We start from the raw sequence: 115,343 nt of genomic DNA, 5'->3' as shown, positions 1-115,343 counted from the left end.
CAATATCAGCCATTGCCATCCCAATTTCAGATCTTATTAGCAGCAATGCCGCCGCCGCTACAACAGTCTCTCCAGCGTTACAACACCGAGATCTACAAAGAAATTCAACTCTTGGAGGCCGATTTAATGCGCTGGCAAATCGCCAAACAGGCAGCAACCCAGCAGGCCCGCTCGCAACAGATTCAGCAACGATGCGATCGCATCGCCAGTTACATCCGCGCCATTCTCGAGAGCTAGAGAGTTCGACCCATTGAAGGCCGTGCTGGCTTCGCTGGCCACAGCGATCCCTCACAACCCCAAAATCAGCTTGCCGATCAGGATTGCGCCCCCTACTAATATGCCCACCAGTCGGCGATTTCGCAGGAGCAGGCTCATCAAGCCCCCTAACTTTGATGGCTGGGAAGCAGAGGAAGTTGTCTGAGTATAGGAAGCGCTGGATGCTGCAGCCGGAACGCTTGCTCCTGCTAAGCTGTCGGGGGAATGATTGCGATTGGCAGAGCCTTCCCATAGAGTGCGGCGATTGCCCTTTGCCCCTGCCGTATATGCCATGACTGTGGGATCTTGGCGAGAGTCGGACCTACCCCTTGCTGCTAGAACTGAGACTTCGAACAGGGGAATCACGCTCTCGGGCCGATTGCAATACCGACTGAACCAAATGGCCGCCGAACGCAGTTTTTGCTCCTTGAGGGAGGCGAGTGACTGCAACCATTGTTGCTGCTCGAAAGGGAGGTCGTGCTTGGGAGTTTGGCTGGGGCTGCTGAAAAAAGCTTCTAAGACTGGCAACACAGTCCATTTAATCGGTTCGGGCCAATTGTGGAATGTTTGCAAGGATCGGATAATCTCTTCTGTCGGAGCGGGTAAATCGGCATTGAGCAGGCGACGATTGCCCACGAAGCAATAATTGGCCAGCCCGGTTTGGCTGTCGTCGTCAATGGGGGCGGAAGCTTGGGCTCGGGGAGGAGGGCTGGCGCTGCTGGAGGAAGCTCGGGGGGGAGGGCTGGCGGGGCTGTCACCACTTCCCCCCAGTGTTTCAATCGTGGCGTCAGGATGTTGGCAGTAGCGGGTGAACCAAATGGCGGCTGTGCGTTGTTTCTGCTCGTTTAATTGCTGCAACTCGCCAATCCAGTTTTGCAGGCCGGTGGCGAGGTCATGGGTATCGAGACGAGCGGGAGCGCGGAAAAAGCGTTCGAGCAGCTTGAGGGCTTCTTGCTTGCGCAGGCTGGGCCAGTTGTGAAACTGTACTACGGCACTGGCGATCGCCTCGGGAGGGGCCGGCAGATCCGCAGTCAACATTCTTTGACTGCGCACAAAACTGTATTGGGAGAGGTCTAGGTCGTCCTCGGCCAATAGGGTGGTAGAAGAAGATGCCATTGGGCTGGCTGCCGATAGGCGAGCGTTGCGACTGGGAGGCGAGACAACTTGAGTAGGGGCCGACGAGCGAGCAATGCGGGTGGGAGAGTAGCTAGAGGGGCTTGCGGAGAGGATAAGATGTTCGGACCAATCGGGCCGTTTTTGACCGGGGGCACGGCTGTACAAACTCAGGGTCTCGAGTTTGGGGGAGAGGACGGGAGCGATCGCCGATTGGATGGCTGGGGTCAGGGTCGAGTAATCGAGGGGCTCGCTAGAGGGGCGTGTTATTAGAATGTGGAGAGTGTTGGACTTCTGCCTAATTTTGAAACTTTCAATCGGCAAGCCTGTGGCCCGTTGAATCGCCGCAGCAATATCTCGTGCTTCGTTCAACTGCGTTCCGTCCATAGTCCCTCTCACTCCAGTCACTGCGCCAGACATCGTTCAGTATTCCCACTCAGCCCGATGGAGTTGGCGAAAGCGGTCAATAAAGCCGAGCTTGCATGACTGAGAAGCTGTTGAAACAGGAGTGAGTGGGAAGGGAAAACATCGAGCAAATGGACGAGCAAAGCTTCGCGGCTTGCATTAGGCTCTTAACAGAGTTGATGGAAACCGCTGCATGCGTCCTCCCTTTTCGCCCGGAAAAAATTTACCAACCCCACAGTTCAATCTGCTGCCTTGGCTGCTGGTGCTGCTAGCCGCGTTGGTGGTCATCCCCCGCTGCCTCCTGATCGTGCAACCCGGTTATGAAGCAGTGGTGTTCAATCGCTTGGTGGGCACCGAGATGGCCCCCCGCAGAGAAGGCATCCACATCCTGATTCCGGTGCTGCAATTTCCGGTACTCTACGACGTGCGCACCCAAACTTACAACATGACCTCCCAAAGTGAGGAGCGCAGCATGCGGGTAGCCGATTCCCTTGCGGCTCTGACTGCTGACGGGCAGCGGGTGGATCTGGATATATCGGTGCGCTACCGCATTAATCCCGAACGCGTCGCCGTGCTGCATCAAGCCGTCGGTCCCGACTATTTGAATAAAATCATCCGCCCAGCCTCGCAGGCAGTGGTGCGTAACGTGATTGCGCGCTTTTCGGCCATTGGGGTGTATTCCGGGCAGCGGGCCGAGATTCAAGACCAAATCCAGGCGGAGTTAGCAGGGTTGATGGCGGATGAGGGCCTGTTACTGCAGAGTTTGCTGTTGCGCAATGTAGAATTCTCCCGCGAGTTTCAATCGGCGATCGAGGCGAAGCAGATTGCGGAACAGGAGAAACAGCGAGAGGTCTATCGAGTGGAGCAGGCCAAGCTGATTGCCCAGCGGGTCATCGTCAAGGCGGAAGGGGAAGCCCAATCGATTCGGCTTAAGGGAGAGGCGCTCCAGAAAAACCCCGACGTAATTCAGTTGGAGTACGTGCGCAATCTGCCGGATGGTGTCAAGACGGTGGTAAGCGACCAAAATACCATTCTGAATTTTGGCGATTTCCTACAAGATTCAACTCGCTAGAGGGGCGATCGCCTCAGCCACGCCACTGACACTTTTAGGGACAGGATTGGGGAGAACGCTTGACGTTGGGACAGCCGCTGTTTCGGGTGACTCGTAGTTTAGACGAGACGATCGCTGTTTTGGCAGTGAGGGCGATCGTGTTTATCGAGGAGCAAAACTGCCCCTATGAGATTGAAGTGGACGGTCGAGATTGGTCGTCCACTCATATCTTGGGGGAAATCGATGCAGAGCCGTTTGCGGCAGGACGGATTCGGTTTTTCAGCCATTACGCCAAGTTAGAGCGCTTGGCGATTCGCAAAGCGTATCGCGGGCGAGGATATGGCTCTCAACTCTTGGAGTTTATGATGTCAGTAGCTCGCGATCGCAGTTTTCCCAGCCTAAAACTGCACGCACAGGTGCAGACAACAGAGTTTTATCGCAAGCACGGTTTTGTGGCACGAGGGGAAGTCTTTCGAGAAGCCAATATCGACCACCTGTTGATGGTCTGCGGCCAGTTGGCGGACGATGGGGAGTAGGCGGGCGATCGAATGCGAGAAAAAACATGGTATTGGAACTGCCGACTGTGACCGTAGACGACTACCACCGCAGGATTGATGCGGGAGCTTTTGTCGATCGCCGGGTCGAATTACTGCAGGGCCAGATCGTAGACATGCCTCCCGAAAGACCGATTCATGCATCTACATATCGAAAAGCCTTGAGGTATTTGCAGCAATTGCTAGGAGAGCGCGCTGAAGTCTTACCTGCAACCCCGATCGACCTGAGCGAAACAGATTCAGAGCCAGAGCCCGACTTGACAATTGCGCAGTCCCCTTTGGAACGCTACGACGATCGCCATCCAACCCCTGCGGACATCTATTGGGTGGTGGAGATTTCTAATACAACGCTCGAATACGATCTGGAGCAGAAGGCACGAACGTATGCCCGGGCTCAGTTGAGAGAATACTGGGTGGCTGACGTGCAGGCCAAAGTATTGTGGGTTCACCGCCAACCTTCAGCAGGTCGATACCGCAGTAAAACGTCCTTACAAGCAGGGATCGTTGTACCCCTGGCTTTTCCAGATCTCGAAGTTTCAGTGAAGCAGTTGCTAAGCTGACTTGTGGCAGTGCGGCGTTATTGTGAGTTTGTCGAGCAAGCTGGAGGGTAGAAACCCCTTCGATTCGAAGACATGCGAATTCTGCTGGTGGATGACGAAGTGGAATTAACCGACTCGCTGGCACAGTTATTTGCCCGCGAAGGGTATGAAGTGGATGTGGCCTACGACGGTCGAGGGGCTCTGGCATTGCTCGAAACCCATTCCTCCGTCACCGATTCGCCCTACGACCTGATTGTGCTCGATTGGATGTTGCCCCATCACTCGGGCTTGGAGTTGTGTCAGCGCGTGCGGACGGCGTGCGGAGCGACTCCCGTGCTGTTTCTGACCGCAAAGGATACCCTCGACGATCGCGTCGAAGGGCTGGATGCCGGAGCGGATGACTATTTAGTCAAGCCCTTCGAATTGCGGGAGTTGATGGCGCGGGTGAGGGCACAACTGCGGCGATCGCAGTCCTCTCCAACTACAGTTCCAACCCCGCAGCGATTGCAGGTGGAGGATCTGGAGCTCGATCGCGACAATCGCATGGCGTACCGACAAGGCAAAGCGATCGCCCTGTCTGAAAAGGAATTTCAACTGCTGGACTATTTCATGACTCATCCCGGTCAACTGCTCGGTCGCGAGCAGATCTATCGGCATTTATGGCCGGATGAGGAGAAACCGAGTAGTAATGTGTTGGCTGCTCAAGTGAAGTTATTGCGGCGCAAGCTTGAAGGGCAGAAAAAGCGATCGCGCCCTCTAATCCAGTCGGTGTATGGCAAAGGCTATCGGTTTGGCTCTCAACCTGCCGCGTCTGAATAAACCGCCACCGACAGCCGGATTTCACTAGATGTAGACCGGGCATCCAGGGTCAGGGCAACCCTTCAACTTGGCGAAGCAATAGCCAGCACCGAGTCACGAGGTTTCAGTCTTCCCTTGACGTTGCTCGGAAGCTTGGAACAATGGCCTTAGCGCGCAACTGCAGATAATGCGGATCGTCCGTAAAACCAAACCCGGTCAGCCTCTTCTCCCCGCAGGGGAGTCTGTCGCAGGCGACGAAGCTCTCTTCAATCAGTGGTATGATTCTCAGCTTCGAGGCGAGCGCACGTTCCGATTGGATGCCCAGATTGCCGAAGTTCTCAAGCGGCTGCGCGATCGCCATTTGTGGATCGCCTGCGACTGCCAGGGGGAAGCCGATCGCCAACCGCTGCTCTGCCCCATTCAGCTAGACAGTTGGGGAAGCCGTTATTCCTTTCGACGCATTCGATCGCAATTTCCCCACCATCCCACCTGCATTTTTCATATTCCCGACCGACTGGAAGATCGGTTTGCCTTCGATCGCACTAGGCCAGAATCCTCTCTCCCAAACTCTCGCTCAGCCTCGCAAGTGGGCCATGCCCTCAGACCTTTAGCTTCAAGCACCAGCTTTGTGCTCGATCTGACCGATCGAGCGCCCGAGGCTCGCCCGGTCAGCCAACAGCCCACCCAACTGGCCATCCAAACGGATCGCCGTCGTTCCCATCGCTGGCCCAAGCTGGCCCGCATGCTGTTTACGCTCTTAGAAGAAGCTCAGCTCAATGTCATTCGTCCCGGCTGGTGGCGGCGATCGAATTATCCCCAGCAGCAGTACCGCCGCCTGCAGCGCACCAAACGCCACATCATCAATCGCATTCCCCTGCGACACTATTTGACAACGGAGCCCGAGGCGATCGCGGCAGGATGCCAGCGATTGGAAGCACTTCTGTCTCGGGGCGGGGGCGACTGGCCGCCGCACGTCAAACCCCAAGCTTGGTTTGTGGGCCTTGCCAGTCAAGTGGATATCGAGCGTCGCCAGCTCTATTTTGTGGGGAAACCCGACTCGATCGCGATTGAAGAGCCCCCCATTTGCTTTGCTCCCCCTCATTCCCACCGCTCGGCCCCCTACTGGGCGATCGCCCAGCTTGGCGAAAGCAAACTCGCACCGGGACAGTATGTCTTGCGGCAGGCGTATACCCATCCCGTTTACAGCACTTCCCTGCTGGTGCCGGTGGATAGCGATGCCGAGCGGCAAACCCTGGCGCTGTTACTGGAGTTGCAGAGATTGGTTTGTCGGCAGGGTATCCCTCTGACCGTTACCAAACCCTTGCACGATTTTGCGTCGAGTGAGGGGGAGCCTTACCGACCGGATTTTGTCCTCTATCGCGATCGCCTCGACCGCAAAGGACAGCACAACATTGTGGTGGAAACGATGGGATTTGACAACTCGGCGTATCTAGCACGCAAAGATAGAACTCACCCTCGCATGGCGGAATTGGGCGAAGTGATTCCCTTGGATTGGAGCCAGCCTCTCACCCCCAGACGGAAACGCGCGTTTCAACAGGCCCTGACCCAGGCGATCGAGCGAATATTTCAGTAATCTCGCATCCTCGCCAAACTATAGTTATGCGCTACAATAAGCGACACACCGTGAAGCATCCAAGGGCATCGACCGTGAGCAAGACTGGAAGACACGTAGTTCCTAGCCTGAAGGGCGGTTGGGCCGTACGGAAATCGGGTGCTGAGCGGGCCACACGCGTCTTCGACACCCAGAAGGCCGCGGAAAAATTCGCGCGAGACCTTGCTAAGAAGGAACACGCAGAGCTGTACATCCACCGTAAGGATGGAACTATCCGCCAAAGAGATAGCTACGGCCAGGATCCCCATCCGCCGCGGGGCTAAGGGCGCTGGAGTGAATGACATTTGAACGTAACGTATTCGTCAATTGTCCATTCGACGATAAATTTCGGCCACTCCTTCGCCCACTACTATTCACAATCTATTATCTTGGCTTCACGCCGCGAATTGCGCTGGAGCGCCTAAATTCTGCTGAAGTTCGTATTGAGAAAATCATCGGACTCATTGAAGAATCGAAGTATTCAATTCACGACCTGTCCAGGTTAAAAGCTGAAACAGCGGGAGAGTTCTACCGGCTCAACATGCCGTTTGAACTTGGCATAGATTTCGGGTGCCGACGCTTCAAGGGTGGGGAATCGTCGGAAAAGAAATGTCTGATACTTGAGGCGGAGCGCCACCGCTACCAGGCCGCACTTTCTGACGTTTCTGGTTCAGACATCGAAGTCCATGAAAATGAGCCAGAAGAAATTGTCGCTGTAGTCCGAAACTGGCTGAATCACGAAGCCAATTTGGCAGCCGATGGCCCCGCGGCAATATGGGGCGCGTTTACCGACTTCATGGCTGACAACTATGATGAGCTGACGGCCCGAGGGTTCTCTCCACGGAATATCGAGCGGCTATCGATCGCTGAATTGATGCGCTTCATGGAGCAGTGGGTTGAGGCACGCGCATAACAAACGCTGCTGAGCTCAGGTGATAGCTTGTTTCGATAATATTCGCGTCAGGAATCCCCTAATGGGCTGATGGGCCGTGCGTCGGAGTCCTCCTATTCCTCGTGGATAGGCTCGCAGGCTAACAGGATTGCGACCTTCTCCTCAAGTTCTGCCCGATCGATCGCGCCCGACTCCAACGCTAACTTCTCTAGGACCGCATACCAGCGTTGGTAGTAATCCCAAGTTGGATCGTCCAAGTCATGGTCTGACTCCCACTCGCGAATCGTGTCGATCAGATTCTGACGAAACTCTTCCCATTCGTAATAGCCCTTTTTAGAGAGGGCGATCGCCAGGGCAAATGCAACTTGTTCCCAACTGCGATTAAAGGCAAGCTGGCCATTCTCGCGGGGTAGAGCTTCCTCAGAACCCATCAGGCTAGAAGCCGCAAAGTGTTCGAATTGAGTAAACATAATGCAACCAACACAATCACTAGGGAGCCTTTACCTTCGCCACACCCATCATGGACTCCGGCGTTACCAGAGCAGCCAGTTCCTCTTCCCTCATATGCTCTGTGCCCGCAGGTCGTTCGGGCAAGACCCACCAGCGGATTTGTCCGCTGCTATCCCACACTCGAATCTGCACTGAGTCATCCAAATCGAGGCCAAACTCTTTGAGCACGGCTCTGGGTTCGCGGGCCGCTCTCGCTCGAAAGGTTGGGTCTTTATACCAGTATGGAGGGAGCCCTAGGGTGGGCCAAGGGTAGCAAGAACATAGCGTACAGTTAATTAAGTTATGCACCGAAGGGGTATTCTCAGCCACCCGCATGTGTTCGCCTTCTGCTCCAGACATACCGGTTGGAAGGTCGAGCTCTGCACAAACAGCATTGCAATCTTCAATTAAGCGCTGCTTAAACTCTGGATCGACCCAGGCTCGGGCAACCAGTTTTGCTCCATTGAACGGCCCCATCTGGGAATCGAAGTATTGCAAAACTTTATTGACCGTTTCGCCGCCGATGATACCTTTCTCAATCAAAAGAGCTTCCAATGCTCTAACTTTTGCAGCACTTTTAAGCTCGCGATTAGTATCGTAGCTAAAACGCTCATCTCCTGGAATAGACATTGGCAAGCTTCCCTCTCTCAATAATGGTTGCACGTAAAGCTATGCGGCAGCAAGATACAGCTCAAATAGATCGGCGTAAAATACCGAGCCGGGCTCAGCCAAATCGTCACCCCAGATATCTTTCACGTCAAAGCGAATGCTATAGCTCGGTTGGGCAGGTCCCAAGCCATCGGCGGGGCCGGGGAAATAGGCATAACAGCCATCATAGACTAAGTCGACAACTCCAGATTTACCCCGCAGGTGGCCGGGTAGACGGGTATGTTCGGCCACCGGCATATCCTTAACGATAATGGCATCGCCAACCGCAAACTTGGGTTGAATATCGGCCGTACGTTTGGGAGAATCGCCCAACTGCAGATACTTAATCACTTGCTCGTCAATAGCAGGGACATCCTTTTGAGGTAAAGGCGTCGGATCGACATTTCCCTCCTTCAGATAAAAGCTCATTTTGTCATCCAGCTCTGCTTGAGAAATGTAGCCTTTCTCGACAAAGAAACTAGCGATACCTCCTAGCCATTTTTCGTAATATCGCAGCCTGAAGTAGTCGAAGGGATTCATGGCTTCTGCTCCTCGGCGCAGATCGGCCCAGGTCCAAATATCTTGAAACCGGGTAGGCACCTGTTCGATCGGATAGTCAGGCAAAGACTCACTGAGGTGTTTACTCAGCCCCATCATGGCAGCGTGAATGCCAAAGATACGCTTTTCCCATGCTTCAACAAATACTTTTTTTTGAAAGTCAACCGAACCTAATCCTTCTAAGCCTCCCAGATTGTGTTGTAATTTCATGGTTCTCTCATCCCCTTTTTTAGCAGTACCATTAATCAAATCGAGATCTATTTTTTCCAAAGCACATAACTAGAGGTCATTACCACCGCCAGCCGTTTTTAACGAAGTGGTCATGGCTTTCCCCCCAACTTCTGAGAGGTAACCAAAGATGGCACCTAAAATCATCGCTGAGATCGCAATCAAGACAGGATTGTTGGGTGGCATAGCTGTAACGGGTAAGCCAGTGACGGCTACCGTACCGACGGCTTGTGAAAAGCCCCAGACAATGGCAGGTGTAATACCGTAGGTAAATGGCAGCTTCGACGCCTGCACCATTGCTGCACTGCCAATGCCAACACAAATTGCAGCGACTAAAGGATGATTCCCTATTAAATCAATTGCTAATAGAGACAGAGCTGCAATAATAATGCCGGTAATGTTGCACGAAACCGATTTAACAAACCCCTGAATCCCCCCTCCCACAACAAAAAAAGATGCCCAAGCAGTAAATGTAACCCAAACAGGTAATGGAATTACAGTTGCTGTGAGAAAAACATCGACCCCTCCGAGCACGCCAATGCTAATCGTTAATGCTTCAGATTGTTTCATGGCATATTGCTTCTCTATGGATGGCCCTGAAACTACATTAAGCACGCATTGAAGCCGCTTCGCAATTCAGATTCATCTAAATTGCGGCCAATAAAGACGAGCTCGTTACGACGGGGTTCGCTCACTTTCCACGGACGACCCGGACGACCATCCAGCGTCATATGAACGCCTTGAAATACAAAGCGCCGATCCTCATCATCCATATCCAGGATGCCTTTCATGCGAAAGATATCGGGGCCGCGTTTTTGTACGAGTTGGTAGAGCCAGCGATTGAGCCGATCGCTATCGACTACCCCAGACTCGCGGATAGCAATGGATGACACCGACCGATCGTGCTCGTGGGCATCTTCATCGAGAAACTCGGGATCGATACTCAACGCAGTTTTGAGGTCGAAGGCACCGATACCCAGCACTGCGTCCAGCGGCAGTTGGCAATGCTGAGTCCGATGGATCTTAGCGAGGGCATTCATACCGCGAATCCGCTGTTCGAGTTTATCCACCAGCGCAGGCGAGACTAGATCGACTTTGTTCAGCACAATGACGTCGGCAAAGGCGATTTGCTCCTGGGCTTCACTGCTGCTGTCCCAGTGCTCTCCAATGTGCTTGGCGTCAACCACGGTCACGATCGCATCCAGTTGCAATAGCGATCGCATCACCTCGTCAACGAAAAACGATTGAATCACTGGCGCGGGATCGGCTAAGCCTGTCGTTTCAATCATCAAATAGTCAAAAGCATCGGAGCGCTGCACGAGATCGCTGACAATACGAATTAAATCGCCTCTGACAGTACAGCAAATGCAGCCATTATTCATTTCGAAAATTTCTTCATCAGCATCAATAATAAGCTGGTTGTCAATACCAATTTCACCAAACTCATTCACAATAACCGCAATTCGTTTGCCGTGCTGAGTCGTAAGAATTCGATTCAAAAGTGTTGTTTTGCCCGCACCTAAATAGCCGGTTAATACCGTAGCGGGAATCAGGTTTTGCATGGCTTAACCTCTGCCGTATCAACTCTCGCCAAAGCATTGTGGGTGGCGTATCATCAAACAAATCTCTCGCCCAAGGAACAACTCGGGAGAAATTGAAGCTGGATGCTTAAGAAGCCTAAAGGCTCCGATCGATACTTGTTGTAGTCAAAGGCACAATAACGCCAAGCGGAGGATCTAGGAGTGCAGCAGCAAGGGATTTCCAACACTCAGACGGGATTAATGCACTCCGGCACGTCATTGCGGGGATTGTTCGCAAGTGGACTGACTTCATTGAGCAGCAAGGGCCCAGCATCAGCTTGAAGGAGTTGGAGAGGCTTGGCTGTTTCCTGAATTTGGGGATCGAGCCAGTCTGTGTAGTTGCCTGGGGACAAGATCGCAGGCATGCGACTGTGGATTTGCTGCATGGTTGCGTTGGCAGCAGTTGTAATAATCGTGCAGGACTCTAGCTCCTCTCCGTTGGGACCATTCCACAATTCCCACAAGCCGGCGAAGGCAAAGGGTCGATGATTTTCGAGATGGATGTGATAGGGGCGCTTGCGGTTTCCTTCTTTTTTCCATTCGTAGAAACCATCAGCTACGATCGCGCAACGCCGATATCTCAACAGGCCCTTAAACATGGGCTTTTCTGCAATTGTTTCGGCTCTGGCATTAATCGGTCGCGGGCCTTTGTTGGGATCTTTCGACCAGCGGGGGATCAGTCCCCAGAGCAGCAACGCAAACTCTGGCTCGCCCTTTGCATTGGCTCTAATGGCGGCCACGGGTTGCGAGGGGGCGATGTTGTAGCGGGGCTGGATAGGAGGGGTCGCATCCAGGTTGAATCGTTCGGCGATCGCTTCGGCAGGGGTGGCGAGGGAAAAGCGGCCACACATTTCGATTCTCTAACTCCCTTGGGATGAGAGGCCGATGGTGAGGGCAATGCAGAGCCATTGAACTCGGGTTGACTAGATTCAAGCAAAGGGGTCTAATGTCAACCTATACCTGATTAAAAACCGCTTTTTTCACAGGGTAAAATCTTGTGAAAAAAGCGGTTGCGACCCATTGACTAAGAGCTATAGACTATCTCGTACGAGGCTTTGCCTTGTTGACTTTGAGATCTCGCCCCATCCATTCGGAGCCATCTAGCGCTTCAATCGCTGCGGTTTCTTCGTCCTCTGTTCCCATCTCGACAAAAGCAAAGCCACGCACGCGACCCGTTTCGCGATCGGTAGGGAGCTGAACTCGCTTTACTGACCCGTACTCTGTAAACACAGTAGTCAGATCGGTGTCTGTAACCTCATAAGACAGGTTACCTACATAAATTGACATAGATCGTTTCCGTAATCTGAAGGAATGTAGAGAGTGAAATTTCAGAGAGAAATCTGTCAATTGAAAAACGCGAAAATCTCGTTAATACTAGAAACAAATGCCGCAGCCGATTTTTAATTCTCTGCCGTCAGTGTAGCATTGAAATTATTGAAATTGCTGAAAGATTATTTTGGGCTCGTGGCCCTGTTCGCTTGAATTGCTGCCAATCACCCGTCTTGAGGTTGCGGCCTTCACGAGCAGAACGCTGGCGGGACTCCAGGACTCCAAAGCCAACGCTCAGCGGAACTTTTCAGTGGAACTCGAGCGAGCGAGGGGTATGGCTAACTGCAGGTCACTCGGACGGGCAGCAGTTTCCGGCAGAGACAGCGGTTCATCTCGCACAGCAGCGCAGTATTTGGCAAACCCACAGCGATCGCATTGCTCGCCAGGGGTGGCGGGCCAATGGCTATCCTGCACGAGCCGATCGGCCAAATCGCTGACAGCCTCCTCCAAACGTTGTTCGTGCGCGGGAGTGACTTCGTATGAATCTGCCTCCCTATCGCGCAGAAAAATCAAGGTGAGACGTTTGAGGCTCTGGCCGTAGGTTTGACGCAAAGCCAGATAGTAAAGCCCCAACTGCAACTCCAAGGCTTCGGCATCTAAGGCGATCGCGGGACGCGACAGTTTGTAATCCACCAGATGCAAGCCGTCAGGGTGAAGGAAATCGAGCCGGTCGTACCGTCCTGTCAACTTAAATTGCAGGCAGCCCACCTGCAACTCCCCCTTAAACCGCCCTTCAATTCCGAGCGGACGGTGCAGGGTGACTGAGGTTGCGATGTGTTGTCGATAGTAAGCCAGTAATAGTTTGTGCCCCTCCTCCACTTGCGTGGGCGAGAGCTCGGACGAGTATTGTTCCCAGCACTGCTCGATCCAGCTACTGTCGGGTATGGAGAAGCCATAATCCCAATCGCCATAAATCGCGGCCAAGGCCCGATGGAGCGCGAGACCGAGTTGCGGGGAACCAAAGAAGCTGGGAGCCGCAACCTTGCGTTCGTATTTGAAGTAGTAGGACTGCGGGCAGCGTTGATAGGTTTGCAGTTTGGTCGCAGATAGCAGGTAAGCCATGAGGGGATTGCCCAGCGCTCGATCGCCATTCTCTACTATCTACACGAGATTGGCTCGGCCTTTGCTCGATCTCGCTCGCTCGAGGCCATCCAAATGAGCTGTGCTTGCAGACATGCTCATAGAGGAGTCAAAACCTGGAGAAGGTCAATCGTCTGGTAATCCTTGGCATTATTAGTGACTAGCGGCAAGGAATATCGCAGAGCCATAGCTGCGTTCCAGGCATCTTGGGGTGAAATGGGTCTGCCTTTGTCCTTGGCCCGAGCGCGAACCTGAGCCCAGATACGGCAAGCCTCGATATCTGGGGGAAGGACCAGATAGTTTTGCATTTCTGTTTCCAGCGTAGCTATGCGCCTGCTACCCCAGTTACGCATGTAACCCCATTGGAACAATTCGGCAACGGTCATGAAAGACAGAGCCATGCGCTTTCCTGCAATGATGTACTGGTAATCCCGAGCCTGACTTGCCCCCTTGAGGATAATAGAAAAGACATCAGTGTCGAGCAGAACAACATCCACCCTTATTGCTCCAGGAGTGTTGTTGTTCGCTGGTCCTGTAGGAAGTTCAGGAACTCATCGAGGCGATCGGTCTGTGGCCATGCTTTGGAGCGAAGCTCATCCACATTGACGACGGGGGTGACAGGATGGGCTTGCGAATGCTCTTGAATTGTTCGGGGCTCCCAAAAGCTTTGAGAAGCCTCTTGTAGCTGAGCATCATTGGCGATGTTGTTCGAGAGGATCGCAATCAACTCCAGCTTCTGGGTTAACGGGAGCTGTTGGGCTTGCTCGGTGAGTTCTCTAAGGTCTATAGCCATGCTTCTGTTATAAACAACTTTTGAGGGCGAGACTCTCGATAGCAAGACAGTTACCGAACGACTCAGCTCGGCAGTCTAAAAATATCGACAGTCTAAAAATATTTTATAACGATGCTAAGCGCTGACACATTCACATTCGCTGGAAGGCCAGTTCGCGATCGCTCGGGATTAGCCGATGCCTGTGGAATCAGGGTGAGCTGAAAGGGTCGAAAAAGGGGGCGATCGCTGACCGGGGTTGCTAGCAGATGAATCTCTGCAGGCCCCGAGCCCGAGAGTGCAAGCTCGAATTGATAGATGACTGAAATCTAATGCCAAGCTGAAGAGAGAAGCGTTGACCTTTATGCCATGAAACTTTGTTCGATCGAAACAACACCCAGTCCCCACTGCATGAAGCTCAATCTCGACAGCTCAATTAGCCTGACGCCCCTCACCCTCGAGACAGATGCGGCCCCATCAGATGTACCTGAAATTGCTCGCCAGCTCGTGGCGATGGAGTCCGTCAAGTCGGTTTTTTTGATGAATGACTTCATCACCCTCACACGCAAGCCCAGTGCCGACTGGCAGCCAATCTTGGCAGCAGCAGCTCAGTTAATTGGGCTTTCTCAGCAAGCCGATGCCAACTTAGCCGCTCGGGTGACCCCGATCAAGCACTTGGATGAGACCGGCCCGCGCGGGCCAAACCTGGGACAAGTTGATGTGGCCGTTCAGGCGTGGCGAGGGATCCCAGTACAAGTCAGAGCGACCGCTGCAGATGGACAGCAAGCGCGAGTCGGGTTGCCAGAGCAATTCGGGCAGGTCCTGCAGAGGGCGATCGGTGCGACTCAGGCCGATTACGTACAAGAGCGTCGCTGGGAGGCTTATCCTCCTCAATTTGGTCCGCCGCAGGAAGTGGCCCAAAGGGTTGCCGAAGAAATCGTCAGCCTGATGGATGCCGAAGAACTGATGCGCTTAGAACGAGAGGCGATCGCCGATGTGGAATCAGCCGGTTCCCAACACTCGCAGGCGGCTCTACTGAAAGCTCTGAAAAGCACGGATTGGAAGCAGCGACTGAAAGCCCTCCAGCGGATTGATGTCAATTCAGCAACCTTCCCCGCTGTGGCAGCAGCTTTGAGGGATGAAAACAACGCGATCCGGCGATGGGCTGCGGCGATTTTGGGAGCCAGCGAAATGGCTGAGGCGGCGGAGCCACTATGCGATGTCGTGCTCGGCGATCGCTCGGCAATCGTGCGACGAATTGCTGGCGATGCTCTGAGCGATTTGGGCGATCCAAAAGCTATTCCTACCTTCTGTCAGGCTCTGAGTGATTCATCTCCCTTGGTCCGCTGGCGGGCAGCTCGGTTTCTGACCGAGAGAGGTGACCCAACGGCTGTGGAGTCATTGCAACAAGCGATCGATTGCGAGACAGAATTTGATGTGCGACTGGAGATGGAGGCGGCACTAGAACGCATTGAAACGGGTGGAGCGGCGCAGCTACCGATGTGGATGCGGATCTCCCAGGGGGCAAAGTAAAAATTATGAAGCGCTAAAATTTCTATCCCCGCCGCAAGCGGACGGGGCATTACGGAATTTTTCCTTCGGAACGCACTTTCGCTCCGGTGAATCGTCGCAAGCGCCGGGGAATCTGACCCAAAGAGATTGAAGGGTTCCCTTTTCCTCCTTCAAGACGAGCGATGACAGATTGAGTGGTTTGCATCCGTCTTGCGACTTCTGCTTGGGTGAGATCCGCGCTCACACGGGCCTGAATCAAGGCTTTAGCGATTTCAAACTCTTCATTGAGTTTGTCGTATTCAGCCTGATAATCTGAATCTACCGACCACTTCTGGTGTAATTCTTGAATCCCAGTCATTCCGAGATCTCCTTGACTCTTTTTAGGGCAAGCCCTATCTCTCGACGAGGGGTTTTTTGAGTTTTTTTGACAAACGCGCGAACAATTACAACCCGTTCGTTTCTAGCTGTCACATACAGGGCGCGCGCTATCCCATCTCTTCCCTGTTGCCAATAGGCACCGTCACGTTAAAGGGTCAGTCCCCCTGGACGTTGGGTGTCACTCTTTCCCGATCGGAAAAGGGAGGTAAGTTCTCCAACCGCTGGCCTAACCTCATTCGCTCGAACTGCCAAGCATGTAAAGACTGACGGAAGCGGCGATCGCTATAGCGAGGCATCCCTTTCAACATCGCCCCAAAATAACCCGCCACAATCGTCAAACCACCCACCACAGAGGGTTTTTCCCAGAGACGATAGAGGCCGATTGCAAAGATATACAGCGGATGAGTCCCCATAAAGTACTGCCCCCGCCCCCAGCGCAATCGACCCACCAAAACATGTTTGTGGGAAGAGCCCATGACTCGCTTGTGGATGAAGTTGAGTTCGGGGTGGCGGAGACTGCAGGTGCGCCAGCCTGCCATGCGAGCCCGATGAAAGGCAATTCCATCCCAATGGACTTCTCTGACAAACCCGCCGATCGCCTCAAAACAGTCGCGCCGATAGAAATTAATCATCCCCGCCACCATTTCGTCACTGCTGCGTTCTTCCACCAGGCGATCGCCCGCTTGCTGAAACGGCTTGCCACTGGCAGCTCCGAGATAGCGATCGGCAGCAAATAACTCCAGTAAAGTGGCAAAATAATGCGGCCCAAATTCGACATCTCCGTCCAGTTTGCAGATGAAATCGTAATCTTTGGATTGCAGGTGCTCGTAGCCAAAATAAAACGTCTCGACAACGCCGGGACCGACCGATCGCCCGCCGCGATCGGGCTTAGAAACGAGCCGAATCCAATCGTGCTCGTCCGCAAATGCCCGCACGATTTCTGCAGTGGCATCCGTCGAGCCGTCGTCTACAATTAGCCACTCCATCGGACGGACGGTCTGATTGACGACTGACTGCAATGTGCCGGCAATAAACTCAGCCTCGTTGCGAACGGGGGAGATAATCGCAATTTTGGCGATATGCGGGGTGACTTGGGTGAGTTCGCCAGTATCGACGCCAGCACTTATCACGATCGAAATGCCTCTACAGTCTCAAAAGCTGAATTTACCCGCTCCAAGGGGTGCGATCGTCATCTCCGAAGTGTTTCTCGACTGGCGATCGTACAAAATGTCTAGATCGATCCCGGGCCGATCGTTACAGGGAATACAGACAAGTTAGGGCGATCGCCGCTAGGCGCTCCCCAAAAGTTGGATTAGAGTGAATGAGTAAGAAAACTTAACGATTGGGTGGATTGACTATGGTCACTACCGTCGCGCCGACCAAACGCCTTACCGTTCAGACCGAAGCGATCGCCGCCGACACGACCGCCATCCGCAGCCTGGATTGGGATCGCGATCGCTTTGACATCGAATTCGGCCTGCAAAACGGCACCACTTACAACTCTTTCATTATTCGCGGCGAGAAAGTTGCCCTCGTAGACACCTCCCACGCCAAATTCCGCCAGCTCTATCTGGAGTTGCTGAAAGGCGAAATCGATCCCGCCACGATTGACTACCTCGTTATCAGCCACACCGAACCGGATCACAGCGGTCTAGTGGGGGACATTCTCGACCTCAATCCCGACATTACAGTGGTGGGCTCCAAAGTCGCCATGACGTTTCTGGAAAACCAGGTGCATCGGGAGTTTCAACGGCGAACCGTCAAGAGCGGCGACAGCCTAGATTTGGGCAACGGCCACGAACTCCAATTTCTGCTGGCCCCCAACCTGCACTGGCCCGACACCATCTTCAGCTTCGATACCGCTACGGGGGTGCTCTACACCTGCGATGCCTTTGGCCTGCACTACTGCAGTGACTTGATTTACGACGAAAATCTCGCGGCGATCGAAAAGGACTTTCAGTTCTACTACGAATGCCTCATGGCTCCGAATGCGCGATCGGTGACCAAAGCGCTGAAGGGTTTGGACAAGCTGCAGCAAGACTATGACATCAAGCTGGTGGCCACCGGGCACGGTCCGCTGCTGCGCTTTCACTTGCAGGAGTTGTTAGGTCGCTATCGCACTTGGAGCGCCAACCAAACCCAGGCCAGCACGGCTGTAGCTGTGTTCTATATTTCCGATTACGGCTATAGCGATCGCCTCACCCAAGCGATCGCCCGAGGCATCACCAAAACCGGCGTCGCGGTGGAAATGATGGATCTGAAAGGGGCCGATCCCCAAGAGGCTTACGAACTCGTAGGGGACGTGGCGGGATTGGTCATCTCGATGCCCCCGGCTAGCGGTGCCATGACCGAACAGATTCAGGCCGCATTCGGCACCATTGTGGCTGCCGCCAATCACAAGCAACTGTTGGGCTTAGTGGAGTCTTATGGCGGTGACGACGAACCCATCGACCCGATTCTGACCCAGTTCCGCGAGGCGGGCCTAGATCTGGGCTTCGAGCCCATTCGAGTGAAGGAAGAGCCCAGCGAGAATACCTACCAACTGTGCGAAGAATCTGGCACTGACTTGGGTCAAAAGCTGAGCCAGAAAAAGACGAACCGGAAGAAACAATCCCTCGACAGTAGCCTAATTCAGGCATTGGGTCGCATCAGCAGCGGCTTGTATATCATCACTGCTCAAAAGGGGGAGTTACGCAGTGCCATGCTGGCCTCTTGGGTCTCCCAAGCTAGCTTCGAACCCCTCGGATTCACCATTGCCGTGGCCAAAGACCGTGCGATTGAATCCCTCATGCAGGTGGGCGATACCTTTGTCCTCAATGTCTTGGAGGAGGGCAATCACCTCAAGCTGATGAAGCACTTCCTCAAGCGCTTCGCCCCGGGGGCCGATCGCTTTGCCGAGGTCAACACCCAACCCGCCAAAAACGGCTCCCCCATTCTGACGGATGCGTTGACCTATCTCGAATGCACCGTCAGCCGCCGCATGGAGACGAGCGATCATTGGATTGTCTACTCCACTGTGCAGGAGGGTCGAGTCTCAAACCAAGAGGCTCGCACCGCCTCCCATCGTCGCAAAGTGGGCAACTACTACTAAGCCGGCATTTAGCCAGCTCCAGTCGGCCTAGATCGCTGATTTTACCGTTGTCCTTTGCAGCTCGGTTCGCCGCTCCCCGAACCTCCATTCGTCCTTACCTCAGGAGATTGTCGTCGTGATTGCTTCTCTGCCCAAACAGCAGCGTGACGTTCAAAAGCTGTTTCTGCTCAAAAATACCTTTGCGTTGCGATCGCGAACTTGGGAGCGGCTCAAATTCGAGATCGAATATGCGCTGCAAAAGGGGACGACAGCGAATTCCTTTTTGATTCAAGCCGATCGTACTGCCCTAATCGATCCTCCTGGCGAGTCTTTCAGCGAGATTTTTTTAGAGACCCTAGAGCAATTGGTGGAGCTGAAGGCGATCGATCTGGTTGTCTTGGGCCACATCAACCCCAACCGTGTCAAAACCCTGATTCAATTGCTCGAACGCGCTCCTCAAATCGAGGTGCTGTGCTCCACACCTGCCGCCAAGCAACTGCCACAACTATTTGAGAAAGAAGAATTCACGGCAGAGGTCAACATCCGCGCCGTCAAACGGGGCGACATCCTCGACTTGGGTCAAGGCCACCGGCTTGAGTTTTGCCCGATCCCCACCCCCAAATGGCCAGATGGCATGGCCACCTACGACCCAGCCACGCAGATCCTCTTCACCGATAAATTGTTTGGCGCGCACGTCTGCGGCGACCAAGTGTGGGATGAAGGCTGGAAGGTGTACGAGAGCGATCGCCGCTATTACTACGACAGTCTCATGGCCACCCAAGCCCGCCAGGTGGATGCGGCACTCGATCGCTTCGAGTCGTTCGAGATTAAAGGCTATGCCCCCGGTCACGGCCCGTTAGTACGCTACGGTTTGACTCCCCTCACCCAAAGCTATCGCGAGTGGAATCGGGTTCAATCGACGCAAATGCTGTCGGCGGCGGTGATTTATGCCTCGGCTTATGGCAATACGGCCACAATGGCCCAGGCGATCGGGCGGGGCATTGCCAAAGCTGGCGTGACGGTGGAATCGATCAACTGCGAATTTGCCTCCACTGAGGAGATTAAGTCAGTGCTGGAGAAAACCTCCGGTTTCATTTTCGGTTCTCCCACCTTGGGCGGACACGCGCCGACGCCGGTTCAAACGGCTTTGGGCACGGCGCTGTCTATAGCGAGTAAAGAACAGCTCGTGGGGGTATTTGGCTCCTACGGTTGGAGTGGCGAAGCGGTGGACATTATTGCGAACAAGTTACGGGATGCTGGCTATCTGTTTGGGTTCGAGCCGCTGTCGGTGAAGTTTACGCCGGATGCGGCGATGTTGCAGAAGTGCGAGGAATTGGGCACTGATTTCGGGCAGGCGCTGAAGAAGGGGCTGAAGCAGAAGACCAAGGCGGCTCGTCAACCGGCGACGAATGTGGAGCAGGCGGTGGGTCGCATTATTGGCAGTTTGTGCGTGGTGACGGCCAAACGGGAGAGCGCTTCGAGTGCAATGTTGGCCTCTTGGGTGTCGCAGGCGACGTTCGATCCGCCGGGGTTGACGGTGGCGGTGGCGAAGGATCGGGCGATCGAGTCGCTGCTGTTTCCGGGCGATACGTTTGTGCTCAATATTTTGGCCGAGGGCAAGTACATTCCACTGATGAAGCATTTTCTCAAACCCTTTGGTCCGGGGGAGGACCGGTTTGAGGGGGTGGAGTCTGCCGAGGCTGAGGATGGCACGCCAATTTTGTCGGATGGTTTGGCCTACTTGGAGTGTCGGGTCGAGCAGCGGATGGAATGTGGCGACCATTGGGTTGTTTACAGTGTTGTTGAGGCAGGAGATTTGTTAGATGCCGATGGCAAGGCAGCACTGCACTACCGTCAAACTGGCACTCACTATTAACCGAGTCCGACTTTGTCTATAACTAACTTTGTCTATAACTAAAAGCCAGAATGCTTTTAAAGCTAGACACCGGTTAGGTGGGAATTTTTCCTCTACGTGAGTTAGGCTGCACGAGCTGCAAAGGGATGAGATGTGAAGATGGACACTTCTAGATGCCTCGTCTTGATACCTTACGGGCGTTCTCAGGATCGCATCAGGAGTCTAATCGTTGAGGTTCTCGAACGTATGGCTGTGGTGGCTGTTTTACCCCAAGAGTTTGTCGCTGGCGCTCGAGGTTCTGACGAGAGGTTGGAATCTCTGCGTAGGAGCGATTTCATCATCGCTGACTTGTCAGAAGCAAACCCTAATGTTTTCTTCGAACTGGGGGTAGCACATAGTCTGCGCAAACCGATCGTTATCCTCGTCAGCACGGAAGGTAACGGAAGTTTTCCCAGCGATCTACTGGGCTATCAGTACATCACATACAATCCCCAAAACCTCTTAGAACTAGAGATGCGACTCGAAAAGCTCGTGCGCGCGATGCAGAGTCGTCTCGAAACGACCCGATGAGTACGCGGATCTGCTTTGTCATCATGCCCTTCCGTCCGGAGCTGAACTTCTTTTTCCTTTACCTTCAGCTCTACTTGGAGGATCGGCACGGACTGCAGGTTCGCCGTGGGGACACAAGCGTTCTTACAAAGGCACTCATGGATAAGATCGAATCAGAAATCCAGGAAGCCGATCTCATTATTGGGGATATTTCATATCCCAATCCCAACGTTTTTTATGAGTTGGGTATCGTGCGGGCAAACCGGAAGCCTATCATTTTCTTGACTCAGGACGAGCCGGAAAAGGCACCCGTTGACGTTCGCCAGTTTGAATACATCCAATACGACCTGGCTAGACACCAGGAGCTGCTGGCGAGACTGGACAATGCCGTGAAGCATGTCTTTGGTTCTGGATACCGAGATCTGTACGATCGCGCGCTCTCGATCCTCCAAGAATTCAATGGTACAGCCGACTCAAACTACACTGCGGCGTCCCTTGAGGAGTTTCAGACTCGGGCAATCCGCGGAGAGCGCTTCGAAGGTCTTCCCGACTGAGCAGATGAAGCGTCTCTGCGTGAATTCCTGCTTCCAAAAATCATCTCTGAAGCCACCGAAATCGTCGCGATGAGGAGGATAGACGTTTGGCTTTCGTCCCAGAGCGGTAAGCTTCAAAAGGATTCGCCCTAAAAACAATAGCAGTAGGCTAGACGGTGCAACAGTCTCGGACAATATTAAGCGCAAGTTTAGATAGGAATGATGTGAATTGAAATCTATACGAGCAAAGCAAGAGGCAGAATTGTCTGAAAGGAAAGACGCAATCGTATGACTGGTGGCTACGACACTGACTTCAATTGCTGGGCTCGAGAAACTGCTCGACTCCTGCGAGAAAAACGATGGCACGAGCTTGACTTAGAGCATCTCATTGAAGAGGTGGAAGACTTGGGTAAGAGCGAACGTAGAGCTCTTAGCAGTCAGTTAGAGCGAATTCTGATTCATCTCTTGAAATGGCAATACCAGCCACAGCGACGAACAGATAGTTGGCTGGATTTTAGCAACGACGGACGGGTCCAGATTTATAAAATCTTGAAAGACAGCCCTAGTTTAAAAACGTTTCCAGCCATACGACTTGCTGAGGATTATGAAGATGCTCGCCGCTATGCAGCAAAGCAAACTGGACTCAGTATCGAAAAATTCCCTCTAGACTGTCCTTACTCAGTGGAACAAATACTGGACGATAACTGGCTGCCAGAGGCGTAGTTTATCAGCAAGTGCAAGAGGCGAACCTGCCGCAGGCTCGGGCTAAACCTCATCTATATTGAAACCTGGAGTTTTCAGACATTGCACTCAGTCCCCTAAATCCCCCACTCAATTTAAATGCAACTTTCAAGATTCTGTGAAACCATCCCAATCACGCTCTAACAGCATGACCGGTAGGCGTTGAATCGCCCGTTCGAACGCAGTCATATCCCCCATCACCCGCGCCACCACCAACGCCCCTTGAATCTGCATCACCGATCCTTCTGCCCGCTGTCGAGCCAGCTCGGGAGACAATCCTGCCTCCTGCAATACTTTAGCGATCGCCCCCATCCACGCCGCCATTGCCTCTTGCAGTTGAGCGTGAAACAAATCGTCCGCCTCTCCCAACGACATCGCCGACAGCAAACAAGTCTCCTCGCCATGGCGATAAAACTCCGCCAAACCCTCGCTCATCGCCCGCAGGCGATCGCCCGGTTCTCCGTCCCCCTTTAACGGAGCCAACACCGTCTCGGCAAACCAGCGGTTGACATACTGCAACACCGCCGCCGCCATCTCCTCTTTGCCCTCTGGAAAGTAATGGTAAAGACTCGCTCGACCCAGACCCGACGCCTGCGAGAGTCGCGACAGCGTGGCCCCCTCGTAGCCATAGCGACGAAAGACGGGTACTAATTGAGCGATCGCCTGCTGCTTCGACATTGCTAACGAATTCAAGAGCATCTATTGACAGTATACTGAACGTTCGGTATTTTTAAATTGGACTGAACGTTCGGTACAAGCCTGACAAGGAAATCTAAATTTGGCCAGCAGATGACCCTCAATTGCCATTTTCCAGGCCCGAGCTGCCCCAAACTGTATTGGTCCGAACAACTTGCGATCGTTTCAAAAGAGGTCATTGATGGAAGGAAAACCCCCTTATCCGCCGTTCACCCTGGAAAGTGCGAAGGCCAAAGTCCAGGCAGCAGAAGATGCCTGGAATACCCGCGACCCCGAACGAGTCTGTTTGGCCTATACCGAAGACTCTGTATGGAGAAATCGAGCGGAATTCTTTCGCGGACGCGAAAAAATCAAAGAATTCCTGCAGCGAAAGTGGACTAAAGAACTCGATTATCGACTCAAAAAAGAGTTGTGGAGTTTTACCGACAACCGCATTTCGGTGCGTTTTGAGTACGAATGGCACGACGATGGCGACTTCTGGTATCGCGCCTACGGCAACGAGCAATGGGAATTTGCCCCCAATGGCTTGATGCAACGGCGAGAAGCCAGCATCAATGACGTTCCCATCTCAGAATCCGAGCGCAAATTTCGTTGGGAGCGCAAAGCCTAGGCCGGCCCGTCGCTTCACCCTCACCCATCCCTTAGGAGAAACTCCATGATTGTTCTATACAGCCACCCCCTTTCTGGCAACAGCTATAAAGCCCGTCTATTCCTGTCGCTGCTCGGCCTCGATCGCGAAGTCAAAACCGTAGATCTGATGAAAGGAGAGCACAAATCCCCCGAGTATCTCGCCATCAATCCCTTCGGCCAAGTACCCGCTCTGGTCGACGGAGAAGAAGTCATCCTAGATGCTCAAGCCATTTTGGTCTATCTAGCCCGCAAATACGGTAATGAGTCTTGGTTGCCCCTCGATGCCTTTTCTCTCAGTGCAGTCACCCGCTGGCTCTCCACCACCAGTGGCGAAATTCGCCAAGGCCCGGAATTCGCCCGACTCTTCCACCTGTTCGGAGTCAAAACCATCGATATTGAGATGGCAGCTCAAAAATCAGCCTTTATTTTGGAGGCGATCGAACAGCATTTAAGCGATCGCGACTGGCTCGCCACCGACACCCCCACCATCGCCGACATCGCTGCGTTCCCCTACATTGCCCTCGCCCCAGACGGTCATATTTCTCTAGATGACTACCCTAACATCCGCGCCTGGATCGATCGCATTCGCCATCTCCCAGGCTTTGTCGGTATGAGAAGCATCCCCGCACCCGACACTGTTGGAGTGTAATTGGCACAGGGGTCCTCTGACCCCTCCTAATTCTTTTTGCTTTTATTCCTCACCCTCACTGCATCGGGAGGTGTCCCATGCCTCGAAAATTCGCCGATATCGCCTTCACACCCGCCGTCAAAGCCACCCAAACCCGCCTCGGCTCGCGGGAAACCTACGAGCGGTTTGTGGCGAACGGTCCCGCCAACGACGACATCAATGAAAAAGCTTCTCAGTTTATCGTCGAGCGGGATAGTTTTTACTTGAGTACCGTGGGGGAAGATGGCTGGCCCTACATTCAATTTCGCGGCGGTCCCGTTGGCTTTCTCAAAATTCTGGACGAGAAAACCCTCGGATTTGCCGACTTTCAGGGCAACTTGCAATACATCACAGTTGGCAATCTCTCCCGCAACGATCGCGTCTTTTTATTTCTGATGGACTACGCCCATCGCCGTCGCCTCAAACTGTGGGGTCGAGCCGAGGTGGTGGAAGACAATCCCGAACTGCTGGCTCGTCTGGCCGATCCCGATTATCCTGCTGAGGTAGCACGAGCCATCCTCATACATGTGGAAGCGCTGGATTGGAACTGTCCGCAGCACATTCCCCTCAAATATTCGGAGCGAGATGTGGCTTGCAAGCTAGCTCCTTTGCAACAGCGGATTGCCGAACTGGAGGCACAACTCGAACAGTCGTGAAGGCGATCGACCGCATTGCGCAGGCTTCTATCGGCATCGTGGGGATAATTTGTTTGGGGCTCTTCAGGCTGAGATTCTCTCATATCAAGCCTTGGAGCCTTTTTCTATGCCCTTATTTCAGTACCGTTCATTGCTGGACTCCTCTATCAACTGGCGTCTGTACCGACTGTCGTATACTGTGTGGGGGCTTGTCTGACGCGGGCCTGCGATCGCCTTGACTGTTCGGGCAAACCTCATAACAGCGTTCTTTACTCCCAGCCGTTTCATGAAAGCCGTTCTCACTCTGTGCTTTGCCCTCTGCTCGGCCGCGTTTGTCTGGCTAGCTCCCTACCCTGTATTGGCCCAAGGTAATGCCGCAGATCTTCTACCGGTATCGGCCAGTGCCCCCGAGAACTCCACCTCAGGCGAATTAATGACCACCACCACCGAATCTGGCCTGCAATATGTCGATTTAGTTGAAGGGGATGGCCCCAGCCCCGAACCCGGTCAAGCCGTTACCGTCCATTACACTGGCACGCTGGACGATGGCACCATCTTCGATAGCTCCGTCCGGCGCAACCGTCCCTTTGAGTTCACCATTGGTATCGGTCAAGTCATTAAGGGCTGGGACGAAGGCGTCTCCAGCATGAAGGTGGGCGGCAAGCGCAAGTTGACGATCCCCCCCGATTTAGCCTACGGCAGTCGCGGAGCCGGTGGTGTCATTCCCCCGAATGCCACGCTGACGTTTGAGGTGGAATTGTTGGGAGTGAAATAGGCCCGACACATTCGTTCACACTCGTTTGACACCTCTTTTTAGACGCTGTTAGGATTTGCACTTGCGCCTTAAGAAGCCCTCGCAAGATGGCATGCGCGGCTGACGCTGTATGGTTTGACTGGAGAAACGTAACCTTTGGCCAATGTAGTTGTGATCGGCGCTCAGTGGGGCGACGAAGGGAAAGGCAAGATCACCGATCTGCTGAGCGAAAACGCCGATGTCGTGGTGCGCTATCAGGGGGGAGTGAATGCAGGCCATACAGTGGTGGTCGACGATCGCACTTTTAAGCTGCACCTCATCCCCTCAGGCATTTTGTACCCCGACAAGCAGTGCGCGATCGCCAGCGGCACCGTCATCGATCCCAGCATCCTGTTGGGGGAAATCGACCAGCTCCACAGTCTGGGGGTTTCCACCGACAATCTGTTTATTGCTGAAACCGCCCACGTCACCTTGCCCTACCACCGCTCGATCGATCTGGCCTCGGAAGAATGCAAGGGCGATCGTAAAATTGGCACCACCGGGCGCGGTATTGGTCCCACCTATGCGGATAAAGCCGATCGCACCGGCATTCGCATGCTCGATTTGATGGACCCCGATCTCCTGCGCGATCGGCTCAATTGGGCCATTCCCAACAAAAACTTATTGCTCGAAAAGCTCTACGGTCTATCGCCCCTCGATCCCGACAGTGTGATTGAGGAGTATTTGGGTTATGCCGAGCGGCTGCGTCCCTACGTGACCGATGTGGGGCTGAAACTGAGCGAGGCGATCGGCGAGCGCAAGAACGTTCTGTTCGAGGGGGCGCAGGGAACCCTCCTCGACCTCGATTACGGCACCTATCCCTACGTCACCTCTTCCCATCCCATTGCCGGTGGTGCTTGTATTGGTGCGGGCGTCGGTCCCACCACGATCGATCGCGTCATTGGCGTGGCCAAAGCCTATACCACCCGCGTGGGCGAAGGCCCTTTCCCCACCGAACTGTTGGACGAGCGGGGCAATTACCTCTGTCATATGGGGGCAGAGTTTGGCACCACCACCGGACGCCAGCGCCGCTGCGGTTGGTTCGATGCCATCATCGGTCGCTATGCGGTGCGCGTTAACGGACTCGATTGTTTGGCCATTACCAAACTGGATGTGCTCGACCAACTGGACGAAATTAAGGTCTGCGTTGCCTACGAGCGGGACGGCCAGCGCATCGACCACTTCCCCAGCAATGCCCGCATTTTTGCCGAGTGCAAGCCCATTTACGAAACCTTGCCCGGTTGGCGCACTTCTACCAGTCACTGTCGCTCCACCGAGGATTTGCCCCCTGCGGCCTACAACTACCTGAAGTTTTTAGCCCATCTAATGGATGTGCCGATCGCGATCGTCTCCCTCGGTGCAAGCCGCGAGCAAACCATCATTGTGGAAGACCCCATCCATGGCCCCAAACGCGCTCTGCGCTACGAAAACGGCCACCGCAGCAGCCACGAACTCAGTCCAGAGGCTCCAGCCAAGACTGTACGCCAATCGAGAAGATAGAAGAAATCCCCCGAGTCACTCTGTGTCAGAGGAACTCAGGGGAATTGAAAACCATCGGACAGCCTAGTCCAAGACTTCCAAATAGTCGCGAATGCGGTTGCGGCGTTTGGGCTGACGTAGCTTTTGCAGTGCTTTGGATTCAATTTGGCGAACCCGCTCGCGGGAGAGGTCGAGGGTACGGCCAATTTCGGCTAGGGAGTAGGTGCGGCCATCTTCTAAGCCGAAACGCATCCGCAAGACATCCCGTTCGCGGCTGCTCAGTTCCGCCAGTAGCGTGCTCAGATCGCGGCTGAGGGATTCCCGCGTCACCAACTCTTCGGGGGACATGTCTTCGGCTTCGAGCAAGTCTCCCAACTCGGTATCTTTGTCTTTACCGACTTTGGTTTCCAGCGAAACGGAACGAGGTACCCGCACCAACAGATCGCGCACTTGGACTTTACTCAGGTCGAGCTCCTTGGCAATGTCCTCAATCGTGGCCGTACGACCTTTCTCTTGAGAAATCTTGCGCTGAGCTTTTTTGATCTTGTTGAGCTTTTCCGTGATGTGGACGGGCAAGCGGATGGTCCGACTTTGGGTGGCGATCGCCCGCGTAATGCCCTGACGAATCCACCAATAGGCATAGGTGCTAAATCGATAGCCTTTGGTGGGGTCAAATTTCTCGACGGCACGTTCCAAGCCCAAGGTGCCTTCCTGAATCAAGTCCAGTAGTTCCAGGCCGCGATTTTGGTACTTTTTGGCTACGGATACCACCAGACGCAGGTTGGCCTTGATCATGTGATCTTTAGCCCGACTGCCCGTGCGTTGAAACTGGCGCAGTTCGGAAACGGAGAGGCTGACGCGCTCGGCCCAGGCTTCTAGGCTGGGCTGGCTATCTAATTCGGATGCCAACTGCTCTCGCTGCTCGACCAACTCCATGTAGCGCTGAACTTTCTGGGCTAAAGCAACCTCTTCATCGCGCCCCAGTAAGGGAACGCGACCAATTTCTTGCAGGTAAAGACGAACCAAATCGGTCGAACGACGACTGCTAGATCGACTTGGGGTAGATCGCTCGCCATATTCGACTTCCACAGCTTGAGGCAACTCGGTTGCTAGTGAGGAGTCATCGCGATCGGATTCGTAATCGGTGTTGTAAGGTGTTACTGGCATAGGTGTTGATTTACCTGCCCTTGCGGTAATGCTCTCGGCAGCTCGTACTGAGGGAGCGTTAAAACAATAAAGTTCCCAATTGCAGGTTTTTTGAGTCAGATAACTGCATGGGCTACTTTGCGACCCAGACGCTCAATCGAATGAAGAGCGCCCTCGGGCCTCGATTTGACCTGAGTCGACTTCTCAGGGATGCTATCTGTACTCATTCTAAACCGAGTACCGGGACCCGAGTTGGGTAACATCCGTACCGAAACCGGTCTTTCCAACCCCTCAAGACTGCTAGAAACGGCAGTCTTTTAAGAACGGTTTCTGCATCTTGCCCGAGGGGCAGAGTTTAGGATTGGTGTTGGGGCGAGACATACTGGAGCAGAGGCGGAGATTGCGATCGAATTGCAGGGATTGGGACTCATGATGGCGAGTTTGTTGGCAGAGGCGATCGCGGTTGAGAGCGGCGATCGCATAACGATTGTATCTACATTTATCATGACGGTTCTGCTGTCGATTGGCTTGTTCTTTTTTATTCGCGCTTCTGGTAAGGATCGGATTGAAATTCGCCGATATCGCAGCGAATTATCGGTGCAGGATTTGGGATCGCAGTTGCAAGCTTATCTGAAGGGGCGATCGTATCGGTTGCTGGAGACAGATGAGACGGGGCTGGCCACATTTGTGGGACAGGCTCAGCCGAGCGGATTTTTGACGGGATTGCTGACGGCGCTGGCCGCCGTTGGCTTGTTATGTCTGGTTTTAGTCTGGCAAATGGTGCAGCCGCAATTGCAAGGGTTTACCTTCCTATTGCTGGCGTTATCTCCGCTGGCGGGATGGTATTACCGCAAGACAGCCAGCCGGGAAGAAACGCTGCGGGTGCGAGTGCGACAAGGGGATAGCCCGGAGCTGACCGGGGTGGATATTGCGGCCCATCGGGACGAGCTAAACGAGTTGCAGCAACAGTTGCCGCTAGAAGAGCTGTAGCAATCCTCGAAGCCTGAGTTCGATGACTCTGCATTGCCCTCACCCCCGGCCCCTCTCCCAAATTTGATACTGCTGGCCAATTTAACATTTAGAAATATTGGCATGGTGCAAGTCCTCTGCATGGCCCTCACCCCCGGTCCCTCTCCCAAACTTGGGAGAGGGGAGAAACAGCCGAAAATCCTTACAGGGCCTTGTTCCCCTGCCCCAAAAGTTAGGGGAAGGGGGCCACAGGCATCTAGACAAATGGCCAATGTTTCGGAATATGAATTTCGCCAGCAGCATCAAAATTGGGGGAAGGGGTTAGGGGATGGGGGCCAGTCCCTTGTCGAACTCACGTCTCGAAGTTACGACATCCAGAGCAAGGCTCGGTTACTAGCCGCTGCAATAGACTGAGGGTATGAGTGCAACCTTTACGATCGCGCTACCCCTTCCCCATGCCGCCACAGCTCTGCAAGGGCGTCTTACTGTAGCGGAGAGAGAACCACAGGGACCATCAGTCTTCATCTTGCCGGGAAGCGGATTGAGCGATGGCGACGGCAACGACAGCGATATTGGCTTTGCTCCCCTGGCTCAAATCGCGATCGCCCTCGGCAACGCCGGATTTAACTCCCTCCGTTTCGATCGCCGAGGCACGGGCGCAACCGGGGGAGACATTGCCAGCCCCGCCGAAGAATTACAAGATTTTCTGGCTGTACTCGATGCTGCTGAAACCCTTCCCGAACTGCCGCGCCCTTGGGTCGTGCTGGGGTTGGGGGAAGCCGCAGCTTGGGCGGGGTTATTGGCTACTCGTCGAGCAGAAAAGGTGGATGGGTTAATTCTGGTATCTCCCCCCACCGGAGCTGTGGGGGACATGTTTCGCTATCGCCAAGATGCAGAAGATGCGCTGGCAACTGCCCCTGTCGAAAAACATCGGGCGATCGTGCAGGAACTCACAGACAACTACGCTGCCAGCTCTCCTCTATTTATGTTTAAGCCTATCTTCGAGATCGCCTGCCCCACCCTCGCCATTCACGGTGACATGGATTGGATCTGCCCGGTGCATTGTTCCCGGCAACTGTCCGCAGAACTAGAGAGACGGGGCAGCGGTCCGCAGGATTGGACCTACTGCGAGCTGACAGGGGTCGATCGCTGGCTGATCGCCACGCAGCAATGGCGATCGCTAGCCGAACAACTACAGCCCCATTGGAGAATTGACCCAGCGGCGGTGGATATCCTGGTAGACTGGTTATCACGAAAATTTCGAACTGAGTAGTTGCAGCTCGCTCCTTCAGCGAGTTTTGTTGTTTGGGTTGGGAGATCGGAAACTTGCGCCAGATTGTGCTTGCCGGAAATTGGAAAATGCACAAAACTCAAGCCGAAACGCGAGAGTTTTTTGCCGGATTTTTGCCTCAACTGGCGAGTCTAGACCCAGCTAGACAGGTGATTTTGTGCGTCCCCTTCACCGATCTGGCGGCGGCCCTCGAGGCCACCGCCAATACAGCCGCAGTCAGCATCGGGGCTCAGAATGTCCACTGGGAGGAGCAAGGGGCATTTACTGGCGAAATCTCGGCGGCGATGTTGAAAGAGTTGGGCATTGCCTACGCGATCGTCGGCCACAGCGAGCGCCGCGAGTATTTCGGCGACACCGACCAAACTGTCAATCAGCGATTGCGGGCCGCACAAAGCAGCGGTCTCACCCCTATCCTATGTGTGGGTGAAAGCAAAGCGACCCGCGATGCAGGCGAAACCGAAGCCTGGATTTTCCGCCAACTCCAGCAAGACTTAGTAGGTGTAGACCAATCCAACCTGATCGTTGCCTACGAACCCATCTGGGCGATCGGCACTGGAGCAACCTGCGAGGCTGCCGAAGCCAACCGCATCATCGGTCTGATTCGGGGCAAGTTGAACCATCCCGACGTGCCTATCCAATATGGCGGTTCGGTTAAACCCGGCAATATTGATGAAATTATGGCTCAACCGGAAATTGATGGTGTTTTAGTGGGGGGAGCGAGCCTGACGCCAGACGGGTTTGCCCGCATCGTTAACTATCAAATTCCCGTTGAGGCTTGAGCGAGAGTCCGAGCCGCAGCCCTGAGAAACTGAGAGTCGATCGGATTGCAGTGAATGCTATAGTAGCAAGGCGGCTCCGGGGCGTAGCGCAGCTTGGTAGCGCACCACTTTGGGGTAGTGGGGGTCGTGGGTTCAAATCCCGCCGCTCCGATTCGCATAAACCCCCACCCTTGAAAGGCTCTAGCTCGCGCTAGAGCTTTTTTGCTCGCGGCACTGGAAACCCTAATCGTCCCCTTCGTCCACCCCCGGCAACGCCGCCACCAACGCCTCTAACACCCGACTCACCTGCGTCACTCGCAAACCGTGGGTTTGCAACACCTGACCCTTCGGAATAATAGCGTGCCGAAATCCCAACTTCGAGGCTTCCTTCAACCGCTGTTCCAATTGCGAGATCGGGCGCACCTGTCCTCCCAACCCCACTTCGCCCATCAAGACTGTATAGGGATCGACAATGCGATCGCGGAAGCTAGCGGCGATCGCCACCGCCACTCCCAAATCCGCTGCGGGCTCCGCCACATTTATCCCCCCCGCCGATGCGATATAGGCATCTAACTTCGAGAGGGGGATCCCCACCCGCTTTTCCAAAACCGCCAAGATCTGCAGAAATCGACTGGTTTCAATCCCCGTAGTGGTGCGTCGCGGCGAGCTGTAGCTGGTCGGACTCACCAAGGCTTGCACTTCCACCACCAAGGGTCGGGTGCCTTCGCAGGCCACGATGGTGGCGGTGCCGGGGGCGATTTCATCTCGCCCCGAAATAAACAGCTCGGAGGGATTGGTGACCTCTTGCAGTCCGCCACTGGCCATATCGAAAACCCCCACCTCTTGGGTGGCTCCGAAGCGGTTTTTGACGGAGCGCAAGAGGCGATGGGTCTGGAAGCGATCGCCCTCGAAGTACAGCACCGTATCCACCAAGTGCTCCAGCACTTTGGGGCCGGCGATCGCCCCATCTTTGGTGACGTGGCCCACGATTGCGAGAGCAATATTCCGCTGTTTGGCAATCCGCATCAGAGCGCTGGTACACTCGCGCACCTGCGACACCGATCCTGGAGCCGAGCTCAATTCCGCCCAGAAAATAGCCTGAATGCTGTCAACGATCGCCACTTGGGGCTGTAGGGTTTCTAGCTCTAGCAGAATGGCGTCTAAATCTGTTTCTGGCAGAATATAGAGTTTGCTGCCGTCAATATTTAAGCGACTGGCCCGCAGTTTAATCTGCTGGCCCGATTCTTCAGCGCACACATAGAGGACTCGACCGTTTTGCGATAAGTAGCTGGCGGATTGCAGGAGTAAGGTGGATTTGCCCACGCCGGGGTCGCCGCCGATCAGCACTAACGAGCCGGGAACAATGCCGCCCCCCAAGACGCGATCGAATTCGCCATAACCGGAGGGAATGCGGGCGAGCTGGCTCTGCTCGATTTGGGGCAGGGTGATGGCCGCTAGAGGCTGCCCCGTGGCCTGCAGGCGCTTTTTTCGGGTTCTAGAACTCAGTTGAGCTTGGGGAGATTTTGCGGCTGGGGAGGCGAGCACTTGCTCGACTAGACTGCCCCAAGTGCCGCAGCTGGTGCAGCGCCCCAGCGATCGCGGAAACCGATCGCCACACTCACTGCAGATCCATTCTGTTTTCGTTTTAGCCATCCTGAGATTTACTGGGAGAAGTGAGTGCCGAGCAAATATGTCACCTGTTGCGATTGAATCCCACCAACCTGGCGATCGCCTACCGAACCTGGAGCGGCTCTTCCAGCAGATGAACTCCCACTACTTTAACGACGAGATTCCGTCGATACCGGTGGTGTGGTCGAAGCGGATGACGCGATCGGCAGGGATTTTCTGGTGGCGGCAGCGGGGACTGGAGTTCGAGAGCGGTATTCGGCTGTCGCTGCCCCTGTTGGGCGATCGCCCTCTAAGGGATCTGGAAGCTACTTTAGCCCACGAAATGATTCATGCTTGGGTGGGTCTACACCTGCAGGAGTTGCGGCACGGCCATGGAGTTTTGTTTTGCAACAAGATGGCGGAGATTAATCGGGCTACCGATCGATTTCGCGTAACCCAGCATCACAGCTTCATGGCGGAGGTCCAGAAGTATGCCAAGTGCCGCTGGGATTGCATAGAGTGCGGCAAAGTCTATCGCCGGCAGCGCAACACCATCGATCTGAAACGACACCGTTGCGGGAAGTGCCGAGGGCAATTGAAACGAGCTGCATTGGTGTAACGAGCGCTCGTGCGATTTTGCCTCGAAACTTTGTGCGAGCGGCAGGAGATGCCGACACGTTCCTGTCACTCGCTCGCTAGCGCAAGTACAAACGCAGGGTCGCTTGGCGAGAGGTGGGGTGATTCGATCGCTCGGTTTGCGCGAGGTCGATCGTTAGCCCCAGGCTCTCGGTGAGGGAAGTCGAAACCCTCAGGCCCATGCGAAATGACTCGGGGATTTGACCGTCCCGCAAGCGGTAGGTGCCGAAAAGATTGGTCTCGAACCCGTTAAACCACTGCTGGTCGTAGGTGGCCGAAAGCGTCCAGCGGGGATCGTCGAGGGGCGTGTTCTCACCCAAAGTCAAGAATCTGGCATCCCGGTAGGCCGCACTCAGTTGTAAAGAACTCTCGGAAATGGGCAGGCTCGGACGGTACTGCAGTTCGGCAGCTACCCCTGGGTCCGCTACTGCTGCTTGACTCGCGGCTATATCCCAGTCTAGCTCGCCTGCGGGGGTGGCCCAACTGGCCCCCGTCCCGATAACCTGTTGCAGCGTTGTGGCTTGAACGTATGCCTCTGCCGCCAGAGTATCGCTGGCATTCCAGCGATTTGAGAGGGAGAGAACCAGCCGATCTTCAACCTTGGCAGGCTTTTCCCGGGCTGGAATGGGCCACAATACTCCGATCGCGTAGGCATACTCGCCGATGGGGGCAGTTGACTCGCTCAATGGGTCCGACGAGTCTGCCAAATTTGACGGGACTGCTAAATCCGAGCGATCGGGCGAATCGGCAGAAGAGGCGATCGCATCTGGAATTTTCAGAGTTTGTAGTGGCTTGCCGTCTGCTGCAATTTCGAGTTGGGAGGTTGACGGGTGGTTGGAAGTACCAGAGGTAGCCCGCAAGCCCAGCAGTGCAAGTCGACTTTGATAGCCAGTGTCGGATACGGAAAATTCGCCGACCGTATAAGTGACCGATCGCTCGACATCAGTGCGGACGAGCTGCAAACTATTGCGCTGCCAGGGGGATTTGTTCCCTGCCTGTAGCGATCCGCCCGCTACCAGGTGCCACCCTGTCGCCAAACGAAGATTACCGGTCAGAGACAGCCCATTGGGCAAGCGATCGAGTCTCGCGCCTCGATCGCTTGCCGAGACCCGCAGCGGACTAGAGCTCTCCAGGCGGGCGGCAATCGAACCATCGGCGATCGCAATCGACGACTCTGCAGGCGGTCGATCTTCCGCCTGAATGTGGAGTTCTAAAAATTCCTGACTGAAGGCAACCTCCATTCCCTGTTGTTGCAGATCGCTCGGGGTCAAAATGCCGTCGCGCGCCTGCGCTGCTTGCGAGAGGCGGACTGAGACACCCGATGGCAAGTCACTGTCCAGCAGGGCCAGCAACGGCGCGACAGGAAACTTCACCTGCGGCGGCGAGCCTGCCTGCAGCACAATGGGGAGCGTTTCCTGCTGAACTCCATTGACAAAAACCCGGACAGTTGTCGAGGATAGCGGCGCTGCCAACTCGAGAGGCAGGGGTCGGGCCTGCGCAATCGCGGCTAGCTCTCCGAGCCCTACGCTGCAGGCGATCGCCCCCAGACTCGACCCTATCAATCTCTGTATTGTTTTTTGTTGCTGCTGTCGAGAGAACGCAACCACAACCTTGCTCCGAGATTCCATTCGCAACACACCCGCTGGCGATCGCGTCTCTACATGCCAGGATATCCGGCTTCGCAATTAGCGACGAGAGGGCACTCTTTGGGGCCCTGTCTTACCGTCTTCTCATAACCTTACCCGTATCCTCGCGATCCAGTGCTAAGGGAACGGGCAAAGGTTCGCACTCGCACCACTATATGGGCGATCGTAAGGGGCAAATACCGGCAACTGAATTGTCCTGAGAATTGGGAATTAACGATTTTAAAAACATAGATTGTAGGACCACCCGCGAACGGGTCGCGATCGTGGCTGATTGCCTACAAGGGCTACTGCGTCAAGCCACGACAGCAATTATTTCCGAGGGGCCAAAATCATAATCATGTTGCGGCCTTCTTTTTTCGGCCGCTGCTGCACTTCGCCCAGCTCTTCGAGATCGTCAGCCAACCGCCTTAATAATTGATGGGCCAAATCGGTGTGTTGAATCTCGCGACCTTTGAAAATCACTGTTGCCTTGACTTTATCGCCATGCTTGAGAAACTTCTGAGCATTGCGCAGGCGAACATTGTAATCGTGCTCTTCAATCTTGTATCGCATCTTCACCTCTTTAACATCCGAGGTGTGTTGCTTCTTCTTCGCTTCGCGGGCCTTCTTTTCCTGCTCGAACTTGAACTTGCCATAGTCCATAATCCTGCAGACGGGCGGATCGGCTTTGTCGCTGACCAGCACCAGATCGAATTCCTTATCCTGCGCAATTTGCAGAGCCTCATCGGGGCTCATGATACCTAGCTGGGTACCGTCACCGTCAATGACTCGAATTTTTGGAAAGCGGATGCGCTCGTTAATATTGGGAAGGTCTCGTCTGGGACGACGGGGGCTCGGATGTCTGGCCAAGTGCGTTAGCAATCCTTTACGCGACAATAACTCTAAGATCGAGCTGCTAACCCCGATGGGATACGGCGCTAACCCAGAGTAGATCGATAGCTTAACCTAATGGCGAAACATCGATCGAAAAATTTGCTCGATCTTAGCAAAAACCACTAATTGTAGTCGATAGTGTACCCATATCTACCAAACGGCCAGCACAGCTAGCACAGTACTCAGTGTAGGCTAGCTTCAGAGGGGCGAGCCCGCATCGGTCGAGTCCTGCCATCGCTGCTGTAAAATCTGTTCTGCGATCGCCAAATCCCAGGGGGTGGTCAGCTTGAGGTTAGTCTCTTCCCCCATCACTAACTGGACCGCAAGACCCACTTTTTCAAACAAAGAGGCATCGTCCGTGACGGCCCATCCCAGAGCGCGGGCCTGCGCGTGCGCTTTTGCCAGCGGTGCTAGAGCAAATGCCTGTGGCGTCTGGGCCGCCCACAGTTGACTGCGATCGGGCGTAGAGGCGATCGTATATCCCGCCAGCAATTGGGAGGATGTCTGGGACGGCACCACTTGTTTGATGGTGTCTTTGACGGGAGTAGCGGCGATCGCCCCTGCGGCCACCTCTAACGCAGCCGAACAGCGATCGAACAGCCCGGGTGTGGCCAGACAGCGCGCCCCATCGTGAATGGAGACGCGATCGACCCCCCCTAATTCCAGCAATCGTTCCAAGCCGCGAAACACAGATTCTTGGCGAGTTTTACCCCCCTCAATCAACTCGACTGGAGTGTCTAGCTGCTCCGATTGGCAGATCTGTTCGAATTGGGCAAAGTCTTTGGGCTGGCCCAAAACACCGATCCATTCGATCGTTTTGGCCGCGTTTGCGGCTCTTAAGGTCCAAGCCAGAATGGCGCGATCGAACAGGGGAAGGAGCAGTTTATTACAGTCTGCTCCCATGCGGCGACCGCTACCGGCGGCAGGGATGAGCAAGTGCATGGGCAGGCAATATCTAGTGAAGGGATGGAGCCATCTCGGCGACAGGTGCCATCACTGAGATATCCTACGCGATCGCGGCATGCGGACGAAATGGGGCGATCGCCTCGCCCTAGCGATTGCCAGATGCCATCGCGATCGCCTCGGGCAACTGCCGCAGCCGCCACATGTTCCAAATCCCAAATACCGGCCCGAGTGCCAAGATCCAAAACGCCCATTCCCAACCCCAAGCCTCCACCAACGGCGGAATCATCCGAATCGTAAACAGAGTCAGCAGAAACCCCAAACTGGTTTGCACGGTCAGTGCCGTCCCCACATAACGAGGATCGCCGAGTTCCGTAATGGCCGTACTGAACTGGGCGCTATCTGCCACCACGGCAAATCCCCACAAGAGGCACACCAGTGTCAGCAGTAAGGGTGCATGAAAGCAAAACCCCACCAATAGCGCACAACTGCCAGAGGCTGCCAAACTCGCTAAAGTTACGCTGGTGCGTCCCCAGCGATCGGCCAAAACCCCGGCAACGACACTGCCGACCCCACCGATCGCCACAATCCCAAACCCAGCTAAACGCGCTCCAGCTTCGCTCCAGCCCGCCTGTTGATAGCTGGTCAGTAACAACAGCGGCGTCCAAGCCCACATGGCATACAGCTCCCACATATGGCCCAAATAGCCGAAATTAGCTAGCCGGGTGCCTCGCTCGGCAAACACAGCTCCCGCATATCGCCAGTTGAGTTTGGGTGCTGCGGTCAGAAAGGGGCCGGTTTTAACCCCGATTGCGGCGATCGCTGCAGCGATCGTGGCGGCACCGGAAGCCGCCAGCAGCACCGGTCGCCAGGGAGGGATACTTCCCGCAGCAAATAGAGAGGGAATCGCATTGAGTAAATGGGGTAATGCCGAACCGACTGTGATAGCACCCACCAATAACCCCACCCCCAAGCCTCGGTCGGCTTTGCACCAAGTGGCAACCAGTTTCATGCCGGGGGGATAGATACCTGCCAAGGTGACTCCGGTGCAGAAGCGCATGAGGAGGGCAGGCTCGGGATGGTAGACAAACAGTGCAATGCAGGCGTTGAATGCGGCTCCGGCAAGGGCGTTGAGTGCGAAGAAGTAGGGAATGGGAAAGCGATCGGCCAGGTTGAAAACGGCACTAATCAGTGCCCCAATCACAAATCCAATTTGGACGCTCATGGTCATCCACGACTGCTGACCGCCAGACAACTGCCATGCTTGGGTGAGTTGCGGCACAACGGCCGAAGCGGAAAACCACAAGGCCATCGCCAGCAATTCTGCGACAGACAAGAGCAACAGGTTCCGCCACTTCTGATAGTTTATGCGCGTCACGGGCGGAGACAGAGATGGATCCTGCCGGTATTGAAAGCAATAGAACGAAGCCAAAAAGCTCTCACAAGTCCCCCACTGGTGGGGGATTTAGAGGGCCGAGGGCAAGATATAACGGTCAATTCAGCCATTGCACCCCTATCGTCTAGGTCTCGCGCAAAGTAGTCCGTCGAACAACCTGCAGGTACTTAAGCATACAAGGCCGACCCGTGATGTTTAATATGATCTTCGATGAAGCTGGCAATGAAATAATATCCGTGCTCGTAGCCCTGACGATAGCGAAGCTCTAGAGGAACGTTGGCTGTTTTGCAGGCCCGCTCGAACACATCCGGCAGTAGCTGATTTTGCTCTAGGAAGGGATCTGCGCTGCCCTGGTCGATGAGAATGGATTGACTCCAATTCGAGGTTTTGACCAATTCACTGGCATCGTAGGCCAGCCACCGCTCGCGATCGCCTCCCAAATAAGCGGAAAACGCCTTCTGTCCCCAAGGACACTGCATCGGAGCTGCGATCGGAGCCAACGCCGAGATAGAACGATAGCGATCGGGGTTTTTCAGGGCACAAATCAGCGCACCGTGTCCCCCCATCGAATGGCCAAAAATACTTTGGCGCTCGGGTTGGATGGGAAAGTGTTCGGCAATCAACTGGGGTAGCTCTTCAGTCACATAGCTATACATGCGGTAGTGATTGCACCAAGGCTCTTCGGTGGCATCCAGATAAAATCCTGCCCCGCTACCTAAATCCCAGTCATCGTCCTCGCCGGCAATGCCTGTATCGCGAGGGCTGGTATCGGGCACCACGATCGCGATCCTCAACTCTGCCGCATACCGCTGTGCCCCTGCCTTCACCATAAAGTTCTCTTCCGTACAAGTCAGGCCGGATAGAAAGTACAAGACAGGCACGCGATCGCCTTCCACCTGCGGCGGCAGATAGACCGAAAACTGCATCGGACTGCTACAGGCGATTGAATGGTGGCGATAGAAGGCTACTGTGCCGCCGAAGCAGCGGCTGCTACTGAGTCTCTCGGGAACTGCAAGCATGGCAATACGGCATGGAAACGGCCCGATTGCTAGAATACAGAGCTGTGTTGCGCCAGCTATAAATATTTATGGATTGCAATAATTGGCTGCTCGAGCGGGTTATCGCCAGTGACCAGTCCCGCTCGATCGCTGGCAGTCGGGAGAGGCGATCGTTTAGTTGACCGTCAGGCCCCTCGAACGATCTGGCCCAAGCGTTTGAGGTGTCCCTCGCTCCGCTTGCGAAGCGTTTCCGGTGGATTTTCCGCGACTAGATCTCCCGCCAACTTTGGCCAAATGGCAGCAATGCTAGGGGGACCATCTTGAGATGTTGTAGGGCGAAAGGAATGCCGATGATGGTGACAGCAGTGGCGATCGCCGCCGTCAGGTGGGTGATGGCAAGGGACAGGCCAAAGGTGAGCAGCCAAATGACATTGAGGACGAGCCGCAGACACCCTCCCAGCCCCTCGGTGGGTTCCTCCACCAGCTCTTTGCCAAAGGGCAGCAGAGCAAACGAGCCCAGTTTGATAATCTGCAAGCCAAATGGAATGCCAATAATCGTCAAGCACAGTAGCAATCCTCCCAGCCAGTACTGCAGCGCCAACAGCAGGCCCCCAAAGACAATCCACAAGATGTTTAAGATTAAGCGCAGCACATTGTCCTCCAGCGGTGGCGATCGGCCCCAATAACCTCTCAAAGCTACCCTCAGGCAATAGAGAACGCCGCCCATCCCGATACTGCAACCCTACCTGCGCCAGTTCAACCTCGAGCATTGCTCTAGCCGATACCCCCTCACTGTTGGAGGCAATGGGGCTGTTGGCGTGAGCTTGAGGGAAATGGGAGAGTGGCGATCGCAATCATCGCTCCTCGCGGTGCTCCTCTCAAGCCGATGCTATGGTTTTATCATCACCCTCAATGTTGCGCTGGACAGGCTGGACCGATGGAATCGCTGACAGTTCGGGAAGCTGGAGATAACTTGTCTCGATTGGTCGATCTCGTGGCCGAGCAGCACAAACCGATCGCAATCTTGGGGCAACAGCACGAGGCAATTTTGATTGCGAAGCAAGACTGGGATGCAATTCAGGAGACGCTTTATTTGAGTAGCATTCCTGGCATGATTGAATCGATTAAAAAAGCAGCTGCGGAGCCGGTTGAGGAATGCGTCCCATTGGACGATCTCGATTGGTGATGTGGGAGGTCGTGCTCTCCAAGCAGGCTGCGAAGGATGCGAAGAAGATTGCGGCGGCTAGTCTCAAGCATAAGGTTTTGAAATTGCTAGAGGCTTTGCAAGAGAATCCCTACAGCCCCCCTTACGAGAAGTTAGCTGGCGATTTGAGGGGATATTATTCGCGCAGAATCAATCGCCAGCATCGGCTGGTGTACGAGGTCTCGGACGAGCAAAAAGTGGTTAAAGTCTTGCGGATGTGGAGCCACTACGAGTGAAGGTGAGGCGATCGAGGCTGTTACTCCCCGCGCCCGGGATTGGGAGAGAGGTCGGAGGTGAGGGCCGTCGCTGAGACACAATAAACCGCGTCTAGCGTCAAAACCGTCGCTTCGAAGGGATGTCTAAAAAGCTTGCAGGCCAAGGTCTATAAACTTTCCAGGTTCTCCCCCGAAAAACTTTCGGTCTCAATGCAGACGCGGTTAGGTGTCTAGCCTAAAAAAGCGGCGAAATCATCTCGCATCAGACAATGACATTGGCTGAGGAGAGCTCCAATACCGAGACATCTGCCAAAAAGGCCACCGTTCTAAACACATCTCGATCGCCAATATCCCCCCGGCGATCGATCTGCACTGCAGTGCCGGTACCCCGCTGAACCAGCCGGACGTAGTCTTCGAAAGGATTCGAGCTATCGCCATAGGGTTCTGACGCGAAGATCTGACTGAAGTCGATCGCATCCTGAGTTACTTCGAAGTCAGTAATGCGATCGCGCCGAGCCGAGAATGCCTCGTAAACAAATACGTCACTGCCAGCACCACCGCTGAGGAGATCGCGTCCGCGACCGCCAACAATGATGTCATCGCCAGCACCGCCGACAATCGTATCCCGGCCTCCCAGACCGGAAATGAGATCGTTCTCGGCAGTCCCCTCCAGCACATCGTGGCTATTGATACCCACTAGCTCGTTGACGTGATTGGCAAAGCTAAACTGAGCCACAATCGGATCGTGATCGCTCGGTTGCGTGTTGGGGAATTCAGCATTGACGTGAACGATGTCCACCTCGGCGATCGCCGACAAGCCACCCGTGGCGAGGATGTTATCCAGGGCTTGAGAATTCCCCTCAAACACAAACGTGTACTGCTCCTCCGCCGGCAATGTGGAGAGGAGGCTATCGAGTACGCCACCCGAGAGAGTACTGGTCTGAAAGCTCTCGAAGGGGAAGCCATTGAAATCCCCCAATACCGCCACATTGGCATTGGGATCTGCCGCCAAAATCCCGTCGACAAAATCATTCAACGCCTGAGCCTGAGCTTCCCGCCGCGCTTCGCCGCCGATGCTGGGGGGCTGCACCTGACCGAATAGCGGATCGCTGCCGCCGCGAGAGGTGAAGTGGTTGGAGACCAGCGTGACATCGTTGCCATTGAAGCTAAAGGTGGCCGCCAGCGGTAAGCGGCTGCCGAAAAAGGGATTGTCGGGATTGGTTTGCTGGTCGAGCGGATCGACGGCAGTTTGGACAGACCCCGGCACCAGGCTGACTCGATTGGGGTTGTACAAAAAGGCGGTGCGGATGTTGCCGCCGGGTTCGCCGCCGTTGGTGTCGTCGCCAATGAAGGGATTGTCGATGAATTCGTAGGTGACGCCGCTGATGCGGGCGATCGCATCCACCAACTCCTGCAGGGTTTGGTCGGCAGAGGTGACTGAACTGCCACTGGCGTTGCCCGGACCGTCGTTATCCTGAACCTCCTGCAGACCGATAATATCGGGGGAGTTGAGATTGTTGACAATCTGAGCGGCGATCGCGTCGAAGCGAGTGCCGTCGCCGGGATCGAGGTTTTCGACGTTGTAGCTGGCGATGGTGAGTTGGTCCGCGCCGCCCACCAGAGTCGTGGTTTCCGGAGTCAGCGTCACCGGAGTCGCCGTGGGGGTTTCGGTCGCCAGCAACTCGAAACTGCCGAAGCTGTAGCTGAGAATGCCCTCCACCGGACCGAGTAAGTCACCGGGGTCCACCAGCGGCGAGGAGCCTGCCAGCAATGAATCGTCAATCTGGAGACGCTCGGGATTGAAGTCGCCTGCAGAAATGGTCAGGCCGCCGCGAGAGTTAATGCCGGTGGCTCCGACATTGTCGGGCAGCAGGATAATTTCGCCGAAGACATTGGTGGCCGTCAGCGCCGTCCCCCCCTGAATGGCAACGCGCACCCCCTCCAAGCTTTCGTAGAAGTCGATGCCATCTTCGAGGGGATCGAAGCTGGTGAGACCGTCGTTATCGATAATCTCGGTTGGGGCTGTGCGATCGACCCCCAGCACCACCGCATCGGGCAACAAATTCCCCGACGACAGCACCGTCAAAGTCGGGCTGACCAACTGGGTCACACTCAAATCGCTGCCGGAACCGCTGAACTCGGTCACGATCGCTTCCACTTCCACTTCATCCCCCACAGCCACCGTCGGCGTGGTGCCCCCAGTGAAGACAAAAATGCCGTCGGCGGTAGCGATGTTGCCGTCCCCCAAAGCATCCTGCAAATAAAAGCCCCGCACCGAGCCGGAACTGTCAATCCCCGTCACAATGCCGCTGGTGAGAACCGACTGGCTGACAAAGGGGGAAATGTGGTCCGCCCCCTGAATGTCGAAGATCCCGAGTTCGGCCGACGGTGGCGGTTCCGCAAAGGTCTGGCCCTCATTGATGCTGCCAAAGCTATCGGCGCTGGGGGGCGAAAATAAGAAGTCATCGGCACTCAAGCCAATGCCGGTCAGTTGCACCGAGAAGCCAGCTGGGGTGGTGCCCGATTCGGCGACGCCGATATCGGTGCTGGCGAGGCCGTCGGCGGGACCGCCCACGGCAGTGAAACTGCCTTCGTAGCTGAGAAACTGCAGCACGTTATTGTTGTTGTCCACCAGTGCAATGCCGTCGGGCGAGCCATTCTGAATGCCGCTATTGCTAAACGCGAGGGTGCCGAAGCCGCCTTGCTGGTCTGGGATGACGCCGCTGAGGGCAATAGTGTCGTAGGGAGCGCCGTCATTGCCGTTGTAGAGCACGAGGCTGAAACCGGAGAGGTCGGTCCCGGCAGTGCCTGCCACTTCAATCGCTTCGCCGACATCAGCCCCAGTGTTGTCGTAGTGAATTTCGTTAATAAACACATTGGCGATCGCCGTGCTGCCAAAGGATTGGCCGCTGTTGACAGTGCCGAAGTTATCGTCTGCAGGAGCCACAAAGACAAAATCAGCAGCAGCAGTGCCCGTACCGGTGCGCTGGACTGAGAAGCCTACTGGCGTACTGCTCGTTTCGGCCACGCCAATATCGGTGCTAGTCAAGCCATCGGCAGGACCGCCCACAGCGGTGAAGCTCCCTTCGTAGCTGAGAAACTCTACGACAGTGCCACTGTTATCCACCAGTGCAATGCCGTCGGGCGAGCCATTCTGAATGCCACTATTGCTAAATGCGAGGGTGCCAAACCCGCTGTCTTGGTCTGGGATGATGCCGCCGAGGGCGATGGTGTCGTAGGGAGCACCCCCATTGCCGTTGTAGAGCACGAGGCTCCAACCGGCGAGATCGATTCCGGCTAAGCCGGCGATCTCGATCGCCTCTCCCACATCAGCGCCGCTATTGTCGTAATGAATTTCGTTGATAAAAACAGTTGACATATGTTTTCACACATATTGAGGGCAGTGGCCCGTAAGGATTCAGAGCAACTACGCAGTATTGATTGCAACTGGCTTGCACCCGTTGTCCCGCTTGACCGCAGCAACCATATAGCGGGCGGCTTATCCACAACAAGTGCCAGGAATACATTGGTTCCGTAATAATGGCAGGCGATCGTCAGTCTCAAGCGATGTCCATTGATTGAGAGATCCCGCACCAGCTCGCGGACCTACGTGCGGCGCTGTCAGCTTGACGAGAGAATGAGGAACTCGCCCAGAACCGTTAGTTGGCTGGCCAGAGGGCGGCAAGAGCAGGAGTGAGGGGAGTGAGGGTGGTGCCGGGATAGTAGAAGGCCAGAATGTCAGTGGCGCGGTATCCCTGGCGGGCTAAGTGGTACGAGCCGTACTGGCTCATCCCTACCCCGTGACCGAGGCCGCCACCGCTGAAGTTATATCCGCGCAAAACCCCACCTGAAGCGATCGGGTCAACCGTAAACAGCAAGCTATAGGTCGCTCGCAAACCCAGTAAAATCGCATCTTTTCGGAGTGTGACGGGAATGATGTTGCTGTCCGCTTGGCGCAGATTCACCTTTAATGCCTGCACGCGACCGCTCGGCGATCGCTCCAAAATTTCGAGGCTGGCAATGGATTGGTAGGGGGGAAAGGGCAGACTGAGATATTTTTGATTTTCCTGCAAATTGTGGGTCAGTTTGGGCAGGGGTTGCGGAATTTCCCAGCGGAAGTAATTGGAGATACCTGTTTCGTTAAAGCCCGAGCGCAGGCTGAGAAATCGGCGGAAATGATCGTCGCGGGTGAGGTCGAGATCGACCACCTGTTGTCCGAGTAATAAGGTATCGGGGATTGGTTGCAGGTAGGGGCGGGGGTCGCCATCCCAAATGTGGTTGAAAGCAGCCGTGATGCCTCCCGTTGTAGAGGAGTAGACTGCATCTGCCAATTGCCCGTCGAAGGTGAGCACTAATCCTGCAGTTGAGGCGATCGCCCGATCGGCACTAGGAATTGTACCGCTCAGCCCTCGATAGACCTGGCATTGAGTGTCAGCACACAACTCGTAGTTGTCGGGGGTGAAACGGTGTCGATTTTGGAGGGCGTAGGTACGGGCCAAAATGGCTTGAGCTTTGATGGCTTCGAATGGCGCACCGGGGCCGATCTCGTGGGGAACGACGCCGCGCAGGTAAGTTTCGAGCGGGACGGTGTTGACTAGGGTGTAGGTGTCGAAAGTGTTGGGCTGGAGGGTGAGGGTGCCGGCGTAGGTTTTGCCGTTGACGGTGAGGGGAGAGCCATTGCTGGAGCGGATCTGCAGTTCGCGATCGGTAAAGGTTTCTCCCAGAATGGTCCAACTGAGCTCGGGGTTGGTGGAGATGAGTTGCCGTTCGAGGCGAACGCCAGGGCGGTTCTGCGCTCGAGCTCGCTCCAAAATTTCTAAGCGTGCGGTAAGCGTGTATTCCTCTGGATGCGCCCACACCTGCCATTCATCCGGTTGGACCACGAGCGTGCGCACACCTCTGGCCTCCCATTCCTCGGCACTGGCCGCAGCACTTTCGAAACTGCGGTGGCTACTGAGGATGAGTCGACTGTCCTCAAACGGGCGATCGAGCAAGCGGTTGTGGATGCCAATGGCGATCGCTGGGACGTTCCGCACGATCTCTTCACCGCTGGCATCGTCGTATTCCATCACCAAGTGTGCGCCGCCGCTAGTGGAGATGTTGAGGCGATCGGTCGAACTTTCCCCAAATCGCTGCACGATGCCGATTTCTAAGTCTGGGTTGGCAGGAGCTGCACCAGTGCTACCGCCCCAAATTGCTGTACCGACAAACCCCATTCCGACGCCTGCGGCTACCAGCCAGCCGCGAGTTTTCATCGCCATGTTTTCACCCAAAGCTCATGCTCTCCATCATGCCAAGTTTTTCGGGGGCGGAACAGACCTCGATGTCTGAAGTGATGAGATGTTGAGATGAGCAAGGGTTTCTTTGCTTCGATCCATATGCCCCAGCCACATGACGGTCTACAGAATTTTGCAGGCTTAGATTGTGTGGGCAAGAATATTTCAACCCAGCACCTTCAAAAATAGTGCCTTCTATCGTTTCATTGCGGTGGAATATTCGCTTCGTGCAGGATGCCGTCTGTCCCCCTCTCGCATCCACTCAAAAGCAACTTTATTTAATAGCAAACCAATGACAAACAAAAATACCATCAATAGAATTTGATACCACTCAATTGGGCGAACCTGCAAATCGGCAATGACATGTAAAAAGTTCATGACCGAATAGGCAACAGTTACGGTGAAATGGGCTCTGCGGTATTGAATAGAGCCCCAAAAGACAGTTCCTATAATTGCAATTAAGGGAAGTAGAAAGAACCCCAGCATCAGCCACAAAATGAGCGACATCTTTACCGAGCCCGTATCGTGCAGGTGTGCGTGGGCGACATCGATACCGTGAAACAGCGGCATTAAGCCCAGTTGGGTATGAAACAAGAGTCCGAGTAAGAAGGCTGTCCACAGGGCAGTAATTTGCTGGCGGCGATCGACGGGTGCTGCTGACTCTAGCACGATCGTAATCTCCCTTACAGTTATATTATTTAGTCGACAAAAACCTCATTGCCAATCTGGTGATTGTTCTATTTAGATTCTGAAAGATCGATGCTGAGAATTCCAGCAACATTACCGTACCGAAACAATCCGAGATACTTCGCAGGCGAACTCGAATGACAGTCGCCTTTCAGTCTCAGCATCACTGAAAGTTAAATCTCAATAATTCTTAATCTGGCTGTAGATCCCATTTCAAACTCACTACTGTGCGACCATCCGCTAAATGCTGGCGCTCCCACTGACCATTCGGTAATTGCTCGGCAATAGTGTTCATCGCCTTGGTACCGTAACCCCCTTTTTTGGCTGGCACCAGCTCGACGCCATCGTTCGTCACCTGTAGCAAACAACGATTGCCCTCCCGAACCAACTCGATGTGCATGTAAGTCGCCGATCCTCTAGGGGGATGAACGTGGTGCATGACATTGGCGATCGCCTCTCGGGCAAACCGAAAGATGTCTTCGCGGGCGTCGAACCAATCGCTGGTGTGGGGCTCTTGCAGGGGAGGCAAGTTTTGCTTCACTTCAATCGTGAGGCAGCCTTCATCCATCAGCTCGCCAATGTGATCGGCAATGCCGCGATGCAGTCCCTCTTTGAGATTGGCAGAAATTCCTACTTTGCTGGCCAGCATGCGAGCATCGTTGAGTTGGCTGCGAATGCCTGCCCCGATGTGCTCTAGTTGGTCGAGCAAGCCATCCACTTTGAGGTTGGGGTCCTGCCACTGCAAGAGTTCCAACTCGTCCATGGCCAGCTTGAGTTCTTGCAACTCGCGATCGTGAATGTCGGTGGCTACCCGATACAGCAACTTGCGGGCTTGGTGGATGGCGGCTTCTTGTTCTGCCTGTCGCAGAATCTCCAACTCCCGCTGCTGAGCCTGCAGGCGATCGCGATTGTGCAACAACACCACCGTCAAAATTGTGCAAATGGCAGTGGCTGTGCCGACCAAAACCGGCAGCGCCAGCGGCCACAGCCACTGACCCCACCAGAGAGCCGCAATGCCAGCGCTGGAATAGCCCGCGATCGCAGTGGTCACAACGGCTATTCGCAAAACCAGCGATCGCCTTCTAAGCTGCTGACCCAAGCTGGTGGATTTCAGGTTGATGCCCGCCGTCAGCAGCAGCCCCGTCCCCACTCCGGCGATCGCCACCACCCCCATCGCCACGGCAGAGTCCACTTCCCGATAGACCTGTTGTTGCAGCAAGCTGGAGAGCACCTGGGCCTGCAACTCCACCGCCGCCAGTTGGCTGCCATCCGCCGCCCGCACCGATGCCACTTCTGGACTCCCCCCCACAAACCCTACCAACACAATCTTGTCCCGCAGCGAGGCGATCGCCCCCGACTCGGGGGGAGCTAGGCAAGAGTCAATCGGTTGGGGCGGGCAGATCGCCTCAATTGGCACAATTGGAATCTGTCCTGACGGTCCCCACGGTTTATAAAACAGTTGGGTGTTGGAGTCGGGAATGAGGCTGCGGCGATGGGGAAAGGCTTTGGCGATCGCCAGAGCTTCCACCGCCCAAAAGGGCTGAAGCCGCTGGCTGTCTCGCCGCACCATTTCCTCTCGGACCTGAATTTGGCGCACAATCCCCAGACTGTCGCTGCGAAACTGCATGAACCCCTGCATCCATTCGGGGGGGACGATGTACTGCAGATCGCGAAAGGAAAAGGGCATAAAGTGGTTGAAAATCGGAATTTCAATCTGGCTAAAACTTTCACTCGTCCGGGTGGCTAGCAGGAGGCGATCGGGATGTTGTTCGACCACTCGACGCAGCGGCGCATCGAGATCGGCATCGCCTAGGGTTTGGGGCACCACAAAGCTTCCCGGCAAGTTGAGCACCACCGTCCGCGCTCCCCCCTCCTTCAGCAAGCGCACCGTCAGGGCCGCATAATTCGATCGCTCTAACGAAAAATCTGGGGCATTTCCTGCCTCGCGACCCTCAATCCGCCCGTCAATCCCCACTATTGCCACAGTTTCGGGAGGGGCTTGGGGGCCGCGCCAGCGCCATACCTGACGCTGTAGGGCTCGCTCCGCTTGCAAGACAATTGGGGTATTGGCCAGTAGGTTGAGGGCGATCGTCCAGCCCAACCCCCAAGCTAGCCCCCACATCCACTGGCGGGAACTGCGCGAAGTGCTTGGGGACGTTGAAGCGTTTGGCGACAATTGCGGCATCGTCCGATGAGAGAGTTTCTAGTCTAAGCGATCGCCATTCTCGGCTGGCAAGAGCAATCTCTGCCAGTCTTGCCTGCGCAGAGACGTAGAAACTCAATCCGAACACAGCCCCTTAAGGCAGGTCGGTACTGCCCATGAGGTAGCGATCGCATTCGCGAGCAGCCCCCCGCCCTTCATCAAACGCCCAAACCACCAGACTTTGCCCCCTGCGACAGTCGCCCGCCGCAAACACACCCGGAATGCTCGTGGCATATTGCCCGTAGTCCGCTTTAACATTGCTGCGGCCATCTCGTTCCAGTTCGAGGGCGTCAATCAGCGGTTGCTCGGGGCCTAAAAAGCCCATCGCCAGCAGCACCAACTGTGCGGGCATCACCTGCTCGGTGCCGGGAACATGCTGGGGTACAAAGCGCCCCGCATCATCCTCGGCCCACTCAATCTGCACGGTATGGACCGCTTTGACCTGACCGTTGCTATCCCCCTCAAATTTCATCGCCGTGTTGAGATAAACCCGAGGATCGTTCCCAAACTTGGCCACCGCCTCCTCTTGACCGTAATCGAGGCGATAGACCTTGGGATACTCGGGCCAGGGGTTATCGGCAGCCCGTTCTTGCGGCGGACGGGGCATAATTTCCAGTTGCACTAGGCTGGTGCAACCGTGGCGAATGGATGTGCCGACGCAATCTGTCCCGGTGTCGCCGCCGCCAATAATGACGACATCCTTCCCTGCGGCAGAAATAAACTCGTTATTCCTACTGCCAGCCAAAATGGCCTTTGTATTCGCCGTCAGAAAATCCATCGCAAAGTGGACGCCCTTTAACTCTCGGCCTGCCACCGGCAAATCGCGCGGCTTGCCTGCCCCAATGCAGAGCACCACGGCATCAAACTCCTGCAGGAGCCGATCCGCAGGCAGATCCTGACCCACCGCAGTATTGCAGATAAATTTCACCCCTTCCTGTTCCAGCAAATCGATCCGGCGCGAGACCACCTTTTGCTTATCCAGCTTCATGTTGGGAATGCCATACATCAGCAACCCCCCCGGGCGATCCTCCCGCTCGAACACCGTGACCCAATGACCGGCTTTGTTGAGTTGGGCAGCCGCACACAGACCGGCAGGACCGGAACCCACAATGGCAACTTTTTTGCCGGTGCGCTCGGCAGGCGGTTCCGCAACGATCCAGCCTTCTTGCCAGCCCCTTTCGGCGATGGAATATTCGATGTTCTTAATCGTGACCGGCGGATCGTGGATGCCGAGCACGCAGGAGCCTTCGCAGGGGGCGGGACAGACGCGGCCCGTGAATTCGGGAAAGTTATTGGTCTTGTGCAGGCGATCGAGGGCTTCTTTCCAGAGACCGCGATAGACCAAATCGTTCCATTCGGGGATCAGGTTATTAATTGGGCAGCCGCTCGCCATTCGGTTAATGACGGTGCCGTTATGGCAAAAGGGCGTGCCGCAGTCCATACAGCGCGCCGCTTGCGTGCGGAGGTTGTCCTCTGGCATCGGCAGGTGGAATTCGTCCCAGTTGCGAATGCGCTCGATCGCCGACTGTTCGGGGGGCAGTTCCCGCAGATATTCGATAAAGCCGGTTGGTTTTCCCATGGTGGTGTCTTGGGGGATTAATGGTGGGGATGGAAATAGAGAGAGTGGGCGATCGCCCTAACTGCCGCTAATACGGGCGACATCGCGGGAGTTTTGCTCGAAGGCTGCTGCTAACGCATCGTCGTTGCTCATGCCTTCTGCCAGCGATTTCTTGATGTTCTGAATCACGCGCTTGTAATCTCTGGGCATGACTTTGACGAACTTCGGCACCATCTCGGTCCAGCGATCGCCCACCCGCTGGGCTTGCTTGCTGCCAGTAACGTCAGCATGTTTCTGGATCGTCTGGCGCAGATCCTCAATCTCTTCGGGCTCTTCGAGCACTTCCAGATCCACCATCTCAGTATTGCAGCGGCTGGCGAAGTCCTCCCGCTCGTCTAGAACATAAGCCACACCGCCGCTCATGCCTGCTGCGAAGTTCCGGCCGGTGGGTCCGAGCACGACCACCTGACCGCCGGTCATGTATTCGCAAGCATGATCGCCGACGGATTCGACCACGGCGCGGACGCCCGAATTGCGAACGCAGAAGCGCTCGCCCGCGACACCGTAGATATAAGCTTCGCCGCTGGTGGCACCATAGAAAGCGACGTTACCAATGATGATGTTTTCTTCGGGAGTGAAGCTGGATTCCTTCGGAGGATAGACAACAATCTTGCCGCCACTCAGCCCCTTGCCGAGGTAATCGTTCGCGTCTCCTTCCAGTTCCAAGGTGACGCCCTTGGGCACAAACGCCCCAAAGCTTTGTCCGGCGCTGCCCTGAAAGTGCAGGTGAACGGTGTCGTCGGGCAATCCGTCCCAGTGGCGCTTGACAATCTCGTTGCCGAGGATGGTGCCGACGACGCGATGAATGTTGGCGATTGGGAGTGTGGCTTTGACCTTTTCGCCACGCTCGATCGCAGGCTTGCACAGATCGAGCAGCAGGGTCATATCGAGGGATTTTTCCAAGCCGTGATCCTGCGGGATCTGGCAGTAGCGTCCGATTTCGGGACCCACCTGTGGTTGGTAGAGGATCTTGGAGAAGTCCAGTCCCTCGGCCTTCCAATGGTCGATCGCCTTGTGCGCTTCCAGCACATCCGCCCGACCCACCATCTCATTGAAGGTGCGGAAGCCCAACTGGGCCATAATCTCCCGCACTTCCTGGGCGATGAAATTCATAAAGTGGACCGTGTAGGCGGGATCGCCAATGAAGTTGGCCCGCAGTCGCGGATCTTGGGTGGCAATGCCTGCCGGACAAGTGTTTTTCTGGCACACGCGCATCATGATGCAGCCGAGGGTGACCAGCGGTGCGGTGGAGAAGCCAAATTCTTCGGCCCCGAGCAACGCGGCGATCGCCACATCGCGCCCCGTCTTCATCTGGCCGTCCACCTCGACGGTAATGCGGCTGCGCAGGTTGTTGAGCACCAAGGTTTGGTGGGTTTCGGCCAGACCCAGCTCCCAAGGCAGCCCTGCATGTTTGATGGAGGTCTGCGGCGATGCCCCCGTGCCGCCATCGAAGCCGGAGATCAGCACGACATCGGCATGGGCTTTGGCGACGCCTGCGGCGATCGTGCCCACCCCCACTGCCGACACCAGCTTGACGTTGATGCGAGCCTCGCGGTTGGCGTTCTTTAAATCGTGGATGAGCTCGGCCAGATCCTCGATCGAGTAAATATCGTGGTGGGGGGGCGGAGAAATCAGACCCACGCCGGGGGTGGAGTGACGCACCTTGGCAATCCAGGGATAGACCTTGCGACCGGGGAGCTGACCTCCTTCCCCGGGTTTGGCCCCCTGCGCCATCTTGATTTGCAGTTCTTTTGCCTGCGAGAGATACAGACTAGTCACCCCGAAGCGCCCGGAGGCCACCTGTTTGATGGCGCTGTTTTTAGAATCGCCCTGCTCGTTGGTCCAGGTATAGCGCTCGGGATCTTCCCCCCCTTCGCCCGTGTTGGACTTGCCGCCGATGCGGTTCATGGCGATCGCCAGCGACTCGTGGGCCTCTTTCGAGATCGAGCCGTAACTCATGGCCCCCGTCTTGAAGCGTTTGGTAATGGCTTCAACCGGTTCCACTTCCTCAAGCGGGATTGGCGTTCGAGCTTTGAATTCCAGCAGGCCGCGCAGGGTGAAGTGTCCCTGACTGCGATCGTTCACGAGCGCAGAATATTTCTTAAATAGAGCGTAGTCCCCCGCCCGCACTGCCTGCTGCAGGGCGTGGATGGTTTCCGGGCTGAATAGGTGCCGTTCGCCGTCCTTACGCCATTGATACTCGCCCCCGACATCGAGGGTTTGAGTGTTGACGTCGCGATCGGGGAAGGCGTGGCGGTGCCGCAAAATCGCCTCGCGGGCGATCGCCTCTATCCCCACTCCTTCAATCCGAGAAGCTGTCCAGGTGAAATACTTATCGATGAAGGCTTGGTTCAGGCCAATGGCTTCAAAGATCTGCGCGCCGCGATAGCTCTGGATGGTGGAGATGCCAATCTTCGAGGCAATTTTAATCACCCCTTTGGTTACGGCTTTAACGTAGTTCTGACAAGCCTTGTCGGGGTCGATATCGACTAGCAAGCCCTGATGAATCATGTCCTCTAACGTCTCGAAGGCCAGATAGGGATTGATGGCTCCGCAGCCGTAGCCCAGCAAGAGGGCAAAATGATGTACCTCTCGCGGTTCGCCCGATTCCAGCACGATCCCCACCCGCGTTCTCGTCCCAGCTCGAATCAAGTGGTGGTGCAAGCCAGAGACTGCCAGCAGTGCCGGGATCGGCGCATTGTCTCGGTCTGTGCCTCGGTCGGACAGGATGACGATGCTGATACCGTCGGCGATCGCCCGATCGGCCCGGGCGCAAATCTCGTCCATGGCGGCTTCCAGTCCTGCCGCCCCCTGCTGGGGATCGAACAAGATAGGCAGCGTTACCGACCGAAATGCGCCTTGGGAAACGTACTTCAGCTTGGCCAGTTCCGCGTTACTCAGCACCGGAGTCTTCAGATTGATGAGATGGCAGCTCTCCGGTACGGGCTCCAGCAAATTTCGTTCGGCTCCGATGGTGGTTTGGGCCGATGTGACGATCGCCTCTCGAATCGGATCGATCGGCGGATTGGTCACTTGCGCGAACAGTTGCTGGAAGTATTCGTAGAGCAGCTTGGGGCGATCGGAGAGCACCGCCAGCGGTGTATCCGAGCCCATGGAGCCGATCGCCTCCACCCCGTTCGCCGCCATCGGCGTCAGCAACATGCGCAGTTCTTCAAACGTATAGCCAAAGGCCATCTGGCGCTGCAGCACGGTGTCGGGGTCTGATGCCTCAGGCTCGGGGGCGGCGGCCAGATCCTCTAAATTCACCAAGAAGCGATCGAGCCATTCGCGATAGGGCTGCTCGCTGGCAATTTGATGCTTGAGTTCTGCGTCCTCAACAATGCGACCCGCTTTCATATCCACCAGAAACATCCGCCCCGGTTCCAAGCGACCCTTCAACGCCACCCGTTCGGGGGCGATCGGCAACACCCCTGCCTCGGAGGCCATAATCACGAGATCGTCTTTGGTGACGTAATAGCGGGAAGGGCGCAAGCCATTGCGATCGAGCACCGCCCCGATCGACTTGCCATCGGTAAACGCAACCGAGGCGGGACCGTCCCACGGTTCCATCAGACAGGAATGATATTGGTAGAAGGCTTTTTTCTCGTCGCTCATGGACTCGTGCTGAGACCAAGGCTCGGGGATCGTCATCATCACCGCTTGAGGTAGCGATCGCCCTGCCAGCACGAGTAATTCCAAGGTGTTGTCGTAAATGCCCGAATCGCTGCCGTGGATGTTGAAGATGGGCTGAGCTTTGGCGAGGTCGTCCCCCAGCAAGCCTGACTCAAACATGGACTGGCGGGCGTGCATCCAGTTGGTATTGCCGCGCAGAGTGTTAAATTCGCCGTTGTGGGCGATATAGCGGTAGGGATGGGCGCGTTCCCAACTGGGGAAGGTGTTGGTACTGAAGCGGGAGTGGACCAGCGCGAGGGCGCTCTCCATATCGGGATCGTGCAAGTCGGGATAGTACTCCCTCACCTGCAAGGGCATGAGCATCCCTTTGTAGACAATCGTGCGGCAGGAGATGCTGGAGGGATACCAGTAGGGATCGAGATCTGTGGCGCGGATGGCAGTGTGAGTGCGCTTGCGAATGATGTAAAGCTTGCGCTCGAAGGCTAACTCGTCGGCAATCGCTTCCCCTCGCTGAACGAACACCTGCTGCATAAAGGGTTCGCTAGCTTTCGCCGTGTTGCCCAGCGTCGAGTTGTCTGTCGGTACGTCCCGCCAGCCCAGTACCTGCTGACCTTCCTCGGCCGCAATCTGTTCGAAGGCCCGCCGACCCCGCTCTCGCTCGTCGGCATCGGGGGAGGCATAAATGATTCCGACCCCATACTGGCCGGGTTGCGGCAGGTCAATCTGCTCTGCTGCTGCAACCTTCTGCATAAACTTGTGGGGCAACTGCAGCAAGATTCCGGCCCCGTCGCCACTGTTGATTTCGGCTCCGCAAGCACCGCGATGCTCTAAGTTGCACAGAATTGTCAGAGCCTGTTCGACAATGTCGTGAGATTGCTGCCCTTTCATTTGCACGACAAAACCAACACCACAGGCGTCGCGCTCGAATTTCGGGTCGTAGAGACCCTGCTTCGGAGGCAGTTGATGGCTATTCATGGCAATGGCAGCTAATAACGTCTGATAGGGAGTTGGAAGTGATAGGGAGCTGGGAAAAAGTCGTGACAAGTCGGTTCGGATCGACTTCTCAAACGCTGACCGGGAGAGCTCATTGTATTTGAATCTTCTTCGAGGTCGAGGTCGCAGTGCCCTGTCTTAAGGAAAATCTCAGATCTTGACGGGAAAATCTTAAATCTTGACCTTCAGAGATTGTCGATTCAATGGTGTGGCCTGTCTATAAAAATGGTGTCGTCTGTCTATACAAGGTGTTCCACGTCAGTTCGCCAAGTGTCTGGCCCCCATCCCCTAGCCCCTTCCCCCAAAATTGATGCTGCTGGCGAAATTCATATTCCGAAACATTGGCCATTTGTCTAGATGCCTGTGGCCCCCTTCCCCTAACCCCTACCCCCAACTTTGGGGGCAGGGGAACAAGGCCCCGTAAGGATTTTCGGCTGTTTCTCCCCTCTCCCAAACTTGGGAGAGGGGCCGGGGGTGAGGGCATGCAGAGCCATCGAACTCAGGTTGTTCCCGGCTTACCGGCAACCATCGAGACTAGAGCAACAGAATCGCGTTCGGCCTTTTCAGTTTAGACCGAACGCGATGGATACAAAGGGACTTAACTATAGAGTTCCAGCAGGCATATCGGCCCCGCTCGCCCCACCCTATCTAGTAACTATCGCCGTCAACAGTTTGCATGCCGAGCTGCAGGTTGGCTTGATGGAGTCGATCGGCGATCGCCTGCTGCAAACTGACATTGACCTCCGGGTTCGTTAAGGCTTCGTAAGCCAGCTCTCGATAGGAAGCACTGGTCACAACGTCGATACCGTCTATTTGCTCGAGCAATCTGAGCCTGTCATAGATCGTTTGTGGAGCCTTCAACATGGGATTACATCCTCTTTACGTAGGCGCTCTGATAGTCCTTACAATAGTAGCTATTTCGACTGTCGGCATTCATTCACTCGTAGCGATATCGCTCAATAATTCACCAACCATCGAGACTTTTTACATTCGTTTAAGGTTTGAAACAATCTCTCAGGATCGCTCGGCGGACGAGGGTGCGGACCAGTCAGCGAAATTGGCGATCGAGTTCACGCTCTCGTGACAGCATTGCGCGCGGGTAAGAGGGATTTTTTGGCTAGATATTCCTGGATCTCGTGGGGTTTGAGATGGCAAAGGTCTTTGGCGATGTCGTGGATTTGGAGACGGTTGGTCAATGCAGTTGGCAATAACCCCCGCACAATCCCCAAGATCTGAGGTTCGGCGATCGCAATCAGCCGTCGAATCCCTTCAGCTTGCTCGAATTGGACGATTTTATCCACAATGGCGTGGGCAAACCGGCGCTCGAATTCCACGATGTGATTTTGGCGGCGATCGTCATAGGTGTGGCCGCGACTGTTCGAACCGCGATTTCGACCAGTTTGGACGTTGGCCCACAGCTCGCTGCCGTGCATTCCCTTAGCCTCATCCGTCAATCCGTCCCGCTCGATTAAATCTGGCCCCGATTCGTGTTCTGGAAAATCTACGGGCTTTAAGGTCAAAAAACGGGCTTTGGTGCCATCCATTACGACCACTAGATATTTGCTCATCATTATCTCCAGCGATACGCCTCTACTTCAATCCTAAGCAGGCGATCTCGCTCCGTACAGCGATCGCGCACGAAGCTTAAGATTGTCGAGTGTTTGAGGTCCAGTGCAGAGCGCCACAGTCTGCCGGTATAGCGGTCCCCCTTGTGCGTTAGGTTTGATAGGGTGCGCAGGCTGTCTGAAGGAGTTTGACGGTGAATTTTCAGGAAACGATTGCGACGCTACACCAGTTCTGGGGCGATCGCGGCTGTTTAATTGCGCAACCCTTCGACACGGAAAAGGGTGCGGGCACGAAGAGTCCCCACACGTTTTTGCGGGCGATTGGCCCCGAGCCTTGGTCGGTGGCTTATGTGGAACCCTGTCGCCGTCCGGCTGACGGCCGCTATGGCGAAAATCCCAATCGCTTTCAGCACTATTACCAATATCAGGTGCTGATCAAGCCCTCTCCCGACGACATTCAAGAGGTCTATCTCGACTCGCTGCGGGCTTTGGGCATCCATCCCGAGGAGCACGATATTCGCTTTGTGGAAGACAACTGGGAAGACGCCGCTGTGGGGGCCTGGGGGTTGGGCTGGGAAGTCTGGCTGGACGGCATGGAGGTGACTCAGTTTACCTATTTTCAGCAATGTGGCGGCATCGATTGCAAGCCGGTCTCGATTGAGATGACCTACGGTTTAGAACGGCTGGCGATGTATTTGCAAAACGTAGACGCGATCGCCAAGATTCGCTGGAATGACAAGCTCACCTATGGGGACGTTCACCTGCAAGGGGAGATCGAGCAATGTCGTTACAATTTTGAGGCATCCACCCCCGAAATCCTGTTTCAACTGTTCGAGTTATACGAAACAGAGGCATTGAAGTTACTCGATCTGGATCTGATTTTGCCCAGCCACGAATATGTGCTCAAGTGTTCGCATGCGTTCAATCTCTTAGATGCGCGCGGGTCGATTTCGGTGACGGAGCGGAATCGGTTTATCGATCGCGTGCGGGGCATGGCTCGGCGGGTGGCACGGGCATATTTGCAGCAGCGAGAGGAACTGGGTTTTCCGCTATTGGAGAAGCAGGCAGAGATGACGGCTGGGTTGGCTCCTTAATGTTAGCAATCGCGATCGGGATTTCAAGCCATGACAGCTGTGTGGTGCGAGTTGATGCGGTGTCGCCAAGCGCAACTTTAGGCGAGAAGAGTGAGAACTGTAATGATTTCACGGGACAGAACGGCTACCCAACCGCTGCTATAGAACGCTAGCAGCTCGTTGCAACTCGGCTAAGGCCCGATTGTAATTCAACAAAGCACTCACCCGATTCGACTCCGCCCGAGTCAAGTCGCCCTCGGCCACCAATACATCTAACTGAGTTCCCACCCCCGCCTGCATCCTCAAACGAGCACTTGCCAACCCCTGTCGCGCTCCCTCCAGTGCCGCGTCAGCCACCTCTCGATTGCTGGCATTGGACTCTAATGCCCTAAACGCCCGCTCTACCTCCAAGCGAATTTGACTGCGGGTATCGGCAAACCGAACCTCGGCGATCGCCGCATCTGCCGCCGCCTGCGCTGCTGCTGCCCGTGCCGCCCCCCCATCAAAAAAATTCCACCGCACTCTCACCCCCGCTGCATAGCCGTCGTTGCCGCCAATGTCGTCTTCCAGATCGTCTGTCAATTGGTAGTTGGCAAATAAATTGAACTGGGGCCAAGTGCTTGCGAGCTCGGCCCGTCGCTGTTGCAGGCCAATCCGCCTTTCCGCTAGCAGTTGTTCGAATTCAGCCCGATTGTGATAGGCCAAGAGAATGCTATCCTCCAAACTCAGATCCCACTCCCCCGCTACAGCCACCGGATCGGCAGTTGTGACGTTTGCCATCTCCCCCAGCCCCAACAGTTGCGTGAACTCCCGCCGCGCAATCTCTGCTGTCCCTTCCGCCCGAATCAGCTCCTGCTGGGCGTTGGCCAATTGCACTTCCCCCCGCACCACGTCAAACTGCGATCCCCTACCTGCCCGCTCCAGCCAGCGGGCATCGCTCAAACTGCGACGGAAATTTTTCACCCCCGCCCGCGCAATCCGCAACTGCTCTTGCGCCTCTTGCACGGCATAGTAGGCGATCGCCACATCCAGCCGAATGTGCTGCTCCAGTTGCTGGATCTCCAACTCGTCCGAGCGGATTTGCGCTCGGGCTGCTGCCTGCTCTGCCCCCCGCCGACCAAAGCTGAATAGGTCGTATTCGAGTTCGATGGCGGCATCCAAAAACAAGCTGTCGGGGTTGTCTTCCCCATCTTGGCGATCGTCGAGGGTTTCGCGGGCATCTTGCTCGTATTCAACGTCCCCTGCTACTGCCAAGGTGGGGAAATTTTCAGCCCGGGCTTCTCGCAAACCCGCTTGGCTGCGCTGCAGTACCAGTCGGGCAATTTGCAAACCCCGGTTGTTTTGCAGTGCTAAATCGACCGCTTCATCTAACGTGATGGGCTGTAGGTCTTGCAGTTGCACGTCCGCCGGTTGGGTGGGTAAGAGCAGGCGATCGAGACTGGTTTCTAGAGGTGGAGCTTGACGGGTCGTGGCGGGTGGGTCGGGAAGGTGCAGGGCGATCGTCTGGGCGATCGCGGACGGAGCCAAGCCGGAAAGGATAGTGCTGCCGACAGTTGCTGCAACCAGAAGCTGTGTTGCCCTCTCCCCCCCAAAACTCAACATTGGAGGACTGGTGCGAGATTGTCTTTGGGGCTTCCGAGCTCGATCGGGTTCGACAACAACTGGGCTAGAGCCCCCCACGAGTGGGGGCTCTAGGGGGCAAAGGCAGCTAGATAAATCGTCATTCAGAGCGGTTGAGATCGCGTTATGCAAGAGCTTTATCCCTCAACAAAATTCCTTTATATACCTGAGTTCGATGGCGCTGCATTGCCCTCACCCCCAGCCCCTCTCCCCAGGGAGAGGGGAGCGACAGCCTCAAACCCGCAATCTACCGTTCTGTTCCCCTTCCCCCAAGTTTGGGGGAAGGGGTTAGGGGATGGGGGCCAGACACCTGCCGAACTGACGTTCATAGGGTTCGCCCTAGCGCGTAAACCGGAAGCGACCATTCACTTTTTGGCCTTGAATATCACTCAATACCGCCACCCGATACTCTCCAGCCACTGTGCTGTCTAAAACTGTGGTGTAGTGCTGGCCCTCGGCATCGTAGGTCATGTCTAGCACTGCCTGACTGCCGTCGGGCAGTTGAACTTGCACCTTGACGGCTGCATCGGGAATGGCTTCGTGGGTGTCGCGGGTTTCGAGGAAGAAATCGAGATGAACAGTCGTTGCTTCGATCTCCGGCACGAATTCCAAGAAATAATCCCCCGATTCCAGTGCTTGACCGCCATATTGCGCGTCGACGTGGGCCAGTAAAGCCGACCCCGAGCCTGTGGCAGGGACGTAACTCTCCGCGCGAGATGCCTGCTGTTCGAAACTCATTCCTCTTGCGAATGCTCCAAAGGCGGACATTGCGATGCCCGCGCAAGCTAGCAGGATGGCAGTGGATGGTTTGACGGTCATGGGGGTAATCCTCTAAGTGAACTAGGGTTTGGAAACTTTGCGATCGCCTCTGAAACTCAGAGACTGGCTTCAAACTCTGCCAAAATTTTGGGTTTAGGTGCAGCAGTCGAGCGCTCGGAGATCAAGAATCTGCCGAATTGGGCATACAGGGCGGGCAGCACCACCAGCGTTAGAGCTGTCGAAGTGAACAGTCCTCCCAACACCACCACCGCCAGCGGCTGCAAAATCTCCTGCCCCGCACCGCGACCGAACACCAGCGGCAACATCCCCAAGGCAGAAGTCAGGGCTGTCATTAAAATCGCCACTAACCGCTCCATCGATCCCGAGGCGATCGCCTGATGCAGCGGTATCCCCCGAGCGAATTTGCTGTTGTAGTTATCCACCAGCAGCAAGCCATTGCGAGTGGCCACACCAAACAGAGTAATGAAGCCCACCATCGAGGCCACCGACAGCACGCCGCCGCCCAGCGCAATGGAAACCACCCCTCCCACCAAGGCCAGCGGCAGATTGACTAAAATCGCCAGCATTCCCGCAACGGAGTGAACGGCAAAGTACATCAGTACGGCAATGGTGGCGATCGCCAAGCCACCGAAGACGAGTAGGTTGTGGCGAGCCCGCTGCTCCGATTCGAACTGGCCGCCGTATTGGATGAAATAGCCCGAGTCGAAATTCACCCGTTCCTGCACGCGGGCTTGAATATCGTCCACCACCGAGCCCAAATCTCGACCGGCGACATTGGCAGACACCACAATCAAGCGAGACACATTCTCCCGAGCGATCGTATTGGGACCGGTGCCAAATCCGACGCGGGCCACCTGCGCCAGTGGAATTTTCTGGCCGCTGGGGGTGTCCACCAACAAATTGCGAATGGTCTCTAAATTACTGCGAGCCTCTTCCTGCAGCCACACCACGAGATCCACCAATTGCTGCTCGTCCAGAACCTGCGACACCACCCGACCGTTCAAGGCCGTTTCCACCACCTCGGCGATTTGGCCCACCGTCAGACCGTAGCGAGCCGCCGCCGCGCGGTCGAACTGAATTTGCACCTGCCGAATCGGTACCTGCGGTTCCAGTTGCAGGTCCACCAAGCCCTCTACGCCTTGGATGGCCGTTTCCACATCCCGCCCAATCCGGCGCAGTTGGTCCAAATCGGGACCGAAAATCTTGATGGCGATCGCACTTCTCACCCCCGAGAGCACCTCGTCCATGCGGTGGGTGATAAATCCGCCGATATTGGGGGCGATGCCGGGGATGCGGGCGAACTCTGCGCGAATGGCGGCGATCGCCCCCTCTCGATCCCTCAGCCCCTCGGCACTCAACTCCACATCCAAATGCCCCAAATTCACCCCGCCCGCATCTGCATCTCCCGCCGCGCGCCCCGCCCGTAACTGCAAGGAGCTGAAGCGGGGATCGTCTTTGAGAGCCGCCTGCATCGCCAACCCCGCCTGATTGGTACTTTCCAGCGACGACCCCGGATACAGCAGCATGGCATTCACGAGGGAAGGTTCCTGAAACTCGGGCAAAAACACCCGCCCCAATCCAGAGAACAGCAGTAACGACAGCAGCAGAGCAGTGGCCGCCGTCAGCAACACCATCCGCGAACGGCGCAAGGCAAAATCCAGCATCGGACGATAGCATCGCTGCGACAGTGCCGTCACCCAAGTTTCGTCGCTGGGTAGGGGGCGATGAGTCAAGAGGAAGGCACAGAGTGCGGGAGATAAGGTCATCGCCACCAACGTGGACGCGAAAATAGAGACCAAATAGGCAATTCCCATCGGCGCGAAGATGCGCCCTTCTACCCCAGTCAAGCTAAAGATGGGGGCAAACACGACAGCAATAATGACGGTCGAAAAGATCACGCTGCTGCGCACCTCAACTGACGTGTCGTAGACCACCTGCAAGGGGGGGACTGGGTTGCCCTCTAGCTGATTGTTGCGCAGGCCGCGATAGGCATTTTCCATATCCACGATCGCGTCATCCACCACCGACCCGATCGCCACCGCCAATCCCCCCAGCGTCATGGTGTTAATGCCCAGACCAAAGGCATTCAGGACGATCAGCCCCACCAGCAGCGACAGAGGGATGGCACACAAGGTAATGACAGCAGTCCGCCAGTTCATCAGAAATAAGAGCAGGACGATCGAAACAATGATGATGCCATCCCGCAACGAGCCGCGCACATTCTGAATGGCCGCAGCGATAAAGTTCTCCTGCCGAAATGTTTCCGTTACCTCGACATCGGCGGGCAAACTGGCTGCAATCTCCGCCATGGCGCGATCGATCGCGCGGGTCACGGTCGGAGTATCGAAGGCGGGCTGCTTGTTGACCACCACCACAATGGCAGGCTTGCCATTGGCGCTCCCGTCTCCCCGCTTCAAAGCCGCCCCAATGCGCACGTCCGCGACATCCGACAGCAGCACCGGTCGTCCGTCCCGAGCGGTCACCACCGATTGCCCCAACTGCTCTAGCGATTCAATCCGGCCCACCCCCCGCACAATCGTTTCCACATCGGGGGTAATCAGAAATCCGCCCGCCGCATTCACATTGGCGGCAGCAGCAGCCTCCGTCACCTCCTGCAGCGACACGTCGAAGGCAGCCAAACGCTCGGGGTTCACCAGCACTTGATACTGCCGCACGTCTCCGCCGTAAGCAATCACCTGAGAAACCCCCGGCACCGACAGCAGGCGATTGCTAATATCCCGATCCACCAACCGACGCACGTCCATCAGCGGCGTAGTTTCAGCAGTGAGTGCATACATCAGCACCGTGCCGATGGGGGAGGAGATGGGGGAAATCTGCGGCGATTCTGCCCCCTCTGGCAATTGCTCTCGCACCTGCTGCAGTCGTTCCGCCACCAGTTGTCTGGCCCGAAACACATCGGTATCCCACTGGAAAATGGCCTTCACCACCGAAATGCCCACAGCGGAGGAGGAGCGCACCGTTTGCACCCCCGGCGTGCCGTTAACGGCACTTTCAATCGGTAGCGTAATTAACGACTCCACCTCTTCGGGGGCCAATCCGGGGGCTTCGGTTTGCACTTCCACCTGTGGCGGCGCAAAGTTGGGGAAGACATCCAGGGGCATTTGGGTGAGGTTGTAAACCCCCAAAACGGTCGCGGCGATCGCCCCCAGCACCACCAGCCAACGCTGCACGATGGACCATTGCAAAATGGCATTGAGCATGACTTTACAGTTTTCTCGCGACTTCAAGGGGCTTGTCGGTTTGAGCACTTGTGGCTGAGGTTTTGTCGCGTTCGCGCCGCCCCGCCCAGGCCGTTCCCGCCCAGAAGGTGCTGGCTGCGATCGCCCCGCCAGCCAAGCCCAGCCCCCACCAAGGCATGGAAGCGCCAGAAGTTTCCGTTGCTCCAACCTGCCCGTCGTCCGCACCAGAACTGCTCCCCCGCAAGGACTGGGCATAGAGCTGACTGGCCCGCTGACTGACAACGCGATCGCCCTCAAAGAGTCCGCTCTCGATCTCCACCCAATCGCCAGCCGTCCGCCCCACCGTCACATCCAGGGGTTCGAAAACACTGCCATTCTCAATGAACACAAGCGTCCGATCGTCCACCTCCAATACTGCAGATTGGGGCACCACCATCACGGGGGCGGGAGTTTGTTCGGTCAAAATTTCTAGTTCGGCAAACATTCCGGCTTTGAGCGAGCCGTCGGCATTATCAATTTCGGCTCGTACCGGCACGACGCGAGTCGCTCCATCCACCACCGCTCCCACACTGGCCACCCGGCCTGGGAAAATCTGCCCCGGCAAACTGGCCACCTCCACCCGAACTGACTGGTTGATAAAGGTGCGGGCTAAATCTTTCTCTTGGATATTGGCGGTGGCAAAGAGGCGATCGCTGTTCGCAATCGCCATCAGCAACTGCCCGGCATCTGACAGTGCTTCGCCAGAGGTCACGGCGAGCTCGACCACCTCTCCCGCAATGGGGGCCGCGAGGGTGAGAATGCCATCTGGAGTGACGTTGCCCCCCAATTGCTCGAGGCGAGCTTCGTAGACGGTTCCACTCAACTGCAAACGGGATTGAGCGGCCTGCAGATTAGCTTGGGCGCGCTCCAACTCTGCCGAGGCTTCGAGCAGCGATCGCGAATGGCTGGCTTGAGTCAGCGCACTCTCCGCCGCTGCCAATTGAATTTCTGACTCTGCCACCAATTGCCGAGCAATGACTCCCCGAGACAGCAGAGCTTTATCATTCTCGTACCGCTCCCGAGCCGTTTTGACATCGATCTCGGCCCGCGATCGCTCAGCCGCAGCAATCTGTCGCTGTTGCCCGTAATTTTGCTGCGCCAATTGCAACTCTGCCTGCGCTAGCTGCATTTCGGTTGCCGCTGCTATGCTTTGCTCCTGCGCGCTGACGTACAGTTCCGCTAACTCTGGGCTGAAGAGAATGGCGATCGGCTGCCCCGCTTCCACGGTTTCGCCGGGAGCCACCAACACTTGAGTGAGTGTCCCTTCCACGGGACTGGTGACTTCTGCTTGGCCGTTGGGTAGGAGCTCTAACTGTCCGGTGGCCTCAACTCCGAAAGTCAGTTGCTGCAACGTTACAGCTGTTATCTCGATGCCCAGACGCTCGGCCGTATCGGCATCCACCTGCACTGCATCGGCGGCTGAAATCGCTCCGCCCGTTTGAAATTCATCCCCATGTCCGCCGTGGGCAAAGGCGGGACTAGCGGTGGATAACAAGAGCAGGAGCGGGGCAATGTCGGACAGAATATGTTTGTTCGGCATAAGTTCGAGCAGTTCGCGACAGAGCGGGAGAATGAACTTTGACGTAATGTAGTATCTCCCCTCAAGTGGAGAGTCAAGCCCTGAAGATTTTTTTGCCTTCGCTTAAGATGAATGCCAGTCAGAGGCGGCGATCTCGGAGCGATCGAGAATACTGTTATTCTTTTTGCAACACGCGCGCTCTTGGGGAGATCTTGAGGCTGCTGGCGGTCTTAGATCGAAACATGGCTGCCCTTAGTTGTTGGGAACCCACGCTTTTTTGATGCACAATCGAGAGTCAAGCTCCATCATTATCGTGTTGGATAATTGGGCAAATGATTCCCTCCTGCCGAACAGAGGCAGGACTAGCATCCGAGATCAAGTCTCTCAATTGAGTTTTCAGTTCCTCTAGTTTTCGAATGTTATCCTCAATTTCTAAAACTCTCGCTTGAATGTTTTTCTTCACTTCACCACAGGGGATATCGCCGCGATCGTGAATTTGGAGAATTGAACCAATTTCTCGCAGGCTAAAGCCCAATTCCTTGGCTCTTATGATAAATCTCAAGCGAGGGAGCATCGCTCTGGAAAAAAGTCGAAAACCTCCCTCAGTACGCTTCTCTGCCTCAATCAATCCCAGTTCTTCATAATAGCGAATGGTTTTAACTGAAATACCAATTTCTTCCTTGAGCTCTCCTATTTTCAGAAGCTCTGTTATTTGGCAAGACATAGTATAAATTCTCAGGCGATCGTAGAACGAAATCGATGGTGGGTGCCAACCCGACAGGGTTTCGTCGAGTTGAAAGGCAACTGCTCGAACAAAGTTTCAAGCAGCAATAGCTACTCTAGCAATAGTGGCGGCAGGAGGAATAACGAGAGAAACAGCTCGATCCATCATAGACAGAACCTCCATTCTAGAAATTGATGCTTACACGTCGAGCGTAAAATCTCCCCTTGACTGGAGGCTAAAGCAAAAGTAACAAATCTTTGCATTGGTGTCTAGATCGAGACAAGCTAAAAATTACCCGTTATTAAGGCAATCTAGAGAGAAATCATATATTCAATTGAGTACGGAAGCAGGATGGGTATCCGAGACCAGAGCTATCAGTTGAGCTTTCAATTCCTCTAACTTCCGAATTTTATCTTCGATTTCTAAAAGTTTGGCTTGAATATTCTGCTTCACTTCGCCACGAGGAGCTTCACTGCGGTTGTAGATTTTGATAATTGCACCAATTTCTCGTAGGCTAAAGCCTAGGCCCTGGGCTTGTTTGATAAACCTCAAACGAGGGAGCATTGCTCTGGAAAAGAGGCGAAAGCCTCCCTCGGTACGCCTCTCTGCCTCAATCAATCCCAGTTCTTCGTAATAGCGAATGGTTTTGACCGGAATACCGCTTTCCTCTCTGAGTTTTCCTATTTTTAGAAGCTCTGTTGTTTGACCAGACACGATCTGCTTTTCCATCGGTACAACCTGAGTTCGATAGCTCTGCATTGCCCTTACCCCCAGTTCCTCTCCCGAGGGAGAGAGGAGAAACCGCCGCAAATCTTGGCTAGATTTTGTTCCTCTGGCCCCAAAGCTATGGTTGATGCCATGCTTAGCGGGGGCGTAAGCTGGGTATCCCATCCGAGTCTCTCAGGGCGATCGCGGTATCCCCTTCCCGCAGTTCGGACGCAACAATGGTCGAGCGGCCTGCAAAGTCCACCCGAGAGCCGGTAACTTCTATCTCATCACCCGAGGCCAGGTTTAAATTTTGCGAATCTAAGAACCAGCGCGGACCGAGGTGAATGGGTAGAGTCTCCGTGCCAGTATTCACCGAGATTTGCATCCCTGGAGACATGCCTGCTGAGGGTGTGAAAGAGTCTGTGCCGACAATCGTGCCTCGCACCGTTTCAACGGTGTTGAGGTTATACATTCTGCCATGCTGCTGGCCGTACCCCCAGCGATCGCCTCTCATCCAGCCTCCGCCCCTGTGCCGTTGCGACATCATCTGGCCGGGACCCATACTTGGATCGCAAGACGGCCTCTTACACCTCAATCGTAAAATCTCCCCTCAACTGGAGACTAAAGCAAATGTAATCAATCTTTGCATGAATGCGCTATTAGAGCAGGCAGAAAAGCATCTATTCTTATGGCAATCTATGGTAAAAGCCCTATCGTGGTGAATTATGAATACAAAAAATATCGCCATCCAGTCGATCGCGTTTTTTACTATAGTAAGCATCCCAATTGCTCGTGCGGCAGCAAGTGAGCGCGATTGGATCTTCCCAGATCCGCAACTGGAGGCAGGAATCAGAATGTTTCTCAGGCTTCAAACTGAACAGTCACCAGGAGCCAATTCGATTGAGCAAATCACTCAGTTAGATATTTCGCGGACTAGACCTCAATCAGGCAGTATTGCTTCTCTTGAGGGTATCCAAAAGCTTTCGAAGCTACAAGAGCTTCTGGTGACTGACAATCAGGTCCGCGATCTCGCACCGCTTGCCCATTTAACTGAGCTCAGTGACCTACACCTTGAAGGAAACCAGATTGCCGACATTAGTCCTCTTGCCAATCTAAATGAGCTCATCTATCTCCATCTCGAAGACAACCAGATCGAGGATCTCAGTCCGCTATCGAGCTTAGATAATCTGGTCGAGCTACACCTCAGTAATAACCGTGTTGTCGATGTCAGTCCACTGATTAATTTGAGGAATTTAAAGGAATTAGATCTCTCGGGCAACCCTTTAGACAACTGTCAGCCTTTACCGCCAGCCACACGAGAAATCACTATAGGCTGCCCTGACTAATTAACGATCTTGCTGAGGTTGAGATATTTTTGCATGTCCGAGTAACTGCCAACGCACGAAGTAGAGAATCAAGGGTGGAAGAACAATCCACTGCAGAAGGGGCAGCCAACTGATTCCTATTCCCGGCACAACTAACCCTGAAAGGCCGTAAAGATGGGCAATCCGCACTCGGTAAATTTCAGAAACAAAAGTATAGGCAAATCCCAGGCTGGCGAACAAAACCACCTGTCGCCAACCCGGCTGTAAAATCCAGAAGCGCGATCGCAGCAGTAAACTGGCAATCCAGTAACAGACGACGATAATAATGCCATCGCCGACTGTGCAGTGATTGATGGCAGCAATCTTAGCTGCCAGAGACGATCGATCGTAAAACTCAAAGAAAGGAGATTGCCAAACTTCGTAAACAAAATTTACTAGGAAAGCAAAGACAAACAGATTGACTTCCGGTAGCAATAACACACGCTCGAACCAGCGAGTAGCAAATGATTTCATGGGACTATTCTGCATTTCAGTTTAACTGAGTGGAGTCCGTCATACTAGAGCAATTTCTGGTATGACGCATAAATTTTAAACTCTCCATCGAGATGGAGAATCAAGTCCTATCGCAGTCTGCGATTAAAAAGTTAACAGTTACCTCTTGACTATCCAGTCAACTGGAGGGGTTAGGGTTGAGCTGGAGCTACTGAAGGAAGCGCGCACTGTGACCAAAAGACTTGTAGAAGTGTTTACAGCCGGTTGTCCGCTCTGCGATGAGACTGTTCGTCTAGTTAACGAAATAGCCTGCCCTAGCTGCGACGTCCGAATCTACTCTCTAGCAGATAAGAGCCAGGGGGAGGAAGCCAGCCAGAAAGCCAGCCAGTATGGAATTTATCGGATTCCTGCTGTGGTTGTGAATGGTAAGTTGGCTGAATGTTGCCGCGACCAGCAACCCATGACTCGGGCGGCTCTCGTAGCAGCTGGTGTGGGACAAGGATAATGTGGACTCTCGATTAGTCGTGCCGCGCAAGCGATCGCGAGGACTGCAGCTATTCCCGGTCGTAGGACTTGACTCTGTCCTTAGCGGGAGAGATTAAAGTGCATGCGTAACTATAGCAGTCCTAAACTACTTGTAAAAACTGTAAAACCTGAGATCCTTACTGGGAAAGGGTTCTGGCGTCCTAAGATGCCATTAGTTTTACGACTCAGATCGGATCGCTATAGTCACTCAACGAGAGCTAATGATGAATATCTGTCGTAATTTTGCATTTGCAGCATCCGCCAGTTATCTCATCTAAAGGCTCGCTCCACCAGACCCCTTTTGTATCAAGACGACGAGAGTTTTGTCAGTCAATCAGGGGATAGCTGTGAAGGTAGTCTTCCCAACAGTTCAACTCAAATGAGTGAGGAAATCGTGAAAAGAATTCTCTTCATGCCTATCTGCCATTTACTGATGACCTCCACAGTAGCTCTTGCTTTATTAGTTCCGACGTCGCTATCCTCTCTCGCCGATGCCGGACATTCCTCACATCACAACTCGCAACAACAAGTCCCTGAAACACCCTTGGCAGTTAAACTAGAAACAACGACTGATGGCCCCCTTGTACCTGGAGAAACTGTCACAGTCACCCTCACACTCTCGCATGTTGATGATAATTCGCCGATGACGTTAGATGATTTGCGCGAAGTTCATACTGAAAAAATTCACCTTTTGATCGTCGATCCATCTCTACGCGATTACCATCACGAACACCCCATTCCAACAGGTAAACCCGGCGAGTATCAGTTTAGCTTTACACCAAACACAACTCATGATTACCGGATTTGGATAGACATCACCCCGGTTGATGGCAACCAGCAATATGCGATCGCTGACTTAGAAGGCAGTGCATCGTGTGCAGCACCATGCGTTCGTGAAACGGTAAATACTTCAGCAACAGTCGCTGGCTATACCTTTGACTTGTCATTCGATGTCGATAGCTTAACTACGAGTGATGGTGCTACAGGGTCAATCCGCGTTAGGGATGAGGAAGGTCGGGATGTCACTACACTTGAACCTATCTTAGGTGCATTTGCTCATCTTGTTGGGTATGAGGGAAACTATACTGGCATTGCTCACATTCATCCCCTAGGTGAAGAGCCCAGCAGCTTGGATGAGCATAGCGGACCAGAGCTCAAGTTCTTTATGCGTCCGAAAACTGCCGGTTATCTAAAGCTGTTTGCCCAGGTTAAAATTGATGGCCAAATTTTGTTTGTACCCTTTGATCTGGATATATTGCAAAATCAAACTATGTCTCATGGGCTTGGGCATCGCTAGAATTCTAGCCCAAAAGAGCTATCATCTCAGCTATGATGACCTCTTCTCATATCGACAGTTCTGGAAAGCAATGAGAAGTCCTATGCTGGAAAATGCCGAAACCATCACGATCTAGAGTTGCATTCATTTTTCTGAATCAGCTCGAACTTGGCCGTTTGAAGAGACTTTTGGCGCAGTGCGATCGTCTGCCGTCTGTTCGCGAACGACCACAGTCCCCCGAAACATATTCATGCCGCAGTGGAAAGAGTACTCTCCAGGCTGCTCTGGGGTAAATTCCACGGGTGTTGTTTGATGGAGATGCAAATCTACTGCGCGGTGAAAATCGGGCAGGATGACCTTTTCGAGGCAACTGCTGGGGTCTTTACGAAAAAAACTAAGCCGAACGGGTTGACAGGCTATGACGACAATCTGATTGGGCGAGTAGCCGCCATCAACGGCGATCTCAATTTCTTGTACCCCCTGCTTCACTTCGGCTTGTCGAGCTTTAGTCTTACTGAACTGGAACCACCATAACTCTGCACCAATTAATGCTAAACCTCCTAGAGTGACAGCAATTTTACTTGATGTAGATCGATCGGCACGGCGAGATTCCTCAGTGGGTGGTGAAGTAGGCTCGGATATTTGTGCAACGGCAGTACCGGTAGCCACCCCAACGATTAGTCCCAGACTAAGTAAAAGATTATATCGCTGATTCTTCGCGAACATTGGCTTCATGACTCCCTGGCTATAAGGTGGTTTTGGGTTGGAAATTACGCAAGCGCAAGGCATTCGTCAGCACAGACACTGAACTAAATGCCATTGCAGCTCCAGCAATCACAGGATTGAGCAGCCAGCCCAAGAGGGGAAAGAGAACCCCGGCAGCAATCGGAATGCCAGCGACGTTATAAATAAAGGCAAAGAAGAGATTTTCTTTAATGTTTCTCATCGTGGCGTGGCTGAGCTGAATAGCAGTCACAATCCCCTGTAGATCTCCAGAGATGAGCGTGACATCGCTTGCGGCGATCGCCACATCTGTCCCCGTACCAATGGCAATGCCCACATCAGCTTGGGCCAGCGCAGGGGCATCGTTAATGCCGTCTCCCACCATCGCTACAATCTTGCCTTCTTCCTGAATTGATTTCACTTTGGCAGCCTTCTGGCCCGGACGGACTTCAGCAAACACTCGCGTAATGCCCACCTGTTGAGCGATCGCCTCAGCAGTGCGTTTGTTGTCGCCTGTCAGCATCACCACTTGCAATCCCATCTGTTGTAAAGCCTTCACCGCAGCAGCAGAAGATGATTTGAGGGTATCGGCAATCCCGATTAGCCCCTGTACTTGACCGTTAACGGCTACCAAAACCGCCGTCTTTCCCTCCGACTCCCACTGTTGTTTGCGCCTCTGCAAAGGTTGGATATCGATCCCCAACTCTCCAAACCAGCGTTCTGTACCGACTTGCACCCACTGACCTTCCACGTTGGCTTCAACGCCACTCCCAGCAACGGCATTAAAGTTCCGCGCTTCTGGCAGGCTCACTTGTCGAGCCCGAGCGAATTGAACCACTGCTTCCGCGAGGGGATGTTCGGAATTCCGCTCTGCAGCAGCAACCCAGCGCAGCAGTTTTAAATCATTCCCGTTCAGCGTCTGGAAATCAGTGACGGCGGGCTGACCCTGCGTCAGGGTTCCCGTTTTGTCCAGCACAATCGCCTGAAGTTTATGGGCCAGTTCCAAGCTGTCGGCACTCTTAATTAAGATGCCATTCTCTGCGCCCTTGCCCGTCCCCACCATGATGGATGTGGGAGTCGCCAAGCCTAATGCACAAGGACAAGCGATAATCAGTACGCCCACAGTGGTCAGCATCGCCAGGGTGACATTCCCCATAAGGTTGAACCAGATGACGAAGGTGGCGATCGCGATCGCAATCACCACAGGGACAAACCAACCGGTTACCCGATCGGCCAACTGTTGAATGGGGGCTTTTGAGCCCTGAGCTTGCTGGACTAACTCGACTATCTGAGCTAACACGGTGTCCTTGCCCACTCGCGCAGCCTGGAACTTAAAACTGCCTGTTTTATTGATAGTCGCGCCAATCACGTCGTCGTCAGCTCGCTTCATCACGGGTACGGACTCACCCGTCACCATCGATTCGTCTACAGCAGAAGACCCTTCGATGACCGTTCCATCCACAGGAATTTTTTCACCTGGACGGACTAAGATTGCATCTCCAACCACAACCTCCTCTAGCGGGATATCGAGCTCTCGACCTGCGCGGATAACGCGAGCCGTTTTTGCCTGTAGACCCATCAGTTTCCGAATTGCTTCCGAGGTCATACCCTTGGCACGGTTTTCTAGAAAACGTCCTAGCAAAATCAATGTCATGATGACCGCAGCTATTTCGTAATAAGCTTGCGCCGACAGACCTTGAGAGCTCAAGACATCTGGAAAAACCGTGACAAATATCGAATAGAGGTACGCTACTCCGGTGCCCACGGCCACCAGAGTATTCATGTCGGCAGTATGTAGCTTGAAGGCTTTCCAAGCCCCCACAAAAACGTTTTTTCCGCACCAGACCATCACTGGCGTCGCTAATACGAACTGCACCCAAGGATGACCCAACCAGATCGGTATCCCAGGCAGGTTCAAACCTGTCATATCGGGAAGGTCTCCTAAAATCAGTAGTACACTCATCACGCTTCCAACAACCACTTTGCGCCTTAAATCGTTCTGTTCTGCCTCGCGAGCTGCTTTCTCTGGATCGTCTTCACTGGCCCCAGCTTGCCGCAGGGGTTCTGCTGCATATCCGGCATCTGCGACTGCTTGCTGAATTTGCTTGAGACTGGTTTGTCGATTGTCGAACTTCACGGCAGCCCGTTCTGTTGCAAAGTTAACATTGCACTCAATGATTCCCGGAACACTTTGGATGGCTTGCTCGATAGTCGAGGCACAGGATGCACAGCTCATTCCTCTTAGCTGGAGCTGTTGAGTTTCCATAACTGCTGACCCACAGGTAGTGTTGAATGAATGTCGCTCGATGAATGCGATGGTTACTCTTCCACCGTCAGGTCGCCAGTCTCGGGTTCTGAGAGTTGGCTGGGGCTACCCATCATTTCTTGTCTAGGTCCTCGGCCAGAATCATCCATCATCATTGGCCCAGCTTGCCGATCTGGACCGCCCATCATTCCATTCCCTGCCTGTGACATCATTCGATCCATCTGTTCTGCCATCTGTGCCATCTGGCCCATCATCCTCTGATGGTGCTGACCCATCTGCTCTGGGGTCATCTGGCCCATCCTTTCCTGCATTCGACCCATCCTTTCCTGCATCTGACCCATCATTTGTTGCTGCTGTTGGCGCATCTGTCCGGGAGTCATGACTGTCTCGGTGGCAGTTTCACTGGGAACAGCCGGGTTTTCTGCTTCTATTTGAGCTAGCAATGGCATCCCTGCCAATACGAATAGAGATATCCCTATTAAAGAAATGGGGACAAAGTTTTGGCGAGTTACGTTCATGATTCAGCCCTCTAGTACTACACTGCATAAACCATCGAGTACCAAGGTCAAGATAGACTCTCCAGCTAAGCGGAGGGTAAAGAGATCTGCACAAAAGTTTACTTCATCGCAAAAGATTTCATCTTAGCTCGGGTGGATATAGAACTCATTAAAAGATATATAAACCCCGTCTAGTCTGAAACTCGTCGTTTCGATGAGGCACCTATTAGTCCCTCTCACTGGCGCTGTCGATCGCTGCATTTGCCCCCTAGGTCCCCCAGTCTGGAGGACTTGACTAGAGTGCTAGTTGGGGTTTAGAGATGAGGAAGGCGATCGCTATTCTTAAAGTTCTAGAACGAAGCCAATAGCCTCTCGCAAGTCCCCCACTGGTGGGGGATTTAGGAGACCGAGTGCAATATCTAAAAATTCTAGATCTCAACTTAGACATAGTTTATATCAAGGGTTTACGCTCTCTTATACAATGCGATTCAATCTATAATTGAATAAGCCTTAATTGACAGTTTTATTTTAGGATGCTTCTCGGTATTCTGGAACGATTGGAAGTTGATAAAACCCTTGTGGAGGTACATCTAGAGCATTATTGAATTTGCTAGATAAATTCTGAAAGCCAATCAGCCCTGTCAATTCAATGGATACTATCTCGATCGAAAAAGTCATGCAATCGTTTCACTCAAAAGAACGCAATTCAGGGCTGAGCGGAGAGCCCTTTCGGTCGAGGACTCCATACAAGATTGCAACAGCAGCGAACAGTAATGAAGCTCTGGACTATAAAAACGTGAGTTCGACAAGGGACTGGCCCCCACCTCCTAACCCCTTCCCCCCTCGCGAAGCGTGGCGTCAGCCGTAAGTTTGGGGGAAGGGGAATAGAACGGTAGATTGCGGGTTTGAGGCTGTCGCTCCCCTCTCCCTGGGGAGAGGGGCCGGGGGTGAGGGCAATGCAGAGTCATCGAACTCAGGTATAACAAGGTCGGCTTCAGGACTTCGAGCTCGCAGCGGGGGGCTTGCTGCGCTTGCGCTTGCTCCATGCCTCTCCCTCCCAGTTTTACCGATTGCAGCTCCCTTCCATCTCATTGCCACCGATGGCGGTTGAGGGCTCGGTTTGCTGACTTTCCAGGGAAAACGGTGTACCACTGTCACATTCTCGACCACGAAGATCTGGGCATGATGGGGACCGTCGAGGTCACGGCTTAGGATTGAGAGACACCCGCATCAATCAAGCTTGCAATTGAAGTCTGTAAGTCTGAATTTCAAAAGGCTTAAACGTGACTGCAAATCGATCGCCTCGTGCGGGCAACTCAGACATAGCATTCTCCAACAGGTCGCAAACCTGCAGCGAACCGATCGCCTGCGAGACCTGCACCTCAGTGGTGACACTTTCCCCACAAGACTCGTATAACCGCACAATCCAGCCCGCGCCGTCTTCTGCCCGCTTCCAAGCCGCCAGCACGATCGCCTCGCTGTCAATCTCGATGAGGGGGCGATCGCCAGAAATACTCCCCTGTGGCAAGGGATAGAGGGCGTTATTCAGATGCCAGCCCTGGCGCACAATGCCCGCAGCTCGCCAATTGCCCGCATGGGGAACCAGACGATAGACAAACTCGTGTCGGCCTAAATCGGAGTTAGGATCGGGCCAAGTGGGCGATCGCAACAGGGTCAATCTCAGCCCATTGGGCTTGGCATCGTAGCCATACTTGCAATCATTCAAGACCGCCAGTCCCATGCCGTCGCCACTCAGATTGGCCCACCGCAACGCAGGCACTTCCCACTTGGCCCGCTCTTGTGAGGTCTCCCCTAACGTACTGCGCTCGATCGCTCCAAACGGAATTTCATAGGTCGCCAGCGGCGCGGAAAAGGCCAACGGAAAATTGGCTTTGAGCAGTAGATGACTCTCTTGCCAATCCCATTGATTGCACACCGTCACAAAGGCAGCATCCGCCTCTAGTTGAATCTCCTGCTGCAGGCGCGATCGCCGAAACTGCCACACCACCCTTACCGAGGCCCGCAACGGTCCCGACTCCACCACTTCAATCGCAACCAGCTTTAAACCCTCCAGCCGCTTGGCTTCGTATTCGGGATCGATATTCCAGGCATCCCAATATTGACCGCGATCGTCAAACACCTGCAGCTCCGCATTGCCCGACAACAGCGCCCGACCGGAACGCTTATCGACAATTTGGCCGATCTCCCCTGTCTTCAAATCGATCTGCACCCGCACATACCGATTCTCTAGGCGATCGCCAGCGACCTCCAATGGGGAATCCACCTCGGGCAATGCCGCGATCGCCCCTCGCAGCAATTGGAATTGGGCAGCTCCCATGCTGGCGACTCGGGCCGGAAACATCAGGCCAGAATCTGTCACTTGGATTGGCAGCACCTGCGAAGTTTCGATCTCCAGAACGCCTGAAACGTTTTCTAAATTCCAATCGGTATCCGACAACTCCACTAACTCGCGGCGTTCCCAATTCAATAAATTCCAGACGGAGAAGCGATCGCGATCGCCATTGCCGTCCGCCAGTGCGGCGATCGCCTCTCGGCAAACTCGGCGAACCTCGCCATCGGCGCGATCGGCATCCGCAAACGCCTCTGGAATCGCCGATCCCGGCAAAATATCGTGAAACTGGTTGGTTAAAAAGGTTTGCCAAGCTGCCTGCAAATCCTGTTGGGGATAGGGAATATTGGCCTCAATCGCGGCGATCGCCCTCAACTTCTCAACATTGGTCAGCCATACTTCTAGCTGGCGATTCTGACGCTTGCGATCGGCCTTAGAAGTATAGGTGCCGCGATGAAACTCCAAGTACAGCTCATCCCGCCAAACCGCTAGCTCCAATTGGTCTAAGTTGGGTTTGAGGCGATCGAAAAACGCTTCTGCCGTGGCAGGCTCCAACGAGAAAAACAAGTCATCTTGCCCCCAACTGCTGGCCACATTCAACATATCCGCCGTTGGGCCGCCGCCGTGGTCCCCCACCCCATACAGCCATAAAGACTCTCGCGTGCCGCAATCGCGCTCCCATTGCACGACAGACTGGGCGATCGCCTCCGGCTCGATCCCCTGCCCCAATTCATTGCAGAAATAGGTCAGAATGCGCGACCCATCCAACCCCTCCCACCAAAACAGCTGATGGGGAAATGAATTCGTGTCATTCCAAGTGAGCTTTTGGGTGATAAACACCTCAAACCCACTTTTGGCCAAAATTTGCGGCAACTGCCCGCAAAAGCCGAAACTATCGGGATTCCAGGCCACCTTCACCTGCCGATCGAAGCGCTCGCGAAAATACCGCTGCCCGTACAGCACCTGCCGCACCAACGCCTCGCCGCAGGGCAAATTGCAATCGGGCTCCACCCACATGCCCCCCGTCAGCTCCCACCACCCCTGCTGCACCGCCTGCCGAACGGTCTCAAATAGTGCGGGATAATGCCGTTCGATCCACCCATAGGACAGTGCCGTGCTCTGGTTAAACGTCATTTTGGGAAACTGCCGCTGCAAGTTCAGCACCGACTCAAACGTGCGCTGCACCACCGCCTGCGTTTCGGCGATCGGCCACAGCCAAGCCACATCAATATGGGCATTCCCCAACAAATACACCCGTCGCTGCTTCAACTGGCGACCGAAGGGCAGTAACTCCCCCCGCAACTGCCCCAGTTGCTCCCAGATCCGGTCGTCAATGGGCCGCTCGAAGACCTCTAGCAAGCGATCGCCCCACGCCTGCCCATCCCAAGCCGTTTCATCCTCGCCGGAGTCTAACAGTGGCCGACAACTCTGCAGCACCGCCAGCTCATCCGCCAACCGTCCCGGATCGCAAACCCGCTGGGGATATTCCGCCACGATCTGCGAAACCATCAAGGCCCCATCGTCGTGGCCGGGGCTCTCTAGCCGCAGTTCCAGCTCGAAGCGCTCCCCCGCGATCGCCGCTACCGACAGCGGCAGGCGACAGTCGCGATCGAATAAATCCCCTGCACAAACGCGATCGCCATTCACCCAAATCTCAGCCGCTGCGGCCCACCACAACAGCTTCAACCGCAAAGTCGCTCCTTCCAAGGGCAATACCCCTAAGCGATCGGGCACCTGCCAAGTTTGTCGGAAGATCTGTCGTTGCTGCCCTCGCGGCCACATCCAAATGCGACGCTCCGGCTCTAACCAAGTGCGAGTGTCACCGGCAGGACTCGCCTGCCAACCGGCCATCAAATCCAGCACCGCCTGCTGTCTCAAACAGGCGATCGCTTTCCCCAGAGACCGGTCCAACCCTTCCGCCAACCTAAGCTAACGCCTGCCGAACCGTGCGGCGGAGCAACCCCAATCGCACCCACTCAATGCACTCCTGCTCCGACGAAAACAGCTTGGGTGCGGCGATATTGTTCAAGTTGCCTGGAGTGTAGTGATCGTAATAGAAGCGACCGGCAGCCTCGTGAATGACAATCAGGTTGTTGAGATAGGTATAGCTCAGGGTGAAGTGGGTCGGCGAACCGCCAATCGCTTTGTGGCGATCGAGGTGGGCTTTGGCAAGCTTGACAACCTCGTAAGCATCCTCGGCATAGACACCCGCGATATTCTCAGTCTTGTGCCATTGGTGCTGGTAGCCATAGCCCGATAGCAATACGTAAGAAAACAGCGAGCGGCCTGAAATTTTCCCTCCTTCGAAGGGAATAATCATAAAACCACGGTGGGAAGCTGCCTTGTCATATTGGTAGTTTGTCATGGCTGACCCCGACCCCCTGTGTTGTTTGAGATAGCGAGAAACCGCTCGGATGTATGCATCTTAGGGCGGATGTTTCTGTTTGCAATATTTTACTCAGAATAATACAAGAATCGACCCGGTCTAGGGAGCCCCGGACGCACTTCTTGACATTCCGTTGAGGAAAATCATACTCAAAGATCTATTTGATGCAATTTTCCTTAAACATATGTTCTAGATTGAACGAACCTTCAAGCGATATCACTCAACTCTCGATAAAACATGAGGGCATCGACGGTCTGACCGTTGCTGAGCCGAGCGGCATGAGGGATGCGGCCAATGGTACTAAACCCCAGCGATCGCCATAGCGCGATCGCGACATGGTTGGTTTCAAACACGAGATTGAACATCACCGCCGCATAGCCCGCCTGTTTGGCCAGCGAGAGCATTGTCTCTGTCATAAACCGCCCGATTCCCATATTGCGGCAGGCTGACTGCACGATAAACCCTGCGTTAGCAATATGCTTGCAGCGACCGGGAAAATTGGGCTTGAGATAGAACGCCCCTAAGAGCTCTGTGTCCGCTCGCACCACATACGTGTCTCCCGGCATCCAGTACTCCTCAAACTCTGCCTCCGTGAGTGGCTTGCTAAAGGCATAGGTCATTCCTTCCGCGATGACCCGATTGAATAACGTGCGCGCTGCCTGCTTTTCTTGAGGGCGCATGCGATCGAGTTCGATCTCGATATCGCCCTGCAGAATTTTTGGTCTGGGAAGGCGCATCCTCACCTTATCCACTGAATCGATCCTTCCAAACTTGACGCAAGACTGAACAGCGGCCAAATCCCCGCACAAGCTTTGCTCGGGAGGCCGACTGTGGTGTGTGGTGGTATCGCTGCTGCATTGTTTGAGTGCGGACGGAGGGACTCGAACCCTCATGGTTGCCCACACGCCCCTCAAGCGTGCGCGTATACCAATTCCGCCACGTCCGCAGCAGGAGTCAGCATAGCATTCTCAACTGCCGCAATGCCACCATACAAAAAGGGCGCGATCGCCCAATCGCTGCCAACTCGTGCGAGGGCGATCGCTAATCTGTCAGAATTAAAGTTAAAATTGCGTTTCTAGAGGCTGTGTTCTCCGATGACTTCCTCCCTCAACCGCCTTTCCTCCAGTGCTCGCCAGGTGGCCGAAATCGATCGCAAACTCTCCGCGCGACATCTCGATCTCGACCCAGCCGGATACTTTGTCATCTTTGTCGATTCCGACGAAGGGCTGATTTATGCCAAACATTACGGCATTGTTGTGAATGAACGGGGGCTGGCAATCGACCCAGCAACGGGTAAGCCCCTGCCTGCCAAAGGAGAGATTCCCACCCAATTGCTCCAGACCTTTTCCGGTCGCAGCGCGAAAGAATTGAGCGTGGCTGTGTTCGAGCAGACCGATCCTATCCCCGTTTCTCAACTGGGCCATGCCGCTTATTTGGGCAGAGAATTTCAAAAAGCAGAGACTGCCTTAATTGACGGGAGCCCATACATTCAAGACTGACGCTTTTAGGTTGAGTGAGGCTGACCTCAATCGGGCATTCTAGAGTCGGAGGGGGCCAGTCGGCGCACTTCGCGTCGAACTACGGTTTCTCCCAATATCTTCAACGAGTCAATCTATGCGAACTGCTTCCCTCAGAATTGCTGACGAGGACGAACGGCTAGAGCCTCAGCCCACCCGTTACGCTGCCAATTCTGCCTGGTGGGAGTTACATATTGCGATCGCCCCAGAGCAAGAAGACATCACCTTTTGGCGCTTGCAGGAGTTTGGCTGCAACGGGATGTCCAGCGAGCGAGACGGACCACAGCTCCACCTGCGAGCCTACATGCCCATCGAGCAGGCTACCCCCCTCGATCTCTCGGCCCTAGCCCTGATAATGCGTCGAGACGCATTGCTCTGCAGTGTCGAGCCACCACAAGTCCACTGGGAGCGGTTGGAAGAGGAAGACTGGTCCAGTTCGTGGAAGCAGCATTGGCAGCCACAGGCGATTGGCGAGACTATTCTGGTCTGTCCGGCTTGGTTAGAAGTGCCCGAGAATAGCGATCGCCACGTTTTGCGCATGGACCCTGGTGTTGCTTTTGGTACGGGGGCTCACACCACCACGCAACTGTGTATAGAAGCCTTAGAAATGCACTTGGGGTTTCTGGAGCCCAATGAGAAGGTGACCGTGGCCGATATTGGCTGTGGATCGGGTATTTTGTCGCTGGCGGCAGCGAAACTGGGGGCAGAGCGGGTGTATGCCGTCGATACGGATGCATTTGCCGTGGAGGCCACCCAATTCAACATCCGCAACAATGGGCTGGACGGTAAAATCGAAATCCATCGCGGCAGCTTAGACGCCTTACCCCGGATGGTGGATGGCTTGATCTGCAATATTTTGGCCGAGGTCGCGATCGACTTGATTCCTCAATTTCAATTGGCGATTCGGGAAAATGGCTGGTTGGTGTTGAGCGGCATCGCGATCGAGCAGGCCAAGATGGTGTCACAGACGCTAGAAGCCCACGGCTGGATGGTGGCGGCGTTATGGAAGCGGCAGGAATGGTGTTGCCTGAATGTCCGCAGACACTAAAGTCTTGCCCTCGGCTGGCCTTCGAGCGCGGCACCCTCGCGGCACGATGGTCGGCAGGCGATCGCCAGTTCCCCCTAGAAAAATCACAGCGCCACTATTTAGAACGGGTCCGTCGCCTGAAGGTGGGGGATGACTTTTTGGCCTTTGACAGCACGGGGCTGCTGTGGAGGGCTGCGTTAGTCGAGGGGGGGGCGCAGTTGGTAGAAGCTTTGCAGCCGCTCCAACGGGAGTTACCAGTGTCGTTGGAATTGGCGATCGCCGTTCCCAAGGGCTCGGGACTGGATGAAACAGTTCGGCAGTTGACTGAATTAGGCGCGTCGCGGCTGGTGCCCCTACTGACGGAACGGACGCTAGTGCAGCCCAGTGCCAAGAAAGTGGAGCGCTGGCGGGCGATCGCCCGAGAGGCAACGGAGCAATGCGAGCGGGTGTTTGTGCCAGAGGTGCTGGAGCCACTCGCGTGGGAGCAATGGCTGCGGTATCGGGGTGGGGAGGTGAGATGGATGGCGGCGGCCAGGGAGGATGCCCTCGGCCTGCTCGATCGCCTGCAACGCGATCGCAGCCGCCTCTCGGGTGGGATTGCTGTGGCGATCGGCCCCGAAGGGGGCTGGACGGACGAGGAGTTAGAGGCTGGACGGGACAGAGGGGTGGAGGCGGTTAATTTAGGACCGCGTATCTTGCGGGCGGTGACGGCTCCTCTGGTCGTGGCCAGTGTGGTGGCTGCTGAGTTGGAAACGTTCGATCTGCGGGGATGACGGGTTTGGCTTGGCGGTACCCATCTCTGTCAAACAGAAAAAAGGTATGACCTGACGCAGGGTCATACCTCAAAAAGTGAATGAATAAGTGAACTTCAAGACAGTGAATTTGTTAAGTCAAACAGTTTGTGCGGGGATTTACTAAACAAGAAGTTGCTAAATTGTAACGATTTTACAACTAAGCCGAGCCTCCGAAAAAAGTTCCCGATCGAACGGATAGGGAAGTTAACGCGACCGGTTTGCGAAGGGCATAGCTGGCTCCGTGAAACATGGCAGTTTTACCTGTGGAGCGGGTGTTTACCGGATCGCGCAGGACAGCGTCCTCAGCAAACACTTCAATCCAGTCCCCCGGCTGCATGGCCGAAAGATGAGTGAAATACGCATCCAGCATCGCTTCGATGGCAGCATTATCCATAGCGGCAGTGCCTCAACAACCCAACACTGTCAGTCTGACGGAGGGGATGCCTCAGATTCAAGCATTGAGGTAGCAGGTTGAGCCGATCGCCCTCCCTCAGTTCCCAACCAGCCTCGTAACTTCGGCAAAATGAACAGCAATACGATCAACAGCAAGTCGAGCACAATCTCAAAAACGGTAAACTCCCGCCCGAAATAGCGGTGGTCCCAATAGCTAATCGGACTTTCAAAGCGCAAACTCCAATTGAGGGGGAAAAGCAGCAGTGGCCCGTCATTGACGTGGGTGAGAATGTCGAGGGCGGTGTGGATCGAGCAGGATAGAAAAAAGTGCAATCCCCAGCGCTGGAGGGAGCCGATGGCGCGGCGGGACGACCAGAGGATGGCGATCGCGATCGCCAACACCAAGGGCGAGTGTAAAATGTTATGAAGGGCAATCCAGACGGGGTCGCGAAAAAAGTGCTCGTCAAACATCAGCTGAAACGCTGCTCGATCGGTCAGTCCCTGGAAGTGGCGGTAGTAAACCCAGCCGCCGATCGAAAGTAGATACAGCGGGATGTCAGGGGCGATCGATCCCAGCAGAAATGCACTGGTGACAACGGGATAGCGGGAGCAGCGGGCAACTGCCGCGCCAATCAGGAAATGGGATGGGGTATTCACACCAGTGCGCGCAGTGGGGGCGAGTCGATCTTAAACCCTCTGCTCGCGAGACCGATCGCTCTATCGATATTGTCAGCGATTAGGCATTCAGAGCTGAAAAATCTCTCAGATCGTACATCAATATTCCATGACATAAGAATGTATTTTGTAGCACTTGCTACTTTTTAAGATTTTGTTCTAGTATGGGAACTGTAAGGACGTCAGCTAGTTATTCCATCGCTTGGAGGTTTCCATGACCGTTTCTTCAGAAGCACGTCGCCTAATAATGTTAAATCGTACGCGCCTTAAGCAGCGCCAGCAGTCTTTATTGACCCGCTCTGCCGCTCATGTCGGTATCAGTGCCGATCGAGTGGACTACTGGGGCCACATTCAAGGTAAAGTTCAACCCACCTTTCGGACGAACTACGAGCGCAGCCATGCAACCATGAGCTAGCCAATAACTCTGGCGTTCTAACGCAAATCATCACATTAGCGTTCAGAAGTGGGCTTACTCCAACAGGGGTAAGCCTTTACTCTTGAGGTGAGGGGTGGCTTTCTATTCCACAGGCTCCCATCTGTATACTGGGGTCGGATTTTGGCATTGATATGAGTTTCTACATCGCTCCTCGCTTTCTCGATCGCATTTCCGTTCACATCACCAAAAACTTCCTCGATATCCCCGGCATTCAAGTTCCCCTCATTCTCGGCATCCACGGTCCTAAGGGGGAGGGCAAGTCGTTTCAATGCGAATTGGTGTTTCGCAAGATGGGCATCGAGCCGATTCGGATGTCGTCTGGAGAGCTGGAGAGTCCCGATGCGGGGGACCCAGTGCGACTGATTCGGCTGCGCTATCGGGAGGCGTCAGAGCGAGTTAAGGTGCGGGGGCGAATGTGCGTGTTGATGATTAACGATCTGGATGCGGGGGCCGGTCGGATGAATCAAACAACGCAATATACCGTCAATACTCAGTTGGTTAACGGCACGCTGATGAATATTGCCGACAATCCCACTGACGTGCAGTTACCGGGCAGCTACAACGAAGAGAAGATCCGGCGGGTGCCCGTCATTGTGACGGGCAATGACTTTTCAACCCTGTACGATCCGCTATTGCGGGATGGGCGGATGGAAAAGTTTTATTGGCAGCCGACCTTGGCAGAACGGGTCGGGGTAGCCACTGGGATCTTTGAGGCGGATGGTTTATCCTCCGGCGATGTCAAGAAGTTAGTGGAAACGTTTGCCGATTGTTCGATCGACTTTTTTAGCGCCTTGCGATCGCGTCTTTATGACGAGCAAGTGTTGAGTTTGATTCAGCAGGTCGGCATTGAAAAAATCTCGTCGCGGGTGGTGAATAGCACAGAGGCGCTGCCGAGTTTTGCCCAGATCGATTTTCATTTAGCCCGCCTGTTGGAGGTGGGAAATCAGATGCTACAGGAGCGGGAATTCGTGGAGACCAATCAGTTAGCAGCAAAATATAATCGTACGCCTCAACAGATGCACTAAACCGCGTCTGCGTTGAAAGCTGAAGTTTTTCAGATTGGCGAAAATGATATGGCCGTCAAGACTGTCATTCGAGACTTTACAGGCGATCGCTGGCTGCGCTGCGATCGCCCTTGCCAAGTTATTCGGGCCGATTGCCTCGATGATGTGCTGCCTGCGCTGGAGCAGGTGGAAACCTTGGTGTCTCAGCAGCAATGGCATGCCGTCGGTTTTATTAGTTACGAAGCATCTCCCGCCTTCGATTCGGTCTTGCAAACGCAGCCCTCAAGGAATTTTCCGCTGCTGTATTTTGCTCTATTCGATGCGATCGAAACCGTTCAGCTTCCCGAGCGATCGGAGGAGCGCTACCATCTGACGAATTGGAAACCCGATATTTCGCTAGAGGACTATCGCTCGGCGATCGCCCGCATCAAAACCCAGATTGCCTGCGGCGAAACCTATCAAGTCAATTTCACCTTCCGGTTGCGATCGCACTTTCAAGGGAGCGCTTGGCCGCTGTTCCTCGATTTGGTGCAAGCCCAATCCACCCCCTATTGTGCCTACTTCGAAACCGACGAGTTTGCCATCTGCTCCGCCTCTCCCGAGCTGTTTTTCCGCAAACTAGGCGATCGGGTGGAGTTGCGCCCGATGAAAGGCACAGCAGCACGGGGTCGAACGCTGGCAGAGGATGCCGCGAACCGAGGGTGGCTGCAGCGATCCCCAAAAGATCGAGCCGAAAATTTGATGATTGTGGACATGATCCGCAACGATATCGGGCGCATTGCCGAGCTGGGAACAGTGAAGGTGCCCCAGATGTTTGAGGTGGAACAGTATCCCAGCATTCACCAAATGACTTCGACCGTGACGGCAATGGCGCGAACCTCGCTGACCGACACGATGCGAGCGCTGTTCCCCTGTGCTTCGATTACCGGAGCGCCGAAAGCCCGCACAATGGAGGCGATCGCCGCTTTGGAAACCTCGCCGCGCAAGCTTTACACCGGTTGCCTGGGGCTGATTCGACCGGACGGGGCGGCCCAATTTAATGTGGCGATTCGGACGGTGGTGGTGGATAAGGCTGCGGGAGAGGCGGAGTATGGCGTCGGTAGTGGCGTGGTCTGGGACTCCACCAGCGATCGCGAATATGCCGAATGTGTGGAAAAGTCGCGGGTGTTGACCTACCGGTTGCCAGAGTTTTCGTTGCTGGAAACGCTGTTATGGCAGCCCCCGGCGGGATATTTCTTGTTAGCCGAGCACCTTTTCAGGCTGGAACGGTCTGCCCGCTATTTCCAGATCCCGCTCGCCATCGCCGATGTGGAGTGCGAGTTAGAGAAGATTGCCGTACAGTTGTCCCCTCAGCCCCACAAGGTGCGGATTTTAGTCGATCGCAAAGGGTCGATCGGTCATACATTTGCGGCGATCGTTGCCCCAGAAATGCCTGCAGCAATCCGCTTGAAACTGGCCGATCGTCCGATTGATTCGAGCAATCTCTTTTTGTTCCACAAAACCAGCCATCGCGAAGTCTACGAGTCAGCCCTTGCCGCCCATCCCGATGGTGACGATGTGGTGCTGTGGAACGAGCGCAATCAGGTAACGGAAGCCTGTTGGGGGAATCTTGCGATCGAGCTGGATGGAGAATGGTTTACCCCACCTGTGGAGTGCGGTCTCTTGGCGGGGACATTTCGGCAGCACTTACTCCAACGGGGCAAGCTGCACGAGCGTGCGATCGCGGTGGAGGAATTGCGAGCGTGCGATCGGATTATCTGGATGAATTCAGTCCGCCAGTGGCAAGAGGGAATTTTGGTGTAGAAAACCAACTGAACTGAACCCGAGCGAGCCCTATTGTTTTCACCACCCTGGGTTCTTGTAGCGATCTAAACCTCGTCCATGTTGGGATCTGGAGTTTTCAGACATTGCACTCAAGTCCCCCAGAATGGGGGATTTAGGGGGCGAATGCAGCGAGCGGCAGCGCTAGTAGGAAGAACTCAAAACTACGGGTTTCAAACTAGACTCGGTTTACATCCCCAAACGGCGATCGCGCTTGAATTGCGAAAGCGCAGGCACAATCTGGGGATGCGTCCGGTACCGAGAAGAGTGCCCGTTAGATCCGACAGACGATCGTGGCACAAAACTCGTCATAACTAATTTTGTTGTCAGAGTTCTCATCTGCCATCTCCACCATTTCGCGAATTTGAGCTTCGGTACAGTCTGGATCTAGGGTCTTGATGTATGCCATTAGCTCTGGGAGAGAGATATCGCCCGAGCGATCGGCGTCGATTTGTTGAAACACTTTTTCCAGAATGGCATTTTGCTCGGACTCTAAAACACCCGAAATCCCAATGGTGCCAGCCAATAAATGCCATAGCTCGTCTGGGTTTGTCAGTTTGAGGGCATCTGTTTCGTCATCCGAACTAATACCGTATTCCTGACGAATGGTACTGATGGTTGCCAGATCGGATTCAGGCAAGCCTCGCACAATTTCTTCCAGAGAGACATTAGAACTGCTACTCGAAAAGGCGCGCAATAGATCGCCAATATGCGATCGATCTGAATTGGCTTTCCAAGACTCCAAAATGATTTCCAATAGCGCTTCTCGATAACTTTCCAAACGCAACAGGTTTTCCCACTCGTGAGGCTTGTTCGGATTGAACAGATCGGGGAGCTCGGCCTCTAGCTGTTGCAGGACTGTTTCGTGATCGCGATCGGAAATTTGCAATTCCTGGCGCAGTTGCTGGAAAGTTTCCAAACTACTATCGGGCTTAGCATAGCCTTCTTCAAGCGAGTCTCGTAAAACCCCCTTATAAGCTTGCAGGCGTTTTTCTTGAGAAAATCCCGGCAGAACCTTGGCTAGAACGTACACTTCATCAGCATTGAGGCTGTTGAGGGTGCGTCCTTCCAAAAATCGAGAAATATCGAGATCGAGTTTCTTGAGCTGTTTGCGCAGTCGAGAGGCAAAGCCTTCCCTCTGGTAGGTAGTGCGGCTTCTGGGCCAGGTGCGATGCAGCCACACAGCACTGCAGAAAACAATTAGCAGCGGAAAGAAAAGCCGCAGTGGATCTGGAAAGAGACGGACAAAATTTCGACCGGCAAAAACAAAGAAGAAGTTGAAAATAAAAAATGTCGATAGAGAGAAAACCCGGTGACGAATGAGTCCCTTGTCGACAGATTTCTTCTGTCGGAGATAAAAGACCTTGAAGCGCTGTTCTAAAGTGCGGCCGAGCAGGTATCCACCCACTGTGAAAATAGCTAGGGTAATCGGAACTGCAATCAGTTTTGGAATGCCAATCGGGGTGCCGAACAAATAAAATCCTGCATCGAAAAGACTACCCAGTTGATCGGCTTCGTGCGCCCACGCACCCGAGAAGTAATATTCCCAACTGCCGGAGTAGAGATAGTAATAAATGAAATATCCAACCGCAACCCCCGTATAGCCGTAGTAGAGCCACTGCTGTTTGGGCTCGGTCACGCTCTCCCAATACAATCGCTCGGCATCAATGTCGATACAGGGACTTTTACAGGCCACGCAATCGCTGAGTTCTTTGCCATCTTTCGCTACGGTACGGCACATCGATTGGGTTACCAGTTGGCGATCGCCAGCGTGAGCGGTGCTGTTAAGAATCGCTCTGGGTTCGGCGTAAATTCTTTGTACCGGAGCCATCGGACAAAAATACTGGCACCAGGATTTACCGCCATATAGAAAACCAACTGAGATCGCAGCCAAGATAGTCCCAATGAGAAAGACGCCCAAGACAATCCGATCGGAATTAACGAACAGAATTCGACTTGAAAGTCCGATGAAGAAAAGCCCAAGTTGAAGGTAAAAGTGATTCTTGGCCAGCCAAGAATCTTTAGCTACTTTAACCAATTCATACCGCACTTTTCCTGTTTTCTCATTTACCCGTTTGCGTTTGCGCTCCCAGCCTAAAGCTCGCGGAATCTGAGACAAAAACGATAGCGGACAAATCCGTCGCCACAGATCGTGACCGAACACCAATAAAATAAATACAGCGGTGGGAATAACCATTCCCCAAAAAATTGGTGCGCCCAAGGCATAAGGACTCTCTTCGAGGCATGCTCCCTGCACCCGAACGCAGATATCGGGATCGATTCTCAAGGGGCTAGTAGGATTTGATGGATCGCTTAAGTAGAGACGTAAGGGACTAGCCGCATTGGAAGGATCGGTCAGCCAAGGGGAGATGGGATCGTAGAAAAGGGAGACGATCAGAACGATCCAGGCAATGGTTAGCACCCATCGAACGCGATGCATCTGTTTTTCAGGAACATTTGAAAACATCGAGGACTCCAAATCAAAGCTTGTGCAATTTTCTTGATAGTCTGCAGAAAAAACTACACGTAAATGGGCTGGCTCCTTGGCTAAGACCGCGATGATTGAATGGAATGAAAAGAGTCTCTAGCCTTAGTAAGTCTTAGGGATTCTAGCATTAGATGCCAAGTGGATATCAAAACGTAATTAAACCTAAAAATAGTTTGGATACCTCAACTGCCCCTTAAAACCAGACTTGGTTAAGTTTATACTTGGGAGGCGTTCGCGCTACTGGAGCACTCTATTTATTGGTGCGATCGCAGATCGATATCGATCTGCAATATTGCCGAGCATCCTCTGCTTGCAACGCCGATTGGGAGACAGCATGACTTTGTTTAACAAGTGCGGATTATATCACCTTACATCTGTAGAAGCTCTGCTATGCAGGATACACTCGATTGCGCGATCTATCGTGTTTCCAATTCCAGGCGATCGCTAAATGCTCTGCTGAAATCTCCCTTGTTCGGTTCGAATTTTTAGAAAAATACGTTTGCCCAACAGAGGCTTTCTATACCGATCTGCCCGCTCCTACCATCAGCGGCTGCGGATAGCGAATGCGCTCGTGGGAAGAATCCTGCCAAACTTGTAAGAAGACCTCGGCGATCGCTTCGAGGTCTTTTCGCATCAAGCCACTATCGACGAGCTGGCCGTCCTCCCAACGATTGCGAAAGATACTGAGAATCATCCGTTTGGCCATCTCGGGCGAGACGACTTCCTCTCCTTCCTCGCGTTTGCGCAAGCTCCGCAACGCCGCTTCGCAAGCATCTGCCAACATCACCACCCCTGTCTCGCGCGTTTGGGGAATCGGGCCGTCGTAACGAAAGGCGGCTTCCTCCGGCGGATTGTTGGGGGATTCCACTTGAGCCTGGTGGTAGAAGTAGGCGATGCGGATCGTGCCCTGGTGTTCGGGAATGAAGGCGCGGATGGCGGTGGGCAAGCGGTATTGGCGGGCCAGCTTGAGACCGTCGCTCACGTGGTCTCGAATGATTTCGGCGCTGCGATAGGGATTATTCAACGCCTCGTGGGGGTTGGGGGCACCCTTGAGGTTTTCTATAAAGTATTGGGCGCGCAGCATTTTGCCGATGTCGTGATAGAGGGTGCCCGTGCGCACCAATTCGGCATTGAGCTTGAGTCTTTGGGCTGCCCGCTCGGCCAGCGAAGCCACAAAGAGGGTGTGTTGAAAGGTGCCGGGAGCTTCGTCCGCGAGGCGGCGCAGCAAGGGGCGGTTGGGATTGGCCAGTTCCGCCAGACGAATGGGGGTGACCAGATCGAATAAGAGTTCGAGATTGGGGCTAGCCCCCAAAGCTGCCACACTCCACAGTAAACCGGAACCCCCCGCGATCGCCATTTGGACTGCCTGAAAGGGATTGCCTGTCGCTAGAGACAGCAAGCCGTAGGTTGCCGCTTGGGTTAAGGCTGCTCCTCCCCCTAATAAGGCGAGATCCTCGCGCGATCGCAAGCGCGGTGCCACCAGACAAGCCAACAGGCTGCCCGCTAAGACCGGTCCCAGCGTTACTGCTGTCACCTCCGTCGCCACGGGCAGCAAAGCCGCTGCTCCACCCAGGACTAACAAGCCCAAGAGCCCGCCGTAAAAACTCCCCGCCAACAACCCGACAGCCGGTAATGCACTCGACTGCACGCCGAAGATGCTGGCAGTGGGGGCGACGGTACTGGCCAGTAGTAGCAGCAGGAGGCGATCGCGGCTGCGCAGGGTGGGTCGAATCCAATTTTGCAACGGCACAAAAATGGCGATCGCCCCCGCCATCATGCCCCCCACCTGCAGCAAGCCCCCCACATTCAAGCGCCGCTGCGTCAGGTTGTAATGGTCCAAAATGGCAAATTGCGTCGAGTCGATCGGTTCCCCTCTCATGACGATATCGCTGCCGCGCTCCACAGCGATCGTCACGGGTTGCATGCGATCGAGCTGAGACTGCAACTGCTCTTGCGTGAGCTGGCGATTAATTAGCAAGTTCGGCTGCACTACACTATCCAATAGCTGAATCGCCACCGGTCGTAGCGATTCGGGTAAAGATTCTAATTGAGCGGCAATGCCCTCGCGCTGCAGGTCTGGTGGAAGCCCCTGCGCGAGACCGATCGCCTGCAGCCGTCGCAGAGCCTCGGGCAAGGTTCGTTTCACATCTGTCCATTCTGCCGAGCTCCACTGCAGTAGGTCGGGGGACCAGCCAGTCTCCTGCAATTGTCCCCGCGTCAATTGGTAGCGTTGCTGAGCTGCTTCAATTCTGGCCACCAACTCGGCAAAGGAGATGCTGCCCTCGTTGGAGGGGGACAAAAGCTCCTGTCGCAGCCCCCCCAACTCACTGGCCGGTAGCAGAGCCTCTGTCGGTAATTCCTCCACTACAGCGCCATCAATCGCCGCCAACAAGGCTTCCCACTCCTCCGGCAACAGCTGTTGGAAATACTGCTGGGCGGCGAGCGACAGCAAGGAGCGAGGAATATAGGGAGGCAGCCCTACGCTCTGGCGCAATTCCTCCCCTATCTGCAATTGCCGTGCTAGGTTGTCCTGCATTTGGGCATTGGCACGAGGGTCCACCTGCAAAAATTGGGTGGCCTCTGCCCGAATTTGCGCCTCTAATGCCGCCGTGGCTTCTGGATCGACAATCTCGGCGGCGAATGGAGCCACCAACGTTTCGGGGGCTAGTTCTCCAGCCGTCAAACGGGGCTCGTTGTAAAACTTAGAACCGTGGGCTGCCGTCAGTAACGCGACTGCAAAACTATAATTGGCCGCATGCTTGAGGACTGGCAGCACGCGGTTGAGAGATTGGCTACTGGCTCCCTTCAAGATCCTGCTCCAGGGATGGCAGAGGGGGAGATTGCGATCGGGGGATTGTGTCATGGAGCGATCCTCCGCAAACCCACCACCGTTTCACTCATTCTGACAGACTGAATTTTGCGGTTGGGCTTGAATATATCGATCTTTACATTCATCGCATCAATCTAGAAGCAAAAGCAACACCAATACTACCGAGAAGCCGCCAGGGAAACCGAACCATCTCGCAGTGCCTCGGCAGGGGACTTGGAGTGGGGCCAGGCAAAGGCATGACGAAAAGCAGCAGACTGGCACTGCTGCAGTTGGGAGAAGTCAATGATGTCGAGGGTGAGTAGATTTTCGTATTCAAACGGCAGGCGGACGTTGTGCAGTCCGGCGTTATCGGTGCAAATGGCAATATCGACACCAGCGTCGAAACAGCGATCGAACACCTGTTTGAGCGGTTCCAATGTGGAGAGTGTCCCCGTTTTGAGATAGGTGGTGGGACAGATCTCCAAGCACTGGTTGCGCTTGGCCAAGGCGGGCAAGAGTTCGGGCTGGAGCAGCGGAATCTGGATGCCGTGGCCGATGCGGGAGACGTAGGGCAGTAGCTCTGGATAGCAGCCGTCGGGAGTTTCGTATAGGTGAGCGGTGGTTTTCAGACCTCGGGCCAGAGCAGATTTGTAGAGTTCCACCCATTCGGGCATGCGATCGCGATAAGCTTTATCTCCCCCGGCTAGGTCAATTGCACAGACGGACGCGTGGCTGGCGGCGGCTTCGACGATGGCCCGGTTTACCCGCTCGGGCAGTCGCGAGTGCAAGCAGAGAATTTGGCTGGTGACGATGGGGTAATCGGTTTGGCGAGTGGCTTCAGCCACAACCTCAATAATTTGGTGCATCTGCCGCAGGCGATCGGCTTCAGCGAGGCTGGGATCGGTACGCAGATAGGGGGTATAGCGAATTTCGAGATAGGCCAAATCCTCAAACACATAAGCTCCCCTCAAAAGTCGGCAGATGAAGTAGGGAAGTGTCTCTAAGGTTTGAACGCTTTCGACTAACGAGTGCAACTCTAGATATTCATCGAGAGTCTTGCGGGGGCGGGTGTAATAGTCTTCGAAATCGGCATAGTCGGGATAGTCTCGGGCTAGAGGCGCGTCTTGGCGGTGCAGGTAGCGCCAGAGAATGCGGGGAACGACGGAACCACCCAGATGGCGATGCAATTCGGCGTGGAGAGCCATATTGTGTCTCCTAGTGCTTGGGAGTGCGAGTGAAAATCAGTCGAGAGCGGGGCGAGTTGAGTGTTGCAGTCGTGGCTGTATCGGACTCCGCTGCTAGGCTAGACAGTGCCGATTCGAACTCTAATTCCACAATCCTAGCCCAAGCCTCAATTGCTGACTGCATGTATCCACACATTGTCCGCCCCCTTCTGTTTCGTCTCGACCCCGAATGGCTGCACCGTTGGGCGATCGCCCAAGCCCGCCTGCTGGCCCGTACCCCTTCTCTGCAACTCCTAGCCCAACCCTTTGCTGCCCCTGCCGATCGGCGATTGAACCAAACGCTGTGGGGTTTGACCTTTCAGCATCCCATCGGCTTGGCGGCAGGGTTCGATAAAAATGCAGAAGCGATTGCTTTTTGGCCTCGGATAGGGTTTTCATTCTGCGAGGTCGGTACCATCACTGCCCTCCCTCAAGCGGGCAATCCTCAGCCGCGCCTGTTTCGCTTGCCTGCCGATGAAGCCGTTATCAACCGCTATGGCTTCAACAATCTGGGGGCAGAAGCGATCGCCGCCCGTCTGGCTGCCGAACCCAACCGTCCGGCGGGCTATCCGGTGGGCATCAACTTGGGTAAATCGAAGCTGGCGCCATTAGTAGAGGCCGCGGCGGATTATCTGACCAGTTTCCAATTGCTCTATTCCTACGGCGATTATTTTGTCGTCAATGTCAGTTCTCCCAATACGCCAGGGCTGCGATCGCTCCAAGCTAAGGCCAGCCTTGCGGAAATATTCACAGCCCTGCAGGCGCACAACCGAGATCGCAAGCCCTTGCTGGTCAAAATCGCCCCCGATCTGACTTGGCCCCAACTGGACGAAGTGCTCGAAATCGCGACCGATTGCCAGATTGCGGGCATCATCGCCACGAATACGACGCTGAGTCGAGCGGGGTTGCGCACAAAGGCGATCGCCTCCACAGGCAATTCCCCTGCAGGGGAGGCTGGGGGGTTGAGTGGGCCGCCAGTCAGAGCGCGATCGACGGAGATAATTCGCTATATCTATCGGCAAACAGAGGGGAAACTGGCGATCGTGGGGGTGGGTGGCATTGACTCTGCCCAGGCGGCTTGGGAGAAGATTGCGGCCGGGGCGAGTCTAGTGCAGCTCTATACGGGGTTGGTGTATCGCGGACCGGGGTTAGCGAGTCAAATTGTGCGGGGGTTACTGCAGGAGCTCGATCGGCACGGGTTTGAGACGATTGGCGAAGCGATTGGCTGCGAGCTATCACAAGTATGTCAAGCTAGACCTCACGAAGGTTGGGAATCCGCGATGGCTGGCGATGCGCAGGCGAGAGATTTACTGGTGTTGAAGGTGGTGTTGGGGGCGGCTTGGGCGGACGGTACGCTGCAGCCGGAGGAGTTGGCACCGATTCATCAAATTGTGGACGAGTTGGGGCTAGCCGCCCATCCCGATGTCCGCCTACTGCTAGAAACGCCAGTTCCCGCCCCGACCTACCGCCGCTATTTGCAGGAATATTTGGAGGCACACCCTGCCTTGGCAGAGCGGCAACGTCTGTTGGCGCTGCTGCAACGGGTGATTTATGCGGATAACGAGGTATCCATCGAGGAAGGATACATTCTGGGCGAGTTGAAGGATTTGTTAGCAGAGATGGCGGTGGGGGGGAGCGCGAGCGAAGAGAAGGCGCGGCAGTTTCGGACTGTATTCGGTCGGTTGTTCGAGCAGTTGATGAAGCGATCGCCCTCTACTTAGCGCGATCGACTAATGTCCGATACCCGAGATAAGCCAGACGAACCCCAGAAGCAAGCACCACCCGATCGCTTCCCAGAAAATTTTGGAATTGAGAAACTTCATATCTCGGACCTCTTACGGATATCTAAGGTCGCGGCGACAGAGTTTTCAGATAACTCAACAGGTCGGCCATCGCTTCGGGTTCGGGCTGAAACTGGGGCATTGGCAACGTTTTGCCGCTAGTGACCTGCTCGATTAAAGCAATATCGGAACGGCGATCGGTGACGCCATGCAAACTAGGGCCGACATGACCCTCTGCCGTTGTACCGTGACAGCCAGCACAATTCATCGCAAATAGCGTTTCCCCTTTGGCCGGATCGCCAGTGAGCTGGAGCACGGCAAGAGTATAGGAATCGGGTTGGTGCCAGCGGCCAATTCCAAAATACAGTAAAGTCCCTAGCAACAAAACAATACCCATTGCAGCTATTGCTTGCCTCCATTGGCTTGGCGCTAGCGAGAAGGACATACCAGTGGAAACTCTTTGCACGGAGAGCTCGGGGCAACGAAGTTATTAATCCTTTACATTTTACTCAAAAAGCGCCGCACATAAGTTAACGTACTGCAGACTCGCACCGGGGTGGAGCCAGCCAAAAATCCCGATTTCGCCCTTCTCCAGCCAAGGTGAAACCCTTAAGGAGCTTATCTGACAAGGCTCCGAGCCTCTATTACAGTCCCTTGCTAAATAAGAAGTGAAGTTACAATATCGTTAAGATATGGAGGAAATTTTGGATTCTCTTAACGATCGCGCTTGCGTCTCTGCTGCTCGCAAGGCCCAAATCTGGAGCTGGCGAGATTGCAATATCTACGCCGTTCGATCTGGGGAACCTCGCCCCGATCGCCCGCCACTCCTTTGCGTACATGGGTTTGGAGCCTCTACCGACCACTGGCACAACAATCTCGGTCCCCTGAGCGAGGCGTTTGAGGTCTGGGCAATCGATCTGTTGGGGTTCGGGCGATCGGCCAAGCCGAACATTCAATACAGTGGCGATTTGTGGCGGGATCAGTTAAGCGATTTCGTTCAGGAAGTTATTGGTCGGCCCGCCGTACTGTTAGGCAACTCTTTGGGGGGATACGCGTCGTTATGCGTAGCCGCACAGCGTCCCGAGTCGGCAGCAGGGGTAGTGTTGCTCAATAGTGCCGGACCGTTTGCGAGCACTGCACCAGAACCATCTAGAAACCCCATAGGCCAATGGATGGGGAGTTTGACGAAGGCAATTCTCTTGCAGCCTTGGGCCAGCTTTTTACTGTTTCAGTACGTGCGCCGCAAGTCTGTGATTCGCAAAACCTTGGAGAAGGTGTATTGCGATCGCGCGGCTGTCACCGATCGCCTAGTGGAAGACATCTACCGCCCCTCCTGCGACAAAGGAGCCGCCAAGGTCTTTGCTGCAGTGTTCAAATCCCGTCAGGGGGCCAGAGTGGACGAGCTGCTCGGCCAAATGGGCTGTCCGCTCATGCTGTTGTGGGGGGAGGGGGACCCGTGGATGGATGTCAGGAGGCGATCGCAGCAATTTCGCCAGTATTATCCTCAATTGACCGAGCACTTTCTCGAGGCCGGTCACTGTCCCCACGATGAGGTGCCCGAGCAGGTGAATGCACTGGTGCGGGAGTGGGTGTTAGCAAAGATGTGATGAGATATTGCCAAACGTACAGCCAGTCAGCGACTCTGGAGCGAAACACCTCATCTTCTGACCTCTGTCTGATGGACCGCAATGAGTACGACATCAACCTGCGCAGCTTGGTAGGTGATTACTGTCAGGACTTTCTCCAATGGCTGGTGGGCGAGGGAGCTCGGGTGGAGGAGATCGTCAATTCAGTGTTTACGTCTCGCGAGCGACGAGCAGATATCGTTATCCGCTATGCCACCCCCGCTGGGAGGCGAGGCATCCTTCATATCGAGTTTCAGCGTCGGCCTTTGGTGGAGATGCCGCTGCGCATGGCTGAATATTCGCTGTTTATCATGCTCAACTATGGCGAAGCACCGACCCAGATCTTAATCCTGCTGGAGGACAGCAAAGCGGCTCGGGAGATGCCCGATTTCTATGCCTGCGGTGGAACGAGAGTTCAATATAAACTGCTCCCGTTATGGGAACAAGATCCAGAGGCGATTTTAGTCGGCGATTGTCCGGGCCTGCTCCCCTTGGTGCCCTTGATGGGACCGCCGAACCAGTTGAAGGAACGGCTTGAGGCTTGTGAAGCAGCCATTTCCGAGCGAGTAGAAGTAAAATCGAGGCAACAGGATTTGCTAGCGGTGGCAGTGCTGTTGAGCTCGCTCCAGCCGAGGGGGCGGGATGCGATCGAAGAATTCCTCAGGAGCAGAAAAATGTTGGATCTGATGGAGTCTCCCCTATTGAGGGATTGGCTGCGCGAAGCTGAAGAAAGGGGCAAAGCTGAAGGCGAGGCTGAAGGCGAGGCTAGAGGCAAAGTTCGCGGGAAGGCAGAAGAAGGGCAGCGGATGCTCGTCCGTCTCCTATCCCATCAGTTTGGACCGCTCCCTCAAGCCCTCTCGACATCGCTAAAGGCGATCGCCAATCCAGAACGACTGGAAGAACTTCTTGATGCTGCATTAGATGCAACCAACCTAGAAGATTTCCAGAAAAACCTCTGAAACTATTGTTATTCGTTTCACTAGAATGCCAATCGGGAGAAGAATCCAGTCTCGAACGAGGCGATCGGTACTCGATTAACCCGCAAGTCCCTTGAGGAACGAGGACATTCACGAGAAGACATTCACACAATGAAAATACTGCACGGCACCTGGATTCCCCACAGTGGCAGCGACTTTATCCAAACTGGAGAGTTTTATCTCTGGGCTGAAACTGCCGAACCCCAAAAGCGGCGCAAAAGAGTGGCGGGTCGCCATCCCTTTCAGTTAGAGAAAGCAGAACTGGTCACTTGGTTGAGTGGGGAACTGCGCCTCGGTAGCGATCGCCTCGTTGCAGAAGCGATCGCCCCCAAATATTTCCACTTGCCCAGCGGCTCCGACAAACCCCTGCCCTCCCCCGAACTCGCCCGCTATTGGGAAGCCGATTGGCCGGAGGCGGCGGACTGGCAACTGTGGGAAGTGGATTGCTATGAAGTCAAAACCCGCGTTAAAACCGGACAGCGTGAATACCGGGACGCGATTCCTGCCATCAAACTGCTGAACGACTTGCACTTTATTGCCTTGCACCAATCGGCAGAAGTGCAATTCGGGAACGATTTGCTGTTTTGGTATCACTACACGCGCGCGTTCGCACAGGCGATCTTTAAAGACCAGTACATCCCGGCCCTGCGATACCGCGAACTGTCTGCCCCCAAAAGCAAGGGCCGCCGCAAAAAAAGTGAGCCCGAGTTCGAGCTATATCCCACTTGGGAGTTTGTTTCCGAGCAGTACGAAACCAATATCCATCGTTATGTCGAGCACATGCCTGCAATCTGTACCTGTGGCTTCGACGATGCCCCCAAGACCCCTCAGTTGTGGGATAAAGAAACCCTACTGCGGCATTTTTCCGAAGTGCTGCTGGACGATATTGTCACCCATACCCCCAGCACGAACCAATTCGACAAAACGCTTGCCGACACTCTATTGGCAGGATGCTTCCAGCCCGACCGCAAGCATCCCTGGCGCGATCGCCAGTCTTTAGAACTATATCGCCAATGGCAGGACTGGCGGCAGAAGCTGGCCCGCACCCAAACGGCCACGTCATTTTACTTGGGCTTTCAACTGGAAGACCCCGGCGACACGGACGAGCCCTGGGAATTATTCTTTGTGGTGGCCGATCGCCAAGATCCCTCCCATCGCATGCTGTTGGCCGACTATTGGTTAATGGACGCTGGAGAGCGCCAGACGGTGGGCGATCGCTTCGGGGCCGATTTCGAGCAGCAATTACTGGTGCATTTGGGCTACGCTGCCCGCATGTATCCTCTCCTCTGGCAGGCATTGGACCGGATGGCCCCCTTCTGTCTGGCTCTGGAGGTGCAAGAAGCCTTCGAGTTTCTGACCGAGTTTGCTTGGGTGTTGGAGGATGCCGGGTTCAAGGTGATTGTGCCCAGTTGGTGGACCCCCGCCGGTCGCCGCCGCGCCAAAGTAAAGCTGCGTCCCAAGCAGAAGAGCAGCGCAGGCAAACAGAAGGGCAGCAAGAGTTACTTCGGCTTCGACCAACTGGTGGACTACGAATATCAGTTGGCCATTGGGGACGAACCGGTCAGCAATGAGGAATGGGAACAATTGGTGGAAGCCCAGACGCCACTGGTGCTGTTTCGCGGCGAATGGGTGGAGATCGATCCCGCCAAGATGAAGGAGATGCTGGAGTTCTGGCGATCGCAACCTGAGGACTCCGAGATGTCGCTGCTGGATCTAGTCAAGCTGGAGGCACAGCAGCAGGAGGAGATCGAGCTGGATCTGAGTCGCGATCGCGCCTTGGCAGACTGGATGGACCAACTGCGAGATCCCAGCAAACTGGAGGTTTTGCCCAACCCCGAAAACTTGCAAGGCACGTTGCGGGAATATCAGCAACGGGGCTTGTCCTGGCTGAGCTATTTGGAAAATCTGGGTTTGAATGGCTGTCTGGCGGACGATATGGGCTTGGGTAAAACCATTCAGGTGATTGCCCGCTTGGTGCAAGAACGGGAAGAGGTACAGCAGCAAGCAGAGGTGCAGCAGCAAGAGGAAGAGCGTCCGATACTGCCGACGCTGCTGGTGGTACCCACATCAGTAGTGGGGAACTGGAAGCGGGAAATTGAGAAATTTGCCCCCGACCTGTGCGTGGCCATTCACCACGGCAGCAATCGCAATACGAATGAAGCGGCGTTTCAGAAGCTTTATGACGAATATGACGTCATCATCACGTCCTTCACATTGGCTCGCAAAGACCAGAAACTTTTGAATGCCGTGGAGTGGCATCGCATTGTCTTGGACGAGGCCCAAAACATCAAGAATCCCAAAGCCGCTCAGACCAAAGCCATTCTCAAACTGTCGGCTCGCCATCGCCTCGCCCTAACGGGAACGCCGGTCGAAAATCGCCTGATGGATCTGTGGTCGATCTTCAACTTCCTCAACCCCGGCTATCTGGGCAATCAAACTCAATTCCGCAAGTCATTTGAAATTCCCATTCAAAAGAACAGCGATCTGCGCCAATCTGCTACCTTAAAAAAATTGGTGGAGCCGTTTATTTTGCGGCGCATGAAAACCGATCGCAACATCATCAAAGACTTGCCCGACAAGGTGGAGCAAAAGGTTTACTGCAATTTGACCAAAGAGCAGGCATCGCTGTACGAGGCAGTGGTCAAGCAAATTTCTGGCGAACTGGAGCAGGCGGAGGGCATGAGTCGCAGGGGGTTAATTCTCTCTTCTCTGATGAAACTGAAGCAAATTTGCAACCATCCCAGGCAGTTTTTGCAGGATGGCAGCGACTTTACAACAGAGCGATCGCACAAACTCAGTCGCTTGACGGAGATGGTGGCGGAAGCAATTTCCGAAGGGGAGAGTCTCCTGATCTTCACGCAATTTACCGAGATTGGCGAAGCGTTGGAGCACTACCTGCGGCACCACCACCTGCTCAACACCTATTACCTGCACGGCGGCACCTCCCGCAAAAAGCGCGAGCAGATGATTGCCGAGTTTCAAGAGCCCGAAACGGAACCGTCGGCATTTATTCTCTCCCTCAAGGCTGGCGGGGTGGGGATTACGCTGACCAAGGCCAACCACGTCTTTCACTTCGATCGCTGGTGGAACCCGGCGGTGGAGGATCAGGCTACAGACCGGGCCTTTCGCATCGGGCAAACCAAGAATGTGTTTGTCCACAAGTTTGTGGCGATCGGCACGTTGGAGGAGCGGATTGACGAAATGATTGAGGACAAGAAAAAATTAGCGGGGGCTGTAGTGGGATCGGATGAGTCTTGGCTGACGGAGTTGGATAATGAGGCGTTCCAGCAGTTGATTGCCTTGAATACCAGTGCGGTGTTGTAGGGGTTTATTGGGGCGCGTTTGAGGGGAGATCGAGACGAGTTGGGAGGTACGAGATGGCGAGAATGAGTCGAACTTGGTGGGGGGAGCGGTTTCTGGAGGCCATGTCGGAGTTTGCGGACCCCGGACGGTTGCAGCGGGGGCGATCGTATTCCGGCGACAGTCGAATTTTGATGTTTGATATCAGCGACGGAGAGATTACAGCGACGGTGCGAGGCAATGTAAACCCATATTTTGGAGTTTATAAGGAGCCAAAATATATCGTAAACGTGGCATTGACTGCCATTCCCATGGAAGATTGGCCCGATGTGATTCGCCATTTGTCGTCAAAGGCTGGGTCTGTGGCGAAGTTGCTGCTGAACGAAATGCCGGATGAGATCGAAGAGAGTTTTGATTCAGTGGGGCAGTCTTTGTTGCCGGGTGGGTTCGACGATTTTCAAAGCAGTTGTTCTTGTCCCGATTGGTCGCGCCCTTGCAAGCATATTGCAGGGGTCTGTTACCGCTTGGCTCAGCATTTGGATCGCGATCCGTTTCTACTGTTCGAGCTGCGCGGCTTGTCGCGGGAGGAGTTGCAGGCGGAATTGGTCAAGTCGCCGCTGGGTCGAGCACTGTCGGCGGAATTGAGTGCGCAATCAGAGTTGCAGCCACAGCCGGTCGCCTTTTTGTTCGCCCGACCGGAGCCGATTGAGCTAGATACTCAGTTGAGCCCGAGGGAGTTTTGGCAGGGGACAAAGCGATTGCCGCAAACCGTTGAGAGTATTGATGGGGCAGCGGTGCCCGCCATTGTGGTGAAGAAGCAGGGGGATTATCCGCCGTTTTGGCACAAGGATAAATCGTTTATTGAGGTGATGGAAGAGTTGTACGGGCGGGTGAAGGTGAAGAATAAAGATTTATTGTGAGTCGATCGGGCGATCGCTAGCCGAGCACAAACCAATCCTGGTTGCCCCCTCCACAATCCTGCAGAACAGCCCGTCGTCCAGTTGCCTGCGACATTCGGCGATCGCCGGCAAGTTGGGTTTGGCATACTGTTGTCGGCAAATATAGCGTTTGCCGCGAAACGTAAATTGGGATGGCACCTCAGTGCTCGAACTCGGCAGCTTTGCTGCATCGATTAAGATCGTGGGCAATCAGCGATCTCAGAGAAATCTCCACTTGACCGCTCTGCATTGCCCACGGTTTCGATCGCTCTCCTGGGTTTTGAGTCAGAACTTGTGCGCGTGCAGTACCTCCATCACGTCACAGAGATAGGCGATGCCCGAATAATCGTCGAAAAACTGCGCTGCCACCTCATCCGAAATCTTCACGGCCATTTCCCGATTGGGGGTGAGCACCTCGAACTTTATATTCGAGTAGGTGTCGGAAACGCTGGGTTGTCCCGACGAGCGCACGTTGCGACTGCCTTTACCGCCAGCCTCCACCACCGTATAACCGGCAGCCCCGGCTTCGTCGATGATCTTGGCGATCTTTTTCAGCAGCAACTTTTCCGTGACGATGACGAGCTTGGCGGCTTGCTGGGTCATGTTGGTTACCTCTCGACGCGCGTGTATTCATTGAACTACATAGAAATCAGGAAAACGGCAGCACCGCGCGCTATCGCGCCGATCTAGCCGCCGCGTTGGTCGCCGGGTCAGGGGACCGGCAGCCCGCGACCCGTCTGGGATCAGCTGCCCATCAGCGTCTGGGCGAGCCCGATGTAGAGCGGTATTCCCACAGCAAGCGCAACCGGTGTGCCGACGGCTGTGGACGAGCCGATGTAGGCGGAGGGATTGGCCGACGGGATACCGGCTCGTAAAGTGGGCGGCCCTGAGATGTCTGAACTGGAGGCGGCGATGGTGGCCAGAATCACGACGCCGCCAGGGCTGAATCCCGTGATGACGTGGGCAATCATGCCGAGACCGAAGGCTATGAGCCCATTCAGCAGCGGCGCCACCACGGCATATAGAGCGTACCACTGGCCCACCTTGCGCAGCTCGCCGAGCCTTGCCCAAGCCTCCATACCCATTACCAGCATCAGTATCGAAAGCAGGCCGCGGAAGAGGGGATTGAAGAAGCTCTCATAGACACTTTCCGGCTGGGTTAGCAGACCTAGAGCGATGCCGAGCAGCAGTGCCGACAGGGCAGAGCCCTGGAGGCTTTCCTTCACGATGGGCCATATCTTGACCCGCTTGCCTGCGGTACCGCCCTGCTTGCTGCGATACTCGACTGCGGTACCGCCGGTACCGCCCTGCTTGCTGAGATACTTCTGCTTGCTGAGAGCCTCGTCTGCGGTATCGCGCTGCTTGCTGACATAAATGCTGGCCAAGACGATCGCAGTCACGAGTGCTGGGATGTCCATGAAGGGATAGAGTGCGGCGGCCCAGGCCTCGTATTCGACGCCTTCCGTTTCCAGTAGCGTCAGGGCGGCGGCGAGGGTAGAGCCACTCACGGCACCGAACAAGCCTGCGGTCGCAATGGCATCCACGGTTTTGACTTTCGGCAGCTTGGCCAATGTGTAGCGCCCGATGAACACGATAAGGATCCCCATTACCACGGCGAACACCGCGGGCAACAGCATCTCCACCAGATTGGCATTGCGGATCTCAATGCCGCCGCTCAGGCCGACTTTTAGGAGCAGCATGAAGACGATGAACTTATAGACCGCATCTGGAATTGCCAGTCGGCTACCGAGGGAGGCAAGGAGCAGACCACCAATCAGAAAGCCGAGTGTCGGGGACTGCAACTTCGCCAGGAAGAGCGTCAAGAAATCGGACAAAAAATCCACGTAGTAATTCCTCCTCGATCGGATATTAGGGGTCAGGACGGCAGGCAAGCATGGCCTCGAATCCTGGCTGGCTCCACGCATCCGGGTGAGCAGCGAGTCAACCCACCACTTAATTGCATCTGCATCCCGGTGCGTCGTGTGCTGGAAGATAAAGTTTCGCTCTGGCGAGCGCAAACGATCGCACTAATCAGTGGTAATTCATTGGCAGTGGCTTGCTGCGGGCATACTTTACCATCAATTGGTTCGTAAAATCCGAAAGGAACTTAGACATATTGCCTCCGTAAGATATTTCAAACTTGTCTACAAGCAACTGTAGATATATTTAATGAAGCTGGGTAGTTGATTTTCCCTGCCCTCAAAAGCCGTACAAATGCTTGTGCTCAATCGCAGATTTTCCAGGTATATACAAGATTGAACCAGAAAATCAAATCGTCGACGATGTCGATACTAAAATTGCTGTGCAAAGTCAACTATTAACTCAATAAACATACAAAACATAGTGTTTTCTCTATTATTTTTGCATTTAAATTTAGCCCATATGTGTAGAATATCAGAGCTTGCAAAAATAGCAAGGAAATTTGTGATAGGATCTTTTACTCTATATATAAGGAAAGGTTATCGGGATAGGGAAAGCCTGTTTTGAGGAAAGGTAGTTGTGCAAAAGCAGAGGCCTAGCCTCGAGGGTGGCAGATTAGACCTCTTGCAAAAAAAATATGATAAGTTGATTGGCTGCCTGACACATGTCTAAGGTTTTGCCAGTTTCCTTGGGGGATTCGATCGCGAGGATGCCGGTGGCGGGGAGATTGCAGGAGCGGAATATATTTGTAGCCTATAAAGAATCTAAATAAGCAGATAAAAATTTAGCATGGTTTTTGTCGGAATTGATTCGTTTGGAATGTTAGATTTTACTATCAGCGCCTAATTATAGCTTTTTGTCAAAAACAAGAATCTAGCATGTCTTACCTGGTTGAATAAACAATTGCAGACAAGAGCGTAATATACTTAGAGTGCCTATCATTTTTGCAAAAACTCTGAAGCAGGGCTATTTTTAAATGAAATAGCCCTGATAATCCCGCTGCTGGTATCGAGTTTGGTCATCTTGACAAGGTGGCCTAGTTTGTTGCGCAAGTGTTACCCAAATTGGCAGATGCTTGAACCATGCTCTCATTTTTTACAAGATAACCACATAATTTTAAGTATTGAATAGAAATCAATTTATTTTTTGCCAAGGAACAACATCAACAATTTTCGGATTTAGCTCTAACTTCCTGGCAGGCTGTTCAACGTTATGAGTGACTATTCTTGTCATTAGTAGCCCTAGGATAAAACCTAAAAGCAATCCTATAAAAAGGGCATAGGCATGCGTATCTTCAAGGGTACAAAGCAAACGTCGATTGCTTCCATAGATATGGATAATCCAGCTAGTTTCAAGCTCAGAGCCCAATTCAGAGTCTAGTTTTCTCATGGTGCGATCTTTTCAGGATATAGAAATCTAGTACTGGATAAACCTTTCTTCTTGGATTCGAGGCAAGATCGTTGATGCCTAATCATAAAATCACTAAACTACCTTTACCCTCTGACTTCCTATTTCTACCTTCCTCCCCCTAATACGGACTTCCAGATTTACTATGCTGCACCGCTGTTAGGTCCTCGGATTGCAATGTCAACTGGGTGAAAGGGCGAGGATCCTGGAGCGAATCAGTTGGTACAATCACTGATTTTTATCTATCCTCAATGGGCGATAGATAGTCTTAGTTGCATAATAGTTCACGCCCATGGAGTTGTAAAATGGCAATCTCAAAACCAATTAATAAGTAAATCTGATTAATTGGTGGACATCCGGCACTGTCACGATAACGAATCTGGTTCTTGTATTTAGCTGCAATCCCCCTGCCCTCAACCCCACCAAACGGTCATTCTATGCCAGAGGGATGAGGGCTCTAAAGCTTGCTATGTCTACATTCTAGACCTCTCTGTCACCCCGGCAGGCAAAGGCTTTTTCGAGCGCTTCTGTTGCTTTCTCTTATTGTTGATACAGGAACTTGCGACTGACCTCGTGTTTGTCGGCGAGATGACTGACAGGTTCAGCTTGGGAGAGATCTCCACGGCCAAACGCTGGCGGATAGCTGGAGGCAAACTGGCTGCAACTGAAGGGACTTGGGTCATTCGTTGCGATCGCGCTGGGACATACCAACTGCCCAGTATCCAGACTCACGCTCCACCGATCGCAAACCTCACGGAAAGATTGCTGATTTCCTCGAAAAACACCCTCGGACTGTAACCCTCCGTTGAACCAGGCTCTGATGGGATTGGAGCGAGAAGGTGGCAGGTTAAAGCTGTAGCCAGAGTGACGGGGGTGATGGTGGGTTGGCAGTGGCGGCGATATGTGGGACTGGGGCTGGGGTTGGCCCTCTTGGCTGCTGTGGGATATTGGGTGACCCCTTCGCGGACTCCTGAATCCGAGATATTCGAACCGATTCCGCCCCTGCCGTTACCCCCCGATTTTCGCATTGCTTTTAATCAGGCCCGCTCTCATATTTATACCGATCCCTATCGAGGCATTCAGCGCTATGGAGACGATTTGGAGGCGTTTTTAGTCGAGGAGATTGCTCGCGCCCGCCACTCCATCGCCATTGCCGTTCAGGAGCTCAACTTACCGGGTGTTGCGCTGGCACTGGCCGAGCGGCAGCGAGCAGGTGTGGAGGTGCGACTGATTTTGGAGAATACCTATACCCGCACGTGGCAGGCTTTAACGCCTGCAGAGGTTGCTGGGTTAGACGATCGCGATCGCGATAAATATCGCGAGTACTGGCAGTTGGTGGATCTCGATCGCGATGGAGCACTGGAGCCAGAGGAGATAGCGCAGCGGGATGCACTGGCGATCGTGCAGCAGGCAGGGGTGCCCTGGATTGACGATCGCGCGGATGGGTCGCAGGGCAGCGGGTTGATGCATCACAAATTTTTGCTGGTGGATGGCCGCACGCTGGTGACGGGCTCGGCCAACTTTACCCTGAGCGGCATTCACGGAGATTTCGATCGCCCCGAGAGTCGCGGCAATGCCAATCATTTGCTGGCGATCGAGAGTGCTGAATTGGCGGCGGTGTTTTTAGCAGAGTTCGATTTGATGTGGGGGGATGGCCCGGGGGGAGCGACGGATAGTTTGTTTGGCGTTCGCAAGCCGGAGCGATCGCTGCAGCGGGTGCGAGTGGGGGCTGTGGAGATTAGGGTTCACTTTTCGCCGGGAGGGACAGCAACTGACTATGCGGATACCAGCGGCGGAGAGATTGTGCGGGCACTGTCTGAAGCAACAGAGTCGGTAGATTTAGCTTTGTTTGTGTTTAGCGATCGCGACATTGCCGCGCCGCTTTTGCGCCACCAACAGCAGCGAGGGATCGACATTCGAGGGGTATTCGATCGCAGCTTCGCCTATCGAGACTTCAGCCAAACCCTTGCCCTCTGGAATATTCGGACGGAGGCCAACTGCTCGTTGGAGCTAGCTCCGGCTTCTGCCAATGGAATTGGAGTTCCCCAACTGCCGCAAGGGGATAAATTGCATCACAAGTTTGCGATCGTCGATGCCGCTTTACCGGGGGCTAGCGTAATTTTAGGCTCCCACAACTGGAGTCGAGCTGCCAATCGCATTAATGACGAGACTTTACTTATCATCTCCTCTGCCGAAATCGCGGCTCACTTCTCGCGCGAGTTCGATCGCCTGTTTAGCGTCGCCCAGCTCGGTCCCCCTCAATTTTTATTGGCGAATGCTGCGCAGCCCGTCCGCTGTCTGACTCCACAACAGAGTCGCGTTGTCAATCTCAATACGGCTACTCCCGAGCAGTTGGAGGCTTTACCCGGCATTGGTCCGACATTAGCCCAGCGGATTGTTCGCGCTCGCCCGATTCGGTCTCGGTCGGATCTAGAGGCGATCGAGGGGATTGGGCCTGCAAAGTTGGCGGATTTGCGGGGACGGGTGGTGTGGTAATTCGGGCTTTAATCTGCCGAATACTGCTGGAACTCTTCCTCCTGCTCCTCAAGCGAATCTGTCGTCTTCGCCAAGCTGGCATTAAACGCCACCAAAAACGAGTCGGGCTCTGCCAAACTCATGACTAAGCGATTGCAGTCCACCTGAAATCCCAGTGGTCCTGCCAGACGGAGGAAAAGCGATCGCGGTGTGGCAACGGGAATGCCAATCACCTTCTCGGGGCTGGTAATGGGGGCGACCGTGCCTTGAAAATCGGTGTGGAGACCCAGTCCCATCAACCAATTCCAATTGTCTAGCCCCGCTCGGCCCAAATCTTGCAGGAGAAAACTTTCGTGAAAGAGATTTCCCTCGCGAATCAACAACTCGTGCTCGGTGATTTCGACATACGCTGTCGAGGGGGTGACGTCAAACAGGGATAGCATTGCGCGACTGACGGGATCGTCCGCAACCTGCATGGCAAAGCGCATGATGGGGGCTCCTAGAGTCTGGGTGAGGGCTCGGGCAGGAATAACTTCGGTCGAGCGGCAGGGGTGCAGGCCAGGATACGCCCGTGGCTGAGGGTGTAGAGGGCTGCAGCTTGAGTGCGAATGGCCTCGAACTCGTCTGACGCATCCAACACCACCAGACTAGCCGGACGACCCAGGGCGATTCCGTAGCGATCGTCAAGATTTAGGGTCTTGGCTCCGTTATGGGTCACCATATCCAAACAAGCTTTGACTTGTTCTCGACCAGTCATCTGACAGATATGAACGGCCATGTGGGCTACGTTCAGCATATTGCCAGTGCCCAGGCTGTACCAAGGATCGCGGATACAATCATGCCCCAATGAGACATTATTTCCCTGCTGCCAGAGTTCTTTGACTCGCGTGACTCCCCGCCGTTTGGGGTAGGTATCGGTGCGCCCCTGCAGGGTGATGTTGATCAGGGGGTTGGCCACACAGTTGAGTTGGGTGCGGCGGATCGAGCCGAGCAGTTTTTGGGCGTAACCGTTGTTATAGGAATGGAAGGCGGTGGTGTGACTGGCGGTGACGCGGCTGCCCAGATCGCGGCGCAGGGTTTGAGCCACCATCACTTCTAGAAAGCGGGATTGGTCGTCATCAATTTCGTCGCAATGGATATCGATGAGTTTGTCGTATTGTTCTGCCCAATCGAAGATCTGCTGGAGCGATCGCACTCCGTCTTCGCGGGTGAGTTCGTAGTGGGGGATGCCGCCGATCGCATCTGCGCCTAATTTCAAGGCCTCTTCCATCAGCTCGAGCTGTTGCGGGCTGCCATAGAGGCCATCTTGCGGAAAGGCCACCACCTGCAGGTTCATCCAATCTTTGACTTCCTCCCGCACGGCCAATAGCCCCTTGAGGGCGATCAAGCTCGATTCGCTCACATCAGCATGGGAACGGACGTGTAAGACGCCTTGGGCGGCTTGGGTTTTGAGGGTGGCGATCGCCCTTTGCTCGACATCTTCGATCGACAGTTTTTGCTTGCGATCGCGCCAGATTTCAATGCCTTCAAACAGGGTGCCACTTTCGTTCCAGCGGGGTTCGCCTGCGGTGTCTGCCGAGTCGAGGTGAATGTGGGATTCCACAAAGGGGGGGATAGCGAGGCGATCGCTGCAATCAATTTCTTCGCGGGCGGTGGCGTCGAGGCGGGGGGCGATGGCGGCAAAGGTTCCGGCGGCGATCGCGATGTCTTGAGGAACTGAATGGTCTTGCAATCGGGCGCGGCGCAGAATGAGGTCGAATGGGGGCACAAATGTCCTCTCTGACTCGAATGCCTCAAGCATGGCATGCCATTCGCTGGGCGATCGCCCACTGGAGCTTCAAAAGGCGATCGCCATCGATCGGCCCAATGGCTTGGAGGCATGAAATCTGCTCTAGAGCACTTCGGGCCCCGATTCCCCCGTACGAATGCGAATCGCTTGCTCCACAGAGGAAATAAAAATCTTGCCGTCCCCGATTGCCCCCGTGCGGGCTGCTTCGATCGCCATCTGCAATGCCTTATCGAACTTTTCGTCCGCCACTACAATCTCGACCCGCAACTTTTGCAAAAACTCTGTGGGTTGTCCCGTCTGGCTCTCTTGCCCGGTCGTCATGCCTCGCTGGCGACCGAACCCGCGCACTTCACTAATCGTCATACCGGCGACACCGATCTCCACCAGCGCATTTTTGACAGCTTCTAGACGAAACGGACGAATCACCGCCGAAATTTTTTTCAACGAACAGCCCTCTATATGGCAGCAGTTTGTTTTTGGTGTATCACTCAGTCTGAGAGTTAAATTGTAGCGATAGCTACTTTCCCACGGACAGATGTCGAAGGAGATACTCCATCGCGGACAAACGACAGGAACCCCTACAGATAAGTCAGTTCGACGGGGAATCCTCGCTCGAAAGATAGCCGACCTCAATCGTTTGTCTTAACTCTGATGCTGTCATTTCGTATCGTTCTTTCTCCGCTGGCTTCCGAGATCCGTCTGCGCTGAAAGGTAATGGACGCAATAGAAGATGCCTTTAGCCGCAAACTTTACCTCTGCGGGGGGAATCCATAGTTATAATGCAGAAAAGATTAACTTTTGTATCGTTCCTGTATCTTAGGGGAGATTTCCGCAGTCTGAACCTGTGGTTCCCTGCAAGATGCCTCCATCGTCCCCCCCCAAAACTGGCTCAATCAATAATGACTAAAGCTATCGATTTGCCATCTTCCTCTCCCTTCAAGATCCCCCGAACTTGGTCGATTGGCTTTGCTGCTGTGGCGGCGGTGGGAGCGATTTACTTGGGCTCGACGCTGTGGCGGCAACGGAGCGCGGGCTGGGATGTCAATGCCCTGACGGTGCCGGTGGAAGAACAGCCCATTGCCATTCGCATTACCGCCAGTGGCGCCATCCAACCCATCAGCAGTGTTAACTTGAGCCCCAAAAATGCAGGACTGATTGCCGAGCTGCTGGTGGAGCAGGGGGATGTGGTTGAGGCGGGGCAACCGATCGCCCGCATGGATGCCGAAGATATCAATGCCGACGTGGCTCGCGCTCTGGCTCAGGTGGATCGGGCCGCAGCCGAGTTAGACGAGGCCAGAGCGGGTAACCGTCCTGAAGAAATTGCCCAGGCTCGCGCCCGCGTCGCTCAAGCCGAAGCCCTCGAAATTGAGGCCGAGGCCCGGTTGGCACTGGCTCTAGATCGCCTAGAACGCAATCGATCGCTGGCAGCGGAGGGAGCGATCTCTCGGGACGAAATGGATGGGGTTGAGAATGAAGTCAATGTGACCCAAGCCACCTTGGCGTTGCAGCAAGCCAACCTGCAGGAGACTCGCGATGCCCTGAGCTTAAGTCAGCGGGGCAGTCGCGACGAAGACATTGCGGCAGCCGAGGCGGAGCTAGCTGAGGCACAAGCCCAGTTGCAATCGGCTCGGGTGCGTCAGGCAGATACGGTAGTGCGGGCTCCCTTTACCGGTACAATTACGCAGAAATTCGCCACGGTGGGTGCATTTGTGACGCCGACCACCTCGGCGTCCGATGCAGCATCGGCCACCTCGACGGCGATCGTGGCGCTGGCCGACGGATTGGAGGTGCTGGCGGAAGTTCCCGAAGTCGATATCGGCCAAATTCGGCTGGGTCAAACGGTGGAGATTTTAGCCGATGCCTATCCCGACGAGGTGTTTGAGGGGCAGGTCAAGCTGATTGCTCCAGAAGCGGTGGTGGAGCAAAATGTCACGTCATTTCAGGTGCGAGTCGATTTGGTCACTGGCCTGGATAAGCTGCTGTCGGGCATGAATGTGGATGCCACGTTTATTGGCGACGAGGTCCCGAATGGGTTGGTGGTGCCGACGGTGGCGATCGTGACGATTGATGGCAAGACAGGAGTATTGGTGCCGGAGGATGACAACAAGCCTCGCTTCCAACCGATTACGATTGGGTCTTCGGTGGGCAACGAAACGCAGATCTTGAGTGGCATTGAAGCGGGCGATCGCGTCTTTATCGATCTGCCCCCCGATGTCAATTTGGAAAACCTCAACTTCGGTCGCGATCGCGACAGCTAATTCGCTGACTTTGCAGGCTATTTCTTCTCAACTCCCTATCCCAGAAGTACTGTGCCATGAATCTCGCTGAAAGTTTCTCGATGTCGATCGCAACGCTGACGGCAAACAAGCTGCGCAGCACGCTGACCATGTTGGGGATTGTGATCGGCAATGCCTCGGTGATTGCGCTGGTGGGTTTGGGAGAAGGGGCGCAAAACTACGTCCAAAGCGAAATTGAAGGGTTAGGTCCCAATATCTTATTTGCGCTGCCGGGAAATACCGAATCGCAGCGGGCGGGCTTTAACCAACCCAAAACCCTCGTGCTAGCCGATGCTGTTGCGATCGCCGAACAGGTGCCCTCCGTCGTTGCCGTCGCCCCCGAATACAACACGCGCGGCGTCGTGTCGGTGGGCAATCGCAGTTCTAACACCACCATTGTCGGCACTACTGATGGGTTCCCGCTGGTGCGCAATTTCGACGTGGCTCGGGGGCGATTTGTCTCCGAGCTCGACCTACAACGCAACCGCCCAGTGGCGGTATTGGGCTCTGAATTAGCCGATCGCATGTTTGACGATCGCAATCCGTTGGGCACTCGCCTGCGCATCAACAATGTCAGCTTTGAAGTGATTGGCGTATTGGCAGGAAAAGGCTCTAGTGTTGGCCTCAACTACGATGAAGTGGCCTTGGTGCCGATTACGACGATGTCTAGTCGCTTAGTCGGACAGACTTCTCCTTTTGGCATCGAGCTGACCTATGTTTCGGCCTCGATTGCAGATGAAGAGAGCATGAGGGCGGCAGAGTTTCAAATCGCCAATCTATTGAGGCTGCGCCACAAGATTGTCAATGAAGATGATTTCGTCATCCGCAGCCAGAAAACCCTGCTGGCATTTACAGATACGGTCACGGGGGCACTGACATTGCTATTGGCGGCGATCGCCGGTATCTCGCTGTTTGTGGGGGGGATTGGCATTATGAATATCATGCTGGTGTCGGTGAAGGAGCGGACGCAGGAGATTGGCTTGCGCAAGGCGATTGGGGCGTCGCAGCAGGATATTTTGGTGCAATTTACGATTGAGTCCGTGCTGCTGGCGGTGATTGGCGGCGGCATCGGGGTGACGATTGGGGTCTCTGGCCTCGTGGCCATTGGTATTTTTGCCCCCTTCAATCCCGGTATTTCGCTGGTGGCGATCGCCGGTGCTGTTGGGGTATCCAGCGGCATCGGCCTGATCTTTGGCGTCATCCCCGCCCGTCAAGCTGCCAAGCTCGATCCCATTGTCGCGCTGCGAACGGCGTAGATATTGCTCTTCGCACCCGATCGACATCCTGCTCTTCGAACCTCGCTTGAGTTGCCACTATGTCTCACCCCGTCTCAATCTCTCAACCCGCCTCTCCACCGCCCATCCGACTCGAAGACGTTTCCAAGGTTTATGGTGCCGGCAATACAGAGGTGCGGGCACTATCGCACGTCAACTTAGAGATCCAGCAAGGGGAGTACTGCGCCATTATGGGGCCGTCGGGGTCTGGAAAGTCTACGGCGATGAATGTGATTGGCTGTTTGGATACGCCGACAGCGGGCAAGTATTACTTCGATGGGGCGGATGTGGCGAAGCTGGGCGATCCAGATTTAGCCCTGATTCGCAATCGCAAGATTGGATTTGTGTTTCAGCAGTTTCACTTGCTGCAGCAACTGACGGCGCTCGACAATGTGATGTTACCGATGATTTATGCGGGAGTTTCGCCAACGGAGCGGGCGGAACGGGCGACTGAGGCGCTGACGAAGGTGGGGTTGGCCGATCGCCTGCACAACAAACCCACGCAATTATCGGGGGGACAGCAGCAGCGGGTGGCGATCGCGCGAGCAATTGTGAATCAGCCGCTGTTGTTATTGGCGGACGAGCCGACGGGGGCGTTGGATAGCCACACGACGCTAGAGGTGATGGGGATTTTTGAAGAGCTGAATCGGGACGGCATTACGGTGGTGATGGTGACCCACGAGGCAGATGTGGCCCGCATGTCGCGGCGGGTGATTTGGTTTAAGGATGGCGAGGTGCTCGACGCTGCACTGGAGCCTCAGGATGTGGCTCGCATGATGGCGATCGGGGTGGGGTTAGGATAGCTGAGCGAGAGGGAGCTCCCTGTACAACAGACATGAGGTTTGTACAATTAAAATACCTGTATTGACGGGAGATTGATGCTTTCGACTTCTGAAATGAGTTACTCTGCCGTGCGCCAAACTCTGGCGGACGTGCTCGAACGGGCGACGCAGGATTTGACGGTCACGATCGTGCAGCGCCAGGGACACGAACCGGCTGCCATTATTTCTTGGGCTGAGTTGCAATCGATGCTGGAGAGTCTGCGCGCTCTGACTCCTCCTGCTAATGCGCAACGGTTGTTGGCTGCCTTGGCTCGCTCTCGAGAGGGCGAGTTCGCTGACTTCGATCTAGAGGGTCTCAGGACTCTGGCAAATGGCGAAGCAGAAGCCAAAGCCTAAACAGATCCAGTTCGTGCGGATCGTGCCCCGATTCGATCGGCAGTTTGTGGAAGACGTGGAATGGTGGGCCAAGTCCGATCGAAGAGTGGTGGGTCGGATTTTGGCTTTGGTGGAAAATATCATGCTGTCGCCGTTTGAGGGGATCGGTAAGCCCGAGCCGTTGAAATATATTGGCGCTGATGTTTGGTCCCGCCGCATCGCGCGCGAGCATCGGCTGGTGTATCGCGTCGCAGAGTGGGAGATTGTCTTTCTCAAGGCCCGACATCACTATGCTTAAAGCTCTCCCGGGATAGATCTGAGTTCGATGGCGCTGCATTGCCCTCACCCCCAGCCCCTCTCCCTGGGGAGCTATCCATTAGGCACAAGTCGATGGAGAGCTTACTGTGACTGGATTATAAACTGCAGTAGAGACTGAAGCAGTTGTAGCCGGAGGGAGAGAAACCATGCAAGATTGGGTCAGCCAAGAAATCAACCCGATCCACTTCGCCGATTTGCGACATGCAAAGCGGTTGGGGCAGATCGTCACAGACTTGAGTGAGCAGCCCACAGCGAGCGTGCCTCAGGCGAGTGGGAATGCCTCAGTGGCCCAAGGAACCTATCGATTTTGGGCCAACCCGAAGGTGAGCACGAGCAGCATTCTGGACAGTCATCGTGATGGAGTGGTCAGGCGGGCCCTCACGGGCAAGACGGTGCTGGCCATTCAAGACACAACGGATTTCGACTTCACCACTCACCCCCAGACCGAAGGGCTGGGCTTCATCAATCAAAGCCATCAACAGGGAATCAAAGTCCACAGTTGTTTTGCGGTGAGCGGCGAGGGAGAACCCTTAGGTCTGTTGAGTCAATTCATCTGGAATCGCAAACAGCGGCGCGGGAAGAAAGAAAAACGCTCAGTGACTCCCATCGAGCAAAAGGAAAGCTATCGCTGGATAGCAACTCTCGCAGCCGTAGAGCGAGAGCTCGCGGGCCAAGAGCAAGTGGTTCATATTGGCGATCGAGAAGCAGACATCTTCGAACTGTTTGCCCATCCCCGTGCGGACAACAGGGAGTTACTCATCCGCGCAAGGCACAATCGCAAACTTAGCCACGAGCTGGGCAAGTTCATCCCCACCCTCGAACAAGCCCCAGTCTTGGGAGCGATGAGCCTGCAAGTGCAGCGTAATCCCAAGCGAGCGGCCCGCATTGCCCAGTTGCAGGTGCGGGCGATGGCGGTGACGCTGGAGGTGCCATCGCATCACCTCAAAGCCGCGAGCTTAGAGCCCGTGCGCCTCAATGCCATCTTCGTGGAAGAAACCGTCCCCCCTGATGATGGCGCTCAGCCGATTCGCTGGTTTCTGCTGACCAGCTTGCCAGTTGAGAGCTTCGAGCAGGTCTGTCAGTGCATCCGCTGGTATAGCTACCGCTGGCTGATTGAGCGGTTTCACTTCACCCTCAAAAGTGGCTGTGGCATCGAACAGCTCCAACTGCAAAGCTATGAGCGCTTGCTCAAGGCTCTGGCAACCTACAACGTTGTAGCTTGGCGATTGATGTGGCTGACCTACCGCGCTCGACTCACCCCGCAAGCCTCCTGTGAGCTCGTTTTACAGCCTGCTGAATGGCGGCTGTTACGACGCAAGTTTGTGCCGAAAAGTCGCTCTCAAAAGCCACCCACTCTGCA

At 54.7% G+C, this 115,343-nt stretch carries 106 protein-coding genes, 2 tRNA genes and 1 pseudogene (2 of these 109 only partly in view); 50 read left to right on the top strand and 59 right to left on the bottom strand.

Annotation, left to right across the window (positions count from 1 at the left end; translation table 11 throughout):
- A protein-coding gene (gene patD / locus SYN7336_RS11565) for a heterocyst frequency control protein PatD (protein ID WP_017326103.1) crosses the window boundary here: on the top strand, positions 1–237 show its 3' portion. The gene continues 102 nt to the left of window position 1, outside the view; only the last 237 of its 339 coding nucleotides appear in the window; its start codon lies off the left edge, out of view; the stop codon is at positions 235–237.
- Positions 238–288: 51 nt separating this feature from the next.
- Here the strand turns inward: patD and SYN7336_RS11560 are convergent, their stop codons facing one another.
- The gene (locus SYN7336_RS11560) at positions 289–1,755 is read right to left on the bottom strand and encodes a hypothetical protein (RefSeq protein WP_017326102.1); all 1,467 of its coding nucleotides are present in this window, start codon (positions 1,753–1,755) and stop codon (positions 289–291) included.
- Positions 1,756–1,966: 211 nt separating this feature from the next.
- Between SYN7336_RS11560 and SYN7336_RS11555 the strand changes: the two genes are divergently transcribed.
- From SYN7336_RS11555 to SYN7336_RS11525, 7 genes are all read left to right on the top strand, one after another.
- A complete protein-coding gene (locus tag SYN7336_RS11555) occupies positions 1,967–2,845 on the top strand; it encodes a prohibitin family protein (protein WP_017326101.1) in 879 nt (292 codons plus the stop codon).
- Positions 2,846–2,904: 59 nt separating this feature from the next.
- Positions 2,905–3,360 (top strand): GNAT family N-acetyltransferase, encoded by a 456-nt coding sequence (locus SYN7336_RS11550; protein WP_017326100.1) that lies wholly within the window; start codon positions 2,905–2,907, stop codon positions 3,358–3,360.
- Between the two features lie 26 nt (positions 3,361–3,386).
- Positions 3,387–3,938, top strand: a complete 552-nt coding sequence (locus SYN7336_RS11545; protein ID WP_017326099.1) for a Uma2 family endonuclease — start codon at positions 3,387–3,389, stop codon at positions 3,936–3,938.
- A gap of 72 nt (positions 3,939–4,010) precedes the next feature.
- Complete coding sequence (gene rppA, locus SYN7336_RS11540) at positions 4,011–4,736, top strand: two-component system response regulator RppA (RefSeq protein WP_017326098.1); 726 nt, start codon at positions 4,011–4,013, stop codon at positions 4,734–4,736.
- A 166-nt stretch (positions 4,737–4,902) separates the two neighbouring features.
- Positions 4,903–6,309, top strand: coding sequence for a hypothetical protein (locus SYN7336_RS11535; RefSeq protein ID WP_017326097.1), 1,407 nt, complete (start codon positions 4,903–4,905; stop codon positions 6,307–6,309).
- Positions 6,310–6,335: 26 nt separating this feature from the next.
- Entirely contained in the window at positions 6,336–6,611 is a 276-nt protein-coding gene (locus SYN7336_RS11530; protein WP_017326096.1) for a DUF2188 domain-containing protein, read from the top strand.
- A 14-nt stretch (positions 6,612–6,625) separates the two neighbouring features.
- Complete coding sequence (locus SYN7336_RS11525) at positions 6,626–7,240, top strand: hypothetical protein (protein WP_017326095.1); 615 nt, start codon at positions 6,626–6,628, stop codon at positions 7,238–7,240.
- A 92-nt stretch (positions 7,241–7,332) separates the two neighbouring features.
- On the opposite strand, the gene SYN7336_RS11520 is transcribed toward SYN7336_RS11525, so the two are convergent.
- The 10 genes from SYN7336_RS11520 to SYN7336_RS11475 form a co-directional block, all read right to left on the bottom strand.
- Complete coding sequence (locus SYN7336_RS11520) at positions 7,333–7,689, bottom strand: nitrile hydratase accessory protein (protein WP_017326094.1); 357 nt, start codon at positions 7,687–7,689, stop codon at positions 7,333–7,335.
- A 19-nt stretch (positions 7,690–7,708) separates the two neighbouring features.
- Entirely contained in the window at positions 7,709–8,338 is a 630-nt protein-coding gene (gene nthA, locus SYN7336_RS11515) for a nitrile hydratase subunit alpha (RefSeq protein ID WP_017326093.1), read from the bottom strand.
- A 39-nt stretch (positions 8,339–8,377) separates the two neighbouring features.
- Entirely contained in the window at positions 8,378–9,124 is a 747-nt protein-coding gene (gene nthB / locus SYN7336_RS11510; RefSeq protein WP_017326092.1) for a nitrile hydratase subunit beta, read from the bottom strand.
- A gap of 69 nt (positions 9,125–9,193) precedes the next feature.
- Entirely contained in the window at positions 9,194–9,712 is a 519-nt protein-coding gene (locus tag SYN7336_RS11505) for a DUF1097 domain-containing protein (RefSeq protein ID WP_017326091.1), read from the bottom strand.
- 32 nt (positions 9,713–9,744) lie between these two features.
- Positions 9,745–10,704 (bottom strand): GTP-binding protein, encoded by a 960-nt coding sequence (locus SYN7336_RS11500; protein WP_017326090.1) that lies wholly within the window; start codon positions 10,702–10,704, stop codon positions 9,745–9,747.
- Positions 10,705–10,910: 206 nt separating this feature from the next.
- Positions 10,911–11,573, bottom strand: a complete 663-nt coding sequence (locus SYN7336_RS11495) for an SOS response-associated peptidase (protein ID WP_017326089.1) — start codon at positions 11,571–11,573, stop codon at positions 10,911–10,913.
- Positions 11,574–11,760: 187 nt separating this feature from the next.
- Entirely contained in the window at positions 11,761–12,009 is a 249-nt protein-coding gene (locus SYN7336_RS11490; protein WP_017326088.1) for an RNA-binding protein, read from the bottom strand.
- 276 nt (positions 12,010–12,285) lie between these two features.
- On the bottom strand, positions 12,286–13,113 hold the full coding sequence (locus tag SYN7336_RS11485) for a PD-(D/E)XK nuclease family protein (protein WP_017326087.1): 828 nt from the start codon (positions 13,111–13,113) through the stop codon (positions 12,286–12,288).
- A gap of 116 nt (positions 13,114–13,229) precedes the next feature.
- A complete protein-coding gene (locus tag SYN7336_RS11480; protein WP_017326086.1) occupies positions 13,230–13,628 on the bottom strand; it encodes a type II toxin-antitoxin system VapC family toxin in 399 nt (132 codons plus the stop codon).
- 2 nt (positions 13,629–13,630) lie between these two features.
- Positions 13,631–13,924: a hypothetical protein gene (locus tag SYN7336_RS11475; protein ID WP_017326085.1), complete on the bottom strand. Its 294-nt coding sequence runs from the start codon at positions 13,922–13,924 to the stop codon at positions 13,631–13,633.
- Positions 13,925–14,269: 345 nt separating this feature from the next.
- Here SYN7336_RS11475 and SYN7336_RS11470 point away from each other — a divergent pair, with 345 nt between their 5' ends.
- Positions 14,270–15,433, top strand: a complete 1,164-nt coding sequence (locus SYN7336_RS11470) for a virulence factor (RefSeq protein ID WP_026100926.1) — start codon at positions 14,270–14,272, stop codon at positions 15,431–15,433.
- A 49-nt stretch (positions 15,434–15,482) separates the two neighbouring features.
- Here the strand turns inward: SYN7336_RS11470 and SYN7336_RS11465 are convergent, their stop codons facing one another.
- Genes SYN7336_RS11465 through SYN7336_RS11460 form a run of 3 tightly spaced genes read right to left on the bottom strand, consistent with a single transcriptional unit; the run spans position 15,483 to position 16,920 of the window.
- Positions 15,483–15,770, bottom strand: coding sequence for a helix-turn-helix domain-containing protein (locus tag SYN7336_RS11465; protein ID WP_017326083.1), 288 nt, complete (start codon positions 15,768–15,770; stop codon positions 15,483–15,485).
- The gene (locus tag SYN7336_RS28865) at positions 15,767–15,901 is read right to left on the bottom strand and encodes a type II toxin-antitoxin system RelE/ParE family toxin (protein WP_083885703.1); all 135 of its coding nucleotides are present in this window, start codon (positions 15,899–15,901) and stop codon (positions 15,767–15,769) included. The genes SYN7336_RS11465 and SYN7336_RS28865 overlap by 4 nt, the downstream gene beginning before the upstream one ends.
- A gap of 44 nt (positions 15,902–15,945) precedes the next feature.
- On the bottom strand, positions 15,946–16,920 hold the full coding sequence (locus tag SYN7336_RS11460) for a glycosyltransferase family 2 protein (protein WP_017326082.1): 975 nt from the start codon (positions 16,918–16,920) through the stop codon (positions 15,946–15,948).
- 227 nt (positions 16,921–17,147) lie between these two features.
- On the opposite strand from SYN7336_RS11460, the gene SYN7336_RS11455 reads away from it, so the two are divergent.
- The 5 genes from SYN7336_RS11455 (at position 17,148) to SYN7336_RS11435 (ending at position 22,520) form a co-directional block, all read left to right on the top strand.
- Positions 17,148–18,881 (top strand): diflavin flavoprotein, encoded by a 1,734-nt coding sequence (locus SYN7336_RS11455; RefSeq protein WP_017326081.1) that lies wholly within the window; start codon positions 17,148–17,150, stop codon positions 18,879–18,881.
- 115 nt (positions 18,882–18,996) lie between these two features.
- Positions 18,997–20,736: a diflavin flavoprotein gene (locus tag SYN7336_RS11450; protein ID WP_017326080.1), complete on the top strand. Its 1,740-nt coding sequence runs from the start codon at positions 18,997–18,999 to the stop codon at positions 20,734–20,736.
- Between the two features lie 225 nt (positions 20,737–20,961).
- Positions 20,962–21,285 carry a TIR domain-containing protein gene (locus tag SYN7336_RS11445; RefSeq protein ID WP_017326079.1) on the top strand — a complete coding sequence of 108 codons (324 nt, stop codon included), beginning with the start codon at positions 20,962–20,964 and terminating at the stop codon, positions 21,283–21,285.
- Entirely contained in the window at positions 21,282–21,818 is a 537-nt protein-coding gene (locus SYN7336_RS11440; protein ID WP_017326078.1) for a hypothetical protein, read from the top strand. Before SYN7336_RS11445 ends, SYN7336_RS11440 begins: the two co-directional genes overlap by 4 nt.
- 267 nt (positions 21,819–22,085) lie before the next feature.
- A complete protein-coding gene (locus SYN7336_RS11435; RefSeq protein ID WP_017326077.1) occupies positions 22,086–22,520 on the top strand; it encodes a DUF29 domain-containing protein in 435 nt (144 codons plus the stop codon).
- Between the two features lie 126 nt (positions 22,521–22,646).
- On the opposite strand, the gene SYN7336_RS11430 is transcribed toward SYN7336_RS11435, so the two are convergent.
- Positions 22,647–23,216 carry a TetR/AcrR family transcriptional regulator gene (locus SYN7336_RS11430; RefSeq protein WP_017326076.1) on the bottom strand — a complete coding sequence of 190 codons (570 nt, stop codon included), beginning with the start codon at positions 23,214–23,216 and terminating at the stop codon, positions 22,647–22,649.
- A 199-nt stretch (positions 23,217–23,415) separates the two neighbouring features.
- Here SYN7336_RS11430 and SYN7336_RS11425 point away from each other — a divergent pair, with 199 nt between their 5' ends.
- The 5 genes from SYN7336_RS11425 to SYN7336_RS11405 all read left to right on the top strand — a co-directional run bounded on the left by SYN7336_RS11425 (position 23,416) and on the right by SYN7336_RS11405 (position 27,459).
- Complete coding sequence (locus SYN7336_RS11425; RefSeq protein WP_017326075.1) at positions 23,416–23,844, top strand: nuclear transport factor 2 family protein; 429 nt, start codon at positions 23,416–23,418, stop codon at positions 23,842–23,844.
- A gap of 45 nt (positions 23,845–23,889) precedes the next feature.
- On the top strand, positions 23,890–24,513 hold the full coding sequence (locus SYN7336_RS11420; RefSeq protein ID WP_017326074.1) for a glutathione S-transferase family protein: 624 nt from the start codon (positions 23,890–23,892) through the stop codon (positions 24,511–24,513).
- A gap of 77 nt (positions 24,514–24,590) precedes the next feature.
- Positions 24,591–25,187, top strand: a complete 597-nt coding sequence (locus SYN7336_RS11415) for a pyridoxamine 5'-phosphate oxidase family protein (protein WP_017326073.1) — start codon at positions 24,591–24,593, stop codon at positions 25,185–25,187.
- Between the two features lie 265 nt (positions 25,188–25,452).
- A complete protein-coding gene (locus SYN7336_RS11410; protein WP_017326072.1) occupies positions 25,453–25,941 on the top strand; it encodes an FKBP-type peptidyl-prolyl cis-trans isomerase in 489 nt (162 codons plus the stop codon).
- A gap of 135 nt (positions 25,942–26,076) precedes the next feature.
- Complete coding sequence (locus tag SYN7336_RS11405; protein ID WP_017326071.1) at positions 26,077–27,459, top strand: adenylosuccinate synthase; 1,383 nt, start codon at positions 26,077–26,079, stop codon at positions 27,457–27,459.
- 63 nt (positions 27,460–27,522) lie between these two features.
- Here the strand turns inward: SYN7336_RS11405 and SYN7336_RS11400 are convergent, their stop codons facing one another.
- Entirely contained in the window at positions 27,523–28,605 is a 1,083-nt protein-coding gene (locus SYN7336_RS11400; RefSeq protein ID WP_017326070.1) for an RNA polymerase sigma factor, RpoD/SigA family, read from the bottom strand.
- 411 nt (positions 28,606–29,016) lie between these two features.
- Between SYN7336_RS11400 and SYN7336_RS11395 the strand changes: the two genes are divergently transcribed.
- The 4 genes from SYN7336_RS11395 (at position 29,017) to SYN7336_RS11375 (ending at position 31,774) form a co-directional block, all read left to right on the top strand.
- On the top strand, positions 29,017–29,574 hold the full coding sequence (locus SYN7336_RS11395; RefSeq protein ID WP_051039805.1) for a cofactor assembly of complex C subunit B: 558 nt from the start codon (positions 29,017–29,019) through the stop codon (positions 29,572–29,574).
- Between the two features lie 397 nt (positions 29,575–29,971).
- Positions 29,972–30,826: a S9 family peptidase gene (locus tag SYN7336_RS11385; RefSeq protein ID WP_071590773.1), complete on the top strand. Its 855-nt coding sequence runs from the start codon at positions 29,972–29,974 to the stop codon at positions 30,824–30,826.
- Between the two features lie 53 nt (positions 30,827–30,879).
- The gene (gene tpiA, locus SYN7336_RS11380) at positions 30,880–31,623 is read left to right on the top strand and encodes a triose-phosphate isomerase (RefSeq protein ID WP_026100924.1); all 744 of its coding nucleotides are present in this window, start codon (positions 30,880–30,882) and stop codon (positions 31,621–31,623) included.
- A gap of 77 nt (positions 31,624–31,700) precedes the next feature.
- Positions 31,701–31,774: transfer RNA gene (locus tag SYN7336_RS11375), tRNA-Pro, on the top strand.
- Between the two features lie 71 nt (positions 31,775–31,845).
- Here SYN7336_RS11375 and radA read toward each other — a convergent pair.
- Positions 31,846–33,255, bottom strand: a complete 1,410-nt coding sequence (radA, locus tag SYN7336_RS11370; protein ID WP_017326065.1) for a DNA repair protein RadA — start codon at positions 33,253–33,255, stop codon at positions 31,846–31,848.
- Between the two features lie 37 nt (positions 33,256–33,292).
- Here radA and SYN7336_RS27960 point away from each other — a divergent pair, with 37 nt between their 5' ends.
- Positions 33,293–33,829, top strand: coding sequence for a SprT-like domain-containing protein (locus SYN7336_RS27960; protein WP_017326064.1), 537 nt, complete (start codon positions 33,293–33,295; stop codon positions 33,827–33,829).
- Positions 33,830–33,905: 76 nt separating this feature from the next.
- Here the strand turns inward: SYN7336_RS27960 and SYN7336_RS11360 are convergent, their stop codons facing one another.
- The 6 genes from SYN7336_RS11360 to SYN7336_RS11335 all read right to left on the bottom strand — a co-directional run bounded on the left by SYN7336_RS11360 (position 33,906) and on the right by SYN7336_RS11335 (position 40,356).
- A complete protein-coding gene (locus SYN7336_RS11360) occupies positions 33,906–35,453 on the bottom strand; it encodes a hypothetical protein (RefSeq protein WP_156820125.1) in 1,548 nt (515 codons plus the stop codon).
- A gap of 348 nt (positions 35,454–35,801) precedes the next feature.
- Positions 35,802–36,341 (bottom strand): translation initiation factor IF-3, encoded by a 540-nt coding sequence (gene infC, locus SYN7336_RS11355; protein WP_026100923.1) that lies wholly within the window; start codon positions 36,339–36,341, stop codon positions 35,802–35,804.
- A gap of 222 nt (positions 36,342–36,563) precedes the next feature.
- On the bottom strand, positions 36,564–37,307 hold the full coding sequence (ispD, locus tag SYN7336_RS11350; RefSeq protein WP_017326061.1) for a 2-C-methyl-D-erythritol 4-phosphate cytidylyltransferase: 744 nt from the start codon (positions 37,305–37,307) through the stop codon (positions 36,564–36,566).
- A 109-nt stretch (positions 37,308–37,416) separates the two neighbouring features.
- Complete coding sequence (locus SYN7336_RS11345; RefSeq protein WP_017326060.1) at positions 37,417–38,646, bottom strand: MFS transporter; 1,230 nt, start codon at positions 38,644–38,646, stop codon at positions 37,417–37,419.
- A 185-nt stretch (positions 38,647–38,831) separates the two neighbouring features.
- Positions 38,832–39,683 carry an S-formylglutathione hydrolase gene (fghA, locus tag SYN7336_RS11340; RefSeq protein ID WP_026100922.1) on the bottom strand — a complete coding sequence of 284 codons (852 nt, stop codon included), beginning with the start codon at positions 39,681–39,683 and terminating at the stop codon, positions 38,832–38,834.
- Positions 39,684–39,930: 247 nt separating this feature from the next.
- A complete protein-coding gene (locus tag SYN7336_RS11335; protein ID WP_227498645.1) occupies positions 39,931–40,356 on the bottom strand; it encodes a YccF domain-containing protein in 426 nt (141 codons plus the stop codon).
- A gap of 243 nt (positions 40,357–40,599) precedes the next feature.
- On the opposite strand from SYN7336_RS11335, the gene SYN7336_RS11330 reads away from it, so the two are divergent.
- Positions 40,600–40,848: a type II toxin-antitoxin system Phd/YefM family antitoxin gene (locus tag SYN7336_RS11330; protein WP_026100920.1), complete on the top strand. Its 249-nt coding sequence runs from the start codon at positions 40,600–40,602 to the stop codon at positions 40,846–40,848.
- A complete protein-coding gene (locus SYN7336_RS11325; RefSeq protein WP_227498644.1) occupies positions 40,818–41,102 on the top strand; it encodes a Txe/YoeB family addiction module toxin in 285 nt (94 codons plus the stop codon). Before SYN7336_RS11330 ends, SYN7336_RS11325 begins: the two co-directional genes overlap by 31 nt.
- A 241-nt stretch (positions 41,103–41,343) precedes the next feature.
- Here the strand turns inward: SYN7336_RS11325 and SYN7336_RS11320 are convergent, their stop codons facing one another.
- The 8 genes from SYN7336_RS11320 to SYN7336_RS11280 all read right to left on the bottom strand — a co-directional run bounded on the left by SYN7336_RS11320 (position 41,344) and on the right by SYN7336_RS11280 (position 57,059).
- A complete protein-coding gene (locus SYN7336_RS11320) occupies positions 41,344–44,460 on the bottom strand; it encodes an endonuclease/exonuclease/phosphatase family protein (RefSeq protein ID WP_017326055.1) in 3,117 nt (1,038 codons plus the stop codon).
- Positions 44,461–44,740: 280 nt separating this feature from the next.
- Positions 44,741–46,342 (bottom strand): SpoIID/LytB domain-containing protein, encoded by a 1,602-nt coding sequence (locus SYN7336_RS11315; protein WP_017326054.1) that lies wholly within the window; start codon positions 46,340–46,342, stop codon positions 44,741–44,743.
- A gap of 210 nt (positions 46,343–46,552) precedes the next feature.
- Complete coding sequence (locus SYN7336_RS11310) at positions 46,553–47,026, bottom strand: hypothetical protein (RefSeq protein ID WP_017326053.1); 474 nt, start codon at positions 47,024–47,026, stop codon at positions 46,553–46,555.
- 208 nt (positions 47,027–47,234) lie between these two features.
- Positions 47,235–49,229 carry a CHASE2 domain-containing protein gene (locus tag SYN7336_RS11305; protein WP_026100918.1) on the bottom strand — a complete coding sequence of 665 codons (1,995 nt, stop codon included), beginning with the start codon at positions 49,227–49,229 and terminating at the stop codon, positions 47,235–47,237.
- A 112-nt stretch (positions 49,230–49,341) separates the two neighbouring features.
- Positions 49,342–50,826 carry a glutamate synthase small subunit gene (gene gltD, locus SYN7336_RS11300; RefSeq protein ID WP_017326051.1) on the bottom strand — a complete coding sequence of 495 codons (1,485 nt, stop codon included), beginning with the start codon at positions 50,824–50,826 and terminating at the stop codon, positions 49,342–49,344.
- 57 nt (positions 50,827–50,883) lie between these two features.
- Positions 50,884–55,473 carry a glutamate synthase large subunit gene (gene gltB, locus SYN7336_RS11295; protein WP_017326050.1) on the bottom strand — a complete coding sequence of 1,530 codons (4,590 nt, stop codon included), beginning with the start codon at positions 55,471–55,473 and terminating at the stop codon, positions 50,884–50,886.
- A gap of 666 nt (positions 55,474–56,139) precedes the next feature.
- Positions 56,140–56,355, bottom strand: coding sequence for a hypothetical protein (locus SYN7336_RS11290; protein ID WP_017326049.1), 216 nt, complete (start codon positions 56,353–56,355; stop codon positions 56,140–56,142).
- Positions 56,356–56,561: 206 nt separating this feature from the next.
- Positions 56,562–57,059 carry a host attachment protein gene (locus SYN7336_RS11280; protein ID WP_026100917.1) on the bottom strand — a complete coding sequence of 166 codons (498 nt, stop codon included), beginning with the start codon at positions 57,057–57,059 and terminating at the stop codon, positions 56,562–56,564.
- Positions 57,060–57,250: 191 nt separating this feature from the next.
- Here SYN7336_RS11280 and glyQ point away from each other — a divergent pair, with 191 nt between their 5' ends.
- Positions 57,251–58,150, top strand: coding sequence for a glycine--tRNA ligase subunit alpha (gene glyQ, locus SYN7336_RS11275; RefSeq protein ID WP_017326046.1), 900 nt, complete (start codon positions 57,251–57,253; stop codon positions 58,148–58,150).
- A 138-nt stretch (positions 58,151–58,288) separates the two neighbouring features.
- Here glyQ and SYN7336_RS11270 read toward each other — a convergent pair whose 3' ends face one another.
- The 7 genes from SYN7336_RS11270 to SYN7336_RS25505 form a co-directional block, all read right to left on the bottom strand.
- Entirely contained in the window at positions 58,289–59,881 is a 1,593-nt protein-coding gene (locus SYN7336_RS11270; protein WP_156820124.1) for a TolC family protein, read from the bottom strand.
- A gap of 207 nt (positions 59,882–60,088) precedes the next feature.
- The gene (locus tag SYN7336_RS25520) at positions 60,089–60,568 is read right to left on the bottom strand and encodes a hypothetical protein (protein WP_156820123.1); all 480 of its coding nucleotides are present in this window, start codon (positions 60,566–60,568) and stop codon (positions 60,089–60,091) included.
- 56 nt (positions 60,569–60,624) lie between these two features.
- Positions 60,625–63,750: an efflux RND transporter permease subunit gene (locus tag SYN7336_RS11260; protein WP_017326043.1), complete on the bottom strand. Its 3,126-nt coding sequence runs from the start codon at positions 63,748–63,750 to the stop codon at positions 60,625–60,627.
- Positions 63,751–63,754: 4 nt separating this feature from the next.
- Positions 63,755–65,308, bottom strand: a complete 1,554-nt coding sequence (locus SYN7336_RS25515; RefSeq protein ID WP_017326042.1) for an efflux RND transporter periplasmic adaptor subunit — start codon at positions 65,306–65,308, stop codon at positions 63,755–63,757.
- Between the two features lie 274 nt (positions 65,309–65,582).
- On the bottom strand, positions 65,583–66,011 hold the full coding sequence (locus tag SYN7336_RS11250; RefSeq protein WP_017326041.1) for a heavy metal-responsive transcriptional regulator: 429 nt from the start codon (positions 66,009–66,011) through the stop codon (positions 65,583–65,585).
- 330 nt (positions 66,012–66,341) lie between these two features.
- Positions 66,342–66,740, bottom strand: coding sequence for a MerR family DNA-binding protein (locus SYN7336_RS25510; RefSeq protein WP_017326040.1), 399 nt, complete (start codon positions 66,738–66,740; stop codon positions 66,342–66,344).
- A 133-nt stretch (positions 66,741–66,873) separates the two neighbouring features.
- Positions 66,874–67,281, bottom strand: a complete 408-nt coding sequence (locus SYN7336_RS25505) for a DNA-binding protein (RefSeq protein WP_156820122.1) — start codon at positions 67,279–67,281, stop codon at positions 66,874–66,876.
- Positions 67,282–67,444: 163 nt separating this feature from the next.
- Between SYN7336_RS25505 and SYN7336_RS27955 the strand changes: the two genes are divergently transcribed.
- On the top strand, positions 67,445–68,065 hold the full coding sequence (locus tag SYN7336_RS27955) for a leucine-rich repeat domain-containing protein (RefSeq protein ID WP_017326038.1): 621 nt from the start codon (positions 67,445–67,447) through the stop codon (positions 68,063–68,065).
- Here the strand turns inward: SYN7336_RS27955 and SYN7336_RS11230 are convergent, their stop codons facing one another.
- Entirely contained in the window at positions 68,066–68,557 is a 492-nt protein-coding gene (locus SYN7336_RS11230; protein WP_017326037.1) for a hypothetical protein, read from the bottom strand. It lies immediately after the preceding gene.
- A gap of 208 nt (positions 68,558–68,765) precedes the next feature.
- On the opposite strand from SYN7336_RS11230, the gene SYN7336_RS11225 reads away from it, so the two are divergent.
- Positions 68,766–69,041 carry a thioredoxin family protein gene (locus SYN7336_RS11225; protein WP_026100914.1) on the top strand — a complete coding sequence of 92 codons (276 nt, stop codon included), beginning with the start codon at positions 68,766–68,768 and terminating at the stop codon, positions 69,039–69,041.
- Positions 69,042–69,362: 321 nt separating this feature from the next.
- Positions 69,363–70,358 (top strand): hypothetical protein, encoded by a 996-nt coding sequence (locus SYN7336_RS25495; protein ID WP_156820121.1) that lies wholly within the window; start codon positions 69,363–69,365, stop codon positions 70,356–70,358.
- Between the two features lie 123 nt (positions 70,359–70,481).
- Here the strand turns inward: SYN7336_RS25495 and SYN7336_RS27950 are convergent, their stop codons facing one another.
- The 3 genes from SYN7336_RS27950 to SYN7336_RS25485 form a co-directional block, all read right to left on the bottom strand.
- On the bottom strand, positions 70,482–71,006 hold the full coding sequence (locus SYN7336_RS27950; RefSeq protein ID WP_227498643.1) for a cupredoxin domain-containing protein: 525 nt from the start codon (positions 71,004–71,006) through the stop codon (positions 70,482–70,484).
- Between the two features lie 76 nt (positions 71,007–71,082).
- Positions 71,083–73,326: a cation-translocating P-type ATPase gene (locus SYN7336_RS11210; protein ID WP_038025909.1), complete on the bottom strand. Its 2,244-nt coding sequence runs from the start codon at positions 73,324–73,326 to the stop codon at positions 71,083–71,085.
- A gap of 53 nt (positions 73,327–73,379) precedes the next feature.
- The gene (locus tag SYN7336_RS25485) at positions 73,380–73,844 is read right to left on the bottom strand and encodes a hypothetical protein (protein ID WP_017326032.1); all 465 of its coding nucleotides are present in this window, start codon (positions 73,842–73,844) and stop codon (positions 73,380–73,382) included.
- 1,023 nt (positions 73,845–74,867) lie between these two features.
- Between SYN7336_RS25485 and SYN7336_RS32010 the strand changes: the two genes are divergently transcribed.
- Entirely contained in the window at positions 74,868–75,035 is a 168-nt protein-coding gene (locus SYN7336_RS32010) for a multicopper oxidase domain-containing protein (RefSeq protein ID WP_083885702.1), read from the top strand.
- Positions 75,036–75,057: 22 nt separating this feature from the next.
- Here SYN7336_RS32010 and SYN7336_RS11200 read toward each other — a convergent pair whose 3' ends face one another.
- From SYN7336_RS11200 to SYN7336_RS11185, 4 genes are all read right to left on the bottom strand, one after another.
- Positions 75,058–78,084, bottom strand: a complete 3,027-nt coding sequence (locus SYN7336_RS11200; protein WP_038026925.1) for a glycoside hydrolase family 38 C-terminal domain-containing protein — start codon at positions 78,082–78,084, stop codon at positions 75,058–75,060.
- A gap of 13 nt (positions 78,085–78,097) precedes the next feature.
- Positions 78,098–78,538: a hypothetical protein gene (locus tag SYN7336_RS11195; protein ID WP_026100911.1), complete on the bottom strand. Its 441-nt coding sequence runs from the start codon at positions 78,536–78,538 to the stop codon at positions 78,098–78,100.
- A 227-nt stretch (positions 78,539–78,765) separates the two neighbouring features.
- On the bottom strand, positions 78,766–79,452 hold the full coding sequence (locus tag SYN7336_RS11190) for a GNAT family N-acetyltransferase (RefSeq protein WP_227498642.1): 687 nt from the start codon (positions 79,450–79,452) through the stop codon (positions 78,766–78,768).
- A tRNA-Leu gene (locus SYN7336_RS11185) sits at positions 79,426–79,505 on the bottom strand. The genes SYN7336_RS11190 and SYN7336_RS11185 overlap by 27 nt, the downstream gene beginning before the upstream one ends.
- Positions 79,506–79,653: 148 nt before the next feature.
- Between SYN7336_RS11185 and SYN7336_RS11180 the strand changes: the two genes are divergently transcribed.
- From SYN7336_RS11180 to SYN7336_RS25480, 3 genes are all read left to right on the top strand, one after another.
- Positions 79,654–80,058: a DUF4346 domain-containing protein gene (locus SYN7336_RS11180; RefSeq protein WP_017326028.1), complete on the top strand. Its 405-nt coding sequence runs from the start codon at positions 79,654–79,656 to the stop codon at positions 80,056–80,058.
- Positions 80,059–80,173: 115 nt separating this feature from the next.
- Positions 80,174–81,124, top strand: coding sequence for a 50S ribosomal protein L11 methyltransferase (gene prmA, locus SYN7336_RS11175; RefSeq protein WP_017326027.1), 951 nt, complete (start codon positions 80,174–80,176; stop codon positions 81,122–81,124).
- The gene (locus tag SYN7336_RS25480; RefSeq protein WP_017326026.1) at positions 81,094–81,876 is read left to right on the top strand and encodes a 16S rRNA (uracil(1498)-N(3))-methyltransferase; all 783 of its coding nucleotides are present in this window, start codon (positions 81,094–81,096) and stop codon (positions 81,874–81,876) included. The genes prmA and SYN7336_RS25480 overlap by 31 nt, the downstream gene beginning before the upstream one ends.
- 178 nt (positions 81,877–82,054) lie before the next feature.
- Here the strand turns inward: SYN7336_RS25480 and SYN7336_RS11165 are convergent, their stop codons facing one another.
- Positions 82,055–82,291, bottom strand: coding sequence for a hypothetical protein (locus SYN7336_RS11165; protein WP_017326025.1), 237 nt, complete (start codon positions 82,289–82,291; stop codon positions 82,055–82,057).
- 29 nt (positions 82,292–82,320) lie between these two features.
- A complete protein-coding gene (locus SYN7336_RS27945; protein ID WP_017326024.1) occupies positions 82,321–82,947 on the bottom strand; it encodes a metal-dependent hydrolase in 627 nt (208 codons plus the stop codon).
- A gap of 232 nt (positions 82,948–83,179) precedes the next feature.
- On the opposite strand from SYN7336_RS27945, the gene SYN7336_RS11155 reads away from it, so the two are divergent.
- The 3 genes from SYN7336_RS11155 (at position 83,180) to pabB (ending at position 86,208) form a co-directional block, all read left to right on the top strand.
- Complete coding sequence (locus SYN7336_RS11155) at positions 83,180–83,380, top strand: hypothetical protein (protein ID WP_026100908.1); 201 nt, start codon at positions 83,180–83,182, stop codon at positions 83,378–83,380.
- Between the two features lie 152 nt (positions 83,381–83,532).
- On the top strand, positions 83,533–84,426 hold the full coding sequence (locus SYN7336_RS11150; RefSeq protein ID WP_017326022.1) for an AAA family ATPase: 894 nt from the start codon (positions 83,533–83,535) through the stop codon (positions 84,424–84,426).
- A gap of 48 nt (positions 84,427–84,474) precedes the next feature.
- On the top strand, positions 84,475–86,208 hold the full coding sequence (pabB, locus tag SYN7336_RS11145) for an aminodeoxychorismate synthase component I (protein ID WP_026100907.1): 1,734 nt from the start codon (positions 84,475–84,477) through the stop codon (positions 86,206–86,208).
- 292 nt (positions 86,209–86,500) lie between these two features.
- Here pabB and SYN7336_RS11140 read toward each other — a convergent pair whose 3' ends face one another.
- The 3 genes from SYN7336_RS11140 to SYN7336_RS11130 all read right to left on the bottom strand — a co-directional run bounded on the left by SYN7336_RS11140 (position 86,501) and on the right by SYN7336_RS11130 (position 92,728).
- Positions 86,501–88,693 carry an EF-hand domain-containing protein gene (locus SYN7336_RS11140; protein ID WP_017326020.1) on the bottom strand — a complete coding sequence of 731 codons (2,193 nt, stop codon included), beginning with the start codon at positions 88,691–88,693 and terminating at the stop codon, positions 86,501–86,503.
- 538 nt (positions 88,694–89,231) lie between these two features.
- The gene (locus SYN7336_RS25470) at positions 89,232–91,577 is read right to left on the bottom strand and encodes an HD family phosphohydrolase (RefSeq protein ID WP_017326019.1); all 2,346 of its coding nucleotides are present in this window, start codon (positions 91,575–91,577) and stop codon (positions 89,232–89,234) included.
- Between the two features lie 125 nt (positions 91,578–91,702).
- Positions 91,703–92,728 (bottom strand): adenosine deaminase, encoded by a 1,026-nt coding sequence (locus SYN7336_RS11130; RefSeq protein ID WP_017326018.1) that lies wholly within the window; start codon positions 92,726–92,728, stop codon positions 91,703–91,705.
- Between the two features lie 161 nt (positions 92,729–92,889).
- Between SYN7336_RS11130 and SYN7336_RS32975 the strand changes: the two are divergent.
- A pseudogene (locus tag SYN7336_RS32975) lies at positions 92,890–93,972 on the top strand (quinone-dependent dihydroorotate dehydrogenase); the annotation flags it as partial.
- Between the two features lie 619 nt (positions 93,973–94,591).
- On the opposite strand, the gene SYN7336_RS11115 reads toward SYN7336_RS32975, so the two are convergent.
- The gene (locus tag SYN7336_RS11115) at positions 94,592–94,924 is read right to left on the bottom strand and encodes a c-type cytochrome (RefSeq protein WP_017326015.1); all 333 of its coding nucleotides are present in this window, start codon (positions 94,922–94,924) and stop codon (positions 94,592–94,594) included.
- A gap of 295 nt (positions 94,925–95,219) precedes the next feature.
- Between SYN7336_RS11115 and SYN7336_RS11110 the strand changes: the two genes are divergently transcribed.
- The 4 genes from SYN7336_RS11110 to SYN7336_RS11095 all read left to right on the top strand — a co-directional run bounded on the left by SYN7336_RS11110 (position 95,220) and on the right by SYN7336_RS11095 (position 101,349).
- Positions 95,220–96,134 (top strand): alpha/beta fold hydrolase, encoded by a 915-nt coding sequence (locus SYN7336_RS11110; protein WP_017326014.1) that lies wholly within the window; start codon positions 95,220–95,222, stop codon positions 96,132–96,134.
- A gap of 71 nt (positions 96,135–96,205) precedes the next feature.
- Positions 96,206–97,111 carry a DUF4351 domain-containing protein gene (locus SYN7336_RS11105; RefSeq protein ID WP_017326013.1) on the top strand — a complete coding sequence of 302 codons (906 nt, stop codon included), beginning with the start codon at positions 96,206–96,208 and terminating at the stop codon, positions 97,109–97,111.
- A 129-nt stretch (positions 97,112–97,240) separates the two neighbouring features.
- Positions 97,241–100,453, top strand: coding sequence for a DEAD/DEAH box helicase (locus SYN7336_RS11100; RefSeq protein WP_017326012.1), 3,213 nt, complete (start codon positions 97,241–97,243; stop codon positions 100,451–100,453).
- A gap of 62 nt (positions 100,454–100,515) precedes the next feature.
- A complete protein-coding gene (locus SYN7336_RS11095) occupies positions 100,516–101,349 on the top strand; it encodes an SWIM zinc finger family protein (RefSeq protein ID WP_017326011.1) in 834 nt (277 codons plus the stop codon).
- Here SYN7336_RS11095 and SYN7336_RS11090 read toward each other — a convergent pair.
- The 4 genes from SYN7336_RS11090 to SYN7336_RS11075 form a co-directional block, all read right to left on the bottom strand.
- Positions 101,341–101,577 carry a hypothetical protein gene (locus SYN7336_RS11090; protein WP_017326010.1) on the bottom strand — a complete coding sequence of 79 codons (237 nt, stop codon included), beginning with the start codon at positions 101,575–101,577 and terminating at the stop codon, positions 101,341–101,343. The two genes, SYN7336_RS11095 and SYN7336_RS11090, sit on opposite strands and share 9 nt — an antisense overlap.
- A 75-nt stretch (positions 101,578–101,652) precedes the next feature.
- Entirely contained in the window at positions 101,653–101,970 is a 318-nt protein-coding gene (locus tag SYN7336_RS11085; protein ID WP_017326009.1) for a hypothetical protein, read from the bottom strand.
- 140 nt (positions 101,971–102,110) lie between these two features.
- Positions 102,111–103,211 (bottom strand): sodium-dependent bicarbonate transport family permease, encoded by a 1,101-nt coding sequence (locus SYN7336_RS11080; RefSeq protein ID WP_026100903.1) that lies wholly within the window; start codon positions 103,209–103,211, stop codon positions 102,111–102,113.
- A 1,210-nt stretch (positions 103,212–104,421) separates the two neighbouring features.
- Positions 104,422–104,676 carry a hypothetical protein gene (locus SYN7336_RS11075; protein WP_017326007.1) on the bottom strand — a complete coding sequence of 85 codons (255 nt, stop codon included), beginning with the start codon at positions 104,674–104,676 and terminating at the stop codon, positions 104,422–104,424.
- 606 nt (positions 104,677–105,282) lie between these two features.
- Here SYN7336_RS11075 and SYN7336_RS30810 point away from each other — a divergent pair.
- Positions 105,283–105,492, top strand: coding sequence for a hypothetical protein (locus SYN7336_RS30810; RefSeq protein ID WP_156820119.1), 210 nt, complete (start codon positions 105,283–105,285; stop codon positions 105,490–105,492).
- Positions 105,493–105,558: 66 nt separating this feature from the next.
- Positions 105,559–107,190 (top strand): phospholipase D-like domain-containing protein, encoded by a 1,632-nt coding sequence (locus SYN7336_RS11065; RefSeq protein ID WP_017326005.1) that lies wholly within the window; start codon positions 105,559–105,561, stop codon positions 107,188–107,190.
- Positions 107,191–107,198: 8 nt separating this feature from the next.
- Here the strand turns inward: SYN7336_RS11065 and SYN7336_RS25460 are convergent, their stop codons facing one another.
- The 3 genes from SYN7336_RS25460 to SYN7336_RS11045 all read right to left on the bottom strand — a co-directional run bounded on the left by SYN7336_RS25460 (position 107,199) and on the right by SYN7336_RS11045 (position 109,402).
- On the bottom strand, positions 107,199–107,657 hold the full coding sequence (locus SYN7336_RS25460) for a hypothetical protein (RefSeq protein WP_017326004.1): 459 nt from the start codon (positions 107,655–107,657) through the stop codon (positions 107,199–107,201).
- 11 nt (positions 107,658–107,668) lie between these two features.
- On the bottom strand, positions 107,669–108,937 hold the full coding sequence (gene codA, locus SYN7336_RS11055; RefSeq protein ID WP_227498640.1) for a cytosine deaminase: 1,269 nt from the start codon (positions 108,935–108,937) through the stop codon (positions 107,669–107,671).
- A gap of 123 nt (positions 108,938–109,060) precedes the next feature.
- Positions 109,061–109,402 carry a P-II family nitrogen regulator gene (locus SYN7336_RS11045; protein WP_017326002.1) on the bottom strand — a complete coding sequence of 114 codons (342 nt, stop codon included), beginning with the start codon at positions 109,400–109,402 and terminating at the stop codon, positions 109,061–109,063.
- A 455-nt stretch (positions 109,403–109,857) separates the two neighbouring features.
- Here SYN7336_RS11045 and SYN7336_RS11040 point away from each other — a divergent pair, with 455 nt between their 5' ends.
- The 6 genes from SYN7336_RS11040 to SYN7336_RS11015 all read left to right on the top strand — a co-directional run.
- A complete protein-coding gene (locus tag SYN7336_RS11040) occupies positions 109,858–111,216 on the top strand; it encodes an efflux RND transporter periplasmic adaptor subunit (RefSeq protein ID WP_017326001.1) in 1,359 nt (452 codons plus the stop codon).
- 56 nt (positions 111,217–111,272) lie between these two features.
- Positions 111,273–112,490 carry an ABC transporter permease gene (locus SYN7336_RS11035; RefSeq protein WP_026100901.1) on the top strand — a complete coding sequence of 406 codons (1,218 nt, stop codon included), beginning with the start codon at positions 111,273–111,275 and terminating at the stop codon, positions 112,488–112,490.
- A gap of 59 nt (positions 112,491–112,549) precedes the next feature.
- Positions 112,550–113,311, top strand: a complete 762-nt coding sequence (locus SYN7336_RS11030; protein WP_017325999.1) for an ABC transporter ATP-binding protein — start codon at positions 112,550–112,552, stop codon at positions 113,309–113,311.
- Between the two features lie 75 nt (positions 113,312–113,386).
- Positions 113,387–113,686 (top strand): type II toxin-antitoxin system Phd/YefM family antitoxin, encoded by a 300-nt coding sequence (locus SYN7336_RS25455; protein ID WP_071590771.1) that lies wholly within the window; start codon positions 113,387–113,389, stop codon positions 113,684–113,686.
- The gene (locus SYN7336_RS11020; protein WP_017325997.1) at positions 113,661–113,963 is read left to right on the top strand and encodes a Txe/YoeB family addiction module toxin; all 303 of its coding nucleotides are present in this window, start codon (positions 113,661–113,663) and stop codon (positions 113,961–113,963) included. The genes SYN7336_RS25455 and SYN7336_RS11020 overlap by 26 nt, the downstream gene beginning before the upstream one ends.
- 166 nt (positions 113,964–114,129) lie before the next feature.
- Positions 114,130–115,343, top strand: the 5' portion of a protein-coding gene (locus SYN7336_RS11015; protein ID WP_017324427.1) for an IS4 family transposase. Its footprint extends 142 nt past the window's final position; the window shows 1,214 of its 1,356 coding nt (coding positions 1–1,214); its start codon is at positions 114,130–114,132; the stop codon falls past the right edge of the window.

Source organism: Synechococcus sp. PCC 7336, from assembly GCF_000332275.1.
GTDB lineage: Bacteria > Cyanobacteriota > Cyanobacteriia > Thermostichales > PCC-7336 > PCC-7336.
Note: the sequence above shows the minus strand (reverse complement) of the source record. Positions and strands in the feature narration are given on the sequence as shown.

Excerpts from the sequence above, each read along its gene's own strand:
- SYN7336_RS11560 (WP_017326102.1), bottom strand. The coding sequence starts at position 1,755 with ATGGACGGAACGCAGTTGAACGAAGCACGAGATATTGCTGCGGCGATT.
- SYN7336_RS11555 (WP_017326101.1), top strand. The coding sequence starts at position 1,967 with ATGCGTCCTCCCTTTTCGCCCGGAAAAAATTTACCAACCCCACAGTTC.
- SYN7336_RS11545 (WP_017326099.1), top strand. The coding sequence starts at position 3,387 with ATGGTATTGGAACTGCCGACTGTGACCGTAGACGACTACCACCGCAGG.
- rppA (WP_017326098.1), top strand. The coding sequence starts at position 4,011 with ATGCGAATTCTGCTGGTGGATGACGAAGTGGAATTAACCGACTCGCTG.
- SYN7336_RS11535 (WP_017326097.1), top strand. The coding sequence starts at position 4,903 with ATGCGGATCGTCCGTAAAACCAAACCCGGTCAGCCTCTTCTCCCCGCA.
- SYN7336_RS11530 (WP_017326096.1), top strand. The coding sequence starts at position 6,336 with ATGCGCTACAATAAGCGACACACCGTGAAGCATCCAAGGGCATCGACC.
- SYN7336_RS11525 (WP_017326095.1), top strand. The coding sequence starts at position 6,626 with ATGACATTTGAACGTAACGTATTCGTCAATTGTCCATTCGACGATAAA.
- SYN7336_RS11520 (WP_017326094.1), bottom strand. The coding sequence starts at position 7,689 with ATGTTTACTCAATTCGAACACTTTGCGGCTTCTAGCCTGATGGGTTCT.
- nthA (WP_017326093.1), bottom strand. The coding sequence starts at position 8,338 with ATGTCTATTCCAGGAGATGAGCGTTTTAGCTACGATACTAATCGCGAG.
- nthB (WP_017326092.1), bottom strand. The coding sequence starts at position 9,124 with ATGAAATTACAACACAATCTGGGAGGCTTAGAAGGATTAGGTTCGGTT.
- SYN7336_RS11505 (WP_017326091.1), bottom strand. The coding sequence starts at position 9,712 with ATGAAACAATCTGAAGCATTAACGATTAGCATTGGCGTGCTCGGAGGG.
- SYN7336_RS11500 (WP_017326090.1), bottom strand. The coding sequence starts at position 10,704 with ATGCAAAACCTGATTCCCGCTACGGTATTAACCGGCTATTTAGGTGCG.
- SYN7336_RS11495 (WP_017326089.1), bottom strand. The coding sequence starts at position 11,573 with ATGTGTGGCCGCTTTTCCCTCGCCACCCCTGCCGAAGCGATCGCCGAA.
- SYN7336_RS11490 (WP_017326088.1), bottom strand. The coding sequence starts at position 12,009 with ATGTCAATTTATGTAGGTAACCTGTCTTATGAGGTTACAGACACCGAT.
- SYN7336_RS11485 (WP_017326087.1), bottom strand. The coding sequence starts at position 13,113 with ATGGCTTACCTGCTATCTGCGACCAAACTGCAAACCTATCAACGCTGC.
- SYN7336_RS11475 (WP_017326085.1), bottom strand. The coding sequence starts at position 13,924 with ATGGCTATAGACCTTAGAGAACTCACCGAGCAAGCCCAACAGCTCCCG.
- SYN7336_RS11470 (WP_026100926.1), top strand. The coding sequence starts at position 14,270 with ATGAAACTTTGTTCGATCGAAACAACACCCAGTCCCCACTGCATGAAG.
- SYN7336_RS11465 (WP_017326083.1), bottom strand. The coding sequence starts at position 15,770 with ATGACTGGGATTCAAGAATTACACCAGAAGTGGTCGGTAGATTCAGAT.
- SYN7336_RS11455 (WP_017326081.1), top strand. The coding sequence starts at position 17,148 with ATGGTCACTACCGTCGCGCCGACCAAACGCCTTACCGTTCAGACCGAA.
- SYN7336_RS11445 (WP_017326079.1), top strand. The coding sequence starts at position 20,962 with ATGGCTGTGGTGGCTGTTTTACCCCAAGAGTTTGTCGCTGGCGCTCGA.
- SYN7336_RS11440 (WP_017326078.1), top strand. The coding sequence starts at position 21,282 with ATGAGTACGCGGATCTGCTTTGTCATCATGCCCTTCCGTCCGGAGCTG.
- SYN7336_RS11435 (WP_017326077.1), top strand. The coding sequence starts at position 22,086 with ATGACTGGTGGCTACGACACTGACTTCAATTGCTGGGCTCGAGAAACT.
- SYN7336_RS11430 (WP_017326076.1), bottom strand. The coding sequence starts at position 23,216 with ATGTCGAAGCAGCAGGCGATCGCTCAATTAGTACCCGTCTTTCGTCGC.
- SYN7336_RS11425 (WP_017326075.1), top strand. The coding sequence starts at position 23,416 with ATGGAAGGAAAACCCCCTTATCCGCCGTTCACCCTGGAAAGTGCGAAG.
- SYN7336_RS11420 (WP_017326074.1), top strand. The coding sequence starts at position 23,890 with ATGATTGTTCTATACAGCCACCCCCTTTCTGGCAACAGCTATAAAGCC.
- SYN7336_RS11415 (WP_017326073.1), top strand. The coding sequence starts at position 24,591 with ATGCCTCGAAAATTCGCCGATATCGCCTTCACACCCGCCGTCAAAGCC.
- SYN7336_RS11410 (WP_017326072.1), top strand. The coding sequence starts at position 25,453 with ATGAAAGCCGTTCTCACTCTGTGCTTTGCCCTCTGCTCGGCCGCGTTT.
- SYN7336_RS11400 (WP_017326070.1), bottom strand. The coding sequence starts at position 28,605 with ATGCCAGTAACACCTTACAACACCGATTACGAATCCGATCGCGATGAC.
- SYN7336_RS11395 (WP_051039805.1), top strand. The coding sequence starts at position 29,017 with ATGGCGAGTTTGTTGGCAGAGGCGATCGCGGTTGAGAGCGGCGATCGC.
- SYN7336_RS11385 (WP_071590773.1), top strand. The coding sequence starts at position 29,972 with ATGAGTGCAACCTTTACGATCGCGCTACCCCTTCCCCATGCCGCCACA.
- radA (WP_017326065.1), bottom strand. The coding sequence starts at position 33,255 with ATGGCTAAAACGAAAACAGAATGGATCTGCAGTGAGTGTGGCGATCGG.
- SYN7336_RS27960 (WP_017326064.1), top strand. The coding sequence starts at position 33,293 with ATGTCACCTGTTGCGATTGAATCCCACCAACCTGGCGATCGCCTACCG.
- ispD (WP_017326061.1), bottom strand. The coding sequence starts at position 37,307 with ATGCACTTGCTCATCCCTGCCGCCGGTAGCGGTCGCCGCATGGGAGCA.
- fghA (WP_026100922.1), bottom strand. The coding sequence starts at position 39,683 with ATGCTTGCAGTTCCCGAGAGACTCAGTAGCAGCCGCTGCTTCGGCGGC.
- SYN7336_RS11330 (WP_026100920.1), top strand. The coding sequence starts at position 40,600 with ATGGAATCGCTGACAGTTCGGGAAGCTGGAGATAACTTGTCTCGATTG.
- SYN7336_RS11325 (WP_227498644.1), top strand. The coding sequence starts at position 40,818 with ATGCGTCCCATTGGACGATCTCGATTGGTGATGTGGGAGGTCGTGCTC.
- SYN7336_RS11320 (WP_017326055.1), bottom strand. The coding sequence starts at position 44,460 with ATGTCAACTGTTTTTATCAACGAAATTCATTACGACAATAGCGGCGCT.
- SYN7336_RS11315 (WP_017326054.1), bottom strand. The coding sequence starts at position 46,342 with ATGGCGATGAAAACTCGCGGCTGGCTGGTAGCCGCAGGCGTCGGAATG.
- SYN7336_RS11305 (WP_026100918.1), bottom strand. The coding sequence starts at position 49,229 with ATGCCGCAATTGTCGCCAAACGCTTCAACGTCCCCAAGCACTTCGCGC.
- gltD (WP_017326051.1), bottom strand. The coding sequence starts at position 50,826 with ATGGGAAAACCAACCGGCTTTATCGAATATCTGCGGGAACTGCCCCCC.
- gltB (WP_017326050.1), bottom strand. The coding sequence starts at position 55,473 with ATGAATAGCCATCAACTGCCTCCGAAGCAGGGTCTCTACGACCCGAAA.
- SYN7336_RS11290 (WP_017326049.1), bottom strand. The coding sequence starts at position 56,355 with ATGTTGAAGGCTCCACAAACGATCTATGACAGGCTCAGATTGCTCGAG.
- SYN7336_RS11280 (WP_026100917.1), bottom strand. The coding sequence starts at position 57,059 with ATGAGCAAATATCTAGTGGTCGTAATGGATGGCACCAAAGCCCGTTTT.
- SYN7336_RS25520 (WP_156820123.1), bottom strand. The coding sequence starts at position 60,568 with ATGACCGTCAAACCATCCACTGCCATCCTGCTAGCTTGCGCGGGCATC.
- SYN7336_RS11260 (WP_017326043.1), bottom strand. The coding sequence starts at position 63,750 with ATGCTCAATGCCATTTTGCAATGGTCCATCGTGCAGCGTTGGCTGGTG.
- SYN7336_RS25515 (WP_017326042.1), bottom strand. The coding sequence starts at position 65,308 with ATGCCGAACAAACATATTCTGTCCGACATTGCCCCGCTCCTGCTCTTG.
- SYN7336_RS11250 (WP_017326041.1), bottom strand. The coding sequence starts at position 66,011 with ATGTCTTGCCAAATAACAGAGCTTCTGAAAATAGGAGAGCTCAAGGAA.
- SYN7336_RS25510 (WP_017326040.1), bottom strand. The coding sequence starts at position 66,740 with ATGGAAAAGCAGATCGTGTCTGGTCAAACAACAGAGCTTCTAAAAATA.
- SYN7336_RS25505 (WP_156820122.1), bottom strand. The coding sequence starts at position 67,281 with ATGGGTCCCGGCCAGATGATGTCGCAACGGCACAGGGGCGGAGGCTGG.
- SYN7336_RS27955 (WP_017326038.1), top strand. The coding sequence starts at position 67,445 with ATGAATACAAAAAATATCGCCATCCAGTCGATCGCGTTTTTTACTATA.
- SYN7336_RS11230 (WP_017326037.1), bottom strand. The coding sequence starts at position 68,557 with ATGAAATCATTTGCTACTCGCTGGTTCGAGCGTGTGTTATTGCTACCG.
- SYN7336_RS11210 (WP_038025909.1), bottom strand. The coding sequence starts at position 73,326 with ATGGAAACTCAACAGCTCCAGCTAAGAGGAATGAGCTGTGCATCCTGT.
- SYN7336_RS25485 (WP_017326032.1), bottom strand. The coding sequence starts at position 73,844 with ATGAACGTAACTCGCCAAAACTTTGTCCCCATTTCTTTAATAGGGATA.
- SYN7336_RS32010 (WP_083885702.1), top strand. The coding sequence starts at position 74,868 with ATGCCTCTCCCTCCCAGTTTTACCGATTGCAGCTCCCTTCCATCTCAT.
- SYN7336_RS11195 (WP_026100911.1), bottom strand. The coding sequence starts at position 78,538 with ATGACAAACTACCAATATGACAAGGCAGCTTCCCACCGTGGTTTTATG.
- SYN7336_RS11190 (WP_227498642.1), bottom strand. The coding sequence starts at position 79,452 with ATGAGGGTTCGAGTCCCTCCGTCCGCACTCAAACAATGCAGCAGCGAT.
- SYN7336_RS11180 (WP_017326028.1), top strand. The coding sequence starts at position 79,654 with ATGACTTCCTCCCTCAACCGCCTTTCCTCCAGTGCTCGCCAGGTGGCC.
- prmA (WP_017326027.1), top strand. The coding sequence starts at position 80,174 with ATGCGAACTGCTTCCCTCAGAATTGCTGACGAGGACGAACGGCTAGAG.
- SYN7336_RS25480 (WP_017326026.1), top strand. The coding sequence starts at position 81,094 with ATGGTGTTGCCTGAATGTCCGCAGACACTAAAGTCTTGCCCTCGGCTG.
- SYN7336_RS11165 (WP_017326025.1), bottom strand. The coding sequence starts at position 82,291 with ATGGATAATGCTGCCATCGAAGCGATGCTGGATGCGTATTTCACTCAT.
- SYN7336_RS11155 (WP_026100908.1), top strand. The coding sequence starts at position 83,180 with ATGACCGTTTCTTCAGAAGCACGTCGCCTAATAATGTTAAATCGTACG.
- SYN7336_RS11150 (WP_017326022.1), top strand. The coding sequence starts at position 83,533 with ATGAGTTTCTACATCGCTCCTCGCTTTCTCGATCGCATTTCCGTTCAC.
- pabB (WP_026100907.1), top strand. The coding sequence starts at position 84,475 with ATGGCCGTCAAGACTGTCATTCGAGACTTTACAGGCGATCGCTGGCTG.
- SYN7336_RS11140 (WP_017326020.1), bottom strand. The coding sequence starts at position 88,693 with ATGTTTTCAAATGTTCCTGAAAAACAGATGCATCGCGTTCGATGGGTG.
- SYN7336_RS25470 (WP_017326019.1), bottom strand. The coding sequence starts at position 91,577 with ATGACACAATCCCCCGATCGCAATCTCCCCCTCTGCCATCCCTGGAGC.
- SYN7336_RS11130 (WP_017326018.1), bottom strand. The coding sequence starts at position 92,728 with ATGGCTCTCCACGCCGAATTGCATCGCCATCTGGGTGGTTCCGTCGTT.
- SYN7336_RS11115 (WP_017326015.1), bottom strand. The coding sequence starts at position 94,924 with ATGGGTATTGTTTTGTTGCTAGGGACTTTACTGTATTTTGGAATTGGC.
- SYN7336_RS11110 (WP_017326014.1), top strand. The coding sequence starts at position 95,220 with ATGGAGGAAATTTTGGATTCTCTTAACGATCGCGCTTGCGTCTCTGCT.
- SYN7336_RS11105 (WP_017326013.1), top strand. The coding sequence starts at position 96,206 with ATGGACCGCAATGAGTACGACATCAACCTGCGCAGCTTGGTAGGTGAT.
- SYN7336_RS11100 (WP_017326012.1), top strand. The coding sequence starts at position 97,241 with ATGAAAATACTGCACGGCACCTGGATTCCCCACAGTGGCAGCGACTTT.
- SYN7336_RS11095 (WP_017326011.1), top strand. The coding sequence starts at position 100,516 with ATGAGTCGAACTTGGTGGGGGGAGCGGTTTCTGGAGGCCATGTCGGAG.
- SYN7336_RS11085 (WP_017326009.1), bottom strand. The coding sequence starts at position 101,970 with ATGACCCAGCAAGCCGCCAAGCTCGTCATCGTCACGGAAAAGTTGCTG.
- SYN7336_RS11075 (WP_017326007.1), bottom strand. The coding sequence starts at position 104,676 with ATGAGAAAACTAGACTCTGAATTGGGCTCTGAGCTTGAAACTAGCTGG.
- SYN7336_RS30810 (WP_156820119.1), top strand. The coding sequence starts at position 105,283 with ATGACTGACAGGTTCAGCTTGGGAGAGATCTCCACGGCCAAACGCTGG.
- SYN7336_RS25460 (WP_017326004.1), bottom strand. The coding sequence starts at position 107,657 with ATGCGCTTTGCCATGCAGGTTGCGGACGATCCCGTCAGTCGCGCAATG.
- SYN7336_RS11040 (WP_017326001.1), top strand. The coding sequence starts at position 109,858 with ATGACTAAAGCTATCGATTTGCCATCTTCCTCTCCCTTCAAGATCCCC.
- SYN7336_RS11035 (WP_026100901.1), top strand. The coding sequence starts at position 111,273 with ATGAATCTCGCTGAAAGTTTCTCGATGTCGATCGCAACGCTGACGGCA.
- SYN7336_RS11030 (WP_017325999.1), top strand. The coding sequence starts at position 112,550 with ATGTCTCACCCCGTCTCAATCTCTCAACCCGCCTCTCCACCGCCCATC.
- SYN7336_RS25455 (WP_071590771.1), top strand. The coding sequence starts at position 113,387 with ATGCTTTCGACTTCTGAAATGAGTTACTCTGCCGTGCGCCAAACTCTG.
- SYN7336_RS11020 (WP_017325997.1), top strand. The coding sequence starts at position 113,661 with ATGGCGAAGCAGAAGCCAAAGCCTAAACAGATCCAGTTCGTGCGGATC.